This window comes from Sphingomonas dokdonensis, from assembly GCF_002197685.1.
Taxonomy (GTDB): Bacteria; Pseudomonadota; Alphaproteobacteria; order Sphingomonadales; family Sphingomonadaceae; genus Sphingomonas; species Sphingomonas dokdonensis.
In genome coordinates this window covers 565,583-678,094 of the sequence record NZ_NBBI01000002.1, presented here as the reverse complement: position 1 = coordinate 678,094, position 112,512 = coordinate 565,583, and the positions used below count along the sequence as shown (strand labels likewise).

Below are 112,512 nucleotides of genomic sequence, written 5' to 3'. Positions count from 1 at the left end.
TCTGATCCGGGGTCTTCACCTCGATGCCAGCCGGCACGTCGATGTCGACGTCATGGCTGTAGCCGAGCTGAAGCTTCAGCTTGTTGCCCTGCGCTGCGGCGCGATAGCCGACGCCGGTGATCAGCAGCTTTTTGGTGAAGCCCTCGGTCACGCCGGTGACGAGGTTCTGCACCAACGTACGCTGCATGCCCCAGAAGGCACGCGCCTGCTTGGTCTCGTTCGCAGGCTGCACGGCAATGCCGTCCGACTGGATGTCATAGTTGATGAGGTCGGACATCTGCAGCGACAGGGTGCCCTTGGGGCCCTTCACCGACAGCTCCTTGCCATTGACGCTTGCGGTCACGCCGGCCGGAACCGGAACCGCCTTTTTGCCGATGCGGCTCATCAGAACACCTCCGCCAGCACTTCGCCGCCGACGTTCTGCTCGCGTGCCTCGGCATCCGAAAGCACGCCGCGCGGCGTCGACACGATGGTGATGCCCAGGCCGTTCATCACGCGCGGCAGGTCCTGCGACCCACTGTAGATGCGGCGGCCAGGCTTCGAGACCCGGGCGACATGCTTGATCGCCGGCTGGCCCTCGAAATACTTCAGCTCGATGCGGACGCCCTTTACGGGGCCCAGCTCTTCCTCGCTATAGCCACGGATGTAGCCTTCGCGCTGGAGCACGTCGAGCACACGGGTCCGCAGCTTGGAAGCCGGCGACACGACGCTGTCCTTGCGTGCGCGCTGGCCGTTGCGGATGCGGGTGAGCAGGTCACCCAGGGGATCGGTCACTGCCATTTTCGTGATCCTTACCAGCTCGACTTCGTCAGGCCCGGGATCAGGCCCTTGTTGGCCAGATCGCGCAGCATAACGCGTGCGAGGCGGAACTTGCGGTAGTAAGCGCGCGGCCGGCCGGTGATCTCGCAGCGGTTGCGAACACGGGTCGGGTTCGCGTTGCGGGGCAGCTCGGCCATCTTCAAGCGCGCGATGAGACGCTCGGTCTCATCCAGCGACTTGTCGTTGGCCTGCGCCTTCAGCTTCGCATACTTGCCGGCATATTGCTTCACGAGCTTCTTGCGACGCTCGTTCTTGTTCACGGAACTCAGTTTCGCCATGGACTTAAGCTCTCTCGTTCAATTCGTTGCCAAGGGGCTCATGCCGCCTTCTTCTCTTCTTCCGCCTCATCCCGCGGGAACGGGAAGCCGAACAAACGAAGCAGCTCGCGCGCTTCTTCGTCGGTCTTAGCGGAGGTGGTGACGATCACGTCCATGCCGCGCACCTTGTCGATGCGGTCATAGTTGATCTCGGGGAACACGATCTGCTCCTTCAGGCCGCAGGCATAGTTGCCGCGCCCGTCGAAGCTCTTCGGGTTCAGGCCGCGGAAGTCGCGAACGCGCGGCAGTGCGATCGTGATGAAACGATCCAGGAACTCGTACATGCGCTCGCGGCGAAGGGTCACCTTCACGCCGATCGGCATGCCTTCACGCAGCTTGAACTGCGCGATCGACTTCTTTGCCTTGGTGATCACCGGCTTCTGGCCTGCGATCAGTTCCATTTCGGAAGCCGCCTGCTCGACGCGCTTCTTGTCCTGGGTCGCTTCGCCGACGCCCATGTTCAGGACGATCTTTTCGATGCGCGGGATCTCGAGCGCGTTCTTGTAGCCGAACTTCTCGGTCATCGCCTTGGCGATGACGTCGTCATACTGCTTGCGGAGGCGGGGCGTGTAGCCATCAGCCATCGATCTTCTCCCCGGTCTTGACCGCAACGCGGACCTTCTTGCCATCCTGGGTCTCGAAGCGAACGCGCGTCGGCTTGCCGTCGGCGGTCACGTGCGCGACCTTGGAGACGTGAAGCGGCGCTTCGAAACGATTCAGACCGCCCTGCGGGTTGCCCTGCGACGGCTTGGTGTGGCGGGTCGCGACGTTCACGCCGCCGACAACGACCTTGCCGTCCTTCGGCATGGACGCAGTGACCGTGCCGGTCTTGCCCTTGTCCTTGCCGGACAGAACGATGACCTGGTCGCCCTTCTTGATCTTGGCAGCGGCCATTACAGGACCTCCGGAGCCAGCGAGATGATCTTCATGTGCTTCTTGCCGCGCAGTTCGCGCACGACCGGGCCAAAAATACGGGTGCCGATCGGCTCCTCGTTCTTGTTGACCAGCACCGCGGCATTGCCGTCGAAACGGATGGTCGAGCCGTCCGCACGGTGAATGTCCTTGGCGGTGCGCACGATGACGGCGCGGTGAACGTCGCCCTTCTTCACCTTGCCACGCGGCTGGGCTTCCTTGATCGAGACGACGATGATGTCGCCGACGCTGGCCGTGCGGCGCTTGGAACCACCAAGCACCTTGATGCACTGCACCCGCTTCGCGCCGCTGTTGTCAGCGACGTCGAGATTGGACTGCATCTGGATCACTGATCCGCTTCCTTCTCGCTTGTGGGGTGGATACCGACCCAACCCCGCCTTTAAAAAAACGACCCCGGCCGCGGCTGCCCGCGTCCAGGGGGAGCGGCCCGGTAGCCGCTCCGCAGACAAAAGGCAATGCCCCGCGGGGCGCCGCCATCTGTCTACTCTCTTACGCCCCCACCCCTCAGCTGGTCTCCGGCACGATCCGGACCCTGGCCGATACTGATGCGGGCGCCCTGGCTACGAAACCAGCCGCGGCTTTACGCCGAGGCCGGCTCGTCGATTTCGACCCGCTCGGGCGTCGCATGGGTGTTCACCCGATCGACGACCTTCCAGGTCTTCAGCTTGGAGATCGGTGCGGTCTCTTCGATCCGCACGGTCTCGCCCTGCTTGTACTCGTTGCCCTCGTCATGGGCGTGGTACTTCTTCGAACGACGGATGATCTTGCCGTAGAGCGGGTGCTTCACCTTACGCTCAACGTTCACGACCACCGTCTTGTCGCCCTTGTCGGAGACGATCAGCCCGGTCAGCACGCGCTTCGGCATGGCTGTGGTCCTCTTACTTGCCGGCGGCAGCGGTGCGCTGCGCCTGCAGGGTCTTGATGCGGGCGATGTCCTTGCGGACCTCGCGCACGCGGCTCGGCTTTTCGAGCTGGTTCGTCGCCGCCTGGAAGCGCAGGTTGAACTGCTCGCGCTTCAGGTTGCCCAGCTGTTCGGACAGTTGATCGTCCGACTGGCCGTTGATGTCGGTCTTGTTAGCCATGATCACTCACCTCCGAGGTGCGTGGTGTCGCCGAGGCGGGCCACGACCTTGGTCTTGATCGGCAGCTTCATCGCCGCGCGTTCGAACGCTTCGGCGGCGAGCGGCCCAGGAACCCCGTCCAGCTCGAACAGGATGCGGCCCGGCTTGACGCGAGCCGCCCAATATTCCGGCGAGCCCTTGCCCGAGCCCATGCGGACTTCGGCCGGCTTGCCCGACACGGGAACGTCCGGGAAAACGCGGATCCAGAGACGGCCCTGACGCTTGATGTGACGCGTGATCGCGCGGCGAGCCGCCTCGATCTGGCGTGCGGTGATCCGCTCCGGCTCCATCGCCTTCAGGCCATAGGACCCGAAGTTGAGCGCGGTGCCGCCCTTGGCGTCGCCGCTGATGCGGCCCTTGAACGCCTTGCGGAACTTGGTGCGCTTTGGTTGCAGCACTTCTTCTACTCCTTAGCGGCGGTCGTCGCGCGCAGGGCGCACGCCGGAGGTCTGAGCCTCCATCATCAACCGATCGGTAGCCATCGGATCATGGCCGAGGATCTCGCCCTTGAAGATCCAGACCTTCACGCCGCACACGCCGTAGGCGGTGTGCGCCTGTGCCTCGGCATAGTCCATGTTCGCACGCAGCGTGTGCAGCGGAACGCGGCCTTCGCGATAGCTCTCCGACCGCGCGATCTCGGCGCCGCCGAGACGGCCACCGCAAGCGACGCGGATGCCGTCGGCGCCCAGACGCATCGCGGACTGCACCGCGCGCTTCATCGCACGACGGAACGCGATGCGGCGCTCGAGCTGATCGGCAATGCCCTGCGCCACGAGCTTGGCGTCGACTTCCGGCTTGCGAATCTCGACGATGTTCAGCGACACGTCCGAGCTGGTCATCGCGCCAAGCGCCTTGCGGAGCTTCTCGATGTCCGAGCCCTTCTTGCCGATGATCACGCCAGGGCGTGCGGCGAAGATGGAGATGCGGCACAGCTTGGCCGGACGCTCGATGACCACCTTGGAGATCGCCGCCTGCGGCAGCGTCTTCATGATGTACTGGCGGATCTTCAGATCCTCCAGCAGCAGGCGACCGTAATCGGCGCCCTCGGCGTACCAGCGGCTGTCCCAGGTGCGGTTGATCTGCAGGCGCAGACCGATGGGGTTGCTCTTGTGACCCATTAGGCTTCTTCCTGCTCGCGCACCACAATCCGCAGCCGCGAGAACGGCTTCAGGATACGGGTGGACTTGCCGCGGCCGCGCGTGGCGAACCGCTTCATGGTGATCGACTTGCCGACCGACGCCTCCGACACGACGAGCGCGTCGACATCGAGGTTGTGGTTGTTCTCGGCATTGGCGATGGCCGAGGCCAGCACCTTGCGTGCGTCAACAGCCATCGCCTTCTTCGAGAAGGCAAGGATGTTCATCGCGTCAGCAGCCGAGCGGCCGCGGATCAGACCGGCGACCAGGTTCAGCTTCTGCGCCGAACCGCGGATCTGCGTGCCGACCGACAGCGCTTCCTTTTCGCCGACCTTGCGGGGGGACTGAGGCTTGCTCATCAGCGCTTGCCCTTCTTGTCAGCGGCGTGACCCGGGAAGAAGCGCGTGGGCGCGAACTCACCCAGTTTCATGCCGACCATGTCTTCGTTCACCGACACCGGCACGAACTTGCGGCCGTTGTAGACGCTGAACGTCAGACCGACGAACTGCGGCAGGATGGTCGAACGACGCGACCAGGTCTTGATCGGACCTGCACGGGTGCCCTGATCCTGCGCCACCTCTGCCTTCTTCAGCAGATGAAGGTCCACAAACGGACCCTTCCAGACGGAGCGAGCCATTACTTCTTCCTCGCGTGGCGGCTACGGATGATCATCTTGTCCGTCGCCTTGTTGTGACGGGTGCGCGCACCCTTCGTCGGCTTGCCCCACGGGGTGACCGGGTGACGGCCGCCCGAGGTGCGGCCTTCACCGCCGCCATGCGGGTGATCGACCGGGTTCTTCGCAACGCCGCGGGTAAGCGGACGCTTGCCCATCCAGCGGCTGCGACCCGCCTTGCCGAAGTTCTGGTTCTGGTTGTCCGGGTTGGACACCGCACCGACGGTCGCCATGCAATCGCTGCGCAGGTAACGCTGCTCGCCCGAATTCAGGCGAACGATCACTAGCCCGCGATCGCGGCCAACGACCTGCACGTAGGTGCCGGCCGAACGCGCGATCTGACCGCCCTTGCCCGGCTTCATCTCCACATTGTGGACGATGGTGCCGACCGGGACTTGACCGAGCTCCATGGCGTTGCCCGGCTTCACGTCGGTCTTCTTGCCGGCGACAATCTTGTCACCAACGTTCAGACGCTGCGGCGCGATGATGTAGGCCTGCTCGCCATCGGCATAGCTGACCAGCGCAATGAACGCCGTGCGATTCGGGTCGTACTCGAGCCGCTCCACCGTTGCCTCGGCGTCCCACTTGCGACGCTTGAAGTCGATGTAACGATACTTCTGCTTGTGACCGCCCGCGATGCCGCGGCTGGTCACGTGACCCTTGTTGTTGCGACCGCCGGTCTTGCGCTTGCCTTCGGTCAGCGCCTTGACGGGCGCGCCCTTGTGCAGCGTCGAACGGTCGATCAGCACCAGGCCACGCATGGCCGGGCTGGTCGGGTTATAATGCTTGAGTGCCATCTTACTTGGCCCCCTCGGTGACGTCGATCGACTGCCCGTCCTTGAGCGTGACGATCGCCTTCTTCATGTCCGACCGGAAATAGGGCTTGCCCTTCCAGCGCTTGGTCTTGCCCTTCTGGACGATGGTGTTCACGCCAACGACACTGACGTCGAAGATCGCTTCAACCGCCGCCTTGATCTCCGGCTTGGACGCGCCCGGCGCGACCTTGAACACCACGGCGTTCTGCTCGGAGAGAAGGGTCGACTTCTCGGTGATGTGCGGCGCGACGATCACGTCATAATGACGGTTGTCGATCGCCTTCTGCTGCTGCTTAGCCATTGAAGCGCGCCTCCAGCTTCTCGACCGCCGCGCGGGTCAGCACCAGCGTATCGGCCTTGATGATGTCATAGACGTTCGCGCCAACCGCCGGGAGCAGATCCACGCCCGGCAGGTTGTAGCCGGCGCGGAAGCCCTCTGCGGTGTCGCCGTCGATCACAAGCGTGCGCTTGCCGACGTTGAGCGTCGCGAAGTGCCCCTTGAGCTCCTTGGTCTTCTCGACTTCGAAGCCGTCGAGCACGATCAGCGAACCGGCCTTGGCATGGCTCGACAGCGCCATCTTGAGACCAAGCGCGCGAACCTTCTTGTTAAGGCCCGGGTTGAAGTCGCGGACGCGGGCGCCGTGCGCCTTACCACCGCCGATGAAGACGGGAGCCCGGCGATCGCCGTGACGAGCGACACCGCCGCCCTTTTGGCGACCGAGCTTCTTGCCCGAACGGGCGACATCCGCGCGCTCGCGCGTCCCGCGGGCGGTGCCGCGACGCTTCTCGAGCTGCCAGGTAACGACGCGGTGCAGGATGTCGGCGCGCGGCTCGAGGCCGAAGACCTCGTCCGACAGCTCGACGTCCGCCGCATTGTTCCCGGCGAAGGAGGAAACCTTGACCTTCACGTTCAGCCCTCCTGGCCGTCGGTCGCTTCGGGTGCCGGAGCAGCCGCTGCGTTGTTGCTATTGGCAGCCTTCAGGCCAGCCGGACGCGGCGCGTCGGCATGCGGCTTCAGCTTCACGGCGTCCTTGACGAACAGCCAGCCACCCTTCGAGCCAGGGACCGAGCCCTTGACGAAGATGAGACCGCGCTCGACGTCGGTACCGACGATCTCGAGGTTCTGCTGGGTGCGGTTCTTGTCACCCATGTGGCCGGCCATCTTCTTGTTCTTGAAGACGCGACCCGGATCCTGACGGTTACCGGTCGAACCATGCGAACGGTGCGAAACCGACACGCCGTGGGTCGCACGCAGACCGCCGAAGTTCCAGCGCTTCATGGCGCCGGCAAAACCCTTACCCTGGGTACGACCCTGGATGTCGACGAACTGGCCGGCAACAAAGTGATCGGCCGAGATTTCGGCGCCGACGTCGAGGAGATTGTCCTCGGTGACGCGGAATTCGTGGACGACCGCCTTGGGCTCAACTTCGGACTTGCCGAAGTGGCCGCGCTGCGGCTTGGCGACATTCTTTGCCTTGGCGACGCCTGCACCAAGCTGGACGGCGGTGTAGCCGTCACGTTCTGTTTCGCGGCGAGAGACGACCTGAAGCCCTTCCAGCTGCAGGACGGTGACCGGCACGTGGCGGCCATCATCCTGGAACAGGCGGGTCATGCCCATCTTCTTCGCGATCACGCCGGTACGCATGATCCGTAGCTCCTCAACAGAGGCACCCTGAGGCCCATCCCCAAGGTGCTTGTGACCGATCCTGGAAGGACCGATCGCTTTTCCAGCCCGGAATATGCGAAGCGCGCCCCCGTCCCGGGCTGATCGCTTCCCGAAGGAAGCAGACGGGAGACGCTGTCCCAGCCACCAAGGCAGCTGGCGGTATCTCTTGCTTTAGGTGCCCTTGCTGGGTCCTAACCGTTCCCGAACCTGCGGAAACGACAAACCCGCGGGACTCACGTCAACCGCGGGATGCTGGCCATTACGCCAGCTTGATCTCGACGTCAACGCCCGCCGCGAGGTCAAGCTTCATCAGCGCGTCGACGGTCTGCGGGGTCGGCTGCACGATGTCGAGCATGCGCTTGTAGGTGCGCACCTCGAACTGCTCGCGGCTCTTCTTGTCGACGTGCGGGCCACGGTTGACCGTGAACTTCTCGATACGCGTCGGAAGCGGGATCGGACCGCGAATCAGGGCACCGGTACGTCTGGCGGTGTCGGCGATGTCGCCGGTCGCCTGGTCGAGCACACGATGGTCGAACGCCTTCAGGCGAATGCGGATGTTGCTGTCCATAATCCCTACCGATGCGAAAGAGCGGGCCGCGTGATCGCGGCTCTTGCTGTTCGTGAAACTTGCGAGGCGCGGCCAATAACCGCGCTCTCATAAAAAGGCAACCGCCCGGCACACCAAATGGCGTGCCGGGCGGCAGCTTTGCGGCGAACCGCTTAGATCTTAGGAAAAGATCTTACTTGGTGATGCCGCTGACGACACCGGCGCCGACGGTACGGCCGCCCTCACGGATCGTGAAGCGCTGGCCCACGTCCATGGCGATCGGCGCGATCAGCTTGATGCCCAGAGCGACGTTGTCGCCCGGCATCACCATCTCGGTGCCCTCAGGCAGCTCGACGGTGCCGGTCACGTCCGTGGTACGGAAGTAGAACTGCGGACGATAGTTGGCGAAGAACGGCGTGTGACGGCCACCCTCTTCCTTCGACAGCACGTACACTTCCGACGCGAAGTCGGTGTGCGGCTTGATCGAGCCCGGCTTGCAGAGCACCTGGCCACGCTCCACCTCGTCGCGAGCGACGCCGCGGATCAGCGCGCCGACGTTGTCGCCAGCCTGGCCCTGGTCGAGCAGCTTGCGGAACATCTCGACGCCCGTGACGGTCGTCTTGCGGACTTCCGGGTGGATGCCGACGATCTCGACTTCCTCACCAACCTTGATGATGCCGGTCTCGACGCGGCCCGTGACCACCGTACCACGACCCGAGATCGAGAACACGTCTTCGATCGGCATCATGAACGGCTTGTCGAGCGGACGCTCGGGCTGCGGGATGTAGTCGTCAACGGCCTGCATCAGCTCGAGAACGGCTGCCTTGCCGAGCTTTTCGTCCGAACCCGACAGCGCGGCGGTCGCCGAACCCTTGATGATCGGAATATCGTCGCCCGGGAACTCGTACGACGACAGCAGCTCGCGAACTTCCAGCTCGACCAGCTCGAGGATTTCCTCGTCGTCCACCAGATCGACCTTGTTCATGAACACGACCATCGCCGGCACGCCGACCTGACGGGCGAGCAGGATGTGCTCGCGGGTCTGCGGCATCGGGCCGTCGGTAGCCGAGACCACCAGGATCGCGCCGTCCATCTGCGCCGCGCCGGTGATCATGTTCTTCACATAGTCGGCGTGACCGGGGCAGTCGACGTGCGCATAGTGACGGTTGGCCGTCTCATACTCGACGTGCGCGGTCGAGATGGTGATGCCGCGGGCGCGCTCTTCCGGTGCCTTGTCGATGTTCTCGAAATCGACCTTCTCCGACAGGCCCTCTTCCGAGAGAACCTTCGTGATCGCTGCGGTCAGCGAGGTCTTGCCATGGTCGACGTGACCGATGGTGCCGATGTTCAGGTGCGGCTTGTTCCGCTCAAACTTAGCCTTAGCCATTGTTGTCCTACCTTCTGGATTTCCACTGGAGCCGCACGAGGACTCGTCGTGAACGCGGCCCCATAACGACTGAATCTCTGTTTCGCAAACCCTCTCCCGCCACACGGGCCTGCCGAGTGGCGGGAAAGCACTTAGGCCATCTTGGCCTTCACTTCGTCGGCCACATTCTGCGGCACTTCATCATAGTGCGAGAACTGCATGGAGTAGCTCGCGCGGCCCTGGGTGAACGAGCGCAGCTGGTTCACGTAGCCGAACATGTTCGCGAGCGGCACCATTGCCGTCACCGCCTGCGCATTGCCGCGCGTATCGGTGCCCTGGATCTGGCCACGACGCGAGTTCATGTCGCCGATCACGTCGCCGAGGTAATCCTCCGGCGTCACGACCTCGACCTTCATCACCGGCTCGAGCAGGGTGATGCCTGCCTTTGCCGCCGCTTCGCGCATGGCGCCGCGGGCACAGATTTCGAAGGCCAGTGCCGACGAGTCGACGTCGTGGTACGCGCCGTCCGTCAGGTGAACCTCGAAGTCGATGATCGGGAAGCCGATAAGGTGACCGGTTTCCGCCGTCTCCTTGAAGCCCTTTTCCACCGACGGGATGTATTCGCGCGGAATGTTGCCGCCCTTGATCTCGTCGAAGAACTGGTAGCCCGACCCACGCTCGCCGGGGACGAGCGTCGCCTTCACGCGGCCGAACTGGCCAGAGCCGCCCGACTGCTTCTTGTGCGTGTAGTCGATATCGACCTTCTTCTTGAGGTATTCGCGATACGCCACCTGCGGCGCACCGACGTTTGCCTCGACCTTGAACTCGCGCTTCATGCGATCGACGAGGATCTCGAGGTGAAGCTCGCCCATCCCCTTGATGATCGTCTGACCCGATTCGTGATCGGTCGATACGCGGAACGAGGGATCCTCGGCAGCGAGGCGATTGAGCGCGATGCCCATCTTTTCCTGGTCCGCCTTGGTCTTCGGCTCCACCGACAGCTCGATCACCGGCTCCGGAAACTCCATGCGCTCCAGGATGATCGGGTGCGCCGGATCGCAGAGGGTATCGCCCGTCGTGGTCTCCTTGAGGCCCGCGATCGCGACGATATCGCCCGCACGCGCTTCCTCGATGTCCTCACGCGAGTTCGCGTGCATCAGGAGCATACGGCCGATCTTTTCCTTCTTGTCCTTCACCGAGTTCAGGTAGCCGCCCTTGGTGAGCACGCCCGAATAGATGCGCGCAAAGGTCAGCGAGCCGACGAAGGGATCGTTCATGATCTTGAACGCCAGCGCCGAGAACGGTGCCTCGTCCGAGGACGGGCGCTCGTCCGGCGTCTCGCCGTCGAGCTTCACGCCCTTGATCGCCGGCACGTCGAGCGGGCTCGGCAGGAAGTCGACCACGGCGTCGAGCAGCGGCTGCACGCCCTTGTTCTTGAACGCCGAGCCGCAAACGACCGGCACGAACGACATGTTGAGCGTGCCCTTGCGGATCAGCTTCTTCAGCGTCGCCGCGTCAGGCTCGTTGCCCTCGAGATACGCTTCCATCGCGTCGTCGTCCTGCTCGACGGCAAGCTCGATCAGGTCGCTGCGATACTTCGCCGCCTTCTCCGCCATGTCGTCGGGGATCGCCTGATATTCGAACTTCGCGCCCAGCGACTCTTCGAGCCAGATGATGGCGCGGTTCTCGACCAGGTCGACCAAGCCCTTGAAGCCGCCTTCCATGCCGATCGGGAGATACAGCACGGCGGGCTTCGCACCCAGGCGATCGATGATCGACTGCACGCAGAAGTAGAAATCAGCGCCGGTACGGTCGAGCTTGTTGACGAAGCACATGCGCGGCACGCCGTACTTGTCGGCCTGACGCCACACGGTCTCGGACTGCGGCTCAACGCCAGCAACGCCGTCGAAGCATGCAACCGCGCCGTCGAGCACGCGCAAGCTGCGCTCCACCTCGATAGTGAAGTCGACGTGACCCGGGGTGTCGATGATGTTGATGAGGTGCTCGGGACCCTTCCCTTCCTCAGCCTTCCACTTGCAGGTGGTGGCTGCGGAGGTGATGGTGATGCCGCGCTCCTGCTCCTGCTCCATCCAATCCATCGTCGCGGTGCCTTCGTGCACTTCGCCGATCTTGTAGGACTTGCCGGTGTAATAAAGGATGCGCTCGGTCGTCGTCGTCTTGCCGGCGTCGATGTGCGCCATGATGCCGATGTTGCGATAGAGTTCGAGCGGATGGCTGCGGGCCATGGTCGGGCTTTCCTTAGCGATGTGGGGAGCAGGCCCATGGCCGGCTCCCCACGATATAGTTCACGTGCGTTGCGCTTCCAAGACGGAAGCCACGGCCATTACCAGCGATAGTGGCTGAAGGCGCGGTTCGCTTCGGCCATGCGGTGCGTGTCTTCGCGCTTCTTCACCGCGTTGCCGCGGTTGTTCGACGCGTCGAGCAGCTCGCCCGACAGACGCGCATCCATGGTGTTCTCGCTGCGGCCGCGCGCCGCGGCGATCAGCCAGCGGATCGCAAGCGCCTGCGCACGCTCCGGACGAACCTCGACCGGCACCTGGTAGGTCGCACCGCCGACGCGGCGGCTGCGGACCTCAATGCCCGGCTTGATGTTGTTCAGCGCGTCATGAAACACGCCCAGCGGATCACGCTTGGCGCGGGTCTCGACGGTGGTGAGCGCCGAATAGACGATGCCCTCGGCGACGGACTTCTTGCCGTCCAGCATCACCGAATTCATGAACTTGGACAGAACCTCATCCCCGTAAACGGGATCAGGCAGGATTTCCCGCTTCTCGGGACGACGACGACGTGCCATCTGATATCTTCCTTCTAAACTTCAGCCGTGTTGGTCGAACAATAGTGTCGACCGGCTTACTTCGGACGCTTTGCGCCGTACTTGGAACGGGACTGGCGACGGTCCTTGACGCCCTGCGTATCGAGCACGCCGCGCAGCACGTGGTAGCGCACGCCCGGAAGGTCGCGCACACGGCCGCCGCGGATCAGCACCACCGAGTGCTCCTGCAGGTTGTGGCCTTCACCCGGAATGTAGCTGATGACTTCGCGCTGGTTGGTCAGGCGAACCTTGGCCACCTTGCGCAATGCCGAGTTCGGCTTCTTCGGGGTCGTCGTGTAAACACGGGTGCAGACGCCGCGCTTCTGCGGGTTCTGCTCCATCGCAGGGACCTTGCTCTTGGCCTTCTGCGGGTCGCGGCCCTTGCGGACCAGCTGGTTGATCGTCGGCATTGAAGCCTTCACCTTTCGTATAGGTTACTTTGCTGGAGCCCTGACAGCACTTGGAATACGAAAAGGACCATGGGGCGGCCGCATAAAGCCACCCGGGTCCTCTAAGCATCCAGCAATGTTCAAGCTTGCCCATGACGAGTCAGACCCGGCACGAACGGGCGCGGCTATACGCATGGGGGCCGCCCGCGTCAATCAGCGGCAGCGGGCGCGCGCGGCGCGGCGGTCGTCAGCCAAGCGTCTCCAGCAGCAGCTTTTCGAATCGTGCCGGATCCTCGACCTGCGGCGAATGGCCCAGCCCGTCCAGCCGCACCAGATTGCCCTTGGGCATCTTGCGCACCGCGTCCGGCGCGATCTGCGGAATGGCCTTCAGGAATTGCTGCAGCGATGCCGACGCCTGTCCGCGCCCGAACGCGGTACGATCCAGCGTCCCGACGATGACGGTCGTGGGCGCTTTCAGGCGGTACAGCTCATGCGCCACCGGCTGGGTGCGGATCATCTCGCTCGTCTTGGCCTGCGCCAGCGACACGATCGCCCGCCCCTGCCCGGCATACATCCCCGTCTGCATCCAGACCCAGCGATCGTAGGACGGCTTCCACGTGCCGTGGTAATAGTTCGCCTGCTGATACGCCTTGATCGAGGCATAGCTGGTCTTGCGCTCATTCGCCCACAGCGAGTCGACATCGTTATACGGCACGCCCTCCTCCGACCGGTCGATCAGCCCCAGTGGATTGACCAGCACCAGCCGGTCCACCGCATCGGGGAACATGATGGCGTAGCGCATCGCCAGCATGCCGCCCATCGAGTGCCCGACGATCGTCGCGCGGCTCACCCCGCGCGAGGCCAGCAGCCGGCGCGTGTTGTTGGCCAGCATGGCGAGGCTGTACTGCGCCGCGCGCGGCTTCGAAGATTTGCAGAAGCCGATCTGGTCGGGGACGATCACGCGATAGCCTGCCTTCACCAGCGCCCGCGCGCTCGACGCCCAAGTCGCGCCGCAGAAGTTCTTGCCATGCAGCAGCACGACCGTGCGGCCGTTCGGACGCTCCGCGGCAATGTCCATAAAGGCCATGCTGGCGGGCTCGCCCACCACGTCCACCGTCATGGTCTGCACCGGCCAGGGGTAGGTGAAGCGTTCGAGGTTTGGGCCGAAGTCGGGGTCGTCGGGCGCGGCACCCATAAGCATCGCCGCCGCCGCCATTCCGCCGATCAGTCGCCAACCCCGCATCGCCCACCACTCCCCATGTGTCAGGCCGCCGCCGTTAACCACAAAGCGGCACGGACGCCACTTCTTCAGGGCGTCACTTCTTCAGCGGGTCGTGGCCCCAGTTCATGAGCGAATAGCGCCACGCGCTATGCTCCTTGTCGTCCTCCGGACCGCCCTGCGCCATGTGACGGTGCACGTAGCCGACCACCTTCTTCATGTGCGCATAATCGTCGTCGGTCAGGTCGGCCTTCTTGGTACGCTTGATCTCCACGATCCGCCGGCCTGAAGCATGGCCGACGCTTTCGCCATCGCCGTTGCCATCCTTGCCCTTCCAGCCAACCTCCTTGGACTCGTCGGTATTGAGAAACTTCTCGATCTCGGCCGGCGGCATATTCACCGCCTCGTTGAAGTCCTTGTAGACCTGCTCGCGATCGTCATCGGTCATCGGCGCACTCCTTCACGCCGATGAACCGTTGCGATCACATCTGGTTCACTCGACCCGCGCACCGCCTTTGATCACGGCAACGGGCCGCTCCAGCACCGTGACGTCGGCCAGCGGGTTGCCGGAAACGGCCACCATATCCCCGAAGTGACCCACTTTGATCACGCCGACGTCCTTGCTGCGGCCGAGCGCCTCCGCTGCGGTTAGCGTCGCCGCGCGGATCGCCTGCAGTGGGGTCATCCCATATTGAACCATGACGCGGAACTGCTTGGCGGCGTCCTTGTGCGGCATCACGCCGGCATCGGTGCCGAACACCATCTTCACGCCCGCGGCATTGGCCTTGCGGAAATTGTCGCGCTGGATCTGCGCCACTTCACGATCCTTGCGAAGATTATCCTCCAACACGCCGTTTTTGGCGCCTTCTGCCTGCGTATATTCGGTGTTGTAGATGTCCATCGACAGGTATGCGCCGCGCTCCTTGGCGAGCCGGATGCCCTCGTCGTCGATCAGGCTGGCATGCTCGATCGTATCGATCCCGGCGCGGATCGCCGCCTTGATCCCCGCGGCACCATGCGCGTGCGCCGCAGTCTTCAGCCCCCATTGATGCGCCTCGTCCGCAATGCCCTTCAGTTCCGCCTCCGAGAGCTGCTGCTGACCCGGCTCGGTGTTCCGGCTGAACACGCCGCCCGTTGCGCACACCTTGATCACCTCCGCCCCGTATTTGCGCTGCTCGCGCACACGGAAGCGCAACTCGTCCGGGGTGTCGCCGATCGCCTTGCCATGCTGATCGAAGGACGGCGGAAAGAAGGTGCTGTCGCAATGCCCACCCGTGGCGCCGAGCGCATGCGCCGCCGGCACGATGCGCGGCCCGATCATGAGCCCCTCATCGATCGCCTGCTTGTAGGCGACATCGTTGTAATTCTCCGACCCGACGTTGCGCACCGTCGTAAAGCCAGCGCGCAGCATCGCCGCGGCGTTGCCAACGCCTTGCACCGCCCAGAAGCTGTCGGTGAACTGCAGGCCGGTATAGCCGCCGTACAGCGGCGTGCTGTCGAGATGCACATGCATGTCGATCAGCCCGGGCACGAGCGTCACGTCACCCAGATCGAGCCGCGCCGCACCCGCCGGCGCCGTCCCACCTACCGCAGTGATCCGCCCGTCGGTGACGGTGATCACCGGCTGCTCCACGATCCGCCCGCTTTCGACGTCAAGCATCCGTGCGGCGGTAACGACCACCGTCTCCGCCGCGGCAGGAACAGCAGCGAGAACCGCAGCAGCGGCAAGCAACATGGTCTTCAATGAACGCCCCCTCGAGATACCCGCACCGCGATAAAGCGCGCGGGGCAGTCGGGCAACGTCGATCGCCGTACAAGCAATACAGGAGATCATGTCGCGAGGCCGCGGCGGGCTTGGCCGCAGCCAAAGGCTAGCCCGGCAGACGAGCCGCTAATTGAGTGGGACGATCACTTCATCAGGATGCGCAACATTCAGTTCGCGGCGCACCAGCTCATCGACCATGTCAGGATTGGCATGCCGCGGATCGAGCAGCGCAACGCGATTGCGCAACAGCTCGCGCTTCTGATCCAGCACGGCAAACCGATGCTCGCGCTTGGCCACCTGCCGCTTGTAATCGCCATAGGCGAGCAGCCCATTGGTGCCGAGCACCGCATAGCCGCCGAAGAACGCCATCACCAGCAGCGCCGCAGCCGGCCACGCAGCACGTTTCAGGACTGCAGAAAAGGAGGATGGCTTCCGGCGCATGACAAACGTGATGTCGCCGAAAGCCCGCCTATTTTCAAGCGCTTTTAGCGCGAACGTAGCACGTCGCGACCGGCATAAGCGGCCACCGTGCCAAGCTCTTCTTCGATGCGGATGAGCTGGTTGTACTTGGCAAGCCGATCGGAGCGCGCAAGGCTCCCGGTCTTGATCTGACCGCAGTTGGTGGCGACCGCCAGATCCGCGATCGTCGAGTCCTCCGTCTCACCCGACCGGTGGCTCATGACGGCGGTGTAGCCAGCGCGCTCCGCCACTCGGATCGCCTCCAGCGTCTCGGTCAGCGTGCCGATCTGATTGACCTTCACCAGCAGCGAATTGGCGAGCCCGCGCGAAATGCCGTCGCGCAGCCGAGACGGATTGGTCACGAACAAATCGTCGCCGACCAGCTGTACCTTCCCGCCGACCTTGTCGGTCAGCGCCTTCCAGCCATCGAAATCGTCCTCGGCCATGCCGTCCTCGATCGACAGGATCGGATAGCGCGCCACGAGATCGGCCAGGTAATCCGCCATCGCGCCCGGCTCCAGCGTCAGCCCTTCACCGGAGATGACGTACTTGCCATCCTTGAAGAATTCGGTTGCGGCGCAGTCGAGCGCCAGCATGACGTCGTCGCCCGGCGTATAGCCCGCCTTCTCGATCGACTCCATGATGAAGTCGAGCGCATCGGTGGTGCTGGCAAGGTTTGGCGCGAAGCCACCCTCGTCACCCACCGCGGTCGCCAAACCCTTCTCGTGCAACCCCTTCTTCAGCGTGTGGAAGATTTCCGAGCCGCAGCGCACCGCCTCCAGGATGCTCTGTGCACCCACGGGCATGATCATGAACTCCTGGAAATCGATCGGATTGTCAGCATGTTCGCCGCCATTGATGATGTTCATCATCGGCACCGGCAGCACATGCGCACCGACACCGCCGACATAGCGATAGAGCGGCAGCCCACGAGCGTCGGCAGCCGCCTTCGCCACGGCCAGGCTGACGCCAAGGATCGCGTTGGCGCCCAACCGTCCTTTGTTCTCCGTGCCATCGAGTTCGATCAGCGCGGCGTCAATCTCGATCTGGTCCTCGGCTTCCAGACCGCGGATAGTGTCGGCGATCTCGCCGTTGACCGCCTCCACCGCGTTGTCGACGCCCTTGCCCATCCAGCGGCTCTTGTCGCCGTCGCGCTTCTCGACCGCCTCGTGCGCGCCGGTCGACGCGCCGGAGGGCACCGCCGCACGACCGAAACTGCCGTCCTCCAGGAACACGTCAACTTCCACCGTGGGGTTGCCCCGGCTGTCAATGATCTGGCGGCCTTGCAGGTCGATGATTGCGGTCACGTAACGATCCTTCTACGATGGCGAGGATTGGTTCGCCCTGCCCGATAACGAGCCGTGCACGCCGCGGCAATTCAGGATGGAACCTCGGCCGGCGCCACGGGGTTCTCCGAGCGATACAGGAAGGATTTCCCATGGCCGACGACACGACCAAGCCAATGACCGATCAGGACGTCACGTCCACCGGCACTGATCCCTACGCCCCCAAGGACGCTTTTCAGCCGGTCGATCCGCTGAAGACTGCCGGCACCGCCAATGGCGATTCTATTGCGAGCCCGTCCACCAACACGGCGCAATCGCAGAGCGGCAGCACGAACAGCGACGGTTCGATCTCCGGCTCGCCGCGTCAGGCGATCAGCGACGGGATTGTGAAGCTGAAAAGCGAAGCAGGCGATCGGGCGCGCACCGCGGCTGATCAGGGCAAGGCGAAAGCAACCGGGGCGCTCGATCAGATCGTGGCGATGCTGAACGATGCGGCTGGCCAGGTAGATGAAAAGCTTGGCGAGCAATACGGCCAGTACGCGCGCAGCGCAGCCGATCAGGTGCAGGGCTTCTCCTCCGCGCTAAACGATCGCACGGTCGACCAACTGCTCGACGATGCGCGCGAACTGGTCCGCAAGAGCCCGACGGCGGCGCTCGGCATCGCAGCCGCCATCGGCTTTGCGGCGGCGCGCCTCGTGTCTGCTGGACTCGATAACCGCGACAAGGCGTAACATCGATGCTGCTGGAAAGAGCCGGCGCGGAGGAGCCCGGCATCGGCCAGCTTGTGTCGCAGCTTGCCGGGGACGCACGGGAAGCGGCCCAGGCTGAAGTCGCATTGGTCAAGGCACGCGCGCTGTTTGCGGTGACCCGCTACAAATGGGCCGCCGTGTACTTCGGCGCCGCTGGCGTTCTGGCCCTCGCGGCACTGATCGCATGTCTCGTCGGCGCGATCATGACCTTGGCCACGTTGGTCGGGCCTGGCCTTGCGACACTCGCCGTTGTTCTGGGCGTGCTGACGATCGCCGCAGTACTCGGCCTCATGGGCAAGGCGCAGCTTTCCCGAAAGGCAGATTCTTGAGCGCGGATCCGCAGGCAGCAACCGTCGCACGCGCACAGGCGCGAGCAGAGGCGGCGCGCCAGCGCCTCAGTCAAAGCGCGTCTACGCTTCAGGCCCGGCTCGATCCGCGAGTTGTCGCACGTGATGCGATGGACAATCTGCAGGACAGCAGCGAGCGCGCATTGCGCACCGGCATTCGGTCGGCCCGGGCACATCCCGAGCGCGTCGTCTGGGGTGTGACGGTTGCGCTTGCCTGGCTCGCCCGCCGCCGGATCGCCGCCGCTTTTGCCAGCAAGCGCCGGCTGAAGGCCGAAACCGACGCGCAGCTAGCGCGTTCCATTCCAGGTGACTGGCCGCAATCGGCCGAGAGGAAAAGCAAATGACCGACGCTCGCAACGAGACTTCGACCAAGACGCCCGGCCATGATCAGCACGACTCGCTGCGCGACCGGGCAAGCCACGCTTATGAGAGCGCCGTGAATCGCGCTGGCGAAACGGCCGAAACCTCCCGTGAAGCGCTGCGCGACGCCGCGCATCAGACCGGTGACTTCGTTGAAAGTAACCCGCTCAGCGTGTTGGCAGGCGGGATCGCGCTTGGTGCCATCGTCGGCGCGCTGGTGCCGCGCAGCGAGCGTGAGAAAGAACTGCTTGCGCCGGTTGGAAAAAAGGTCGGCATGGCTGCGATGGCAGCTTTTGCCGCCGCGAAAGAGACAGGCAAGGGTGAGCTTGCGGATCGTGGCCTGACGAAGGACGGCGCGCGCGAGCAGGCGAAATCACTGCTTCAGGGCGTCGCCTCCGCTGCGTCCAACGTCGGCAACGCCGCCGCCGAGGCCGGTCGCGAGCAGATCAAGACGGGCGCCTGAACTGGCGTAACTGAAGGGTTCAAACCTAGCCTCGAAGGCGATAAGGGAGCGCGCCATGAGCAAGCTACATCTCGTCTTCGGCGGCCGGGTTGCCGATCCCCGCACGCTGGACTTCACCGATCTCAAGTCCATCGACATCGTCGGCGTGTTCCCGGATTACGCCTCCGCCGAAAAGGCGTGGCGCGGTGCTGCACAGCGGACGGTGGACGATGCCGAGATGAAATACGTGGTGGTGCACTTGCACCGCTTGCTCGAGCCGGACCTGCTCAAAAGCGCGATCTAAATTTCTATCTCGTCATGCCGGGCTCGTCCCGGCATTTTTTGGTCCGATCGCTGCGTCGAAAGCGCACGCGCAATCTAACTAGCCGGCAAGCGGCAAAAGCAGGGAGCTCCGCCGAGCTCCGAGCGCGGACTCCCGCGGAACCAAATACATAGCTGCGGTCGCGCCGGAGCTGATGGTATCGGGTCTAGGCGGGGTTAGTCCTGTTGATCCGCATCCCCGATGCAGGACGAAAACAGATTGCGGCGCAACTCAGGCGCATGCGACGACTGCAATCAAGGCTTCCCACTTGGCCTCTGGCTGGCGCCAAGAGAGCGTTGATGGCGCCTCGAAACAAAACATCGGGCCACAAACCAGGACGAACAACCGCCGCGTATCGAATGGAACGGGCTCGCGGCACGCTGAATTCCGCCACTGCTACTCAATACGTCGCATGGCCTCGCCCCCGACAGCCTCGTCTGAACGACACGTCCGGACGAGGCTGCCGCGGTCAGATGAACTCGATCTTGGACACCAGATAATAACGGTCGCCTGCCGGCACCGACACCTCGACCTCGTCGTCGACGCTGCGGCCGATCAGCGCGCGGCCCATCGGCGAATTGTAGCTGATCCGGCCGGTCTTCGCGTCCGCCTCGGTCTGGCCGACGATCTGATACTTCACAGGCTTGTCGTCTTCGTCGAGCAGAGTGACAGTGGCGCCGAACACCACCTTGTCGCCCGACAGGTCGCGCGGATCGATGATCTGCGCCCGCGACAGCTTGTCCTCGATGTCGGCGATCGATGCCTCGATCTGCCCCTGCCGCTCCTTCGCCGCGTGATATTCGGCGTTTTCGGACAGGTCGCCGTGAGCGCGCGCCTCCTCGATCGCGTCAACGATCTGCGGCCGCTCGATCTTCAGCCGTTTCAGGTCAGCCGTCAGCTTGTCATGGCCTTCCTGCAACATCGGCATCTTTTCGACGGTCGCCATCGCGCGTTACCCTTCAATAAACCCGTCCCCGAGCGCCCCGCTGGTGGCCGCTCCGCACCTCAAACAGAATGTGGGATCAGTTGTGCGACTGCGAATAATAGGCCTGTAGCGGACGCACTTCAAGGTTCTGCGACGCCGAAGTGATCGCTTTTGCCGCCTGGATGCTGGCCTGCGCGGTCGTGAAATACGGAATTTTCTGATTCACAGCCGACGCGCGGATCGGCTGCGAGTCCTTCAGGCTCTGCCATCCCTCTGTCGTATTGAAGATCAGCGCGATGTCGCCGTCCTTGATCCGGTCCACGATATGCGGCCGCCCCTGCGCAACCTTGTTGACCAATTCGACCGGAATACCGGCGCGCTCCAGGTGATCGGCCGTGCCGCCCGTCGCTACGATGGTGAAGCCGGCCTCCGAAAGCTCGCGCACCGCCGCGGTGATTGACGCCTTGTCCTCGTCCTTCACGCTGACGAACACCGCGCCTTCGCGCGGCAGGACGGTGCCGGCACCCAGCTGCGACTTCGCAAAGGCGGTGGTGAAATCGCGGTCGATGCCCATCACTTCGCCCGTCGACTTCATCTCGGGAGAAAGCACGGGATCGATGCCGGGAAAGCGGTTGAACGGGAACACCGCCTCTTTGACCGCAAAATAATCAATGCTCCGGTCGATCTGCGGCAGGTTCTTCAGCTTCTCGCCGGCCATCACGCGCGCCGCGATCTTGGCGATGGGTGCGCCGATCGCCTTGGCGACGAACGGCACCGTGCGGCTGGCGCGCGGGTTCACCTCGATCAGATAGACCTTGTCGTCCTTAACCGCGAACTGGATGTTCATCAGGCCGCGCACGTCGAGGCCGCGTGCCAGCGCCTCAGTCTGCCGCTCGATCTCCGCCACGATCTCAGGCGGCAGCGAATAGGGTGGGATGGAGCAGGCGCTGTCACCCGAGTGGACGCCCGCCTCCTCGATATGCTGCAGCACGCCGGCGACCACCACATCATCGCCGTCACAGATGGCGTCGACGTCCACCTCGATCGCGTCGCGCAGATACTGGTCGATCAGGACGGGCGCATCGCCGGACACCTGCACCGCCGTCTGGATGTAATCGTCGAGCTGCGCCGGGCCGTCGACGATCTCCATCGCGCGGCCGCCCAACACGAAGCTTGGACGCATCAGCACGGGATAGCCAACCCGTTCGGCCACGTTCAGCGCCTCGTCGCGGCTGCGCGCGATGCCGTTGTTGGGCTGAAGCAGGCGCAGCTTGTCGACCAGGGCGGCGAACTGCTCACGATCCTCCGCCAGATCGATCGCGGAGGGCGAGGTGCCGAGGATCGGGATCCCCGCGGCTTCGATCGCCCGTGCGAGGTTCAGCGGCGTCTGTCCGCCGAACTGGACGATCACCCCGACGAGTTCACCCCTGGACTGTTCGACATGCAGGATTTCCAGCACGTCCTCCGCCGTCAGCGGCTCGAAATACAGGCGGTCCGACGTGTCATAGTCGGTCGACACCGTCTCCGGGTTGCAATTGACCATGATCGTCTCGAACCCGGCATCGGCCAGCGCGAAGCAGGCGTGGCAGCAGCAGTAATCGAACTCGATCCCCTGCCCGATCCGGTTCGGCCCGCCACCCAGGATCACGATCTTGCGACGATCCGACGGCATCGCCTCATTCTCGGGCTCGCCAAAGGTCGGCGCCTCGTAGGTCGAATACATATACGGCGTCTTGGCATCGAACTCGGCCGCGCAGGTATCGATGCGCTTGAAGACGGGACGCACGCCAAGCTTCACGCGGTGCTCGCGCACCTCCTGTTCGGTGACGCCGCCGGTCATCGCCTTCACCGCCTCGTGGATCAGGCCCGATCCTTGCGCGATGCCGCGACGCATGCCCCGCAAATTGGCGGACTGAAGCGCCAGCCAGGCAAGCCGCTTGTCGCTGAACCCCATTGCCTTCAGGCGGCGCATGCCGGCCGCGTCGATCGGCAGGCCGTTGCGGCAGACCTCTTCCTCCGCGCGCACGATCTCCTCGATGCGCTCAAGGAACCAGGGATCGTATTTGGCGATCGCGTGCACCTCGGCAACGGTGAAGCCTTCGCGCAGCGCCTGGGCGGCGACCAGCAGGCGATCAGGCGAAGCCACGGCAAGCGCCGCCTCGATCTCGGCACGCGGTGCGCCGACCAGCCGCTCGACACGGTCGAAACCGCTGAGGCCGGTCTCAAGGCCGCGCAGCGCCTTCTGCATCGATTCGTGGATATTGCGCCCGATCGCCATGACTTCGCCGACGCTCTTCATCGCGGTCGAGAGCACCGCCTCGGCGCCCTTGAACTTTTCAAAGGCGAAGCGCGGGATTTTGGTAACGACATAGTCGATCGTCGGCTCGAAGCTCGCGGGCGTCGCGCCCGTGATGTCGTTCTCGATCTCGTCGAGCGTGTAGCCCACCGCCAGCTTCGCCGCGACCTTGGCGATCGGGAAGCCGGTGGCCTTGGAGGCGAGCGCCGAGGAGCGCGACACGCGCGGGTTCATCTCGATTACGATCAGGCGGCCGTCCTTCGGATTGACCGCGAACTGTACGTTCGAACCACCTGTTTCCACACCGATTTCGCGCAGCACCGCAATGCTGGCGTTGCGCATGATCTGATATTCCTTGTCGGTCAGCGTGAGCGCCGGCGCGACGGTGATGGAATCGCCGGTGTGGACGCCCATCGGATCGATGTTCTCGATCGAGCAGATGATGATGCAATTGTCCGCACGGTCGCGGACCACCTCCATCTCATATTCCTTCCAGCCGAGCAGCGATTCCTCGATCAGCACCTCAGTGGTCGGCGACGCGTCCAGCCCCTTGCGGACGATCTCGATAAACTCCTCGCGATTGTACGCGACACCGCCGCCGGTCCCGCCAAGCGTGAAGCTGGGGCGGATGATCGCGGGAAGCCCGGTCTTCTCCAGCGCCTCCAGTGCCTCGGCCTCGGTATGCGCAACGGCGGATCTGGCGCTTTCCAGACCGATCTTGTCCATCGCATTGCGGAACTTCAGCCGGTCCTCCGCCTTGTCGATCGCCTCCGCATCGGCGCCGATCATGGTGACGCCGAACTTCTCCAGCGTGCCGTCGTGGAACAGCGCCAGTGCGGTGTTGAGCGCCGTCTGCCCGCCCATCGTTGGCAGGACGGCGTCGGGCCGCTCCTTTTCGATGATCTTGGCGACGATCTCGGGCGTGATCGGCTCGACATAGGTGGCGTCGGCCAGCTCGGGATCGGTCATGATCGTCGCCGGGTTCGAATTGACCAGGACGATGCGATACCCCTCTTCCTTGAGCGCCTTGATCGCCTGCGTGCCCGAATAATCGAACTCGCACGCCTGACCGATCACGATCGGCCCGGCGCCGATGACGAGGATGGAGGAGATGTCGGTGCGCTTGGGCATGGTGTCTCTCTTGGTCCTACTCGGCAGCGGCCGCCCCGGCGCCATGCGGCGCGAGACTGGCTCCCGAAATCTTCTTCACTTCGGCTGCGATGCAGGCAGAGGCCTTCTCGGCCTCCGCGCTTGACATGTCGCCGGGCAATTCCATGGTCACGGTTGCGGCGGACGTTGCGGTCAGCCGTACCTTCTCCACCCCGCACTTGTTCGGAATGGAGGAAAGCCGCGCCTGCAACTGGTGCCGGTTCGCCGGGGCGGCCTGCGAACAGGCAGCCCCGGCAAGAATCAGCACCGGGGCGGCAAGCCGGCCCGGTACGATCACCGCAGCGAACCCACGAAGCGTTCGAACAGGTAGAAACTGTCCTGCGGCCCCGGGCTCGCCTCGGGGTGATATTGCACGCTGAACGCGGGCTTGTCGGTCAACTCGAGCCCGGCATTGCTGCCGTCGAACAACGACACGTGCGTTTCGCGCGCATTCGCCGGCAAGCTGTCGCGCTCTACGGCGAAGCCATGGTTCATGCTGGTGATCTCCACGGCACCGTCGGCAAGCCGCTTGACCGGATGGTTCGCGCCGCGGTGGCCCTGGAACATCTTGGTCGTGCGCGCGCCGACTGCGAGGCCGAGCAGTTGGTGACCCAGGCAGATGCCGAACAATGGCTTGCCCGTCTCAAGCAGCTTCTGGATCACCGGAACGGCATATCCGCCGGTCGCTGCGGGATCGCCCGGCCCATTCGACAGGAAGATGCCGTCGGGACTGAGCGCCATGATCGTCTCAAAGTCGGTTTCCGCCGGCACCACCGATACCTTCGCGCCTGCCTGAACAAGGTTGCGGAAGATGTTGTGCTTGCTGCCGTAATCGATCGCGACGACATGCGGGCGATCCTCACCGCCGGCGCTCTCGTAGCCGAAACCGAGCCGCCAGACACCGCCGCTGCGATCGTCGCCCCAAGTGCCATGCGTCTCGCGCGTCACGCTCTTGGCGAGGTCCATGCCCTCCAGCCCCGGCCATTCGCGCGCCATGTTCAGCAGCAAGTCGAGGTCGAACTCGCCAGTCGCCGAATGCGCGATCACACCATTGGGCGCGCCGCCGGCACGGATGCGGCGGGTCAGTGCGCGCGTGTCGATGCCGGCGAGGCCGATGCGCGCATGCCGCTTCATCCAGCCGGCAAGGTTCTCCGCCGCACGGAAGTTCGATGGCGCGGTCGGGTCCTCGCGCACGATCATGCCCAGCGCATGCGGCTCGTCTGCCTCTACGTCGTCCGGGTTGGCGCCGACGTTGCCGATGTGCGGAAAGGTGAAGGTGATGACCTGCCCCGCGAACGACGGATCGGTCATGATCTCCTGATAGCCGGTCATCGCGGTGTGGAAGCACACCTCGCCTACCGCCTGCCCCTCGGCACCGAAGCCGTGCCCCCACAAGACATCCCCGGTGGCGAGAACGAGAACGCCGGTGGCCCCCTCGGGTTGAGGCGCGTGCAAGGGCTTGGCGTCGGCCATGGGGGCGGGCACTCCTGGGTAAGCGGCGATGTACGTTAAGTGCGGCGCGCTAAAGCCCACCCTCCCCCGCGTCAATCTGATATGGGCGGGCGCACCATGATTCGAGACGATATCAAGCAAGCCCAGATCGCCGCCATGAAGGCCGGCGACAAGGACACGCGCGCCGCCATCGGCCTGATCCAGGCCGCCATCAAGAACCGCGACATCGAAGTGCGCACCGCCGCACAGGCGCCCGACGACGATTCGCTCGTCGTCGAGGTCCTGCAGAAGATGAAGAAGCAGCGGATCGAATCGATCCAGATGTTCCGCTCCGGCGGCCGTGAGGAGCTCGCCGCGGCAGAAGAGGCGGAGGTCGCGGTGATCGACCGCTTTCTCCCCAAGCAGATGGACGAGGCGGAAACGACCGCCGCGATCGAGGCGATCAAGGCCGAGATCGGCGCGGCCGGCATGAAGGACATGGGCCGCGTCATGGCCGAGTTGAAGGCACGGCACGGCAACGTGCTGGACATGTCCAAGGCCAGCGGGCTGGTGAAGGCGGCGTTGGCCTGAGACTGACGTAGCGTTTGGAGAGATGTGGTTCGACAGGCTCAGCACGAACGACTTTGTTGTGGAGAGGACACCACCCCTCCCCCGTTCGCCCTGAGCCTGTCGAAGGGCGTGTCACAAGCGCTGCCCTCTCGACCGGCCCGCACCGATCTGCCACAAGCACCCCACATGCCGTTCTGGACCTATCTGCTCCGTTGTTCGGACGGCAGCTTCTATGCCGGGCACACGGATGCGCTAGAACAGCGGATCGGACAGCATCAGATCGGGCGCGGGAGCGACTATACCGCGCGGCGTCAGCCGGTTGCACTGGCTTGGTGCCAAGACTTCCCGTCGCGTCTGGAAGCGCTTGACGCCGAGAAGCGGATCAAAGGATGGTCGCGGGCGAAGAAGGAAGCCCTGATCGCGGGCGACTGGGAGCGAGTGTCGCAATTGGCAATCGCGTATGGGGCACGTCCTTCGACAGGCTCAGGACGAACGGGGGAGTGTAGGACCTCGGCTCCATACAACTCCGTGCGTCCTAACCTTGTCGAAGGGCGTGCCAAGCAGACCACATCACCATGTCGCTGACCCCTGCCTTTCTCGACGAACTGCGCGCCCGCACCTCGCTGTCCGCGCTGATCGGCAAGACGACAAAGCTCACCAAGGCCGGGCGCGAGCACAAGGGCTGCTGCCCGTTTCACAACGAGAAAACGCCAAGCTTCTACGTCAACGACGACAAGGGCTTCTACCATTGCTTCGGCTGCTCCGCGCATGGCGACGCCATCCGCTGGATGACCGATCAGCGCGGGCTGCCGTTCATCGATGCGGTGAAGGAGCTGGTGCAGGCGGCGGGCATGGAGATGCCGGCGCAGGACAAAAGGTCGGCCGAACGCGCGGAGCGTGCCCAGTCGCTGCACGACGTGATGGCCGCCGCCGCCGAATGGTTCGAGCAGCAGCTCGACGGGCTGGAAGGGGCGCCGGCGCGCGACCTGCTTCAGCGCCGCGGCATCTCCGATGCGACCCGGCGCAACTTCGGCTTCGGCTATGCCCCCGATGCGCGCGGCAAGCTGCGCGCGGCGCTGAAGCAGTTCGGCGACCCCATGCTGATCGAGGCGGGCCTGCTCATCAGCGTCGAGGGCAAGGACCCGTACGACCGCTTCCGCGGCAGGCTGATGATCCCGATCCGCGACCAGCGCGGGCGCGTGATCGCGTTTGGTGGCCGCATCATCGGCGATGGCGAGCCGAAATATCTGAACTCCCCCGACACGCCGCTCTTCGACAAGGGACGGACGCTGTACAATCTCGATCGCGCCGCCCCTGCCGCGCGCAAGGCGGACCGGGTGTTCGTCGTCGAGGGGTATATGGATGCGATCGCGCTGGCGCAGGCCGGGCTTGGCGAGACGGTGGCGCCGCTCGGCACCGCGCTGACCGAGCATCAGCTCGAACGCCTGTGGCGGATGGTCGACGTGCCGACGCTCTGCTTCGACGGCGACAATGCCGGGCAAAAGGCCGCGATCCGCGCCGCGCACCGCGCGCTGCCGATGCTGGCGCCGGGGCGCAGCCTCTCGTTCGTGACTCTGCCGGAGGGTCAGGACCCGGACGATCTGGTGCGCGCAAAGGGTGCCGCGGCGTTCGAGGCATGCGTGCGCGAAGCCGTGCCGCTGGTCGACCGGCTATGGGCGCACGAGCTTGCCGCCGAGCCGATGACCACCCCCGAACAGCGCGCGGGGTTTCGCGCGCGCATGGGCGAGCTTGCCAAGACCATCCTCGATCCCGTCGTCCGCTCCGAATATCAGGCGGAGTTCCGCCGTCGCTACGACGAGCAGTTCGCGCCCGCCCCGCGCCGTTTCGAACCGCGCGCGCCGTTCGTACCGCGTCGTCCGGGGCAGAAGTGGACGCCCCCTCCCCTCCCCGTGACCGAAGATGCCAAGGCGTTGCGCGCGACCGGCATCGATCGCGTGCTCGCCAAGGCCGTGCTCGCCGGGCTGATCCGCCACCCGGCCGAGATCGCTCGGCACATGGAGGTGCTCGGCTCGCTGCGGCTGGCGGACGGCGCCCTTGGGCGATTGTTCGAAGCGGTCGTCGATGTCGCGCTGGAGGATCGGGCGCTTGATAGCGCACGGCTCGTTACCATATTAACGAACAGCGGTTTCGAAGCGGTCGCACGCGACCTGCTGAGAGCAGATACGATGGCCTATTCCTTCACGCAGCCGACCGGGGATGCGACGCGCGCCAGGGACGACCTGGACGAGGCGATCGCGATCCTTGTGACGCAGCCTGAGGTGAATGCGGCTTTAGCTGATGCAACGTCCGCCATGCAGGCGCGCTTCACCGAAGAAGCGTTTGAACGGCAGGTGGCGTTGGTGAGAGAGAAACAGGCGCTGGAGCTTCGGCTTGCAAATCTCGTTCAGTCGAACGAAGACGCCCGCGCTTTTGATTCCGAGGACGATTGATGGCGAAGGTTAACGGTAGCGGTGCAGAAGACGGCGTTGAAGTGGCCGATGCCCCGCTGATCGACCTGAACGACGCGGACATCAAGAAGATGATCGCCCGCGCCAAGAAGCGTGGGTACATCACCTACGAACAGCTGAACGCCGCCTTGCCGCAGGACCAGATGTCCAGCGACCAACTCGAGGACATCATGTCCGCGCTTAACGAAATGGGCGTGAACATCGTCGAGAACGAGGAGCAGGGCGAAGACGGCGAGGAGCAGGAGCAGCCGGAAGACGAGGTCGAGTCCGTCGACGGCGAACCCGACAACGCGCCCGTTCCCGAGAAGAAGAAGGAAACGGTCGACCGCACCGACGACCCGGTGCGCATGTACCTGCGCGAAATGGGCGCCGTCGAGCTGCTCAGCCGCGAGGGCGAGATCGCGATTGCCAAGCGGATCGAGGCCGGCCGCGATACGATGATCATGGGCCTGTGCGAATCGCCCATCACCTTCAACGCGATCATCGATTGGTCGACCCAGCTCAACGAAGGCACGATGCAGCTGCGCGAGATCCTCGATCTCGACGCCATGCTGTCCAAGGGTCCGTCGGCCGAGCAGGTCGAAGGCGCCGAGGAAGACGATAACGGCGAGATCAGCGAAAAGACCGCGGGTACCAGCTTCAAGGAAGAGGATGAGCCCGAGGAAGCGTCGTCGGACGACGATGACGACATGACCGAGCGCCGGACCCCGCGTCCGTCGGACGACGAGGAGGAGGACAATACCCTCAGCCTCGCGCAGATGGAGGAAACGCTCAAGCCGATGGCGCTTGAGAAGTTCGCCAACATCACTGCGATCTACAAGAAGTTTTCCAAGATGCAGCAGGGCCGGCTCGACGCCATGGGCGGCGGGACCGAGCTGACGGCGGCGGACGAGCGCAAGTATCAGAAGCTGCGCGAGGACCTGACGGCGGAAGTGGAGAGCGTCCAGTTCCACAATGCCAAGATCGAATATCTTGTCGACCAGCTGTACAGCTATAACCGCCGGCTGACGACGCTGGGTGGGCAGATGCTGCGTCTGGCCGAGCGCCACAAGGTGAGCCGCAAGGATTTCCTCGAACGCTACATGGGCCATGAGCTCGACGACACGTTCCTCGCGACCGTGAACGGCCTCGACAAGAAGTGGACCGCCTTTGCCACCAACGAGGCACCGGCGGTGGACCGGATCCGCACCGAAATCGCCGAAATTTCGCAGCAGACCGGCATGGCGCTCGGCGAGTTCCGCCGTATCGTCAACATGGTGCAGAAGGCGGAGCGCGAGGCGCGCATCGCGAAGAAGGAAATGGTTGAGGCGAACCTGCGCCTCGTGATCTCGATCGCCAAGAAGTACACCAACCGCGGCCTGCAGTTTCTGGATCTGATCCAGGAAGGCAATATCGGCTTGATGAAGGCGGTGGACAAGTTCGAGTATCGCCGCGGGTACAAGTTCTCGACCTATGCGACCTGGTGGATTCGCCAGGCGATCACCCGCTCGATCGCGGACCAGGCGCGCACTATCCGCATCCCGGTCCACATGATCGAGACGATCAACAAGCTGGTCCGCACCAGCCGCCAGTTCCTGCACGAGCAGGGCCGCGAGCCGACGCCCGAGGAAATGGCCGAGCGCCTTTCCATGCCGCTGGAAAAGGTCCGCAAGGTGATGAAGATCGCCAAGGAGCCGATCTCCCTTGAAACGCCTATCGGCGACGAGGAAGACAGCCATCTGGGCGACTTCATCGAGGACAAGAACGCCGTCATCCCTGTGGACGCCGCGATCCAGGCGAACCTCAAGGAAACGGTCACCCGCGTTCTTGCCAGCCTTACGCCGCGTGAGGAGCGCGTGCTGCGCATGCGCTTCGGTATCGGCATGAACACCGATCACACGCTGGAAGAGGTCGGACAGCAATTCAGCGTAACGCGCGAGCGTATTCGCCAGATCGAGGCAAAGGCGCTTCGCAAGCTGAAGCACCCGAGCCGCAGCCGGAAGATGCGCAGCTTCCTCGATCAGTAAGCAACCACCAGCAACACGGCGAAGGGCGGGAAGAGCGATCTTCCCGCCCTTTCCTTTTGCGCCCAAATCGCTGATCCGCCGCTCAAAGGCGTCTCACTAGCTCACAGAAGTAATGGCGCGGCGACGATGTCGGGGAATCGTCGCCGCGTCATCTGTCACCGTTTGCCGAGGTTGGAACCATCGATCCTCGAGCACGGACTGCGACGTTTCCGACACGGTCGAACGCCGTAATCAGCGCCCGCAAAGTGGCGGGTTCATCAAACGTCGTCGCTGACAGGGAGAGCCGGGGAAGGATTGCTCTCCTGTCCGGCATCTTGCGCTTGATTCTCTTACCATTAACGCAATAGCCGGATGACACGTAGTAACATCAAAAACATAAGTTAGTCATGCAGCGCGCTTTGATATTTGACCGACTATTCTGATCCAAAATGGCGGCTTTCTACCAATTAGACGCTCAGCTCATGCCAGAATGGCATAATCCACTTGCCGCACGACTTTTGCCGCTTACGCTGAGGCAATGGCGAAACATTCCTCGCAACCTGCTGGCGTCGAACAGCAGGTAACCGCGTCGGACCTCGTCCGACACTTTGGGATCTGGCAGGATCGTGCCAGTCGAGCACCCGTGTACATTCTTCATCGCGGCCGGCCACGCTTGGTGCTGACGTCGCTAGACGTGATGGATGCTTTGTGTGCTCCCCATGCGCAGCCGCCGACTGGCAGTCATTTGAAGACGCTGCTTGAAGCCATGTCGGACATGATCGTCCTGCTGGCACCCGATCAGGCGATAACGGGCGCGAGCCGCGGTGCCCGCGCGTATTTCGGTGACAGCGTTGACATTGGTGCTCCACTGGAGGGGCTGTGCGCGTCGGGCGACGAAACGCTGCAGACGGCTATTCTTCGCGTCAGCGGATCGGGTCTGGCCGAAACGATCGAGTGCCATTCGCCCCGCTTTCCCGAGCGCCTGCTCGCCTATCAGATCAGCAACGGGCCAAGCGGTTGCGTGCTGCAGATCCAGGATGCGACGGCGCTGGAAGAACTGCAGCATTGGCGTGACCGACACGAGGCGATCTTTCGCGCGGTCGAAGCGGCGGGCGGTGCTGCGGCCATCGTGAATCTGCGCGGTCGGATCGACTATGCATCGCCACAACTCTCCGCACTTACCGGCGCCAGTGTCGAGGCCCTCACAACCGCGCGCCTTGTTTCACTGGTAAACGTCACTGACCGCAGCAATCTGGGCGATGCATTCGAAGGCACGATCGATCGGCGGGCGCCGCAATCGATCGAGGCCGGGCTGCTGATCGGCGGCGCCGATCTTCAGCGCGTGCGGATCGGACTGGCCCCTCTGCTCAGCAGCGGCCACGTCGTGGGCGTGACGGTTATCATCAACGCCGCTTAGGCTTAACGGCCTGTTTACCGTACTATCCCTATTGCTGCTGCTCAATTTGTGGGGAAGGGTAACAAGGCGGTGCCATTTAGCGCATTAGCAACCGCAAAGCGCTGTGCCATTGATCTGATCGTTGATCAGGAAGGCACGCTCGCCTGTGATCATGCGGTGGGACTGTGCCTGCCTACCGCCAGCACGCGCGACCTTGCAGACGCGGTTCATGCGCTTTGCCACCTCCATGGCGCGGCACCAAGCCTGGTGACGCTTGCTGCCTCGCCGGATGCCGACAACGCGCTTGAACGAATGGCGGCCGCCTTCGATGCGGAGCGGGCGATGCTCGCCACCGTGACTGCCGCCGTTGGTCCGATACCCTCCACGCCGCGCCATGCACAGTCCGAAGCTGCCATCACGACGCAGCGTCACGCGCTGGCCACGCTGGCGCAATCGGCGCGAATGGGCTGCGCCGGTGGCGCTGCATTGGCACTCCTCCTCGATTGGCATGCCGTCCGCGCGGTTCTGACGGCAGCGGCCGCGCGCGCGAACATCGCCGTTCCTCCTTCACAGCTCCCATCTCGCACCACGATCCTTGCCGCGGCACAGGATATGGCCACCGATCCGTCGCGTTCACGGGCGCTTGCTTTTGGTGCGCAGCAGCTGGCGGTGCAGCACCATGGCCTGTGGCGCTTGCTCGCTGCCCGCGCAGAGGCGCGCTCCGCTCTTTAACAACAGTATACGGCCAAGCCGCTTGCACCTGCGGCAGAATTCGATCATCCCAAACCCGATATTCGAACGAGACGGGAAGAGGGCATGAAGCGTTTCGAAGGCACGCAAAGCTATGTCGCGACCGATGATCTGAAGGTCGCGGTCAACGCCGCCGTTATGCTGCGACGGCCGCTGTTGGTGAAGGGCGAGCCCGGCACCGGCAAAACCGTACTCGCTTATGAAATTGCCAAGGCGACCGGCGCGCCGCTGATCGAGTGGAACGTGAAATCCACCACCAAGGCGCAGCAGGGCCTGTACGAATATGATGCGGTGGCGCGGCTGCGCGATGGCCAGCTCGGCGACGAGCGGGTCCACGACATCTCGAACTATATTCGCAAGGGCAAGCTTTGGGAGGCGTTCACCGCGCCCCAACTTCCCGTCCTGCTGATCGACGAGATCGACAAGGCCGACATCGAATTCCCGAACGATCTCCTGCAGGAGCTCGATCGCATGGAATTCCATGTTTACGAGACGAAGGAAACCGTGCGCGCCGCAGAGCGCCCGATCGTGGTGATCACCTCCAACAACGAAAAGGAGCTCCCCGACGCCTTTCTGCGCCGCTGCTTCTTCCACTACATCAAGTTCCCGGATCGCGAGACGATGCAGGCGATCGTCGACGTGCATTTTCCCGGCATTCAGAAGATGCTCGTCAGCAAGGCGATGGACATCTTCTACGACGTGCGCGACGTGCCGGGACTGAAGAAGAAGCCGTCGACCAGCGAATTGCTCGACTGGCTCAAGCTGCTGCTGCACGAAGACATGCCGCTCGACGTGCTGCAGAACCGCGATCCGACGAAGGCAATCCCGCCGTTGCACGGTGCGCTGCTGAAGAATGAGCAGGACGTCATGCTCTTCGAACGCCTCGCCTTCATGGCCAAGCGTCAGGCGAACAAGGGCTGACGCTTCGCGCTGGTGATCGCCCGGATTCGTCCGGGTCCGATCACCGGCATTGCCCTTGATCGACTGAAGCCTTCGGACGTTCAGTTGGCGGTTAACTGTTGCGCGGCTATCCGGGCCTGTGCTCCTCACTCTGCTCCTCGCCGCCGCGCTTCCCACGCCAAATGCATCGCCGGCGATGCAGCCGCGCGGCACGTTCACCCTGTCGCCCGACGCTGAAACGCGGTGGATCCCTTTCGATCTGACGCCCGGCAATCAACTGCGCTTCTCGCTCGAAATCGACGGGCGCACGGCAAGCGCGATCCTCGACACCGGCGTCAGCTACTCCGTTCTTTCGCGCCGTTTCGCCGATCAGGCCGCACTCAAGGTAACAGCCGGCGGGAACGCGACAGCGATTGGAGGCATGGTGCCGATCGGCTGGACACCGACGCAACAGGTGCGCCTCGGCAGCGTCACCCGTGTAGGCGGCGGCCTGGCAGTGGCCGCGCTGCCCGCGCTGGCCACCGGCAGCGCCGAGCCGGTGGACCTGCTTGTCGGCCGGGATCTCACCGCGTCCTTTGCGCTGGATATCGATTTCGTCGCCCGGCGCTTTCGGCTGCTGCCCAGTGGCCGCATGCCGTTCCGCGGCTTCACTGCGCCGCTTTGGATTTCCCGTGATCGGCTAGTCTATGTCAGCGAACTGAGCCTCGGCGCCACCAGCCTGCGCCCGATGATCGTGGATACCGGTGACGGCTCTTCGGTTACCGTCACGGCCGAAGGCTGGACTGCGGCGAAGATCGATGGTGTACGCACCACCAGCACCATTTCGTTCGGCCTTGCCGGCACGGTGACGAGCACCATCGGGATCGTACCGGTTCTTCGCCTGGGCGAGCTTGCCGCGCGCCGCGTGGAGGTTCGCGTGGAGCCCGCCGGCGGCTTTTCCGAGACGATCCAGGCGGCAGGCAGGATCGGCACGGGCTTTCTTCAGAATTATCGCGTGCTGCTCGATCCCACCGCACGGCGCATGATCCTGGCGCCCGGCGCCAGCGCCGATCAACCACCGCTCCGTTCGACCAGCGGGCTCCTGGTCGGCATCGATCGCGACCGCCTGCGGGTGCTGCACGTCATGCGCAACGGGCCGGCCGCCCGCGCGGGCTGGTCGGCCGGCGAGACGATCTGCGCCATTGATGGTCAGCCAATCCCTAAGGATTACGCCACCAGCCCGCTCGCCACCTGGTCAGCCGATACGCCAGGACGTACCGTGCGATTGCGGCTGTGCGACGGCCCGGAGCGTCGGCTGGTGCTGCAGCAATTCTACTGAGCACCGCACCTTCGGCAGCCGCTAAAGCTGTTATTGCCGAAAGGCGCGGTTGAACTGGTCGATCAAAGGCTTGAGCAAATAACTGAGCATCGAGCGTCGCTGGGTCTGCATATAGGCCTCCACCGGCATGCCGACCTTTAGCTTTACTGCGCCGAGTTTGTGTACCTCCGCCTCCGGCACGCGCAGGCGGATGTCATAGAATGGCGCACCGGAACGCTCGTCGCTTTTGCGATCGGCGCCGATGTAGAACACGCTGCCGGTCAGCTCGGGCGTGGTCTGCGCATTGAACGCGGAAAAGCGCAAGGTTGCGGGCTGTCCGATGTGCAATTGATCGATGTCCGCAGGCGTCACCGCGACATTGACGATCAGCGGCTCGGAATCAGGCACGATCTCCATGATCGTCTGCGCCGACGGCACCACGCCACCGATCGTCTGATAGACCAGATTGTCGATCACCCCGGCGTAAGGTGCGCGCAGTAACGAGCGTTCGGACGCGTCGGTCGCCGCGATCGATCGCACGCGTTGATCGCCCAGTTGCGCCATCACGCCCGCCAATTCCTGCCCCGCCTGCACGCGGGCGTTGCGTTCCGCCTCGATCGCCATCTGCCGCAGTTCGGCGATTCTCGCGTTCTTCTCGGCAATGCGCGCCCGCAGTGCGTTGATCGTCCCGTTCAGTTCGGCCGCCGTCCGTTCCAGCTGGTTGACCCGCGCCACCGTCACCAATTGGCGGGCGTAGAGTCCGCGCAGCGCCTCCAGCTCCGGCGTGAGATAACGTCGCTGGTCCTCCGCCCCGGCGAGTTGCGCGTTGGTCGCTGCCACGTCCTGCTGCGCTTGGGAAACGCGCTCGCGAATGGCCCGCTGCTCGGTCGCCTGCAACGACTGCCGTGCCGCAAACAGACGGTCCGCTTCGGCCATCGCCAGCTTGGCAGTCGGCGCCGCGTTCGACGTGAGCGACGCCGGGTAGCGCACCGCCGCAGTCCCGTCGCGCTCGGCCGTCAGGCGCGCCTGTGCGGCCAGCAGTTGCTCCAGTGACTGGCCGAGCGAGGCCGCGCTATCGCCGCTCACCCGATTGTCGAAGCGCATGACCGGGTCACCCTTGCCAACCCGGTCGCCATCCCGCACGAAGATCTGAGCGATCACCCCGCCGCTCGGATGTGCCACACGCTTCACGCTTGATTCCACCGACAGGCGCCCGCTGCCGATCACGGCGCCGGTCACCTGGATCACCGACGCCATAAGTGCGATGGCCGCGATCAGTGCCGCCACCAGCAGTGCCGACTGCCGCAGGCTACGATCCAGCGCGTGCTGCGGATCGTGCAGCGGCCCGCTGTCGACCACGGCGGGCATGGACAGGTTGAGCGCAAGGTCACTCGCCATGATCGTCACTCCACCATCGGCGCAACGGCAGGCGTATCACGCGGGTCGGCACAGACCGATACCTCCGCCAGCCTTTCGGCCTCGCGTCGTTGCCGTTCAGTGAGGCGCGCGCGCACGTCTTCCTTGAGCCCGTAATCCACCATGCCGCCTTTGCGCATGACCAGCACGCGGTCGGCGCTGTCGATCACCGAGGCGGTGTCGCCCACCACGATTGTCACCGCACCACGCGCGCGCAAACCTGCCAGGCACCGGCGTAGCGCGACATGGCCGTCGCTGTCCTGAAAGCTTCCCGGATTGTCGAGCAGCACCAGAAAGGGTTCGCCGAACAGCGCGCGCGCCCAGGCGATCCGCTGCTGTACTGACAGCGCCGGTGCGGGCTGATCGGGATCGCCGAGCATCGTGTCATATCCCGATGGCAGGCGGACGATTGCATCGTGCGCACCCGCCGCCGCCGCGGCGCGGGTGATCGCGTCCGGATCGGCAGGTGCCGCAAAATCGGCGATGTTCTGTGCCACCGTGCCCGGCATCAGGCTGGGCAATTGGGACGAATAGCCGATATGTCGATGCCGCGCGGTCTCACCCCACTGGCTCAACGCCGCACCGTCGAGCCGCACAGCGCCGGTCGCGTGAGGCGCCTGGCCCGTCAAAACCTTCAGCAGCATCGACTTACCAGCATCAGCCGGCCCGATCACCGCCACCAACTCTCCGGCAGATGCGGCAAAGCTAATATCCTGAAGCGTCAGACGGCGCGTGCCAGGAACCGGCACCGAGATGCCGCTTACCTCCAGATCGCGCGTGGGCGGCGGCAGCGCCACCACCATTTCACTTTTCGGCTGCTCTTGTAGCGGACCGCGTAGCTGCCCCCATTCGCGATACGCCCCGGCAAGGGTTTCGCTCGCGCCCGCAATCTGGCGGAGCGGATGGAAGACCAGAACGGTCAACAGCACGCCGGCAGCAAGTGCGCCATGGCTCGCCGCATCCCGCGCCATCATCCATGTGCCACCCGCCACGACGCCGATCGTGCAAGATCCGGCCAGCAGCGAGACGGCCCATTTCACGCGCTCGGCCTGCCGACCGACCGCCATTTCCGCATACGCCGCCATCAGCCGCCGCCCCCGCACCACCTCGGTCGCTCGCGCTGTCAGGCCCAGCAGAGCAAATTGATCACGTTCGGTGCTCAGCACGAAGTCCGCCACGTCGCGTACCTGCTTTGCCTCGTTCGCGCCAACGGCGGATTTGCTCGCCTGCATGCCGCCGAGCAACACGGCCACCGCGATCGATGCGCCGGCAAGCGGAATGACAGCCAGCCAGCCAAGCACCACCGCCAGCACAGCGATCAGCACAATGCTCGATAGCGCATCCACTACCGCCGACACGTGGCCGCGCAGGAAAGCGGATCGTAGCAAATCCTGCCGCGCTGCTCGATCTGCGCCCGCGCGATCGCAACAGGCGGCAAGGGCGGTGAGGATGCGCTGTCGCTTGGCCAGCAGCAAGGTGTGGAACAGGACAAGACCGGCAGCCAGCGCCAGCAGTCCGACGATCGTTTCCGCGCTTCGGCCCGGCAGCGCGGTGTCGAGCAGCAGGAGCAAGGTGAGGCAATAGCCGATCGTCACGATCCACAGCGCTGGCGCGAGAAGCGCCAAGGCGCGAACCGCCGATCGCAGCGCCACCTGCACATCGGCGTTCCCGCTCGCTTTCTCTGCTGATCCGGGCATCACCGGCGCACCATGCGTTATCCTCTGGGTGTCGACGCACACCTGCGAAAAAGGCGCGTTGAGACAAGGAAGAGGGACGCCGCACGAATGCGACGCCCCTCTCGCCGGGGGACCTCAAGCCAAGGTCAAGAGAGCGTCAGCTCACTCACAAAGGCATCATAGCCGCCGGTGATGCGGATCGTCTGCGTCGCACCCGCACCATTGTCGAAGCTGATGATCAGCAGGTTGCTGGTCGGATTGCCGGTGAAGGAAATCCGGCCGCCCGACGCTTCGTAGGCGGCAGCAAGCCCTTCATAGGTCGAGATGATCGCCGAATCGCCTGATGCGAAGCCGTTCAGCCCCGGCGCATCGGTGCCGAACAGGCCGTTATACTGGCCGAATACCAGCGTATCGCCGTCGCCGAAATTCAGATCATAGATGGCGTCCGTGTCCGATGCGCCGTCGATCTGGTTGCCGAAGAAGCGGAATTGGTCGGCACCCGCGCCGCCATAGAGCTTGTCGTCGCCCGCTCCACCGACAAGGATATCATCACCCTTGCCGCCACGAAGAATGTCGTTCCCGCCGCCACCGACCAGCTGTGAGTCGTTGCCCGTCGCGCGCAGATCGTCGTCGGTCGTGTTCTTGCCTGAGATATAGTCGACCAAAGTGCCCTCCTGAACCCTGTATGGGAGCGATGTGCCGCTCGAAGACACGGCCTCTCCCGAGTCTCTGGAAGGCGTTATGCCGCTATGAAGCATCACGCGCAGCGAGAGACTAGACGAAAACGGATCAACTATTTTGTGAATTACTTCAGTTGCTATTCAAGTCATTAAGTGACCAACTAATATTTCGCCCTATCAACTATGTTCCGGCAGCAACGCTTGGCGAGGACCATAGGAAATGGCCCGCCCGCCGCGTACGGCAAGTACGTTATCGACGGCCACCAGCACCGACGGCCGATGCGCCACCAGGACAACAATGCCGCCTCTTGCCTTTACGCCCTGGATCGCCTCGATCAGCGCCGCTTCGCCGGTCGTGTCCAGGTTCGCATTGGGCTCGTCCAAGAGGATCAAGAAGGGATTGCCGTAAAGCGCGCGGGCCAGTGCGATCCGCTGTCGCTGCCCGCCGGATAGCCGCCGCCCGTCGATTCCCACGTCGGTATTGTACCCGTCCGGCAGTTCCCGGATCATCGCCGCCACACCCGCCTCTTCTGCGGCGGCAATGATCCGCTCCGGCGTGGTTTCCGGATCGAAGCGCGCAATGTTTTCGGCGACCGTCCCGGGCAACAGCTCGACATTCTGCGGCAGGTATCCGATGTCGCGCCCCAAGGCCGCGCGCGACCATTGCGCCATGGTGGCACCATCGAGCCGCACGTCGCCGCTGGTCGCCGGCAGGCTGCCGGCAAGCCCGCGCAGCAGCGTTGATTTGCCAGAGCCGCTCGGCCCGAGAATCGCGACCGCTTCGCCAGCATAGGCCAGGAACGTAATACCGCGCACCACCGGCTCAGGGCTTCCCGGTGGCGCAAGCGTCAGCCCCTCAGCGGCCAGGGAATGGCGCGGCGACGGCAGCAGCTGCTCGGGGCGACGGTCTGCCTCGAACGTCGTGATTTCGCCAAGCCGGCGCCAACTCTGGCGCGCGGCAACGAAGCTTCGCCAATTGGCAATGGACGCCTCGATCGGTGCCAGCGCGCGGGAGGAAAGGATCGAGCTGGCGAAGATCACGCCCCCGCTGGCCTTGCCGCTTAGTACCAGCAGCGCGCCGACGGTCAGCACGCCCGATTGCAGGAACAGGCGAAAGATGCGCCCCGCCGTGGTCAACCGGCTGGCCTTTGCGCTCAGCCTCACCTGCGCCTGGCGATAGGCGCCGTTGGCAGCACGCCAGATCGCCTCCAACTGTCCCTGCATGCCCATGGCATGGATCGCCTCGGCATGGCGGCGACTCGTGTCGATCGCCTGCTGGCGCTCCCGGTTCAGCTGCATCAGGTCGGCCATTGCCGCCTGCGTCGCCCGCTCGGTCAGCACCGTCAGTGCGATCAGCACGATCGCGCCCGCCAGCACGGTGAAGCCGAGCCACGGATGCAACAGGAACAGGATGGCGACGAAGAAGAAAACCCACGGCAGGTCAACAAGCGCGGTCGGCCCCGCCCCGGCCAGAAAACCACGCACCTGGTCGATGTCGCGGATCGGCTGCCCCGCATCGCGCGCGGGATAGAGCCGTGCCAGCGTCAGCACCAATTCGTGCGCCTTGGTCTCGAACTGCACGTCGATGTTGCTCGAAAGATGCGTGAGCAATTGCCCGCGAACGGCATCAAGCATGCCCTGAAAAACATAGGCGACGATCACCATCAGCAGCAGCCCGACCAGCGTCGGAATGCTGCGCCCTGGGATCACGAAATCATAGACCAGCATCATGTACAGCGAGCCGGCGAGCAGCAGCACGTTCAGGCACGCGCTGACGATGCCCACCCCCAGCATCGCGCGCCGAAGCAGCGGCTTGATTGGCGAAAGCGCCGCGTTGTTGTCGGGGCGTTCCCCGCTATGCCTGGTGATCGTCGGGCTCCCGCAGCCATGGTGTGATCGGCATCGGTCACACCGCTCGTGGCGTCGAACAAAGAAACCAAATGCGCGACCGAGCAAGCCGCCATCCGCTGAACACCGCCATTATGGACACGTCTGCGCACGCCTAATCTTAAATGAAGCGTAAACCGGCGGACAGGTTGGTCGCCGGTGAAGTCATCCTACCCGCGCGATACTTCAGGGGAGCGGGAATATCGTGCCAAGGTCGCGCGCAGCCTTTGATGCATTATCTTCGTTTGGCGCGCAGAAGCGTGTTTTGTTTGGACGAACACGCGGCAGACCACTCAGGCTCGCCCTCTGCGCGTCGGGCGGTGGTCATGTCCGCCAGGTGCTGGATCTCGAAAGCGTCTGGCGCGGTCATGACTTCTTTTTCGTGACCGAGGATCTCGCGCTTGGTCGCTCGATCGCACAAAAGCATGCCACGTCATTCGTCGCGCATTACGCCCTTGGCCAGGCAAGACTTGGTGCTCCACTACGGATGTTGTTCGCCGCGATCCGCAATCTGTGGCAATCCTTCCTGATCATCATGCGACAGCGTCCGGATGTGGTGCTCACGACCGGCGCGGGCTCCATGTTCTTCGTGCTTTTCTTTGCACGCCTCTCGGGTGCGCGCATTGTGCTGATCGACAGCTTCGCGCGATTTCGTGCGCCGTCGGCCTTTGCGCGCATCGCCGGCCCGCTGGCGCATGTGCGCGTCTCCCAATCCGCCGCCTCCGCCGACCTATGGGGCGCGACGGAGACCTTTGATCCGCTCCGGATGCTTGATGGCCAGCGCCCTGCCAAGGAACCGCTGGTGTTCGCGACGGTCGGCGCGACGCTGCCGTTCGATCGCCTCGTTCGCATGGTGGAAGATGCCAAGCGCCAGGGCTTGTTGCCGGAACGGGTGATCCTGCAGGTCGGCGAGACCACCTACATGCCCGGTGCGGTGGATGAGGTGCACGCCTCTTTGCCCTTCGATGCCGTTCAGGACATCCTGCGCCGTGCCGATATCGTCATCTGCCATGGCGGCACCGGATCGTTGATCACGGCTTTGCAGAATGGATGCCGGGTTATCGCCGTCCCGCGCCTGTTTGCGCTCGGCGAACATTATGATGATCACCAGCTTGAGGTGACCTCCGCCTTTGCGGAGCGCGGCCTGCTCGCAGTGGTCGATCAGCAGCAGGATTTCGCCACCGCGCTGGCAAAGGTCCGGGCGCAGGATCCCGTCATGGCGACGACCGAACCAGCGGCGCTTCGGCGCTATCTCGCCGCACTCCTGACGCGCTGGTCGAGACCGACCGGAGGCTACGCGCCCGCGCTCACGCCCGAGGCGCAGCGGGGGTCGTAAGCACGTCCAGCACGACTCCGGTCGCCCGCCATAAAGCGCGGCCCGCAGCAATCGAATCCGTGCCGATCCCCTTGAAGCGGCCTTGCACAAGGCGGCTCGCACCAAATGCCGCGACCGCCATCGGCAACATGCATGCAGCGCCAACCACGACGACCGGCACCGTCACCAGCGCCGACAAAGGCCGCGGTGGCTGACGATCTGCACCATTATGAGTAAGTTCGGTGCGAGAGAGGCGAGCGTTCTGTTCCATCACGCGCATGAACTGATCCAATGCTATCGACCGCGCAACATGATCTTGACAATACACCCTCAGATCGCGGGATAATTACCTAGATTAACAGTTTAGAAACGAATGTCTTTTCCGCGGTTCAGCGCATATAGCTAATCGATTCAGACGGCCAAGCCGCGGGCACCTCACACCAGGATTACCTGCCCACCTCCGGCCGTTGCTCACGACTATTTGCGCCGGACAGGTCAGGCCGGCTCAGCATGGCGAGCAGCAGGAACGCAACGCCTGTCGACTTGCCCGACATCAGACAAGAGACGCATGTACATGGCATCATGGCTGTGAACGCGCGGTACGTTACGATTGTATTCGGAGCAAAACAGCAACACGCCCGGTCTCGTCACTGCTACCGGCTCAGGCACGCAAAAGACTAAACGCGCGATCGTGTGTGGTAACACAGGCGATCGGCCAAGCCTCAGCAGCAGCCACAAGCCCTCAATACGGGCTCAGGTCCGGCGTTGCATCCTCGCCGCGCGCCTGCGCCTCGCGCTTTGCGCGGCGGGCATTCTGCACGAAACAGCCGGTGGCGCCCCCTGCGCCCACCGTGCTGCAGGAGCCAATCCCCACGGCGCCAACATCCTGGTTGCCCTTTTCCCGGGCCGCCCAACTTTCGTTCTCGGGCGTAACCTCCAGCGTCCGCACTTCCTTGGGGATACGAAACTGCTCTTCCGCGCCGCGCCGCTGACAGACGACGATCTCTTCGCCGTTGCCGTTCGTCGGGCAGCGTTCATTGCCGTAAAGGACCAGCACGCCGTTCACCGGCGCATTGCGGGAAGTTTCGGTGGAGACCGTCTGGCGGCGCGTGCGCGGCGCACCCGGCAGCGCCACCGGCTTGGACGGCGGCGGCAGGATCACGACCTTTGATGGCGAAACGCCCGGCTGCTCGGCCTCTTGTGCCGAAAGCGGGCTCGTTACGGCAAGCATCGCAACCAACACCGGCCTGCTCATACGCATGCCCCTGCCTCCTCTCAAATCCGCTTCGCCGCGGCGATCGCAACGCGGCAGCCCAGCCCGATCACTGCGGAAAGCAGCGGGTAAGCCGGCGCATTTTCAGCGCCGCTCGCCAGTGCCGTGTCGCGATGCTCCAGCTCCTCGGCCTGGAACTCGGCGATCGCTTCGCGCAGCTCGGGTTCTTCATTGCCCAGCTCGACCAGCTGGTCGGCATAATGCTTGTCGATCTCGGTCTCGACCGCAGCCGTGCAGGCCATCGCCGCCTCAGGACCGATCGTGGCAGTGACGGCGCCGAGCGCGTAGCCGGCCATGTCCCAGAATGGCTGCAACAAGGTGGGGCGCACACCGCGCTCGACGATCAGCTTGTCGAAGAACTGGCGGTGCCGCTCTTCCTGCAACGCCATGCCGGCAATCTCGCGCGCCAAGGGGGAACGATGCCCCATGATTGCCAGCTGGCCCGCATAGATCCGCGTTGCGCCATATTCACCCGCCTGATCGACACGGATCATCGCCTTTGTATCGCGTCTGCGATCGCCCGGTTTCCAGTTCATCGCGCTCTTCCGATCAGCCACAGGATCACTGCCGCGCCGCCCAGCGACAGGATCGCGTTATACCCAGCCAGAGAAACGCCCAGCAGCGTCCATTGTGCCGCGTCGCAGCGGATCACGGGCGCAGCCAGCAGCCGGCGCAGCATTTCGTCGGTCGAGACGCCCTCTCCCGTCGCCATGGTGGAACAGGCGGTGATCCCCTCCCACCAATGATATTCCACCCCGGCGTGGAACACGCCGATCAGCCCGGAAACCGCGATCAGCGCGGCAGCGACGACGATCATCGTCACCTTGCTTGATCGGCCCGGCACGATGAAGGCGAACGCCGCCACCAGCACCGCGGCATAATGCGGCCAGCGCTGCCAGTGACACATTTCGCACGGCACAAGGCCGCCGATCAGTTGCGAACCCCAGGCACCGGCGAGGAGAAGGAGCGGAAGAAGCAGCGCGATGAGGCGCGCACGCGATTGAGCTAAACTCACTTGGCGGCCAGATCTTTCTTCATGGAAGCCGTCACCGCCGCGACCTGCGCCGGTCCGCCAACGCGCGCCACCGTCTTCAGCGCATACCAGAGCTGGAAGTCCTCAATGCCTTCCTTCTTCAGTGTGTCGGCCGAGGTGGTGAAGCGCGGATCGTCCTTCGTGTCTTCCTCAAGAATCTTGTCGTCGGCCTTCACCTCGTTGATCAGGTGGCGGCGCAGATCGGCCTCGCGGAACACCGGCCGGCTCTTGTAATCGGGATCGCTGATCTGCGGCACGGCGATATCAGGCTCGATCCCGCCCTCCTGCACCGACCGGCCGGACGGCGTGTAATAACGTGCGGTGGTGAGGCGCAGCGCCGTGGTGGGGCCAAGCTGCAACAGCGTCTGCACCGATCCCTTGCCAAAGGTGCGCTCACCCATGACTAGCCCGCGGTGATGATCCTGCAGGGCGCCGGCGACGATCTCGGAGGCGGAGGCTGTGCCGCTGTCGGTCAGCACGACGATCGGCAGCCCGTGCGCCATGTCGCCAGGCTTGGCGTAGTACCGCTCCACATCGCCCTTCTCGCGCCCGCGCTGCGAAACGACCTCGCCGCCTTCCAGGAACACGTCGGCTACCTCGATCGCCTGCGTCAGCAGACCGCCGCCATTGGAGCGCAGGTCGACCACATAGCCCAGTGGGCGATGACCGAGCGACTTCTCAATCGCGACCATCGCTGCGCGCGTGTCGGCGCCGGTCGTCTCGGAGAAGGTGTTGATGTTGACGTAGCCGACATCGCCCTTCACCTCCCATTTCACCGGACGCTGCACGATCAGCTCGCGCACCAGCGTCAGCTCGATCGGCTTGTCCCGGCCCGGCCGCACCAGGGTGATGTTCAGCTTCGATCCCGGCTTGCCGCGCATCTGCGCCACCGCCTCGTCCAGCGTGCCGCCGTAGATCAGCTTGCCATTGATGTGGGTAATATAGTCGCCGGTCTTCACCCCGGCACGCCAGGCGGGCGAATCCTCCTGCGGCGCGATCACCTTCACCGCGCCATCCTCCAGCGACACGGTAAGGCCAAGGCCGCCGTAATTGCCCTCCGTCTGGATGCGCAGATTCTCGAAGTCGCCGGCATCGACATAGCCCGAATGCGGATCGAGCGCGGCAAGCATGCCGTCGATCGCGCCCTTGATCAGCTGTTCGTCGGTGACCTTGTCGACATAGTCCGCCTTGACGCGATTATACACGTCCATGAAGCGCTCCATCTCGCGATAGGCGCCCGTATCCACGGCGGCCATCGCGCCCGTGGTTAGCGGCGCCAGCGCAAGCGTGGCGACCAGGGCAGTGGCGGAGAGCAGCGGAAACTTCATGTAGGTCACGTCCTCGGGCGAACCGGATGGATCACCTGTAGCGGCTTTCGCATGCCCGATCAAAGCGTGTGGCAGGTGAACAGGGGCTGAGCGCCGGCAGACCTAATCGGATCACCCGATCATCGCGGTAAGGTCGACCGGCCGGCCTTGCCGCCGCAACTCCACGGTGATCCGCGGCACACCCGCTTCCAGTGGCGCGCGGCCGAGCGGATCGCCGGCGGATACCTGCGCGCCGCGCGCCACTGCCGTGGCTCCCAAGCCAGTGACGAGGGTGTTCCAGCCATTGCCGTGATCGACGATGACGATGCTGCCGTAATCGCGAAAAGGGCGCGAGAGCAGCACCTGCCCCGCCGCGGGCGCGCGCACGATCGCCCCACGTGCGACGGCAAAGGTCAGCCCACGCGATCGCACCCCGTTGTCGGACAGCTCACCAAATCCCGTCACCAGCCGCCCAGCGATCGGCAGCTGGTACGGCGCATCGCGCGTAACAGGTGCGACGATCGCGCGCGGCGGGCCGGGCAGCGCGGCCAGCTCTTCCAGCGTCGCCTGCGTCTCGCCGAAGGCGCTCATGCGATCCACGATGTCCCGCGCCTCCTCGCCCAACGCGATCGCGCGATCGGATTGCGCCAGCGCATCGCGGTTCAGCTGAACGGCGGCGCTCGCATGTTTGGCGCGAACCGCTGCCAGCGCCTGCCGCTCCGCCACCAGCAGGCGACGGCTCTGCTCCAGCCCTGACACCGCCTCGGCGGCCGCGGCTCGCAGCCGCCGCGACTGGGTGAGCGCCGCGCGCAGATCCGCAGTGTCGCGCCGGATCGTCGGCAAGGTACTGCCCAGAACGGCGCGCACATGCACAAGGTCGGTCACCGAACCCGGCTGCACGATCGCCGCCGCGACGGGCCGGCGCGCCAGGGAGGATAAGGCCGCCACCAGCTTGGCTACCGGTCGCTGCCGCTCTCCAAGCGCGGCCCGCTGACGCGCCAGCAATCCTTCGGTAATCGCGACCTGCGCCTGCGCCGCTGTCACGTTCGCTGCCGCGCGATCGATGCGTGCGGCCACGGCCGCTTCCTCCGCCCGCGCCTTGGCCACGGCGCCACGCTCCCGCGCGGCCTGCCGCGCCAGATCGGCCGCGCGCGCATTGGCCTGCACGGCTTCGGCGCGCGCGAGCTTCAGCCTTTCGCGCTCGACTGCCAACGGATCGGGCGCGGTCGCGCTGGCGAGCAGCAGCGCCGCGCCCGTCAGCATCACTGTCCACCCCGCCCGCATCGCGGATCAGCCTTCGCGATGATAGGGGTGATTGGCAAGGATGGAGGTGGCACGAAACAATTGCTCGGCCAGCATCGCGCGCGCCAGCATGTGCGGCCAGGTCGCACGGCCGAAGGAGAGCAACAGGTCGGCCCCTTCCCGCTCGGCATCGCCAAAGCCATCCGCCGCGCCGATCATGAAGCGCGCCTCGCGCACGCCATCGTCGCGCCAGCGCTCCATGATCTTCGCGAACTCGACCGAGGACAGCACCTTGCCCGTTTCGTCCAGCACCACCCGGCGCGTAGCCGGCACCACATCGGGCAGCTTGCCGCCGCGATCGGGCAGTTCGGTCACGCGGGTCGGCCAGCTGATCCGCTTCAGATAGCGGTCGACCAGCTCGGCCTCGGGCGATCGCCCGATCCGCCCGCGCGCCACGATATGCAGGATCAGATCAGGCGTTCCCGGGTGCCGGCGGCGTAACGCCGGGCACAGGCGCGTCGCCGAACGACCACATCCGCTCCAGATTGTAGAAGGAGCGGACCTCGGGGCGGAACAGGTGGACGATCACGTCGCCCGCATCGATCAGCACCCAATCGGCCGTGGGCAGGCCCTCGATCCGCGGGGAGCGGCCGGTTTCGCCCTTGATCTTCTCCGCCAGCTTCTGCGCCATGGAGGCGACCTGACGGGTCGAACGGCCGCTCGCGATCACCATGTGATCGGCGATCGACGATTTTCCCGCAAGCGGGATCGAGATGGTATCGGCGGCCTGGTCATCGTCCAGGCTGTCGAGGACAAGCTTATGCAATGCCGCGACGCTGTCTGCGTCGGAGGATCGATAGGCGTTGGCGGAAGCGGGCAAGTTCACTCCTGGGTGAAAGGTTTGGCTGCTGATATGGGATGCGCATAGCGTTGATGCCAGGCAGGATCTGCGGCGCGCAGCTGCGTCGCGGATGTCGGGTCAGGGCGGAAACGCAGCAGCACCAGGGCTGGCACACTCCACTCGGTCCAGTTCTTCGCCTGGCGTGCGGGCCTCTGGAAGCGCCGCAGCCAACCCATCGCGGGTGCCGCGCGGGCAGCACCATCATAGCCTGGCCGCGCGATCACCGCAATCGGAACCGTGCGTGCGATCCGCCGCCAGTCGCGCCAGCGGTCGAATTGCTGGAGATTGTCCGCCCCCATCACCCAGACAAAGCGGTGGCGAGGATAGCGGCGGACGAGCGCGGCGAGCGTATCAACCGTGTAGCGCGTGCCAAGCCGCCTCTCGATGTCGGTCGGCCGAATGCGCGCGGCACGTCCCACCCGTCGGGCGGAGGCAAGCCGCGCAGCAAGCGGCGCCATGCCGGCGGCGGGCTTCAGCGGATTTCCCGGCGACACCAGCCACCACATCTCGTCCAGGTCCAGCGCCTTGATCGCCGCCAGGCTGATCCCGCGATGCCCGCTGTGCGCCGGATTGAAGGAGCCGCCGAGCAGGCCAATACGATGCGGACGCCGGCTCATGGGCGGTCCCCTCGCCACGCCCCGTCATCCCGGACTTGATCCGGGATCCAACCCTCCGCTGGCACTGCCACTCGCCCCTGCTGCCCCACCGCTCCGGGCAAAATGGATCCCGGATCAAGTCCGAGATGACGCTGGAGGTTTGGCCACGTTCCACCAGGTCTTGGCGCATAGCGCGCAAAAGACCTCAGAAGCTCTGCTCCGCATAGACGCGCGATACGTCGCCGCCCCAGGCGCCATGATAGCGATCGAGCAACTGCTCCGCCGGCACCTTGCCCAGCCGCACGATCTCACGCAGCGGATCGAGGAAGCCCGTTTCGTTGTCGCCCGCACTGTTCGTCCGCCCGCGTGCGGCAAGCCCAGCATTGGCGATATCCAGCACCTCGCCGGCAATGTCGCGCAAGTTGCCGCGCCCCGGCACCGGCGCGTCCAGCCCCACCTTCGGCACGGCATCACGCAGCGCCTGGCGCTCGTCGAGCGTCCAATGCTTCACCAGATCCCACGCAGCGTCCAGCGCGTCCTGATCGTACAACAAACCGACCCAAAAGGCCGGCAGCGCGCAGATCCGGTTCCACGGCCCGCCATCGGCGCCGCGCATCTCCAAAAACGTCTTGAGCCGTACCTCAGGGAAAGCGGTCGACAGATGATCATTCCAATCGTCCAGCGTCGGCTTCTCACCGGGCAGGACAGACAGCTCGCCCTTCAGAAAATCGCGAAACGACAGGCCGGCGGCATCGATATACTGGCCTTCGCGATACACGAAGTACATCGGCACATCGAGCATGTACTCGGCGTAGCGGTCATAGCCAAAGCCATCCTCGAACACGAACGGCAGCATGCCGGTGCGCGCGGCGTCCGTGTCCGACCAGATGTGGCTGCGATAGCTGAGATAGCCGTTCGGCTTGCCTTCGGTGAACGGCGAATTGGCAAACAGCGCCGTCGCCAGCGGCTGAAGCGCAAGCCCGACCCGGAATTTCTGCGCCATGTCGGCTTCGCTGGCATAATCCAGGTTCACCTGGATCGTGCAGGTACGCAGCATCATGTCGAGCCCCATTGTGCCGACGCGCGGCATGTGGCGCAACATGATGCCATAGCGTCCCTTGGGCATGATCGGCAGTTCGTCGCGCGCCTTGTCCGGCCACATGCCGAGCCCGAGGAAACCGATCCCCAGCTTCTCGCCCGCCGCCTTCACCTGATCCAGATGACGGCCAGTCTCGGCGCAGGTCTGGTGCAGATTGTCGAGCGGCGCGCCCGACAGCTCGAACTGCCCCGCCGGCTCCAGGCTGACCGACCCATCGGCGCCGGTCAGCGCGATGAGGTTGCCACCCTCCTCCACCGGCTTCCAGCCATGCTGCTCCAGTTCCATCAGCAGCGCACGGATGCCGCCGGGTTCACCCCAGCTCGGCGCATGATGATCGTCGCGGGCGTAAACGAACTTCTCGTGTTCGGTGCCGATCCGCCACCGCTCCTTGGGCTTCTCGCCGCGCGCGAAACTGGCGATTAGCTGGTCACGCGACTCGATCACGGGCGAGTTGCTGTCTGAAACGGTTTTGGTCGTCATGGCGCGCCCTTAATGGGGGATTGCGGGCGGTGCTAGATGCTCCCGCCGCTTGGGATGCGTCACCAGTCGCCGACGCTTGCCATCCAGATCGCCACGGCGGCCGCCGCCGCGGTGTCGGCACGCAGGATACGCGGGCCCAGGCTGATGCCGACCGCCTGCGGCAAGGCCCGAATCGCCGCGCGCTCCTCATCATCGAAGCCACCTTCCGGCCCGATCAGGATTGCCGCTGGCCCGGCCTTCATCGCGTCACGCGCCGGCGCCCCGCCCATCTCGTCGGCGAAGTACAAAGCGCGCTCCGCCGACCAGTCGCGAAGCAGCGCCGGCAGCTTCATCGGCTCGGCGACCGCCGGTAGCGCGGTTCGCCCGCACTGCTCCGCCGCCTCGATCATATGCGCGCGCAGCCGCTCCACCTTCGGTCGATCCACCACCGTGCGATGGGTGATGACGGGCAAGAGGCGCGCGACGCCAAGCTCGCACGCCTTTTCCGCCATCCAGTCGACCCGCCCCTTCTTCAATGGCGCCGCGACCAGCCACAGGTCGGGCACCGCCTCGCGCGGGGCGAGCTGCTCGGTCACGTCCAGCGTCACGTCGCGCTTGCCCGCCGCCGCCACAATCGCCAGCCATTCGCCCGTCACGTCATCGAACAGGCGCACCGGATCGCCCGCCTTCACGCGCATCACGCCGGCAAGGTAATGCGCCTGCGGCCCGTCGATGCGCAGCGGCCCGAGGTTGAGGGTCGTTTCCACGAACAAACGCGGCGTAGAACGGGGCGGCCAGGCGGGGGTAGCGATCATGCGCGCGGCGTCTTACGCCCGCCGCGCGCGATCAGCCAGCGTGCGGTGAGAAACAGGATCAGCCCCGTCACCGCGATCAGCAGCACGATGCCCGTTACCACGCCCGCGACGCGGAGGATGGCGTAGAATAGCGCCTCCACGAAGCGGCCGATGGCGACGGACAGATGGATCATTCAGCGCACGCGTCGCCACGTCTGCGACTTGCAGCCGAAATTGGCGAACAGGCAGCCGGTACCGACAATCGTATCGCGACCAGTCTGCTCGATCGTACCGTCAAAGGTCTGGCCGATATCGGGCACATAGACCTGACCGTACCACAAGCCGTCTTCTCCCTCGCGGAAATCGCGAAACAGCTGCGTGCCAACCAGCCGATCGGTGCCGCCGGCTGCGGCATCTGCCTTCGCCTTGTCGCTCGCCTGGATCACCGTGCCGCACAGGCCGCGGCCGCAGCGCGCCACCTTGATGCGCACGCTGTCCGCGGCATTTCTCCACGTGCCTTCCCACGGGTTCGCGCGCTGGGCGCTGGCGGGCGCCGCGGCAAGGAACAACGCTGCGGCGGCAGAGATACGCGATACTGACATGGCCTGGCCGACCTCCACTGGCGTGACATGCCGCCTGCTCGCCACCGGTGTAGCGGAAAACAGGCGTTCTTTGCGCGATATAGGAAAGCGCTGTGGCGAAACCACGGCAGCATGGTTTAGGCGGTCGGGCGTGACATCCGCACCAGACATCACCCCTGACAGCCAGCACCGCGGCCTCGTTGCCGCACTGCCGGCCAGTGTTCGCCCCTTTGCGCTGCTTGCCCGTTTCGATCGCCCGATCGGCTGGTGGCTGTTGTTCTGGCCCGGCGCTTGGGCGGTGGCGCTGGCTGGCGGGGCAATCTCACGCTGGACGCTGATCGCCTGGTTGCTGATCGGCAGCATCGCCATGCGCGGTGCGGGATGCGTCTATAACGACATTGTCGACCGCGATCTCGACGCCAGCGTCGCGCGCACCCGCTCGCGCCCGATCGCCTCCGGCGCGGTATCGCTGAAGGCGGCCTGGGTCTGGCTGCTCGTGCTCTGTCTCATCGGCCTCCTCGTCCTGGTGCAGTTGCGCCTCGACACCGCGCTGCTCGCACTCGCCAGCCTTGCGCTGGTCGCCGCCTATCCTTTCATGAAGCGGATCACCTGGTGGCCGCAGGCGTGGCTCGGCCTGGTCTTTTCCTGGGCGGCGCTGGTCGGCTGGCTTGAGGCGTGGGGCAGCCTCACCGCCACTGGCCTCCTGCTCTACGCCGGATCGATCTTCTGGGTCATCGGATACGACACGATCTACGCCTTGCAGGATCGCGAGGACGATGCGCTGATCGGCGTGCGCTCTTCCGCGTTGCGCATGGGCCGCCACGTGCGCGGCGGCACCGGCATCTGCTACGCCCTAGCGCTGCTGCTCTGGGCCGCGGCCTTCTGGCTCCATCGCCCCGATCCTTTGGTCTGGCTCGCGCTGCTGCCGCTGGCGCTTCATCTGCTCTGGCAGGTGGCCACCTTGCGCCCCGATGACGGCGCCGGCGCGCTCACCCGATTTCGCGCGAACCGTTTCGCCGGCCTGCTCATGTTTCTCGCCTGTCTGGTGGTCGGCACGTCGCTTTGACGCGATCTGGCCGCCAGGCATCGGTTCGTGGCCGAACCGTGCACACTAGCGCCCGACGCATACCGCTCCTAAGTCGTTTTGATGCTGACCCCGACCCAGGCGCAGGAGCGCGCCGCCGACATTGTTGCCCGCGCCAGAAAAGCCGGAGTCGATGCCGCCGACGCCGTGTTCGCCGCCGACGCCTCGTCCGAAATCTCCGTCCGCTTGGGCAAGCTGGAGGATGTCGGCCGCTCCGAAAGCGAGGATCTGGGCCTGCGCGTCTTCATCGGTCAGCGCTCCGCCAGCGTCTCCACCTCCGACCTTTCCAGCGACGCGCTGGACGCGCTGGTAGAGCGCGCGGTGGCAATGGCGCGCGAGGCGCCGGAGGATAAATGGGCCGGCCTAGCGCCCGAGGATCGCCTGATGCACGGCGCCCCGCCCCTGCTCGATCTCGATGACGGCGCGGAAGTTTCGCCGACCGAGCTGCGCGAGGCAGCGCTCGCGGCCGAAGAAGCCGCGCGTGCAGTGCCGGGCGTCACTAACAGCGAAGGCGGCGGCGCCAGCGCAGCGCGCAGCGTGTGGGCGCTCGCCACCAGCCACGGCTTTTCCGGCGCTTATGCCACCACCGGCTACGGCCTGTCGGCCAGCGTGATCGCCGGTGAGGGCAGCGGCATGCAGCGCGATTACGGGTTCCACTCCGCCCGGCATCGCAGCCGGCTCGACTCGCCCGAAGCGGTTGGCACGCTCGCCGGTGAGCGGGCTGTAGCGCGACTGAGCCCCGGCCGGGTCGAAAGCGCGGCGCTGCCGGTGGTCTTCGATCCGCGCGTCGGCGCCGGGCTGCTGGGACACCTCACAGGCGCGATTTCCGGCCAGGCGATTACGCGTCGAACCTCGTTCCTGCTCGAGTCACTCGGCAGCGCGGTGTTCGCGCCCGGCATCACCATCTCGGACGATCCGCACCGCCCACATGGTCTGCGCTCGCGCCCGTTCGATGGCGAGGGACTGCCAGTGTCGCCGCACGCGATCGTGGAGGATGGCGTGCTGCAAACCTGGCTGCTCGACAGCGCCTCCGCCCGGCAGCTCGGCATGTCACCCACCGGCCATGCAGCGCGCGGCGTCGGTGGTGCGCCCGGCGTCACGACCAGCAACTTCTACATGCATCCCGGCCTGATACCGGTTGAGACGCTGATCGGCGACATCACGCGAGGCGTGTACGTGACCGAGCTGATCGGCCAGGGCGTGAACGGCGTGACAGGCGATTACAGCCGGGGCGCCGCTGGCTTCCTGATCGAAAATGGCGAAATCACCCGCCCGATCGCCGAGTTCACCATTGCCGGCAATCTCAAGGAGATGTTCGCCAATCTTACACCAGCGAATGATCTGGCGTTCCGCTATGGCACCAACGTGCCCACTATGCGGATCGACGGGATGACCGTGGCCGGTGGATGACCTTGCGAGCGCGATCGCGAGGATTACGCGCGAGGCGGGGCAACTCGCGCTGGCGCGCTTTCACACAGACTTTGCCCGATGGGAAAAGTCGTCCGGCAGCCCGGTGTGCGAGGTCGATCTCGCGGTCGATGCACTGCTGCGCCAGCGCCTGTTTGCGCTCCTGCCCGACGTCGGGTGGCTGTCGGAGGAGACCGCCGACAATTCCGACCGCCTGGCGCGGCGCCGCATCTGGGTCGTCGATCCGATCGACGGTACGCGCGACTATATCCGTGGACGTCCGGGCTGGGCCGTGTCGGTCGCGTTGGTGGAAGACGGTAAGCCGGTAGTCGGTGTCTTGGATGCACCGGTGCGCCAAGAGTTCTGGCAGGCGTCTGCCGGCGGCGGCGCGACGCTCGACGGGCGGAAATTGCTCGCCAGTCAGCGGGATACCTTCGCCGGTTCCCGTGTGCCCACGGACGCTCTGCCCAAGGCCGACCGGGATCTGGCTATGGTGGAGAAGCCGAATTCAATCGCACTACGCATGGCGATGGTGGCGGACGACCGTGCCGACCTGGTCGCCACGCTGCGCTGGGGCAACGAATGGGACATCGCCGCCGCCGCGCTGATCGCGATCGAAGCCGGCGGCGCGGTCACCGACGCGCTTGGCGCAGAGTTGGCGTTCAACAAACCCGATCCTCGCGCCTTTGGCGTGATTACCAGCAGCCGGGGCATTCATCAGGCTGCGCTGGATCGCCTTTCGGTGCGGGCGCAATCGGTGATGGCGCCGAGCAGCGGCAGTTAAGCACTGCACCGGTCAAACAACGGCTCAGCGACTACCGAACATCAAACCGGTTGAATGCCGGCGCAGGGCCGGCATCCTCAATTTACTTCTGGCAGGCAACCACCGTTGCGATGACGCCGAGCGTATCCTGCGGATCACGCACCCGCACCGTGTCCAGGCCGAGCTCCTTGGCCGGATAATCGTTGCCGCCCGGAAAGATCGCGTCGCCGACAAACATCATCGCGTCGAGCGGAATGCCACTTTCGTCGCGCAGACGCTTGAGGCCGTACGCCTTGTCCACACCCTCCTGCGTGATGTCGATCGAAGTCGCGCCGCCCATATTGATCGACAGCCCCGGCAGCCGCTTCTTCAGATCGGCCTGGATCACCTTGCGCTTGGCGAAATCCGGATCCCACACTTCCTTGGCGTGGATCGGCGCTTCCTGCCCCAGAGCGGAGAAGGTAATCTGACTGCCACGATCCTCAATCCGCTCGCCCCAAGTCTGCTCGGGGACGAAGCCGGTCGACTTCAGCGACTCGTCAAACGCCGTCAGGATCTTCTGCTTCTGTTCATCGGAGAACAGTTCGGCATAAACGGTGCCCCATTTGCTGTCGCGATAGGTGTACAGCTTGGTACCCGTGGTCGGCATCAGCCACAGCTTTGAACGGTCGGCCCGTTCCGGCAAGCGGCTCGCAACCTGCTTGTCGAACTGCGGCCAATCTCCGCCCGAAATCACCGCGACATGCGCGACGGTCAGCAGATCAGCGAGCGCTTCCCCCATGTCTTCCTTGATCGCCTGCTTGCTCTCCGCCAGCGTGCCATCGAGATCAAACGCCACCAATTGCTTCACTTCACTCTCCCCAAGATGAACGTGTCGATCGCATGCGCCACGCCGTCGGCATCGTTGCCCAGCGTCACTTCTGCCGCATGCGCCTTAACCTCGTCAGTCGCATTACCCATTGCGATCGCTCGGCCAGCGCGCTCGAACATTGCGATATCGTTCGCCTGATCGCCAAGCACGACCGTCTGGCCAAGCGGCACGCCAAACGCCTCCGCGAGCCGGGTGATCCCGTTGCCCTTGTTTGCCGTCGTTGCGGTAATATCGAGATAATAGGTCTGCGATTTGACGATTGTGGCCGCACCATCGTACGCCGCGACAATCCTGTTGCGGAGAGCATCAAGCACGCCTTCGTCGTCGCAGACAAAGGTGATCTTGTCGGCGCGGTCGAGCAGGTTGTCGAAGTTCCCGCAAAGCACCGGCTCCTGGTTGGAGGCCAGCCGCTCGCTCGGGACATGCGGCCCGGTATCCGATGTCGCAAACCATCGGTCGTCAGCGAACACCCAGATGTCGACCGGCTCGCCCTTTGCAAGACACGTCGCCCCGCGCGCTACATCCTCGTCCACGACGTCACGCGACAGCACCTCGCCATCTGCGCGACAGATCAGCCCGCCGTTGAAGGCTCCGATCGGCACATCCAACGACAGCCTCTCCGCGAGCGGTGCCAAGCCCGAAAACGGCCGCGCGCTGATCATGGTGAAGCTGATCCCGGCCTCGCGCAGGCGCTGAACGGCCGCGATCGTCGCTGCCGTCAGATCCTTATTCTGGTCGACCAGCGTTCCGTCGACATCGCTGATGACGAGCGTCACAGACGCACGCTCATTGCGGGATCTCGACATGGCCGCCGAAGCCGAAACGCATCGCGGACAGCAATTTGTCGCCGTACATGTCGTCGATACGGCTGCGGTATCGCGCAAACAGCGCGGTGGTCAGCACGGCCACGGGAGTCGCCTGCTCCATCGCCGCGTCGATCGTCCAGCGACCTTCGCCTGAGTCGGCAACCTTGCCCGAGAACTGCGAGAGCTTCTGATCCTGCGCCAGCGCGGAAGCGGTGAGATCGAGGAGCCAGGATGAGATCACGGAGCCACGTCGCCACACCTCAGCGACTTCCGCCATGTTGAACTCGAACCGCTCTTCCTCAGGCAGATGATCAACATTGCGGCCCCACAGGACGTCGAAACCTTCGGCATAGGCCTGCATCAGGCCGTACTCGATGCCGTTGTGAACCATCTTCACGAAATGTCCCGCACCGGCGCGGCCGGCGTGAATATAGCCCTTCTCCGCCCGTGGATCGCATTCCTCGCCGCGTGTCGGCGTGCGCGGAACACTGCCCACCCCCGGCGCCAGCGTGTCAAAGATCGGATCCAGCAGATCGACAGTGGCCTTGTCGCCGCCGATCATCATGCAATAGCCGCGTTCCAGACCCCAAACGCCGCCGGAGGTGCCGACGTCGACATAATGCACGCCCTTTTCGGCGAGCGTCTTGGCGCGGCGCACGTCATCTTTCCAGAAGGTGTTGCCGCCATCGATGATGATATCACCCTCGGCACAATCTTCGGCGCACAGCGCTTCGATCGTCTCCTCTGTCGGCGCTCCGGCGGGCAGCATGACCCAGTAGATTGCCGGCGTTCCAAGCTTGCTCTTTATATCGGCGAGCGACTCTGCCGCGATCGCGCCGTCGCCCTTCAGTTCCTTCACCGCGTCGGCATTGCGATCCCACGCGACTACCTCGTGTCCACCGCGAATCAATCGACGCGCGATGTTGCCGCCCATGCGGCCAAGGCCGATGATGCCGATTTTCATTTGTTCAGGCTCCACGTGAATTTGCCGTCGGGGCTGCTCCCGCCGATCGCTGCGTCAGGCGGAACGCCTGATGCACAGCAATCAGCGAGTTCTAGGCGAACGGGAAAGCCCGCATTCCGTTCCCGATGCTGATCAGGCGTCCGCCGGATGCTTCGCCTGGATTGAGCCCAACAGATCGTCGAACGATTTGCTGAACGAGGCCACGCCTTCCTCCACCAGCCGGTCAGTCACGCCCGGCAAGTCCAGCCCGAGCCGGTCCGCGTCGGCAAGCACCTTGCGGGCGCCATCGACGTCCTGCGTCAGGGACACGGCCGAGGTGCCGCGCTCGCGAAAGGCATCCATGGTTTTAGGGGGCATGGTGTTGACCGTATCCGGCCCGATCAGTGTATCGACGTAGAGCGTATCGGGGTAATCGGGGTTCTTGGTGCCCGTCGAAGCCCAAAGCAGACGCTGCGGCTGCGCGCCCTTGGCCGCCAGCGCCTGCCAGCGGTCCGACGCGATGAAATCCTGATACCAGGCATAGGCAAGCTTCGCATTGGCGATCGCCACCTTGCCCTTCAGCGCCTTAGCCTCCTCGCCGCCTTTGCCGGCATCAATCGCCTTGTCGATCTCATTGTCGATGCGGCTGATGAAGAAGCTGGCGACGCTGGCGATCCGATCGATTGGTTCGCCACGCTGCACGCGCTGCTCCAGCCCCTCGACATAGGCCATGGCCACGGATTGGTAAGACTCCTGCGAGAAAAGCAGGGTTACGTTGACGTTGATGCCCTTGGCGATCGTCGCTGCGATCGCGGGGACCCCGGCCGCAGTGCCCGGGATCTTGATCATGAGATTGGGGCGATCGACCGCCTTCCAGAGCTTCTCCGCCTCAGCAATCGTACCGTCGGTGTCGTTCGCAAGGTACGGCGAGACCTCCAGGCTGACATAGCCATCCTTGCCGTCCAGCCGATCGTAAACCGGGCGCAGCGTCTCGCAGGCAGCCTTAATGTCCTGAATCGCAAGGTGCTCGTAGCGATCCATGGTGGCGGCACCCGGGTTCGCCTTATCGAACGCCGCAAGCGTGCCGTCATAGGCGGTGCCCTCGCCCATGGCCTTCTGGAAGATCGTCGGGTTGGAGGTGACGCCGGTCACGCCATCTTCCTCCACGAGCTTCTCCAGCCCGCCCTCTTCCAGGAACTTGCGGTCGACGAAATCCAGCCACACCGCCGTGCCGAGGTTCGCGAGATCGTTGAGCTTGCCCATCTGTCCTGTCTCCGTCCGTTCGTGTCGAGCGAAGTCGAGACACGTTGCCATCAACAACGCCCACCCGTCCGATCCCGATCCTTTGACTTCGCTCGGATCGGACGGGGGCCTATGTTTTCAGTTAGGCAGCCATCGCCTCATTCGCCACCTTCACCACGTTATCCACGGTGAAGCCGAACTTGTCGGCAAGCTTCGCGATCGGCGCGGAAGCACCGAAAGTGGACATGGTGATCGTCCTGCCGGAAAGGCCGACGAAGCGATCCCAGCCGATCTCGCCCGCCATCTCGATCGCGACGCGCGCACTGACGGCCTTGGGCAGGACACTTTCCTTGTACGCGTCGCTCTGCTTCTCGAAGCGGTACCAGCTGGGCATCGAGACGACGCGGCTCTTCACGCCATCGGCAAGCAGCTTTTCATGCGCCTGGATTGCGAGCCCCACTTCGCTGCCGGTAGCGAGCAGGATCACGTCGGGCGTACCGTCACTGTCGGCGAGGACATAGCCGCCCTGCTTCACACCGTCGGCGCTGGCGTATGTGGATCGATCGAGCGTCGGCAGCGCCTGGCGCGACAGGACCAGCGCAGCCGGCTGCTTCGGCGTCTCGACGATCGCGCGCCATGCCGCGGCAACCTCGTTCGCGTCGCCTGGGCGGAACATGTCGAGACCGGGCGTGGCGCGCATCATCGCCAGCATCTCGATCGGCTGGTGGGTCGGCCCGTCTTCGCCGACGCCGATCGAATCGTGCGTGAAGATCCAGGTGGTGCCGAGCTCCATCAGCGCCGACAGGCGCACCGGCGGGCGCATGTAATCAAGGAAAACGAGGAAGGTGCTGCCGTAGGAGCGCAGCCCCGACAGCGCCATGCCGACCGCGACCGAGCCCATGGCATGTTCGCGCACGCCGAAGTGGAAGTTGCGGCCGGCGTAATTATCCGCCTCGAACGATGCCTCGCCCTTGATATCCGTCTTGGTCGACGGTGCGAGATCGGCCGAGCCGCCGATCAGCCACGGCATCTTTTTGGCGATGGCGTTCATCACCTTGCCGCCGGCATCGCGGCTGGCGATGCCCTTGGCGTCCGCGTCAAACGTCGGAATGTCGGCATCCCAGCCATCGGGCAGCGTGCCGTTGACGATCGCGTCGACTTCCTTGGCGAAATCGGCGTGCTCGGTGCGATACTTCTGGAGCATGGCATCCCATGCCTCGCGCAACGGCGCAGCGCGGCTGGACATGGCCTTTTCGAAGCCTTCCTGCACGCCGTCGGGGACGTAGAAGTTCTTGTCTGTCGGCCAGCCATAGGCTTCCTTGGTCAGGCGGACATTCTCTTCGCCCAACGCCTCACCATGCGCCTTCTCGCTGCCGGCACGCGGTGAGCCCCAGCCGATCACCGACTTCACGACGATGAACGTCGGCTTGTCGGTAGTGGCGCGAAACTCCTCGAACGCCTTGGTCAGGACGGCAACATCGTTGGCATCGTCGACATGGATGACATGCCAGCCATACGCCTCAAAGCGCTTGCCCACATCCTCGTCGAACGCGAGGTCCGTGTCGCCCTCGATCGAGATCTGGTTGCTGTCGTAAATCCAGCAGAGGTTGGAGAGCTTCAGGTGGCCGGCGAGGCTCGCGGCCTCCGAGGCAACGCCCTCCATCATGTCGCCGTCGCCGCACAGCGCATAGACGTCATGATCGAAGAGGGTGAACCCGGGCTTGTTGTAGCGCGCCGCCATCCAGCGCTCGGCGATCGCCATGCCGACCGAGTTACCGCAACCCTGACCGAGCGGGCCGGTGGTCGTCTCGACCCCGACGGTGTGGCTGTATTCCGGGTGGCCGGGCGTCTTGGAGCCAAGCTGGCGGAACTGCTTGATGTCGTCGAGGCTGACAGCCGGGCCGCCATCAGGCTGCTTCACGCCGGCAAGGTGCAGCAGCGAATAGAGCAGCATCGAGGCGTGGCCGACCGACAGGACGAAGCGATCGCGGTTGGGCCAGTGCGCGTTCGCTGGATCGTAGCGCAGGAACTTTGTCCAGAGCGTGTGGCCCACGGGCGCAAGCGCCATCGGCGTTCCCGGGTGACCCGAATTGGCGGCTTGGACGGCATCCATCGAAAGCGTGCGGATTGTGTCGATCGCGAGCCGCTCGGACGAGCCGTCCTCGTGAACGTCGGCAGGCGCGTTGGTGGCGTTGTCGGTCATCAGAGCTCTCACTGGATGGTTTTGGATCAAACGCGCGGGATCATCGCCCGGTTGCTGAGTCGCCCTCCCCCTAGACGCTCGACCCGTCGCGTTCCAGTCGCGCAACGAAACGCTCCTTTGTGCAGCAATCATACAGGTTCATCTCGTCACGCTGCTGAAACGAACCAGGGGAATGGCGGCAATGGATCCGATCATCAGCATCGCCAGCATCATCGCGATGCTTGTGGCCAGCGGCGGTCTAATCGCCGTGAGGCGGCCGGGCAGCGTTGATTGGCGCTGGCTGGCGACGGCGGCCGGGCTCGTTTTCCTGAACGACCTTTTGCTCACGAACGCTTACGGCCTGATCCCCCATGCATTACGGGGGCAGTGGAACTGGCAGGGCAAGGTGCTGGCACTCGGCGCCACGTTAGCGATCGCTGCGGCGCCTCGCTTCGGATGGCGGCAGGCTGGCATGACGTTGCAACAAGCACCCGGTAGCCTGCGCGCGTCGCTTCCGATCGTGATCGGCTATTGCGCCCTCTTTCTTGCCATCGCGCTGGTGTTTCCAGACGATCCACCCACCGGAGAGACGATAGCCTTTCAGCTAACCATGCCTGGGCTGGAGGAAGAGCTATTCTACCGCGGCCTTCTGCTGCTGGCGCTCGACAAGGCCTTTACCGGGCGCAAGCGCCTCCTCGGCGTCGATTGGAGTTGGGGCGCGATCCTGTCCTGCGCATTGTTCGGCCTTGCGCACGCGTTCCGCTATGCCGACGGCAGCTTCAGCTTCGATCCGATCTACATGGCACTCACGTCCGTACCATCTCTGCTCGCCGTATGGCTGCGGCTGCGCACCGGCAGCGTGCTCCTGCCTGTAGTGTTACACAATTTCGGCAATGCTATTGGGCTGATCGTCTAAGCTGGTCGCCCAAGCCGCGTAGTGACGCCATCGGCTGCGATGTAGGCAGCGTCCACCTCGTCAAGAAACAATCCGTGGCCAAGCGCTCCTGGTATTGCAGCGATCGCTGCCGCCAAGGCTGGAGGATCGGTCATGGCATTAAAGCGACAGTCGGCGACCAGATTGCCATTATCAGTGCAATAGCTTGGCCGGATCGTGACAGCGGCACCGAGGTTCTCAAGCTGCGCCACTGCGAAAGCGCGGGCGAAGGGCAGCACCTCGACCGGCAGTTTCGCCGCGCCGATCGCCTGCACCAGCTTCGATCCGTCCGCGATGACGATGAAGCGGCGCGCGGCGGCAGCGACGGCCTTTTCGCGCAGCATCGCGCCGCCGGCACCCTTGACCGCCCAGAGCCGAGAGTCGATCTCGTCCGCGCCATCGATCGCGAGATCCAGCGTGGCGAAATCGGCAAAGTCGCGCACGATGATCCCGCTGGCTGATGCGGCGGCCGTACTAGCCTCGCTGGTCGCCACCGCTTCGATCCTGAGCCCGGCGGCGCAGCGGTGGGACAGTGCGGCGATGGCAAAGGCCGCGGTGGAGCCGGTGCCGAGGCCCACGACCATCCCGTCGCGTACCTCTTGCACCGCCGCCTCCGCGGCCAGCCTCTTGTTATCCTCGACGCTCATGCCACGTCATAACGCGGCACGGCGTTGATCGATCAACCGTGCGTCAGCCGTACTTCTGCTCGTCCCACCACGGAAAGAAGTCGGGCATATTGCTCGATACCTTGTCCGGGTATGCCGGCGTGCGCTTTTCGAGAAACGAGGTGACGCCCTCCTTCGCGTCACCCGAACGACCGCGTGCCAGGATCGCGCGGCTGTCGATCTTGTGCGCATCCATCGGGTGCTGGAATCCAAGCCCGCGCCACAGCATCTGGCGGGTCAGCGCGACCGAAACCGGAGCGGTATTGTCCGCAATCTCGCGCGCCAGCGCGTTGGCGACCGCGAGCAGTTCGCCCCCCGGTACCACCTGCTTCACCAATCCACCGTTCAGCGCCTCCTGCGCGTCAAACACGCGGCCCGAATAGCACCATTCGAGCGCCTGACTGATGCCGACGACACGTGGCAGGAAGAAGCTGGACGCCGCCTCCGGCACGATGCCACGACGCGCGAACACGAAGCCGAACCGCGCCGAGTCGCTGGCGATGCGAATGTCCATCGGCAGCTGCATGGTGGAGCCCACGCCGACAGCTGCGCCGTTCACCGCCGCGATTACCGGCTTCAGACATTCGAAGATGCGCAGCGTTAGCCGACCGCCGCCGTCGCGCGCTTCCTCCATGTCATAGGTCAGTTCGAGCTTGCCGCTGCCACGATCTGGCCGATCGCTGCGCTTGTCATAGTCGAACGTCTTTGCGCCCGCCGACAGATCCGCGCCTGCGCAGAACGCACGACCGGCGCCCGTCACGATCACGCAGCGTACATCGTCGTCAGCGTCAATCTTGTCGAACGCGTCGATCATCTCGGTCATCATCGTGCCGGTGAATGCGTTCAGCTTGTCCGGCCGGTTCAGCGTGATCGTCGCGACACCGTCCTTCACGTCATAGATGATCTGCTCGTAAGCCAAGCCGCCTCTCCTTGTCGTGCCGCCCCTCCGGCAGCTTCGCCAATCACCATAACATTATTTATGGTGGCGGACGCAAGCGAGTCGCACATGCCTGATTGCCGCTACGGCAGTTTTCGAATTTCGGGTTCGCTTGATCGCGCCCGACCGACGGGCCGTTTCCAGCAGACGGTCAACAAGGCTTGCAGGCTTGGGTTGCACGCGCCTACAGGTGCGCCGCACCCGCGAACGGGATGAGGAAGCCAAGGGGAGTCTTCGTGAACGCAGACGAGATGAAGGCCGCGATCGGCAAGGAAAGCGTGTCCGAATGGGTCGAGGTGACCCAGGAGATGATCAACAAGTTCGCCGACGCGACCGGCGACCATCAGTTCATCCATATCGACCCGGAACGCGCCAAGCAGACGCCGTTCGGCACCACCATCGCCCACGGTTTCCTGACGCTGTCGCTTCTGCCGCTGCTGTCGGCCAAGAACCCGAACATGCCGCGCCTCGACGGCGTCAAGATGGGGGTCAATTACGGCGGCAACAAAGTGCGCTTCCTTGCACCCGTCCCGTCGGGCTCAAAGGTGCGCGGCCGCTCGAAGCTGACCGAGTTCGACGAAAAGCGCCCCGGCCAGTATCAGTTCACCACCGAAACCACCATCGAGATCGAAGGCAGCGAGAAGCCGGCTATGATCGCGGAGTGGATCACGCAGGTCTTCACCTGATCCTTTCTACCCGCCGCCCTCCCCGGGGAACGCCGCCCGCATTCACGGGCGGCTCGGCAATCCATTCTACTCAAGGACAATAACCATGCGTTCCGCCGTCATTGTTTCCACCGCCCGCACGCCGATTGGCCGCGCTTACCGCGGCGCCTTCAACAACACGCTGTCGCCGACGCTTGCCAGCCACGCGCTGAAAGCCGCCGTCGAGCGCGCCCATATCGACGGCGCCGAAGTGCAGGACGTGGTGATGGGCTCCGCGCTCCAGCAGGGCGCGCAGGCGACCAACATCGCGCGCACCTCGCTGCTGCGCGCCGGCCTGCCGACGTCGGTGTCGGGCATGTCGCTCGATCGCCAGTGCGCCTCGGGCCTGATGGCGATCGCTACCGCCGCGAAGCAGATCATGGTCGACAACATGGACGTGACCATCGGTGCCGGCGTCGACAGCATCTCCATCGTCCAGACGCCGCAGATGCGCGTGCAGCCCGATCCCGAACTGGTCGCGATGCACAAGGACATCTACATGCCGATGCTGCAGACCGCGGAAGTGGTCGCCAAGCGCTACGGCATCAGTCGCGACGCGCAGGACGAATATGGCTTCCAGTCGCAGCAGCGCACTGCCGCCGCGCAGGCTGCCGGCAAGTTCGATGACGAGATCGTCTCGGTCACCGCAAACATGGCCGTCACCAACAAGGAGACCAAGGAAGTCTCCTACAAGGAAGTGACGCTGGCGAAGGACGAGGGCAATCGCCCCGATACCACGCTGGAGGGCCTCAAGTCGCTGAAGCCGGTGCTCGGCCCCGATCTGAACATCACTGCCGGCAACGCATCGCAGCTCTCCGACGGCGCATCGGCCAGCGTGCTGATGGAAGAGAAGCTGGCCGAGAAGAAGGGCCTGACGCCGCTGGGCCGCTATGTCGGCATGGCCGTCGCCGGCACCGAGCCGGACGAGATGGGCATCGGTCCGGTCTTCGCGATCCCCAAGCTGCTCGAGCGCTTCAACCTGAAGATGGACGACATCGGCCTGTGGGAGCTGAACGAAGCCTTCGCGGTGCAGGTGCTGTATTGCCGTGACAAGCTGGGCATCCCTAACGAGCTGCTCAATGTGAACGGCGGCGCGATCTCGATCGGCCACCCGTATGGCATGTCGGGTGCGCGCATGACCGGCCACGCGCTGATCGAAGGCAAGCGTCGCGGCGCGAAATATGTCGTGATCACGATGTGCGTTGGCGGCGGGATGGGCGCTGCGGGTCTTTTCGAAGTCCTTTAACGCTTCGACCCGGCGCGGCCCAAGCTGCTCGCGCCGGCACGCGCAAACAAAGGGGCCTCGATCGCGCATGCGATCGGGGCCTTTTCGTTGCCTTTCGCCGAAACGCGGTGAGCAACGGAACGCGCCCTGCCGCAACGTTACGCAACCAACGCGGTCCGCTCTCGTTCTCCAGCTAAATTCACAGCAGGAGATGATGGAATGGCCGATCACGACAGCCCGCAGGAAGTTGCCGAAACCTTTTTGAGCAAGCTGGAAGACAGCCCGTTCATCATGATCGGCCTGATGGATGGCGAGCATTCGGAGCCGATGAACGTCAAGCTTGACGAGGCCCAGCCGAACACCCTGTTCATCTTTTCCGCCCACGACAATCGCATTGCCAAGGGCGGGAAGGCAATGGCGCAGTTCGTCGGCAAGGGTCACGATTTCTTCGCCTGCCTCTCGGGTCAGGTGCGCCAGGAAACCGATCAGGCGACGTTCGACCGTCTATGGGACAACCGCGTGGAAGCGTGGTTCCCGAACGGCAAGGCGGACGCCCGCCTCAACCGCTTCGACATCAGCTCCGCCGAGCTGTGGGAAACCGACGTTTCCATCGGTGGTCGGTTGAAGATGCTGTTTGGCGGCACGATCGACTCCTCCGAATCGTCCAGCCACGCCAAGGTTGGCTCAATCGCCTGAACCAGAACGCCGGGGTCGCATCGCCTTCAAAATGGCGGTGCGGCCCCAGCCATTTTGCCGGCGTCACATTCAATCGTGCGCCGTGATCCACTCCTCGACCACCGGCGCGATCCGCTCGCGCCACTTGGAGCCGTTGAAGATCCCGTAATGGCCGACACCCTCGGCCATGAAGTAGCGCTTGCGATCCTCCGGCAATGCGGTGGCGATGGTCAGCGCGGCCCTGGTCTGGCCAAGACCAGAAATGTCGTCGCGCTCCCCCTCGATTGCCAGCAGCGCGGTGTCGGTGAGCGCGGCGGGATCCACCGGGCGGCCACGGTGGGTCATGGTGCCGTTCGGCAGGGCGTGCGTCTGGAACACCAGGTCGATCGTCTGGAGGTAGTATTCCGCCGTCATGTCGCAGACCGAGCGATATTCGTCGTAGAAATCCTTGGTCGCGTCCGCACTCTCGCCGTCGCCGCGGACGAGGTGTTTGAACATCTCCCAATGGCTCATCATGTGGTTGCCGAGGTTCATCGACATGAAGCCGGTGAGCTGAAGGAAGCCGGGGTACACGCGCCGCCCCGCGCCCGGATACATCGCCGGCACGGTCGCGATAACATTCTGCTGGAACCAGGAATGCGGCCGCTCGGTCGCAAGCGTGTTCACCGCGGTGGGCGCCTCACGCGTGTCGATCGGCCCCCCCATCATGGTCAGCGTCTTGGGCCGGCAGGGATGCGCGTCGGCGTTCATCAGACAGGCCGCAGCATAGCAGGGCACGGACGGCTGGCAGACCGCGAGCACGTGCGCCCCACCCTTGTCGCCATCGGGTCCGATCGCTTCAAGAAAGGCGACCAGATAATCGACATAATCGTCGAGATCGAAGCGGCCGTCCGCCAGCGGCACCAGCTTCGCATCCTGCCAGTCGGTGACATAGACATCAGCGAACGGCAGCATGCGCTCCACGGTGCCGCGCAACAGCGTGGCGAAATGCCCCGACATGGGCGCCACGATCATCAGGCGCGGCCCGCCCTCGATGCCCTCGCGCACGAACCGCTTGAGCGATCCGAACGGCTTTTCCAGCACCACTTCCTCGCGAACGGCGACTTCGCGCCCGTCGATCAGCGTGTGATCGAGCCCGAATGCCGGCTTGCCCCGCGACGCTGCTGCATGTGCGAACACCTCCAGCGCGGAGGCCATGACCTGCCCGCCGCCGAAATACGCGAACGGGTTTGCCGGGTTCTGCAACATGCCCACACCGAAATTGGCCATGGCACTGGCGGTCGCAAGGAGCGACCGGTTGAATTCATAGGCGTCGTAGAGCATCCGGTATCCTGTAGCACCTTTGGTCCGACATGGGGCGCATTGTGCACCTGCACAACGGCTTGTACCAGCCGATTGCTCCCGACGGTGGCCGTTGAGCCACACTCCCCACACTGCTAGACGGGCGCGCATGGCCAGCAGCGCGACGAGCGAACCGCCCCCGAGCCGGCGGATCGGCAACCTTTCCATCGTCTGGCGTCATGCCAAGCGTTACCCCACGCAGATCGCTGCCGCCTGGGTGGCGCTGGCTGTCACGTCCGCAGCGACGATCGCGATCCCCTACAGCTTCAAGCGGATCATCGACCGCGGCTTCACCGCCGGCAGCGGCGAGGCGGTGGCGGGGGCGTTCCACTACATGCTGATGATCGTCGTCGTGCTGGCGCTCGGCACGGCGGTGCGGTTCTATTTCGTGTCGTGGCTGGGCGAGCGCGTGGTGGCGGATATCCGCACCAGCGTGCAGCGACACCTGCTGACGCTCAGCCCGCGCTTCTTCGAGGAAAACCGCCCGTCGGAGATCGCCAGCCGCATGACGGCGGATACCGCTCAGATCGAGATGGTGGTCGGTACCACCGTATCGGTCGCGCTGCGCAATGCGTTCACCGGCATCGGCGGGCTGGTCTACCTGTTCGCGATTTCCCCCAAGCTCGCCGGGCTGCTGACGCTGGGTATCCCGCTCATCATCCTGCCGATCGTGCTGCTGGGCCGGCGGGTACGCAGCTATTCGCGCACCTCGCAGGACCGCGTCGCGGATGTCGGCGCGATGGTGACGGAAACGCTGGGCGCGATGAAGATCGTGCAGGCGTTCGGCCAGGAAAAACGCGAGAGCGATCGGTTCGCGGGCGCGGTGGAGGCGACCATGGAGGCCGCGCAGCGCCGCATCGCGTTGCGCGCCGTGATGACGGCGATCGTCATCGGGCTGGTGTTCGGATCGATAACCCTGGTGCTGTGGGAAGGCGCGACCGACGTTGCCGCAGGGCGCATCTCGGGCGGGTCGATCGCCGCGTTCGTGCTGACCGGCGGCATCGTGGCGGGCGCGTTCGGTGCGCTCACTGAGGTGTACGGCGAGCTGCTGCGCGGCGCTGGCGCAGCGGGGCGGCTGACCGAATTGATGGCCGAGCGGCCGGAGATCGCGGCGCCCGCCAAGCCGGTCGCCCTGCCCCAGCCGGCACGCGGCGCGGTGTCGTTCGAAGGCGTCGAGTTCCGCTATCCCACGCGCCCCGATGCGGCGGCGCTGCACGATTTTACGCTGGCCGTCGCGCCGGGGGAGACGGTGGCGCTGGTCGGCCCCTCCGGTGCCGGCAAGACCACGTTGTTCCAGCTGCTCCAACGGTTCTACGATCCGATCGCGGGGCGGTTGACGGTCGACGGCGCCGACCTGCGCGATGTCGATCCCGCCGCGCTGCGCAGCCGCATCGCCATGGTTCCGCAGGAGACGGTGATCTTTGGCGCATCGGCACGCGACAACCTTCGCTACGGCCGGTGGGATGCCGATGACGGCGCACTGTGGGCCGCTGCGGAGGCGGCCAATGCCGCCGGCTTCCTGCGCGATCTGCCCCACGGGCTCGATACCTTCCTGGGCGAAGGCGGCGCGCGGCTTTCGGGCGGGCAGCGCCAGCGCGTCGCGATTGCGCGCGCGCTGCTGCGCGATGCGCCGATCCTGCTGCTCGACGAGGCGACCAGCGCGCTGGATGCGGAAAGCGAGCGGCTGGTGCAGGAGGCGCTGGAGCGTCTGATGGCGGATCGCACGACACTGGTGATCGCGCATCGTCTCGCCACCGTGCGCGCCGCCGACCGGATCGTGGTGATGGACGGCGGGCGCATCGTGGAGCAAGGAAACCATGCCGCGTTGATGGCGGGCAGCGGGCTGTATGCGCGGCTCGCCAGCCTGCAGTTCAGCGAGGCGGCATAAAAAAAGGGAGAGGACCGATGGCGAGCGAGTTCGACGTGATCGTCTATGGCGCGACCGGCTATACCGGTCGCCTTGTCGCGGAATATATCGCCGGCGCTTATCCTGAGGGTGTGCGCTGGGCTATGGCCGGACGCTCGCTGACCAAGCTTCAAGAGGTGCGCAGCGCAATCGGCGCCGTTACCGACCTGCCGCTGGTGGTAGCCGACGCCGGCGACTCCGCCGCGCTGCGCGCCATGTGCGAGCGTGCGACGGTGGTGATCTCCACGGTCGGTCCGTACCAGCTATATGGCAGCGAACTGGTCGCCGCCTGTGCCGCGACCGGCACCGCCTATGTCGACCTGTGCGGTGAGCCGGGCTGGATGCGCCGCATGATCGACGCGCACGAGGCGGAGGCAAAGCGCACGGGCGCACGGATCGTCTTTTCGTGCGGGTTCGATTCAATCCCCTTCGACCTTGGCGTGCTGACGCTTCAGGAACATGCGATCGCACGCTTCGGGCGCCCGGCACCCCGCGTGAAGGGACGCGTGCGCACGATGAAGGGCACGTTCTCGGGCGGCACCGCGGCGAGCCTGAAGGCGACACTGGCCGCGGCGGCCAAGGACCCGTCGCTGGTGCCGCTGCTCGCCAGCCCGTTTGCACTGACGCCGGGGCACAGCGGGCCGCACCAGCCGACCGGGCTGATCCCCGAGTTCGACACCACCATCAACTGCTGGGTCGCGCCGTTCGTGATGGCGCCGATCAACACCAAGAACGTCCACCGCACCGATTTCCTGCTGGGCGGCCTTTATGGTGCGGACTTCGTCTATGACGAGATGATGGTCACTGGGCTGGGCGACATGGGCAAGGCGGCGGCCGAGGCGCTGGCCAAGTTCAACCCGTTCGCCGGGGACACCGGGCCAAAGCCGGGCGAGGGCCCGACCCGCGAGGAACGTGAGGCTGGGCATTACGACCTGCTGTTCGTCGGCCTGATGCCGGACGGATCGCGGATCGACACGGTGGTCACGGGCGACCGCGATCCGGGCTATGGCTCCACCAGCAAGATGCTGGCGGAAAGCGCGCTGTGCCTGGTGCAGGACGTGGCGGGCGACGGCGGCATCTGGACGCCGGGCGCGCTGATGGGCGCAACGCTGCGCGACCGGCTGGTGGCGAAGGCGGGGCTTACGTTTACGACCGGATGATCGGGATCACGCGGCGGCTTGGGCAAGAGTGGTCAACGGCCGAAGGCGATCGCCCCTGCGGCCGCGAAGCCGACCACGGCGACCGCGCCGAGCAGCCGCGCCAGTTCCTCCTTGCGGAAGTCAACCAGGCGCCGCTCGTTCAGCCAGTATGCGCCATTGCCCTCGCTCACGACCGCGCCGAACGCCACCATGCGGTCGAGAAGCCGCCGTTCCAGCTTGCCGGTCGGATCGATGGCGGCGGCGTTGGCTGGCTTGATCGCGCCCGCGATCCGCAGCCGGTCAACGATGCGGTTCTGCGCGCGCGTGGTGTAGCGTTCCGCGGTGCGGATCATGAAATTGGCCATTGTTACTTTCTCCGCCCCTGATGCCGGATGTTGCCGGGCCGTCCGCGCCGCTTCAGCACGCGCGGCGGGCCGGACTTGCGATCGTCGCGCCGGTTCGGCCGGGCGCCCCTACCCTCTTCCATCTCGAAGCGCAGCGCGCCGGTGACCGGGTTCGCCTCCGCGAGCCGCAGCCGCAGCCGCTGACCAAGCGTATATTCGTCGCCGCTCGTCTCACCGACCAGCCGCCGCCCCGCCTCGTCATAGCGGAAATATTCGCCGCCGAGGTCGCTGACCGGCATCAGCCCGTCACCGCCGACCCCTTCCACCGTCGCGAAGAAGCCGAAGTTCTGCACCCCGGTGATCCGCGCATCGACGATTTCGCCCACCCGGTCCGCCACGAAGGAGGCGACGTAGCGGTCGATCGTCTCGCGCTCCGCCTCCATGGCGCGACGCTCTAGCTTGCTGATCGTATCGCCCAGCCGCTCGAAATCCTCGTCGCCGTTCAGCCCGCCGGGGCCGAGCGCATAGGCGCTGGTCAGCGCGCGGTGGACCAGAAGGTCCGCATAGCGGCGGATCGGCGAGGTGAAATGCGCATAGGAGCCGAGCGACAGGCCGAAATGGCCGTGGTTGCCGGGGCCGTAATAGGCCTGCGTCTGCGAGCGCAGCACCTGCTCCATGACCTGCGGCCGGAAATCGGCGTCGCCGACGCGGTCGAAGATGCGGTTGAAGGTCGCAGGCTTGATGACCTGGCCGAGCGCGAAGGGGATGTCGAACGTGTCGAGATAGTCCTTCAGCGCCGACAGCTTCTCGCGCGAGGGCGGCTCGTGGATGCGGTACATGACCGGCGCCTTCCTCGCCTCCAGCGCCTTGGCGGCGGCGACGTTGGCGGCGATCATGTAATCCTCGACGAGGCGGTGCGCATCGAGCCGCTCGCGCGGGGCGACCGAGAGCAGGCGGCCCTTTTCATCGAGCGCGACCTGGCGCTCGGGCAAGTCCAGCGCGAGCGGTTCGCGCTTGTCGCGGGCGGTGGCGAGCGCGGACCAGCAGGCCCAGAGGTTCTGAAGGGCCGGAAGGATATCCTCCTCGGCACGGGGAGGGGGACCAGCCGCAGGCTGGTGGAGGGGGGCTTCCACAAGCGGTGTGTCCTGGGGCGATCCCCCTCCACCAGCTTCGCTGGTCCCCCTCCCCGTTCCGGGGAGATTATTATCGATCATCGCCTGCGCGACTTCGTAGGCGATGTTACGCGCGATGCGGACCACGGCGCGGGTGAAGCGCCAGGACTTCAGCGCACCCGTCTTGGTAACCTGAAGGTGGCAGGCCATGGTCGCGCGATCCTCGCCTTCCTTCAGCGAACAGACGTCTGCGGACAGGATCTCGGGCAGCATGGGGACGACGCGGTCGGGGAAATAGACCGAATTGCCACGCCGCCGCGCCTCGCGGTCGATCGCGCCACCGGGGCGGACGTAGAAGCTGACGTCGGCGATCGCGACCACCGCGCGGAAGCCGCCCTCGTTGGCGGGATCGTCGTCGGGGGCGGCCCAGATCGCGTCGTCGTGATCGCGCGCGTCGGCGGGATCGATCGCGACGATCGGCAGGTGCGTCAGGTCCTCGCGATCGTCGCCCAGCGGCTGGCGCGCGACGCGGGTCGCCTCGCCCAGTGTTTCTTCGGTGAAGACGTGCGGAATCTCATGACGGTGGATCGCGATCAGCGAGAAGCTGCGCGGGGCGAACGGATCGCCCAGCCGCTCGACGACACGCGCGGAGATGCGCGGTGGGCGGCCGGTGCGCTCGGCCAGCACCAAGTCGCCGGCCTGCGCCCCGCCGGCGTCGGAGACGGCATATTCGCGCTTTTCCTTTTTCTCCACGCCTTGCAGCCACAGCCGGTCGCCCTCGCCGCGCAGCACGCCGATCATCTGCTCGGCGGCGGGGGCAAGCGTCTTCATGGCATGCGCGATCCAGCCGTTGCCGGCCTCCTCCGTCCGCGCAAGGATGCGAGTGCCGATCCCAAGCTCGCCACGACGACGCTCGCGCACCCGCACGCGCGGCGCGGGAACGTCGGCCTCCCAGCGCTCCGGCGTCGCCCAGATCGTACCACCATCGTCGACGTCGACGACGCGCAGCACGGTCACCTTGGGCAGCCCGCCCGTCTTATGAAAAGCGCGGCCCGGCGCGCTGTCGATCAGCCCCTCGTCCGCCATGTCCTTCAGCAGCGCCTTGAGTCCGATCTTCTCCTGCGCGGTCAGCCCAAAGGCGCGCGCGATCTCGCGCTTGCCGGCGGGCGTCTCGCTGGTGGCGATGAAGTCGAGGATCTGCTGGCGGCTCGGAAGCCCTGCCTTTGGTTTGCGCATCCCGGCTAGATAGGTACTCGCACGCCCAGGGTCACGCGTCGATCGTCTCCTCGTCCAGCCGCGCCGCATTCTCCTGGATAAAGGCGAAGCGGTGCGCGGGATTGGTGCCCATCAGCCGGTCGACCAGATCCTTGACGCCGGCGCGCCCCTCATATTCCTGCGGCAGGGTGATGCGAATAAGGCTGCGGCTGCCTGGATCCATGGTGGTTTCGCGCAGCTGGCCGGGGTTCATCTCACCAAGGCCCTTAAAGCGCGCCACGTCGACCTTCTTGCCCTTGAACACCGTGCGCTCGATCTCGGCGCGGTGCGCGTCGTCGCGGGCGTAGAGCGACTTGGCGCCGACCGTCAGGCGGTAAAGCGGCGGCTGCGCGAGGTAGAGGTGCCCGCGGCGAACAAGATCGGGCATTTCCTGAAAAAAGAACGTCATCAGCAACGTCGCGATATGCGCGCCGTCGACGTCCGCGTCGGTCATGATGACGACGCGTTCGTAGCGCAGATTGTCGGGACGGCACTCCTTGCGCGTGCCGCAGCCCAATGCCTGGATCAGGTCGGCAATTTCCTGGTTGGCGAGGATCTTGGCGCTGGTCGCGGAGGCGACGTTCAAAATCTTGCCACGGATCGGCAGGATCGCCTGCGTCTTGCGGTCGCGCGCCTGCTTGGCGCTGCCGCCGGCGCTGTCGCCCTCCACGATGAACAGCTCGGTGCCCTCGTTGCTGTCGATCGAGCAATCGGTCAGCTTGCCGGGCAGGCGCAGCTTGCGCGACGAGGTCGCGGTCTTGCGCTTCACCTCGCGCTCGGCCTTGCGGCGCAGGCGGTCGTCCATCCGCTCCACCACATAGCCGAGCAGCGCGCGGCCCCGGTCCATGTTCTGGCCGAGCCAATGGTCGAAATGGTCGCGCACCGCTTTTTCGACCAGCCCGGCGGCCTCTGGCGAGGTAAGCCGGTCCTTGGTCTGCGATTGGAATTGCGGATCGCGGATGAACACGCTGAGCATCAGCTCGCTGCCGACCATCACGTCGTCGGCGGTCAGCTCCTTTGCCCGCTTGTTGTTGACGAGGTCGCCGAATGCGCGAAGCCCGCGAACCAGCGCCTGGCGAAGCCCCTGTTCGTGCGTGCCGCCATCGGGAGTCGGGATGGTGTTGCAATACCAGCTGTAGCTGCCCTCCGACCACAAGGGCCAGGCGACCGCCCATTCGACGCGCCCCGCCTCGGCCGGAAACTCCTGCGACCCGGCAAAGAAGTCCGCCGTCGCGCATTCGCGCGCGCCGACCTGTTCGCGCAGGTGGTCGGCGAGACCGCCTGGGAACTGGAACACCGCCTCCGCCGGGGTGTCGTCGCCGATCAGTTCGGGCGCGCATTTCCACCGGATCTCGACACCAGCGAACAGATAGGCCTTGGACCGCGCCAGCCGGTACAGCCGCGCGGGCTTGAACAGCAACTCGCGCCCGAAGATCTCAATATCCGGCGTGAAGGCGACCGAGGTGCCGCGGCGGTTAGGCGCCGCGCCGACGGTTTCGAGCGGGCCGAGCGTCACGCCTTTGGAAAAGCGCTGGCGGAACAACTGCCGGTCGCGCGCGACCTCCACCACCGTGTCGGAGGAGAGCGCGTTGACGACGGACGCGCCCACACCATGCAGACCGCCCGACGTGGCATACGCCTTGCCGGAGAATTTGCCGCCCGAGTGCAGGGTCGACAGGATCACCTCCAGCGCGCTCTTGTCCGGGAACTTGGGATGCGGATCGACCGGCATGCCGCGGCCGTTATCGGTGATGGTGATGCGGTTCCCCGCCGCCAGCGCTACCTCGATACGGGTCGCGTGGCCGGCCACCGCCTCGTCCATCGCATTGTCGAGGATCTCCGCGGCGAGATGGTGCAGGGCGCGCTCGTCGGTGCCGCCGACATACATGCCCGGCCGACGCCGAACTGGCTCCAGCCCCTCCAGCACCTCGATCGAAGATGCGTCGTAATCGGCGCTGGATGCGGGAGCGCGGAACAAATCTGGGTCAGCCATTTCATCCATATAGCAGCCGGCCGCGGCATCGCGACCTGTTGCCGCGCGGCAACACTTCTATACCGATGCGCCGCGGCAATGTTTCGAAATGCATCCTTTGCGTCCCGAGCGCCGTTCCGACGGGCACTTGAATGAAGCATCTGAAAGGTTAGTGTATGAAGCGTCTGCTGCTCTCCGGCATTGCCGCCGCCCTGGTGGCCCCGGCAGTTTCCGCCCAGACGGTTGACGGCGATCCCGGGTTCTCGGGCGTCTATGTCGGTGCCGCTGGCGGCTATGACGTGCAGCCGAACGACGTCGGTTCCACCATCCTATTCGATCGCAGCCTGAACGGCGGCTTCGGCAGCACCGTAACGACCGCGACCGGCGCGAACGCCTTCGGTCCTCCGGTTGGCGGCTTCTGCAACGGCCGCGCACAGGCCGGAACGTCGCCGACCAACCCGGTTGCTCCGGCGGGCTGCGTCAATGACGAGGACGGCTGGGCCTATTACGGCCGTGTCGGCTGGGATCAGCAGCGCGGTAACATCGTCGTTGGCGTGGTGGGCGAATTCGGCAAGAGCGAGATCACCGACAGCGTCACGGCGTTCTCGACCACGCCGGCATCCTACACGATGACCCGCTCGATCAACTGGGAAGCGTCGATCCGTGGTCGCGTCGGCTACACGCCGAACAACACCACCTTGTTCTACGGCACCTTCGGTCCGGGCTACGCCCGCATCGATCGCGACTTCACCACCACCAACACGGCGAACAGCTTCGCTGAGCGCGGCAAGCGCAACCAGTGGGGCATCACCGGCGGCGGCGGCGTCGAGCAGCGGATCGGCAACAACTTCTCGGTCGGCCTGGAATATATGTACCACCAGTATCAGGACGATGATTATCGCGTCCGCGCCGGCAACACCGGCACGACCGCGGCGACCAACCCGTTCCTGCTCGGGAACGCCTCGGGCACGGACTTCCGTCGTAGCGACGACAAGTTCCGCTGGCACTCGCTGCGCGCCACGGCAGCATTCCGCTTCTGACACGCTGAGGGCGGTAGGAGGAATCCTCGCTACCGCCCGAGCAACAAAAGCCGAGCGCCTGTGTCTCGGCCGACACAGAAAAGGCCACGCTGGGTATCATTCCAGCGTGGCCTTTTCTGTTTTGCTTGAGCCCTGGCTTAGCGCATCCGCGGACCACCGAAAGGCAGCGGTGCGGCGCGCCGGTCGCGCCGCGGCAGCTGCGCCTGATAGGCGTGGCCGCAATGCTCCACGCAATAAGGAAAGCCGGGGTTTACCTTGTCACCACAGAAGTGGAAGTCCGCCTCACCCGGGTGACCCATCGGCCATTTGCACACCTTGTCGCTGAGATCGAGCAGGCTGGTCTTGCCGGCGATCTCGGGCGACGGCTTGGCCGGCACCAGTCGGCGCGGCGGGGCCGGTGCGATCGGCGGCTGCTGCTCGCCGGGCGCCTGACGCACGAAGCCGCCCGGCCCGACCGAACGGACCATGCGCTGCGATTCGGGCGACCGCTCCGGCTCCAGCGGCGTCGTGATCGTGATCGGCTTGGGCGCCGACACCTGCGTCATTGCGGGCGGGCTGGCCGGGGCTGCCGCGACCGGCGGGGCGGGTGGCGCCGGCGGCGGTGACTCGGGCTCAGGCGGCGCAGGCGGCGGCGGCGCGGCTACCGGCTCGGCAGCAACGACGGGCGCGGCCTTGGCCTCTGCATCCTTTGGAACGACAGGCGACGGGCGCGACTGCAGGCCCAGCCGGTGCGCCTTGCCGATCACCGCATTGCGGCTAACGCCACCCAGTGCCTCCGCAATCTGGCTGGCGGTCTGGCCGCCTTCCCACATCTTGCGAAGCGTATCGATCCGTTCCTCGGTCCAGGACATGGGCCTTGCTGTTCCTTCAATCTTTGCGCCGGTTGCAGCGAGCGTCGGCAGCGACTACGCCCATTCGCGATGAGCAGCCACCCTCCGATTGGTCAGCAACCCGCCGGCCAGGACAATTCTTTGGTCAGGAACGCGCCCGGCGTTCCGTCCATCCGGAACGTCAATTGGGGCGGCCTGAAGACCTTATATGTGAAGGAGGTGCGGCGCTTCTTCAAGGTCCAGCTGCAAACGATCTGGGCACCCGCGATCACCACCTTGCTTTACCTGGTGATCTTCACCGTCGCCCTGGGCGGGCGCGGCGCGGTGCAACTCAGCGGCACGGCGGTCGCGTTCGGCGACTTTGTCGCGCCCGGGCTGATCGTCATGGGGATGCTCAACAATGCCTTTGCCAACGCCAGCTTCTCGCTGCTGGTCGGCAAAATTCAGGGCACGATCGTCGATTACCTGATGCCACCGCTGTCCACTGCGGAGCTTTTGGCGGCGCTTGTCGGCGGTGCGGTGACCCGCGCGTTCCTTGTCGGCTTTGCCGTGTGGCTTGCCATGAGCTTATGGCCGGGCGTCCACGTGCTGCCCGCCCATCCGATCGCCGTGTTGTGGTTCGGTCTGCTCGGCTCAGTGTTCCTGGCGCTTATCGGCCTGCTCACCTCAATCTGGGCGGAGAAGTTCGACCATGCCGCCGCCGTCACCAATTTCGTCGTGGCGCCGCTTACCTTGCTGTCGGGCACCTTCTACTCGGTCGATCGCCTGTCGCCGGTATTTCAGGCGATCAGCCACGCCAATCCGTTTTTCTACATCATCTCGGGTTTTCGATACGGCTTCCTCGGCATCGCCGACTCGCCTGTGCTGCTGGGAAGTGTGATCGTCCTGTTGCTCGACGTTGCACTTGCGGCGCTCTGCTACACGCTGTTGCGCCGCGGCTGGCGGCTGAAGAACTAGATCAGAAGCCGTCCGGCATCGTTACCGGGCCAACGACGCGGGCATATTCGCGGATTGCGTAGCGATCGGTCATGCCGGCGATGTAGTCGGCGATATGTCGGCTGAAGGCAGGCTCCTCGGCCGGCAGGCTTTGGCGCCACTCGGGCGGGAGCGCCGCCGGGTCGGCGTGGAAGGCGGCGAACAGGCCCGCAACCACATCATGCGCGGCGGCCGCCGCCTCGAGCTGCATCGGATGGTGGTACAGGTTCGCATACATGAAGCGTTTCAGGTCGCGTTCGGCCAAGCGCATCTCGTCCGAAAAAGCCACCAGTGCCTGCCCAGCGGCGCGAACTTCGTCCACCGAGGTCACGCCCGATGCCGCAACGCGCCGGCGGCTTTCCTCCAGTAGATCGTTCACCATCACGCCGATCTGACTGCGCACCAGCTCGCGCGCCTGCCGCCGCTCGCTGACATCGGGAAAGAGCGCGCGCACCCGGTCCCAGCCGTGTGCGACTAGCGGCACCGCCATTAGTTGGTCGAGGCACAACAGCCCGGCGCGTAGGCCGTCGTCGATGTCGTGATTGTCGTACGCGATGTCGTCCGCCAGCGCCGCGACTTGCGCCTCCAGACTGGCATAGGTGTCGAGCGCGAGATCGGCCTCCATGTCCGCCGCGTGCAGCGCCCAGCCCGGATGCCGGGCCGGACCGTTATGCTTGGCGAGCCCTTCGAGGGTCTCCCACGTCAAATTCAGCCCGTCAAACCGCGGGTAGGCTCGCTCGATCCGCATCAGCGTGCGCAGCGTATGGCCGTTATGATCGAAGCCGCCGGCGGCGCTCATCGCCGCTTTCAGCGCATCCTCGCCAGCATGGCCGAAGGGCGGGTGGCCGATGTCGTGCGCCAGGCACAAGGCTTCGGTCAGATCCTCGTTCAGCCCCAGCGTGCGCGCAATGGTGCGGCCGATCTGCGCGACTTCAAGGCTGTGCGTCAGCCGGACTCGGAAGTGGTCGCCATCGGGCGCCAGGAATACCTGCGTCTTGTGCCGCAGCCGGCGGAAAGCGATGGAATGGACGATACGGTCGCGGTCGCGCTGATAGGCGTCGCGCGGGCCGCGTTCGCCTGCCTCGCCGGTCTTGCTTTGTTCTTCGTGGAGGCGGCCTTTGCTCTGCGCCGGGTTGCACGCCCATGGCGCGAGCACTGTCACTTCGCGGGCAACCTCGTCATCTTCTGGCCGTCGTCGCTGGTGAACGGAAACGCCGACAAACCCTGCTTTGCCAAGGTGTTGACGAACTCGCGAGCTTCCGCGTCGGACTTGAACGGACCGGTCACCACGCGATTGGTGGCGCGCAGCGGCGTGGTGTAGGCCGATTTGCCCTTCAGCGCCTCAGCCTTGCTCTGTGCCGCCGCCCATGCCTTTGGCAGGTCGTCCTTGTTCGCGCCGCCCGCCACCTGCACCCAGATACGCGCCGGCTCGGCCTTTGCCGCCTTGGCGGCAGCAGCCTTTTCTTCGGCAGCCTTCTTCGCCTCCGCCTGCTTCTTCGCGTCGGCAAGCTTCTTGGCGGCGGCCGCCTTGGCATCGGCCGCGGCCTTCTTTGCAGCAGCCTCGGCCGCTTTCCGGGCGGTTATGGCCTTTTCTTGGTCCCCGGCGGCCAGAAGATCGGCGGCCGCCTTTGTCGCCGTCGCGTCCGCGACGGCGGGCGGCGCGGCTTCAACACGCGCCGCCGTTTCGCTAACGGGCTCCGGCTCAGGCGCCGGTGGACGAACCGGCGCGATCCCCAGCTCCGAACCCGGGATGGAGATGCCCGCCATGATGCGGGCGAGGATCGTGTCCTCACTCACCGCGGGAGTGGCGGCGGTCGGGGTCGACGCAGTTGTTTCTGCAGCGGTCTGGACCGGCGCCGGATTTAGCGGCGGGGTCGCGGCGATGCTGGTCGGAACCGAAGCCTCAGCCGTGGGCTGTGGCGCCGTCACCGCCGATGGTGATGGGCTCGACGGCGTGAGCGCGGGCGACCGCGTCGGCACCGGGCGCGGCGTCGATGGCGTTGACGACGCGAGTTGGACCGGTGCGGCAGCAGGCGCCGTGCCGGTCGTCGGCACGGACGGCGTTTGCGGGAGCGGCGTAGCCGGGCGCGGACTCGCGCTCGCCGTTTCAGCGGCGGTGTCGACCGGCGCCGTCGGGACAGGCTGCACCACCGCCTGCGGCGGCGCGAATGCGACCCCGGCGTAGCGCGGCGGCTCAAAAGCAGTCGGCTCGTTGGCGGGGCGGCGCACCGATGCGCTGCTCGCAGCCGCTACCGCCACCGGAGGCTTCTCGGCCGGCTTCGTCCGCTGCTCGCTCTGCCTGGTGCGGCTCGCACGGCGCTCTGCCGCGGCAAGCTCACGTCGACGCCGCGCATCCTCGCGCGCGCTGCGCCGCTCGCTGCCGGCATTGGCCTTCGGCGCAGCCGCTGGTGCGGCGGCGACCTGCACGGGGCGTGAGACTTCGGGAACCAGTGGTGGCAAGGGCGGCACCATGCGCGCATCCGCCAGACGCTGCGGCGTCGGGCGCAATTCACCGAAGTGCACGGCAAAGGCGCGGTCGGCGGCAGGCAGCCCGGCGACCCGCGAAAAGAATGGGGCAAGCGCCGCGCCCATGCCCGGCGGCATCATGGTATTGGCGATCTTTTCCGCGCCCGGCACATCGCCGGTCAGGGCCAGCACAAAGGCCCGCACGCGCCAGGCGCTGCGATCGTTCCGCCGCACCTGATCGTCGATGACGTCGAGCGCTTCCTGCCGTTTGCCCGAGATCCCGAGCGACAGCGCGTAGCGGCGCTCCACTTCGTCGTTGCTGCCGGATTTCAGCGCGACACGATAATCGCGCTGCGCCCGCTCCTGCTCACCGACCAGATCATAGGCGAGGCCGCGATCGCCAGCGAAGCTTTTCGCATCCAGACCGTATCCGATCGCCTGATCGAAATAGCGCAGCGCCTCGCCCGGCCGCTCCTGCGTTACCAGGATGCGCGCCATGCCGGCCTTTACCCGGCCGTTCATCGGATCGACGTTCTCGGCGCGCTTCAGCAGCGACGCCGCGGCGTTCACATCACCCAGCCGCAGTGACAGTTCAGCGGCCTCGAGCAATGCGGAGAGATCGCGCGGGTTCGCGCCAAGCCGCCGCATCGCACCGGCCAGCGCATCAGCGTCGGGCGTTGGGCGGGGTACCGTCTGGATCTGCTGGCCGGGATAGCTCTGGGCAAGCGCTCCCGGCGCGCCCGCCAAGGCAGCGGCGATGATAAAAGGACGAGCGATCGACATGGAAGGCAATGTGTGAACCAGGCGCGATGAACCAGCAATGAGTTCGGCGCACGCACGCGCCGAGCCGCACGCGGCGGCCGACGAACGCCGGCCGCCATCGCGCATCAATGCTTACTGGTTGTTTTGACGGTGCAGGAAACGCGGGATGTCGAGCGAATCCTTGTTCTCTTCCTCTGCACCGCGCTGGTTGCCGCGCGACGCATTCTGCATCCGCTCGAACAGGGTACCACCCAGCTTCACGCGCGGCTGCGGCGGCACGTCGGCCCCGTTGTCGCCACCCGACAGCCAGCGACGACGCGGTGCCTCGCCACTGTCGTCGTCACCGAACACGCGCGGCTCGTTCGGCTTGGCCGGGGTTGCGGGCGCGCCCTGCTGGGGCGCGGGCACGACCGTGTCGCTACCCAACAGCAGCTCGTCGCCGGGGCCTTCCTCCACGCTGCGCGCCGCATCGGTGAGTTCAACGGCGGGCTTGGTGCCCGGTGCCGGTACGCCAGCCGACATCGCACCGGCCGCCGCGCCCGTAGGCTGCGGCGCGGGCGCTGATGCTGGTGCTGCCGGTGCGGCCGCGGGCGCGGGCGCAGCAGCGGCCGGTGCAGGCGCAGCAGGTGCCGCGTCCGGGCGGCGCGGGGCCGAGAAGCTGAACGCACGGGCGGGCTCTGATGCCGGCGCCTCGGTGCGCTCGACAGCCTCGATGCCGGTCGCGACGACCGACACGCGGATGCGGCCCTCAAGCTCGGGGTTGAATGCCGAACCCCAGATGATGTTGGCTTCGGGATCGACCAGTTCGCGGATGTGGTTCGCGGCCTCGTCCACCTCGAGCAGGCGCATGTCCTCGCCACCGGTGATCGAGATGATGACGCCCTTTGCGCCCTGCATCGACACGCCGTCGAGCAGCGGGTTGGCGATCGCCTTCTGCGCGGCGATCAACGCGCGGTCGTCACCGTCCGCCTCGCCGGTCCCCATCATCGCCTTGCCCATCTCCTGCATCACCGAACGGACGTCGGCGAAATCGAGATTGATGAGGCCCGGCATGACCATGAGGTCGGTGATGCCGCGCACGCCCTGCTGCAGCACCTCGTCAGCCAGTTCGAACGCCTGCTTGAAGGTGGTGTTGGCGTTGGCGATCAGGAACAGGTTCTGGTTCGGAATGACGATCAGCGTGTCGACGAACTTCTGCAGTTCCTCGATGCCCTGGTCGGCCGAGGTGCCGCGACGCTTACCTTCGAAGGCGAACGGCTTGGTTACGACGCCCACGGTCAGGATGCCCATGTCGCGCGCGGCCTTGGCGATGACCGGAGCGGCGCCGGTGCCGGTGCCGCCGCCCATGCCGGCGGCGATGAAGCACATATGCGCGCCTTCGAGCAGCTTCGAAACCTGCTCGATCGTTTCCTCCGCCGCGGCGCGGCCGATCTCGGGCCGGCTGCCGGCGCCGAGACCCTGCGTGATCTTGGCACCGAGCTGAATCTTCTGCGGGGCGATCGACTGCTTCAGCGCCTGCGCATCGGTGTTCGCGACCAGGAACTCGACGCCCTGCACGTCCGCGCGCATCATGTTGGCAATCGCGTTGCCGCCCGCGCCGCCGACGCCGATCACCGCGATCTTCGGGGTCAGTTCGTCCACCTCGGGTGCAATGAATTCGATGCCCATCGCCAAATTACTCCGTCATTTCGGGCACCAAACACTGGCCCGTCATCGCCATTAATCTTTGTGCAGCATCCCGGCGCTGCGTTCCAGCCGAAAAGCGGCCGTCGCGAATCAATAATTCGCCTTGGCCGCCTGAAACAACCGTTTGAGCGCGCCCAGACCCTTTTGCCGCACCACCATCTGCTGCGTCGGGACCAGACCGCGCAGGTCGACCGGGTCGGATGCGGCGAAGAACGCCAGGCCCGCAAGCGTCGCAAACCCGGGCCCGCCATGCGCATCGGGAAGCCCGGTGAGCCCGCGCGGCCGACCGACGCGCACGGTGCGGCCGAGCACCTGTTGCGCGTAATCCGCGATGCCCTTCAGCTCCGCACCGCCGCCGGTCAGCACCACCTGACGACCAACGGGCCCTTCGAACTTCAGTTCCTTCAGCGCGGTCTGCACCTCGTTGACGAGGTGTTCGAGCCGGGTGCGGATGACCGAGATGAGCGCGGCCTTGGTGATCTGCAAGGGATCGGCATCGTCGTCGGCGCGGCCGGGGCGGATCGCGATCATTTCGTGATTGTCGCGCGGGGAGGCGTTGGCCGAACCGTGGAAGCACTTCATGCGCTCGGCCTGGCTGCGCGAGGTGCCAAAGGCCGAGGCGATGTCGTCGGTGATGTCGCACGAACCGATCGGGATCGACTTCAGCCCCACCAGCATGCCGCCGGCGAACAGCGACACGTTGGTCATGCCTGCGCCGATTTCGACCAGTGCAACGCCAAGATCGCGCTCCTCTTCGCTGAGGCAGGCAAGGCCGGTGGCGATGGGCGAGGCGATGATCGACTTTACCTCCAGGTGCGCGGACCGCACGGTGAGGTCGAGGTTGCGCACCGGCGAACCATCGGCGGCGATGACGTGGATGTGGACGCCCAGGCGATCGGCGTGGAGGCCGAGCGGCTTCTTGACGCCGGTGAGCCCGTCGAGCGTGTAGAGCGCGGGCTGCGCATGGAGCACCATGCGGCCCTGCGGGTCGATCGCCTGCCGCCCCTCGCCGAGCAGGGCGTCGATATCCTGCTGCTCGATACGATGGCCGTTCAGCTCGACCTCGATGAACGCTTCGTCGCTGACGAGGCCGCCGGCGGAGAAGCCGGCCCAGACGTTTTCGATGTTGAAGCCGGCGATCCGCTCCGCCTGCGCCACCGCCTCGCGCACCGCGACCTCGGTCAGCGCCATGTCGGCGATATAGCCGCGCTTTACGCCCTTCGACTCGCGCTGACCCGTGCCGAGCACGACCAGCTCGCCGCCGTCGCCGCGCTGCGCGATCATCGCCGACACCTTGGAGGTGCCGATGTCGAGCGCGGTGATGATACCTTCGGGTGCCGCCTTTGCCATCGCCCTGTTTCCCTGTTCCCTGCCCCGTGGTGTCGTTTTAGACTTCGTCGATCCGTGCGAAGCGTGCGGGGGCGGCCGATGCGCCCTCCCCCGTACCTGCATCAGGTACGCTATGTTCCATGTCGGTCCCCGGCTTACGCGCGACGAGCTTGGCCGGATCGCGCATGTCGAAGCGCAGCCATCCCTTGCCGAGCAATGCGCGGGCACCGTCGAGTTCCGCGAACTTCACCAGCGCGGCCGCGGCGCCCTCCTGCGGCAGGGCGAGCGTCTCGCCGCTGTCGAAGGTCAGATCCCAGCGACGGTTGCCGACCCAGGTGGCTGCCTTCACCCGCGGCTTCAGCGCGGGCGCGGCGGCGAGCAGGCGCTGGTACGCGGCCTCCTGCCGGTCCGCGCCGGGGCCAATCACCAGCGGCAGATCGGGCATGCGGTTGCGGTCGACCGGCTCCAGCGGCACGCCGGTGGCGTCGATCAGCGTCAATTGGCCGCCATTCTGCCACACGGCAGCGGGCTCGCGCTCGACCACATGGATCAGCAGGCGGTCGGGCAGCCGGCGCGAGACATAGGCGTCCTTGATCCAGCCATAGGCCAGCAGCCGTTCGCGCACGGTGGTGAGATCGACGCGCAGCATCGCGCTTGGCTGATCCTCCAGCGCAACGGCGTACACCGTTTCGCGGTTCATCCGCTTGATGCCGGTGATGTCAACGCCCTCGACCTTCAGGCCAAGCTCGCCCGTGGCGTCGGCCATGGCGGTGCCGATCGCGGCGGGAACGCCGAACCATGAAGCGGTGGCGAGCGCGGCGGCGCCGCCAAGGCCGAGGATCGACCAGGTGACCGCACGGCGCAGCGTCGCTTCACTGACCGGCAACGCGGCGACGAGGCGATCGCCCAGTGACTTCTTGGGCGGGGCGCGGCGCACGGTGGGGCGGCGCGCCGGCGTGGCGCGGCTGGCGGCGCGGCTCATGCCTGTTCCCCCACCAGCGGATGATCGCGCAGCGCCTCGTCGACGATCGCCTGGACGAGATCGGGATAGGAGATGCCGAGGTGGCGCGCCTGTTCGGGAACGAGGCTGAGCGGCGTCATGCCGGGCTGGGTATTCACCTCCAGCAGGAACAGGCCGTCGACGCCGCGTTCATCGTCCCAACGGAAATCGGCGCGGCTGCAGCCCTGGCAGCCGAGCAGCTGGTGCGCGCGCAGGGCGAGCGCCTTGCACGCCTCCGTGATCTCGTCGGGCACCGGTGCGGGGAAGATGTGGTCGGTCAGGCCGTCGGTATATTTGGCGTCGTAATCGTACCAGCCGGACTTGGGGCGCAGCTCGGTGACGCCGAGCGCGCGGTCGCCGAGCACGGCGGTGGTGAGCTCGCGGCCGCGGATATACGGTTCGGCCAGAAGCTCGTCGAACTGCTGCCACGGACCGGCCGCGTCGCGGCTGATCGGGGTGCCGTGATTGCCCTCCGCCGTGACGATCGCGACGCCGACCGATGAGCCTTCGTTGACCGGCTTCAGCACATACGGGCGCGGGAGCGGATCGGCAGTGTAGAGATCCTCGGTCGCGACGATGCGGCCACCGGGCATGGGGATGCCGTGCGGGACCAGCGCCTGCTTGGTCAGCACCTTGTCGATCGCGATCACCGACGTGGCGAGGCCGCTATGCGTATAGCGGAGCCCCATGATGTCCATGAGGCCCTGGATCGAGCCGTCTTCGCCCGGCGTGCCGTGGAGCGCGTTGAAGACGAGATCGGGCTTGGCCGCCGCAAGCGCAGCGGCGACGTCGCGCTCCATGTCGATGCGCGTGACGCGGTGGCCGCGCTCTTCCAGCGCATCGGCGATGCCGGCGCCCGAGGAGAGCGACACCGCGCGCTCGGCGGACCAGCCGCCCATCAGGACGGCGATGTGCATCCCGCTCACGATGCCACCCCGACGCGCTGGATTTCCCATTCGAGGGTCACGCCGCTGGTCTCCTTCACGCGGGTGCGGACTTCCTCGCCGAGCGCCTCGATGTCGGCGCTGGTCGCGTTGCCGAGGTTGAGGAGGAAGTTGGTGTGCTTTTCGCTGACCTGCGCGTCGCCGCGCGTGAGGCCGCGGCAGCCGGCCTCGTCGACGAGCTGCCATGCCTTGTGGCCGGGCGGGTTCTTGAAGGTCGAACCGCCGGTCTTGGAGCGCAACGGCTGCGACTCCTCGCGCGCGGCAGCGATGCGATCCATCTCGGCCTGGATCGCAGCGGGTTCGCCGGGTTCGCCGCGGAAGGTGGCGGAGACGACGATCGCGCCGTCTGGCAGGTCGGAATGGCGGTAAGTGTAGTTCAGCTCGGACGCCGCGAGCGTACGACGTTCGCCGCTGCGCAGAATCACGTCGCATTCAACCAGCACGTCGGCCGTTTCGCGGCCATAAGCGCCGCCGTTCATCCGCACGAAGCCGCCGACGGTGCCGGGGATGGAGCGCAGAAACTCGACGCCGGCGATCCCTGCGTCACGCGCGGTCGAGGAGACAAGAATGCCGCTTGCGCCGCCGCCGCAGCGCAGCGTGGTGGCGTCCAGCGCCTCAACCTTCGCGAACGGCTTGCCCAGCCGCACGACGACGCCGGGATAGCCGCCGTCGCGTACGATTAGGTTGGAGCCCAGGCCGAGCGGAAGCACGGGGACGCTGCGGTCGAGCTTGGCCAAGAAGTTTGCCAGATCCTCAACCTTGGCGGGCTCGAAGAGAAACGCAGCCTTGCCGCCCGACTTGAACCAGACGAGCGGCGCCAGTGGGGCATTTTGCGTCAGTCGGCTCTGCGGCGGCGCAGGCGTGGCGGGTGGCGTCGTCATCGACGTGCCTCGATCGCCGGTGCGAGCGCCGAAGCCCATTTGGTGATGTCACCAGCGCCAAGGCAGATCACCTGGTCGCCAGCCTGCAGATCGCCTGCCAGCACCGTGGCCAGCGCATCGGCATCGGCTACCGCCGCGACAAGACGGTGCCCGCGATGGCGCAGCCCCTCGACCAAAGCGTCCGCGTCGACGCCGGGTACCGGCGCTTCGCCGGCGGCATAGACCGGGGTCACGTACACCGCGTCGGCATCGTTGAAGGCGCCCTGGAACTCGTCCATCAGATTGCCAAGGCGCGAATAGCGGTGCGGCTGGACGACGGCGATCACCCTGCCCTGTGCCGATTCACGCGCGGCGGAAAGGACGGCGCGGATTTCGACCGGGTGGTGGCCGTAATCGTCGATGATGGTCGCGCCCGCAACTTCGCCCACCTTGGTGAAGCGGCGCTTCACGCCGTTGAACTTCTCGAAGCCCTTCTGGATCGTCGCATCGTCGATGCCGAGTTCCAGCGCGACGCCGATCGCGGCGAGCGCGTTCTGGACGTTGTGGCGGCCGGGCATCGGCAAGTCGATACCTTCGATCGAGCGGGTGGTGCCGTCGCGGTGGCGGATGATCGCCTCGAACCGGTTGCCGCCTGGATAGGGCGATACGTTGACGCCGCGCACATCGGCGCTGGCCGCGAAGCCGTAAGTAACGATGCGGCGGTCGCGCACGCGCGGGATCAGCGCCTGCACTTCCGGGTGATCGAGGCACAGCAAGGCCGCGCCGTAGAAAGGCACGTTTTCGACGAACTCGACGTAAGCGTCCTTGGCCTTGTCGAAGCTGCCGTAATGATCGAGGTGCTCGGGATCGATGTTGGTCACCACCGCGATGGTGCCGTCGAGGCGCAGGAAGCTGCCGTCGCTCTCGTCGGCCTCCACCACCATCCAGTCGCTGTCGCCGAGGCGCGCGTTGGAGCCGTAGCTGTTGATGATGCCGCCGTTGATCACGGTGGGGTCCACCCCGCCCGCATCGAGCAACGCGGCGACCATCGAAGTGGTCGTCGTCTTGCCGTGCGTGCCGGCGACCGCGACGGTCGATTTGAGCCGCATCAGCTCGGCGAGCATTTCCGCGCGGCGAACAACCGGGATGCGCTGGCTCAGCGCAGCTTCCACCTCGGGATTGCCGCGCTTCACCGCGGTGGAGATCACCACCACCGCGACGCCATCGACGTTGGCGGCATCGTGACCGATCGACACCGTGATACCGCGTGCGCGCAAGCCCTCGACGACATAGCCCTCGGCAACGTCCGAACCCTGCACGCTATAACCAAGGTTGTGCATCACTTCGGCGATGCCGGACATGCCGATCCCGCCGATGCCGACGAAATGGATCGTGCCGATGTCGGTTGCGACACCTTTCATGCGAATGCTTCCTTCGGCTTGGCGCTGCCCACCGGCAATCTGGCGACCGGCGCGTCCAGGCTTTCGACCAGATCGGCGAGGTCGCGCGCGGCATCGGGCTTGCCGCAGGCGCGCGCGCGTCCGGCGGCATTCTCCAGCGCCGCGGGGTCAAGACCCAGCTTCTGCATCTGCTTGGCGAGTTCGCTTGGCGTAAAGGCGGTCTGCGGGATCGTCCGTGCGCCGCCGGCCGCGGTGATCTCGCGCGCATTGGCGGTCTGATGATCGTCGGTCGCGCCGGGCAGCGGCACCAGGATCGCGGGACGGCCAGCAGCGGTCAGCTCGGAAATGGTGGAGGCGCCCGCGCGCGCGATCACCAGATGCGCCCAGGCCAGCTGCTCGGGCAGATCGGGCAGATAGGTCGCAAGGTCGGCGGCGATATCCAGCTCGGCATATTTGGCGCGGGCGGCGTCGATATCCTCGATCCGCGCCTGGTGCGTCACCTGAAGCCGGCGGCGGAAGGCGACGGGGAGCATGGCGAGGCCGTCGGGCACCACCTTCGACAGGACACTCGCGCCTTGCGATCCGCCCGTCACCAGCACGCGGAAGATGCCGTCTTCCTCCAGCAGCGGATAGGGGCGCGTGCGCAGCGCCAGCACGGCATCACGCACCGGATTGCCGACATGATGCGCCTTGGCCTCATACTTCGGCTTCAATCGCTCGGTCTTGCCATAGGACGTGGCGATCGCGTCCACCCGGCCGGCGACGAGACGGTTGACGCGGCCGAGCACGGCATTCTGCTCGTGCACCGCCGTCGGGATCTTATCCGCGAAGGCAGCGGCGAGTGCGGGGAATGCGGGATAGCCGCCAAAGCCGATCACCGCCGCCGGCCGGAACGTCTTGTACAGTTCGCGCGCCATCGCCCGGCCGCGCCACATCTCGCGGGCGGCCTTGGCCCAGCCGAGTGGCCCGCCGGCGAGCCGCCCGGCTGGCAGCACATGCGTCTGCACACCATCGAACAGGCCGGGAAAGCGCACGCCGCGCTCGTCGCTGACCAGCGCAACGCGGTGGCCGCGCCGCATCAACTCTTCGGCGAGGGCCGCCGCCGGCACCATATGGCCGCCGGTACCGCCCGCCGCGAGAACGAAGTGCCGCGCCCGGCTCATGCCGCGCTCCCCCAGCGCGCCACATAGGGGCTACGCAACAGGAACGGATTGCGACGGGTGAAGGTGAGCAACAGCCCCATGCCGATCGACAACGCGATCATCGAGGAGCCGCCATAACTGATGAACGGCAAGGTCATTCCCTTGGAGGGCGCAAGCCCCGTGTTGACGGCCATGGAGATCAGCGCCTGAAGGCCGAACTGCGTCGCGAGACCCGATGCGGCGAGCAATTTGAAACTGTCCTGTTCGTCCAGCATCTTCACGAACACGCGCGCGACGATCGCGAGGAACAGTAGCGAGATCACCATGCAGGCGATCAGGCCGAATTCTTCGCCGATCACGGAAAAGATATAGTCGGTGTGCGCTTCCGGCAGGCCGAACTTCGACGTGCCGGCGCCCGGCCCGGTGCCGGTCCAGCCGCCCGAGGTGAGCGTGCGATGCGCGGCGTCGGTCTGGAAGTGCGCGCCCTCCGCCTCGTTGGGATCGCGGAACAGGAAGCTGTCGATGCGGGTGCGCGCGGTGCCGTAGAACATATACGCCGCGCCGACGCCGAGCGGCGCCATGGCGATGAACGCCGCCAGCGTCTTGGTGGGCGTGCCGGCGATGATCAGCAGCGTCATCCACACGAGGCCGAACACCATGGTCTGGCCGAAGTCCGGCTGCATCATCAGCAGCGCGCCGACCGTCGCGGTCATGGCGCAGGTGATGGCGGTGAGCGGCAGCCCCTCTTCCTTGGTGCGCAGCGACAGGAGCCACGCCACCGTGACGATGAAGCACGGCTTCAGGAACTCGGACGGCTGGAATTGCGAAAACCCGACGCCGAGCCAGCGCTTGGCGCCGTTCACCTCGACGCCGATGCCCGGGATGAGGACCAGCAGCAGCATGAAACCAAACGCCGCGGCGCCGATCACCGCACCGCGCCGCGCGACGTTGACTGGCAGCATGGAGATGCCGATCAGCACCGGCAGCGACACCGCGACCCACATTACCTGGCGCCAGAAATAATACAGCGGCGGCAGCTTCAGCGATTCACCCGAATAGCGCATCGCGGTCGCGGGCGACGCGGCGGCGACCGAAAGGAGTCCGACCGCGATCAGCGCAAAGGTGAGCAGCAGCAGGACACGGTCGGTATCCCAGAACCAGGTGCCGAGCGGCGAGCGGTCGCCGCGGCCGCCGCGGTCCTTGAACCGGCCGCGAATCCCTTGCGTGGTTGCCAGATCGGTCACGCCAAGTCCCCCACCGCGTCGCGAAATGCCTGGCCGCGATGTTCGTAATCGCGGAACTGATCGAAGGAAGCCGCCGCCGGCGACAGCAGCACGGTGTCGCCGGGCTGCGCCTGCGCGGCGGCGCTGGCGACGGCGGCCTCCAGCGTCCCCGCCTGTTCGACCGGCACCTTGCCATCGAGCGCGCGCGCGAAGACCGGGCCGGATGCGCCGATCGTATAGGCGCGCACGACATGGCCGAAGTGCGGGGCGCAGGCGTCGAGATCCTCGCCCTTCCCCTTGCCGCCGACGATCCAGTGGACGCGCGGGAAGGCGGCGAGCGCGGGGGCGGTGCTTTCGGGGTTGGTTGCCTTGCTGTCGTTGACGAAGGTGACGCCGTTCCGCTCGGCGACCTTTTCCATGCGGTGCGGCAGCCCGGCGAAGGTGGCGAGGCCACGGTCGATGTCCTGCTCGGACACGCCCAACGCCTGCGCGACGGCGATCGCGGCGAGTGCGTTCTGCGCGTTGTGCGGCCCCTGCAACGCGGGCCAGCGCGACTGGTCCATGCACACGCCAGGCGCGATCTTGGTCAGGTGTTCGCCGCGCGACGATAGGCTGCGGGCGATCTGCGCGGAGGGCGTGTCGCCGATGCCGATCACCGCGTCGTGCGTCGGCGACTGCATCGCAAACAGCCGTGCCTTGGAGGCGGCGTAGGCGTCAAAGCCGTCGTAGCGGTCGAGGTGGTCGGGCGTGATGTTGAGCAGCACCGCCACGTCGCAGTCGAGCGTCTGCGTGAGGTCGATCTGGTAGCTCGACAGTTCGAGCACGTAGACGCCGCCTTCGGGAAGCGGATCGGCACCGAGCACCGGCAGGCCGATGTTGCCGCCCATGCGCGCGGACAGGCCGGCGGTGTCGAGAATGTGGGCGACCAGCGCGGTGGTGGTCGATTTGCCGTTGGTGCCGGTGATGCCGACGACCTTGTGCGGCGGCAGCGTAGCGCGCGCCTGCGCGAACAATTCGATGTCGCCGATGATCGGCACGCCTTCCGCGCGGGCCTTGGCGGCGAGCGGATGCGTGTTGAGCGGAACGCCGGGCGAGACGACCAGGCCCGCGGCGCCGGTGAGCGTCAGTTCGGCGATGTCGTGGACGATCACGCCGTCGATGTCTCCGGCGGCTTCGCGCGCATCCGGGTTGCTGTCCCACGCCACGACATGCGCGCCCGCCGCGGCGAGCGCGCGCACGGTGGCGAGCCCCGAGCGGGCGAGGCCGAGGACGGCGTAGCGCTGGCCGCTCCAGGCGGGCGAGGTGATCACCGCAGCTTCAACGTTGACAGGCCGGCGAGCGCCAGCACGAGGCTGATGATCCAGAAGCGGATGACGACGGTCGGCTCGCTCCAGCCCATCTGTTCGAAATGGTGGTGGATCGGCGCCATGCGGAACACGCGCTTGCCGGTCCGCTTGTACCAGAACACCTGGATGATGACGCTCATCGCCTCCACCACGAACAGGCCGCCGATGATGCCGAGTACGATCTCGTGATGCGCGACCACCGCGATGGTGCCGAGCGCGCCGCCGAGTGCGAGGCTGCCGGTATCGCCCATGAACACCGCCGCGGGCGGCGCATTGTACCATAGGAACGCGAGCCCCGCGCCGATCATCGCGCCGCAGAAGATCGCGAGGTCGCCCGCGCGCGGGACGTGGGGGATGCCGAGGTAGTCGGCGAACTTCACGTTGCCGGCGAGATAGACGATCAGCATGAACGCGACCGAGGCAATGATCACCGGCATGGTGGCCAGGCCGTCGAGCCCGTCGGTGAGGTTCACCGCATTGCCGAACGCAACGATGGTGAAGGCCGCGAAGACCGGGAAGAACCAGCCGAGCTGCAGATAAACGCCGTTGGTGAACGGCAGGTACAATGCGGTGCCGTTCTCGTAGCTGATGATCCAGGCGGCGATGCCAGCGATCGCGAATTCGAGCAGCAGGCGCACACGGCCGGGGACGCCGGCGGTGCTCGCCTTTCGTACCTTGTCATAATCGTCGAGGAAGCCGATCGCGCCGAAACCGAGCGTGACGAACAGACAGGCCCAGACGAACGGGTTGCGAAGGTCCATCCAGATCAGGATCGACAGTGCGAGGCTGGTCAGGATCATCAGCCCGCCCATCGTCGGCGTGCCGCGCTTGGCAAGGTGCGTCTGCGGGCCGTCGGCGCGGATCGGCTGCCCCTTGCCCTGGCGAATGCGCAGCCAGCCGATGAACTTCGGCCCGATGACGAGGCCGATGAACAAGGCGGTTGCGATCGCCCCGCCGGTGCGAAACGACAGATAGCGGATGAGGTTGAGAACGCCCGGGAATCCGAGCTGTTCGGCAATCCAGTACAGCACTACATCTTGCCCCCGGCGAGCGCCGCGACGATCCGCGACAACCCAACCCCGTTCGATCCCTTGACGAGTACCGCGTCGCCCGGCGCGAGCATATCCGGAAGGACCTCCAGCGCCGCCGCGGCGGTGGGCACATGGACGAATTTGGCTTTGCCCTCAAGCGCCTGTGCCAGCGGCGCCATCTGTTCGCCGACGAGCAGCGCCGTTTCGACGCGCGCGGCGACGATCGGATCGGCAAGCGCGGCGTGATAGGCGGGCGAGCCCTCCCCCAGTTCGCGCATTTCGCCCAGCACCGCGACGTGGCGACCGGGCTCGGCCGACAGCACCGCGAGCGTCGCGGCCATGGAGGCTGGATTGGCGTTGTAGCTTTCGTCGATCACCAGCGCCTCGCCATGGCGCACGCGGGCGAGCAGCCGCGCGCCGCGCCCCGGGAGGCCGCCAAGGTCGGCGAGCGCAAGGCCGGCGAGGCCGAGATCGCCGCCCACCGCATCGACCGCGGCGACGACCGCCAACGCGTTGGACACCCAATGCGCCCCCGGCTGCGCCACGGTGAAGCTCAGTTCGCGCTCACCCACCCTTGCCGTGACGAATGTGCCGCCGGTTTTCACCGTCATGGTTTCGATCGGGTGCACGTCGGCGTTCTTGTCGGTGCCGAAGGTGACGATGCGCGCCGCATAGGGCCGAGCCGCGGCGATCAGGCGATCGCGGTGCGGGCTGTCATAGGGGACGATCGCGATGCCGCCCGGTTCGAGGCCGCGAAAGATCTCGCTCTTGGCGTCTGCGATCGCGCTTTCGTCGGGGAAGAATTCGGTATGCGCCGGCGCGATGGCGGTAACGATGGCGACATGCGGACGCACCAGCGTGGTCAGATGCGCGAGCTCGCCGGGATGGTTCATGCCCATCTCGAACACGCCGAAGCGCGTCGCGGCGGGCATGCGCGCGAGGCTCAGCGGCACGCCGGTGTGATTGTTGTAGCTCTTGACCGAGCGGTGCGTCCGGTCGGGTGCGCCGCGATCGAGCGCGGCGAACAGCGCCTCCTTCGTCGAGGTCTTGCCCACCGATCCGGTGACGCCGATGATCCGCGCATCGGTGCGCGCGCGGGCGGCGCGGGCGAGGTCTTCTAGCGCGGCGAAGGTATCGGCGACACGGACGGCGGGGTGCGGCGTGTCTTTGGAGACGAGCGCGCCGGCTGCGCCCTGGGCGAACGCCTGGTCGAGGAAGCGGTGGCCGTCGGTCGCCTCGCCGCCCAGCGCGACGAACAGATCACCGGGGCCGACTTCGCGCGAATCGAACGCGACGCCCGACACCGCGAAGTCGGCCAAAGCGGTGCCATTGGTGGCGGCAGCGATGTCAGAAGAGGTCCAGAGGGGGAGCATGGCGCCCTATAGCATCTTGATCGCGCGCGGCGTGTGCCAAACCGCACTTGTGATCGCGGACTTGATCCGGGATCCATGGTGCCCCGCATGGTGCGCCTCAAACAACGAGCGACAGCGCTCGCCGATGATTGGATCCCGGCGCAAGGCCGGGATGACGAACGTGGAACGGTTTGACAATGCCCCGCTCAACGCAGGCCGCTCACCGTGTCGCCGGTCACGAGGTCGTAGCGCAGGCCGAGCTTGCGGCGCTCGCGCGGCGGCTTGTCGGCGTCGCTGACCTGCGGCTTGGACGGAACCACGAACTTACGCTTCACCTGCAACCTCCCTGGCTACACTCACGTCATCAAATGGCAGGACAATGTCCCGGACGATCTGGCCCTGTTCGTGCCCCTTGCCGGCGATCAAGACGATGTCGTCGGCGCGCGCCTGCTGGATGGCGAGGCGGATCGCGCCGCGGCGGTCGCCATGCTCGATCGCGCTGGGGGCGCCCTTCAGGATGTCGGCGCGGATCGCGGCGGGTTGTTCGCTGCGCGGATTGTCGTCGGTGACGATCGCCACGTCGGCATGCGCCGCGGCGACCTGCCCCATCGGCTCGCGCTTGCCCTGATCGCGGTCGCCGCCGGCGCCAAAGACGAGGATCAGACGGCCGGTGACATGCGGGCGCAGCGCGGCGATCGCCGCCTCCAGCGCATCGGGGGTATGCGCATAATCGACATAGACGGGCGCACCGCTGGGCGCGATCACCGCGCGTTCGAGGCGCCCGCGCACGGGCTGCAATCGGCCGAGCCCGGCGATGGTGGCGGCAACATCGCCGCCGGTGGCGATGACGAGGCCGGCGGCGACCAAGGCGTTGGCGGCCTGATAGGCGCCGATCAGCGGCAAGGTGACGCGATGCTCGGCTCCGCCCGCGGCGATCACCAGCCCCTGCCCCAGCAAGGTCGGATCGCGCGAAACGAGGCGCAGGTCGTCGCCATGTTCGCCCACGGTGAACAGGCGGTTGCGGCGCTGGCGGGCAAGATCGACGACGCGTTCGGAATTGGGATCGTCGGCCCACACCACCGCGGTGCCGTCCGGCGCCAGCACCTCGGAGAACAGCCGCAGCTTGGCGGTGAAGTAATTGGCCATGTCGCCATGGTAATCGAGGTGATCGCGCGACAGGTTGGTGAAGGCGGCCGCGGCGACGCGCAGCCCCTCCGTGCGATATTGCGTCAGGCCATGGCTCGACGCTTCGAACGCCACGTGGGTGACGCCTTCGCGCGCGAGCCCGGCGACGTTGGACAGGAAGGTGACGACGTCGGGGGTGGTGAGGCCGGTGCTGACCTGCTCGCCCGCGGTGGTAACGCCGAGCGTGCCGATCGACGCGGCGTGGTGCCCTGCCATGCGCCACAGCTGACGGGTCAGCTCGACGGTCGAGGTCTTGCCGTTGGTGCCGGTGACGGCGACGGCGGTCTCGGGGAATGGCGCGAAGAAACGGGCGGCGAGCGCGGCGAAGCAGGCGCGCGGATTGTCGTCGGCGATATGCACCGCACCCTCGACCACCGCCGAGTGGCGCGCAACCACCGCGACCGCCCCGGCGGCGACCGCGGCGGGGATGAAATCCTCCCCGTTCACGCGCGCGCCCTCGAACGCGCCGAAGATCGTGCCCGGCGCCACCTTGCGATGGTCGATCGCGAAGCCGGTCACGCCCGCGGTCTCGGTGCCGCCGGTCAGGGTGCCGAGCTTCATTCCGCTTCCACCTTCTTGTCGCCGGGGGCGTGCCACAGCAGCGCCTGAAGCTCGCGGATGTCGATATCGCGCTGGTTATCGGGGATGACGCCCAGCATCGCGCCCGTGCGGCTGATGACGCGGCTGACGACCGGTGCGGCAGTATAGGCAGCGGTGGTCTGGAAGGAGTTCGCCTCCACCCGCTTTGGGCTGTCCATCATGGTCAGCACGACGTAGCGCGGTGCGTCCATCGGAAAGGCGGCGGCAAAGGTCGAGACGTTGCGGTTATGCGCATAGCCGCCGCCTTCCGCCGCTTCCGCCGTGCCGGTCTTCCCGCCGACACGGTAACCGGGCGCCTCCGCCTTGCGGCCGGTGCCGTCGGTCACGATCAGGCGCAGCAGCTGGCGCAGCCGCGCGCTGGTCGACGGGCTGATAACGCGGCGGCCCTGCGGCGCCTTGCCCGGCGCGACCTTCAGCAAGGTCGTCGGGCGCCAGATGCCGCCGTTGACCAGGGTCGCATAAGCATTGGCGAGGTGCAGCGGGGTCACCGCGATACCGTGGCCATAAGCGGTGGTCATCACCGTGGTGCGCGCCCAGTAATGCGGCCAGAGCGGACGGCCCTTCTCCAGAAGCTCGATATCCGGCTTGGTATCGAAGCCCATCTTGCGGAACATGTTCTGCATCCGCGCCGCGCCGATCTCGTCCGCGATGCGCGCGGTGGCGATGTTGGAGGAATGGATCAGCGTTTCGGGGATGTTGAGCCAGCGCTTTTGCGCGTGATCGTCCTTGATACGGAAGCGGCCGACCTGAAGCGGCGCAGTGGCATCGAAGCGGCGCGACATGTCGGTGACGACGCCGGTGTCGATCGCGGTCGCCATGGCGATCGGCTTGAACGCGGAGCCGAGCTCATACACGCTCTGCGTCACCGTGTTGCGCAGCTGCTCCGTGCCGGCCATGCCGACGCGGTTCGGATTGAACAGCGGCAGCGAGACCATGGAGATCACCTCGCCGGTATCGACGTCGAGCACGACGCCGGCGGCGGCGCGCGCCTGCATCGACGCCATCGCCTGGCCGAGTTCGCTTTCCATCGCGGCCTGCACGCGGCTGTCGATCGAGAGGGTGACGGGGGTGCCCGACAGCGCCGGGTTGAGCAGCCGCTCGTCGAGCGCGCGCTCCATGCCGAGGCGCCCGTGAACGGTGGGGTCCTTGCGCGTGGTGCCGATGTAGCCGAGCACGTGGGCGGCGAGCGTCGACTGCGGGTAGAGCCGCTGCGTCTCGCGATCGAAGACGATGCCCGGCTCACCGATGGTGTTCACCGCCTCGACCAGCGCAGGCGACGCGCGGCGGTTCAGATAGGTGAAGTTCACGTCCTTGCTGATGAGCGCGTAGAAATGCTGCTGGTCGCCGACGTCGGGCATCAGATCGGCCAGCTTCTTCGCGATTTCATTCTTGTCGCCGAGCAGGCGGCGCGGGTGAACGCCGATGGTCCAAGCGTCGATGGTGCGCGCGAGCTGCTGCCCGTTGCGATCGACGATGTCGCCGCGCGGCGCGGTGCTGATCGCGGCGACGCGGCTGGGACCGCCGTCGAACGCAAGCATTGCGAGGCGACCGATGACCAGGAAAATGGCCGCCGCGAACAGCAGCAACAGCACCATCAGGCGCTGATGTTGCGTGGCGAGCAGCGCCTGGCGCTGTTCGCTGACGCGCGCCGGGCGCGTCGCGCGGGCGACCATGGTGGTCAACGCAGGGAACCCCGTTCCGAGCGCGCGCCGCTCATCAGGTCGCCAAGCGTCGAATCGCTGAGCAGCGACTTGTCGAGCATCGCCACCGCATGCGTCTTGCGGATCGTGTCGTTGGCGGCAGCGGTGGTCGTCACGGCAGCCTTGATCACCATCGGCCGGGCAGCGGCGGGCGCGCGGTCCGCGGCGGCGACCGCAACCTTTACCGTGGTGACGGGTGCGCGCGGCGCGGCAGACTTGGCCGCCACCTGCACCAGCGTTGCGGGCGCGGCGGCCGGCGCTTCGTCGATCACGGCGGGGGCGATCTCGGAGCGGCGCGAGGGAACGATCAACTGGGCGGTCTGCGTCCCTGCATCGCCGGCGCCAGGCGTCATCGCACCCGGGCGGAAGCTGATGGCGGCCAGCTGCCCTTCGTCGCGCACGAACTGCGATGCGGTGGGCGCCACCAGCGCCAGGGTATCGCCGTTCCACCGTTCGAGCTGCGCCAGGTTCGAGCGGACGTCGAACTCGGTTTCGAGCGCGCGAATGTCGCGCTCGGCCGAGCTGATCTTGGCGTCGATCTGCGCCAGGCGCTTGCGCTCCGCCGCCACCTGCAGGCTGACGAGGTAGAAGCTCAGCGACACGATCACCACGCCGCCAAACCAGCCAAGTCCCTTTAGTCGATACGCCGCCGTCATTTACTCGTCTCCACTCGCCGTCCGCCCCGCCACATCGTGTTGCCCGCTATCGCCCCCCGGCGCATTCCATGCCGGCGCCGCCGTCCGCCGCGCCGCCCGCAAGGTGGCGGAGCGCGCGCGCGGGTTGCGCGCCACCTCCGCCGCACTCGGGCGCACCGCGCGCCCGATCATCTCGAACGTCGGCGCGCGCTCGTCCACCGCCGCGGGACGATGCCGCGAGCCAGCGGGCGTGCTGCCACTGCGCGCACGCAGGAACCGCTTGACCATGCGATCTTCCAGCGAGTGGAAGCTGACCACCGCCAGGCGGCCACCAGGAGCCAGCACCCGCTCCGCCGCCGCAAGCCCCGCCTCCAGCTCACCGAGTTCGTCATTCACATGGATGCGCACCGCCTGGAAGGCGCGGGTCGCCGGATCCTTCTTGTCGTGCGGCCGATGGCCGAGCGCCCTGCGCACCACGCGGGCAAAGTCCGCGGTGGTGGTGAGCGGACGCGCCGCCACGATCGCGCGCGCGACCCGGCGAGACTTGGGCTCCTCGCCAAAGCGCCACAGCACGTCGGCAATCGCCGCCTCGTCGGCGTTGTTCAGGAAATCAGCGGCGCTGTCGCCTTCCTGGCTCATGCGCATGTCGAGCGGGCCATCCTGCTGAAAGGAAAAGCCACGGTCCGCCTGATCGAGGTGCATCGACGACACGCCAATGTCCATGGTGACGCCGTCGACCGCGCCTACCCCAAGCGCGGCGAGTTCGCGGTCGAGGCGGGAGAAAGTCGCCGGCACAAGCGTCAGCCGGGCCTCCGCCCCCTCCAGCGCACGGCCCGCTGCAATCGCGTCGGGATCGCGATCAAAGGCGAAGACGCGCGCCCCCGTAGCCAGCAGGGCACCGGTGTAGCCGCCTGCACCGAAGGTGGCGTCAACCATCGTTTCGCCTGCTGCGGGGGACAGCGCGGCAAGCACTTCATCCAGCAGGACGGGGATGTGCGGCGCGGCGCTCACAGCGCGATCCCCTTGTCGCGGCACATGATGGCGGCATGGCGTTTCACCATTTCGTCCACACCATCGTGCGCAACGAGCGCACGCGGATCCCAGATCATGAAGCTTTCGTAATCGCCGAGAAAAAAGGCGATGTCGCTGATTCCGGCAAGTTCACGCTCGGCCGCGGGCAGGATGAAGCGGCCGCTGCCGTCGAATGGCACGGGTTCAACGGAGGCGCCGCGCATCCGCGGTGCGTAATAAGCAGCAGAGCCGGTGTGCGCATTCGCCTCGGCCTGGCGCTGCACCAGCTGGTTCTTGGCGAATTCGATGTAGCCGCGATCGTGCGCGATCAGGCAGGGAAAATCGGGGTGAACGCCGACCAGCACGGTGCCGCCGTCCTTGCCGTCGGGCCGCGGCGCGTTTTGGGCCAGCGCCGCGCGCAGGGTGCTTGGAATCGCGACCCGGCCCTTGTCATCGACAAGACCGACCCCCTTTCCAAGATAATCCACCCGTTCCGACACGCCCACCTCGCACAAGGCGCGCAAAAGACCCTGTTCCAGAAAGCAGCCCTCGCCGCTCGCTGGTTGCCGCACGCTGCAGACAACAGTGGTCCTGCCCCTCTGTCACCAGATGAGTATCAGCGAGCTTTGGGGATGTGAAGGGAAATTCGGGGAAATCCGGGGAAATACACTAGTCCGGCGGGAATCTCGGGGTTGTTGCCGGCATTCGCGGCGCACGTTCGCGATTGGTTCTGCGGCATGGTCGGGTCATCGCGCCGCAGCCAGGTAGAATCGTCATCGATTCCCCGGATTTCCCCGGCGCACCCATGATCATCGTGCGCCGCCCTCAGGTGCGGGGTTCACGCGGGCGGGATCGGGTGCGGCTTGGCTGCCGGCGGCAGGATTGGCGGGCACGGCATCGGGCGCTGCCGGTGCAGGCTCGACCGGGCTGGGTTCTGCGGTACTGGGTGCGACGCCGAGCTGGGCAAGCGGCTCGTTTTCCGCTTCTGCCGCTGCCGCGCTATTGGCGGCCGTCATGTTCGCCACTTCGGCAGCGCTGGTCGCGGCCGTCGGAGATTGCTGGCGATTGGCGGCGCTGAACAGCGCGCTGGCAAGACCGATCAACAGGATAACAGCCGCCAGCCCGACCATGCCGACCCGGACACGCTGCATCGCTTGATTAGAGGTTGCGCCCTGCTTCATCTTGTCGCTCGACTCTAACGCCGTGTCGCGCGCTTGTCGAACATCGCGGGTCAAGCGCGCGCCGCAGCCAGCCCCTTCGACTCGCGCCACTCCGGATTGTACAAGGTGGAGAGATAGCGAAAGCCGGTGTCACACAGGATCGTCGCGATCCGCTTGCCCGGGCCAAGCGCCTTGGCCAAACGCACCGCACCGGCGACGTTGATGCCCGACGACAGGCCAAGGCACAGCCCTTCCTCGGCAAGCAGTCGGTCAACCCACTCCAGCCCCTCGGCATCGGAAATGCGGAACTGGGTATCGATCGGCGCACCTTCCAGGTTGGCGGTGATCCGCCCCTGCCCGATGCCTTCGGCAACCGAAGAACCTTCGCCCTTCAGCTCACCATTGGCGTAGTAGTTATAAAGAGCGGCGCCATGCGGATCGCTGAGCGCAATGGTGATCCGCTCGTCCTTTTCCTTGAGCCCCAGGCCGACGCCGGCGATCGTGCCGCCGGTTCCAGCGGCACAGGTGAAGCCGTCGATCCGCCCCTCCATCTGGGTCCAGATTTCTTCGGCCGTACCGACGATATGCGCGCGGCGATTGGCGATATTGTCGAACTGGTTGGCCCAGATCGCACCCGGCGTTTCGTCGGCGATGCGGCGCGACTGATGCACGAAGTGGCACGGACTGGAATAAGGCGCTGCCGGCACCGTCACCAGCTCGGCACCCAGCGCGCGCAGCGTGTCCATCTTTTCCTTGGATTGCGTATCCGGCATCACGATGATCGTGCGATAACCCTTGGCATTCGCGACCAGCGCGAGGCCGATGCCGGTGTTTCCCGCAGTCCCCTCGACGATCGTACCGCCGGGCTGAAGCGCGCCGCGCGCCTCGGCGTCCTCGACGATGAACAGCGCCGCGCGGTCCTTCACGCTGGCGCCGGGATTGGCGAATTCGCATTTGCCGAAGATGTCGCACCCGGTCGCCTCGCTCGGCCCGTTCAACCGAACGAGCGGTGTATGACCGATGAGCGAAAGCGTGTCTGAAGCGATGTGCATGGTCGCCTAGATGGCGCGCGCCTTGCGCGGCGGCAACCACAGCTTGCGCTTTGCCTGATGATAGCCATGCTACTTGGCGTGCCGCGTCGTCTCGGCTGAACCGGTCGGCCGCCGCCGCGTTGCCGTCCGATCAAGCCATGACCGTGAAATGCTCATTTCCGCCCGTTGCCGCGCCGAGTGCGCGCGTCCTGATCCTCGGCAGCCTGCCCGGCGAGCGAAGCCTGGCCGAGCAGCGCTATTATGCGCATCCGCAGAACCAGTTCTGGGCGTTGATGTCGCCCGTGATCGGGCGAGACTTGACTGCGTTGGCCTATGAGGATCGACTTGCGGCGCTTCAGGCGGCGGGCGTCGCCCTGTGGGACGTCGTGGCCTCGGCGCGGCGACGCGGGAGCACCGATGCGACGATCCGGGATGCCAGCGCGAACGATCTGGCGAGTCTGCTGGACGGACTGCCGCAACTGCGCGCCGTCGCCTTCAACGGCGGCAAGGCGCTGTCGCTTGGGCGTCCGCTCCTGCGCGACCGACCTCTTGCGATCCTCGCCCTGCCCTCGTCCAGCCCGCTGCACACCATCGGCCGGCCTGCCAAGCAGCCAGCCTGGGACGCGATTACAGCCTATCTTCACTAGGTGAACACATCGAAGGTGCAAGGCGTTGCGCAACGACCATTCAAGTACCGTTCATCGCCAATGGGATATCACTTGAACAACTATTCGGGTTCCAGCCGTTGTTAGTGGTTATTCTACAGCGCGGCGGGATATACGGCACAGTTCATGAGCGGCACGCGGGCTTAATAGACTCGCCACACGCCGCACGGAATTGCTTGCCGATCTCTGCTTATCCCCGAAGAGGCTCGTTCTGCCGACACCGACTTGCACGGAACCGGCGCCGGACGGCCTCGTTTCACAGTTGAACAATAAAGACGAGGAGTAATCATGTACCGTTACGCATTCCTGCTGCTAGCCGCTGCCACGCCGCTCGCCGCCAATGCGCAGGCGACCCAGGCTCCCGCCAGTCCCATGCCCGCCACGCCGGGCGCCCAGGCTGCGCCGGGTACGGCGACCGCGCCTACGGCACCGACTGCCACAGCACCGACGGTCGGCGGCACCGTGTATGACGCGCAGGGCGGCATGGTCGGCACGATCGCCTCGACCGACGGCACCAACGCGGTGGTCGATACCGGCACCGTCAAGGCGGCAATCCCGCTGACGTCGTTCGGCACCGGGCCGAACGGTCCGATGCTGACCATGACCAAGGCCGAGCTTGAAGCGGCAGCCGGTCAGGGCGCAGCGGCAGCGGCGCAGAATTTCCGGTCGCAGCTGAGCGCGGGTGCCAGCGTCTATGGCGTCGGCGGCGCGTCGCTCGGCACGATCAAGGCGGTTGACGGCGAGTTCGTCACCGTGACGACCGAAAAGGGCGATGCGCGCTTGCCGCTCGGCTCGTTCGGGCCGGGGCCGCAGGGCGTGACCATCGGCATGACCGCCGCGCAGCTTGATGCCGCGATGGCCGGTCAGTGAGATAACGGCCGCGGGGCAGTTTGGCCCCGCGGCCTTTTCTTTCGGCCTGTCCTCGGAGAAGATTGGCCTGTTTTACCGGCAAGCTGGCCAGCACGCCCGATGAGGGCTCAGGCCGGTGCGGTTGCACTCTCCAACGCGGCACGAACGGCAGCCAATGCGTCGTTCGCTTTGTCACCCTCCGGTCCGCCGCCCTGCGCCATGTCCGGTCGGCCGCCGCCGCCCTGACCGCCCAAAGCGGCCACCGCGCGCTTCACCAGATCCACCGCATTCCAGCTGCCGACCAGATCGTCGGTGACGCCAACGGCGACCGTCGCGCGGCCATCGTTGATCGCGACCAGCGTGACGATGCCCGAGCCGATGCGCTGCTTCGCCTCGTCCACCGCGCCGCGCAGCCCCTTCGCCTCGAAGCCGTCGAGCACCTGGCCGACGAAGGCGACGCCGCCGACCGTTTCCGGTCCGGCCGGCCCCGCACCGGCACCGCCGCCGAGCGCCAGCGCCTTCTTCGCCTCGGCAAGCTCGCGCTCCAGCCGGCGCTTTTCCTCCAGCAGCGTGGCGACGCGGCCGGGCACCTCGTCGGGCGTGGTGCGCAGCGCGCTGGCCGCCTCGCGCAGCTTCTCGTCGCGGGCCGACAGATAGGCGCGCGCGGCCTCGCCGGTCAGCGCCTCGACGCGGCGCACGCCGGAGGAGACGGCGCTCTCGCCCACGACCTTGAACAAGCCGATGTCGCCGAGCGCGTTGACGTGGGTGCCGCCGCACAGCTCGACCGAATAGGTCTTGCCGTCGTCGTTGCTGCCCATCGACACGACGCGCACTTCGTCGCCGTATTTTTCGCCGAACAGCGCCATGGCGCCCATCTCGATCGCGTCGTCGGGGGTCATCAGCAGCGTCGTCACCGCGCCGTTCTGGCGAATCTTGGCGTTTACCGCAGCCTCGGCGTCGGCAAGTTCCTCGGGGGTCATCGCGCTGGAATGGCTGACGTCGAAGCGCAGGCGGTCGGGGGCGACGAGCGAGCCCTTTTGCGCGACATGGGTGCCGATCCGCTGGCGCAGCGCCTCGTGCAGCAGGTGGGTCGCCGAGTGATTGGCGCGGATCGCGGCGCGGCGCGCGACGTCGATCGACAGCTTCACCGTATCGCCGACCTTGAGCGTCCCCGCGGTCAGCGCGGTGTGGTGGACCCACAATTTGCCGAGCTGCTTGGACGTGTCGGAGACGTTGCCCGCCACCCCGGCCTCGTTGCCGAGCGTGCCGGCGTCGCCGACCTGGCCGCCGCTTTCGCCGTAAAAGGGCGTCTGGTTGACGATCACGTCGACCTGATCGCCGGCGGTCGCCTGATCGACGCGCGCGCCGTCCTTGACCAGCGCGAGCACCACGCCCTCGCCCACATCGCTGGCATAGCCGGTGAACTCGGTCGCGCCGACTTCCTCGGCGAGGTCAAACCACAATTCGTCCGACGCCTTGGCGCCCGAGCCCTTCCAGGCGGCGCGCGCGGCGCGCTTCTGCTCCGCCATCGCGGTATCGAAGCCGGCGCGGTCGACGCCGAACGACTGGGCGCGCAGCGCGTCCTCGGTCAGGTCATAGGGGAAGCCATAGGTATCGTAGAGCTTGAATGCGGTCTCGCCGGAGAGCACGTCACCGGCGTTCATGCCGGCGGTCGCCTCGTCGAGCAGCTTCAACCCCTTGTCGAGCGTCTGGCGGAAACGCGTTTCCTCCTGGCGCAGCGTTGCCTCGATCAGCGGCTGCGCGCGGACCAGTTCGGGATAGGCGGCGCCCATCTCGGCAACCAGCGCGGGCACCAGGCGGTGCATCAGCGGCTCCTTGGCGCCAAGCAGATGCGCGTGGCGCATCGCGCGGCGCATGATGCGGCGAAGGACATAGCCGCGGCCATCGTTCGCCGGCAGCACGCCGTCCGCGACCAGGAAGCCCGAGGTGCGCAGGTGATCGGCGATGACGCGGTGCGACGCCTGATTGTCGCCGGTGGTGGGCGTGTGCGTCAGCGCGCCCGAGGCGGCGATCAGCGCCTTGAACGTATCGGTATCATAATTGTCGGTGACGCCCTGCATCACCGCGGCAATCCGCTCCAGCCCCATGCCGGTGTCGATCGAGGGGCGCGGCAGATCGCCGACGATCGTGTCGGCCTCCTGCACGAATTGCATGAAGACGAGGTTCCAGATCTCGACAAAGCGATCGCCGTCCTCATCCGGCGAACCCGGAGGGCCCCCGGGGATATGCTCCCCGTGATCGTAGAAGATCTCGCTGCACGGACCGCACGGGCCGTCCGAGCCCATCGCCCAGAAATTGTCCTTGGTCGCGATGCGGATGATGCGGTGATCGGGCAGGCCGGCGATCTTCTTCCACAGGTCGAACGCCTGATCGTCGGTGTGATAGACCGTCGCGGTCAGCTTCTCCGCGGGCAGGCCCCATTCCTTGGTCAGCAGCGTCCAGGCGTGGGTGATCGCCTGTTCCTTGAAATAATCGCCGAACGAGAAGTTGCCGAGCATCTCGAAGAAGGTGTGGTGCCGGGCGGTGTAGCCGACATTGTCGAGATCATTGTGCTTGCCGCCCGCGCGCACGCACTTCTGCGATGAGGTGGCGGTGGAATAGGGGCGGCTTTCCAGCCCGGTGAACACGTTCTTGAACGGCACCATGCCGGCGTTGACGAACATCAGCGTCGGATCGTTCTGCGGCACCAGCGGCGCCGAGGGCACGATGCTGTGCCCGGCCGAACCGAAATAATCGAGAAAGCTGCGGCGGATGTCGTTCGTCGAGGTCATGGAGGGCGACTTAATAGGGTGCGCGTGCGGTGACCAGTGTTTGTGTTGGGGTGGACGGGCGATGCGACCGATGCCGCGCGCCCTTCCCTGCCGCCGTCACCCTGCACTTGTTTCGGGGTCCATCTGTTCGCCGGCGCGGACGTCGCTTGCGGCGCAGTGGATGCTGAAACAAGTTCAGCATGACGGCAGGTGAGGAAGGCTCAGGCGCCTTCGCCAGCGGTGCTGAGCCCGAGGCACATGCTTTTACCCCGCCGACGCCCTCTCTGTCCCGCCGTCACCCTGGACTTGTTTCAGGGTCCATCTGTCCGCCGGCGCGGACGTCGCTTGCGGCGCAGTGGATGCTGAAACAAGTTCAGCATGACGGCAGGTGAGAAAGGCTCAGGCGCCTTCGCCAGCGGTGCTGAGCCCGAGGCACATGCTTTTACCCCGCCGACGCCCTCCCTATCCCGCCGTCACCCTGAACTTGTTTCAGGGTCCATCAGTCCTCGGGCGCGGACGCCGCTTGTGGCGCGATGGATGCTGAAACAAGTTCAGCATGACGGCAGGTGAGGGCGAACGAGAGGCGAGAGGGAACGTCGCTCGGCTCAGCCCTTGGTGGCGCCGCCCGCTACCGGCGGAAGCGTCTGCTGGTGCTGGACGACGCGCCAGACGTCGTGTTCCAGGCGACGCATGGTGGTGGTGCAATAGGCAACATATTCCTCGCCGTCGCGGGTCGCATCCGCCTTGTAGGCGATCGCGATCAGCCCTTCCTGCGGGCGCATCACCTGCTGCTCGCTGAACGAGACCTTTGACCAGCGCGGCGTGTTCGACACCGCATCGATCGCGACCTGCGCCTTGAACACGAACGGCTGCTCGGGCAGCACCATGACGCATTCGTCGTCGACCAGCTCGCGGTACACATCGGCGTCGCCGGTCCAGAGGCTTTCCTCGAATTCCCAGATGCGATTGTCTTCCATGCATTCATCTCCTGACGCGTGGACCAACAGCGCAGCGGCCGCGGGTTCGTTCCGCTGGCGGGCGGCGGGCGGGTCTGCGATGAGGGTGCGATGAGCGCGCTTGCCTATCTGGCCGCCGCGATGGCGGAGATCGCGGGCTGCTTCAGCTTCTGGGCGTGGCTGCGGCTGGACCGCTCGCCCTGGTGGGTCGTGCCGGGCGTCGCGTCGCTGTGCCCTGTTCGCCTGGCTGCTGACTCTGGTGGATGCCGACCATGCCGGGCGCAGCTATGCCGCCTATGGCGGGGTCTATATCGCCTCGGCCTTGCTGTGGCTGTGGCTGGCCGAGGGCGTGCGGCCCGATCGATGGGATCTGCTGGGCGGCGGCGTCTGCCTCCTTGGCGCGGCGGTGATCCTGTGGGGACCGCGGGCGTAGCGCGATACGCCCCAAGATGACGCGCGGGCTTGACCTTGGCCCGGCAATCCCCTTCACCGGTGAAAACAGACCGTCGCTGCCCGCCGCCTTTCCTGACGCGCCGCCAACACCTCCGATCCGGAGGGGCGCCGACCGGATGCATTCGAAGGGCACGCCGGTTCCACGATGACGGAGCATACATGGCCAAGCGGCTGACCTTGTATATCATGATCGGCCTGGCGGCGGGCATCGTCCTTGGCCTCGCGCTGAACGGGCTGATCGACGACGGATCACCGGCCGCCGCCGCCCGGCTGAGCGAGATCGCCGGCTATTTCTCGATCGTGACCGCGGTGTTCCTGCGGCTGATCAAGATGATCATCGCGCCGCTGGTGTTCGCGACCCTCGTTGCGGGCATCGCGCATATGGGCGACACCGCGGCGCTGGGTCGCATCGGCATCCGCGCGGTCGGCTGGTTCATCTGCGCCAGCCTCGTCAGCCTGACGCTGGGGCTGATCCTGGTGAACCTGTTCCAGCCCGGTGTCGGCCTCGGCTTTGCGATCCCGCCCGTCACTGAGGCGAGCGGGGTGGAAAAGGCCGCGTTCAACCTGCGCGATTTCGTGACGCACGTGTTCCCCGCCTCCGGCATCGAGGCGATGGCCAATAACGAGATCCTGCAGATCGTGATCTTCTCGATCTTCATCGGCGTGGCGATCACCGCGGTGGGCGAGAAGGCCGCGCCGCTGGTGCGCGGGATCGAGGCGCTGGTGCAGGTGATGCTGACCGTCACCAATTACGTGATGCGGTTCGCGCCGGTGGCGGTGTTCGCCGCGGTGACGGGCACGCTGGCCGAGCGCGGGCCGTCGATCATCGGCAATCTCGCCTATTTCATGGGCACCTTCTACCTCGGCATCGTCCTGCTCTGGCTGGTGCTGATCGGCGTCTGCTACGCGATCGTCGGGCGGCGCACGACGCTGCTGGTGCGCTATATCCGCGAGCCGCTGCTGCTGGCGTTTTCCACCGCCTCGTCCGAGGCGGCGTATCCGCGCACGTTGGAGGCGCTCGACAAGTTCGGCGTGCCGCCGCGGATCGCCAGCTTCGTCCTGCCGCTGGGGTATAGCTTCAACCTCGACGGCTCGATGATCTACATGACGTTCGCGACGATCTTCATCGCGCAGGCGTATGGGATCGACCTCAGCCTGGGGCAGGAAATCACCATGCTGCTGGTGCTGATGATCACCAGCAAGGGGATCGCCGGCGTGCCGCGCGCGAGCCTGGTGGTGATCGCGGCGACCTTGGGCTTCTTCGACATTCCGGAGGCCGGGCTGCTGCTGATCCTGGGGATTGATCACTTCCTCGACATGGGCCGGTCGGCCACCAACGTGGTCGGCAATGCGGTGGCGGCGACGGTGATCGCCAAGTGGGAGGGCAAGCTCGATCCGCTGGAGCCCGATGCGATCGTGGGGCCGAGCGCGCCGAGCGGCGGCGGGCCGGTGCATCCGACCGACAGCTTCGACGACACGCCGATTATCGAGGGGGATCGGCGCTAATCGGCGCGGATCGTCGGGAGGGTTCATGCGTCCGGTCGCCAGCTTTGATCGCCCGGTGCTCGCCACCGAGCGGCTTCGGCTGCGGCGGCCGGAGATGCGTGACGTGGCGGCGATTGTGCGGATCGTCGGGCAGCGCGACGTGGCGGTGCGGCTGTCGCGGGTGCCGCATCCGTACGGCGCGGCGGATGCGCGCTTCTTTCTGGACGCGGTGGTGCCCGGCGAATGGTGCTGGGCGATCACGCTGGCCGGCGACGATGCGCTGATCGGCGTGGTGGGGCTGACGCCGGGCGCCGAACCGGGCGCAGCGGAACTGGGGTATTGGCTCTCGCCCGACCATTGGGGGCGCGGCTTCATGACCGAGGCGGCGCGCTGCATATTGTCGTACGGGGTCGAGACGCTTCGGCTGACGACGATTACCTCCGGCTATTTTGCGGATAACGCGGCGTCTGGCCGGGTGCTGGAGAAGATCGGCTTCGTGGAAAGCGGTCGCGCGATGCGGCCGTGCCTTGCGCGGGGTCATGATGTGGCGTCGGTGGAGATGCACCTGCCTCCCGGCACGATGGCCTAGGGCTCGGCGCGCCGCCACGGAGCGGCGCGCCGAGGATCACGATCAGGCGTAGGCGTAAGGGCCGCCCTTCGCGAGCGCGGTCTGGTACGCCGGGCGGGCGTGGACCTTGTCGAGCCAGGCGATCGTTGCCGGGCGCGAGCTATCGAGGCCGCCGCGGCTGCGCGCCGCCTCCAGCGGAAAGCTCATCATCACGTCGGCGGCGGTCATCGCATCGCCGGTGAACCACGGCCGGCTGGCGAGGTGCGATTCGACATAATCGAGGTGCGTGTCGATCATCGGCTGGATGCGCTTTTGCGCGGCCTTGCCGAACAGCGGCACGCGGGTGAGCACCAGCTTGACGAGCAGCGGCGGCATCAGCGAGCCTTCCGCGTAATGCACCCAGAAGCGGTAATCGAGCGCCGCGGCACGGTTGGCCGGGGGGCCGAGGCGGCCGTCGGCCTTGTCGACGAGATATTCGACGATCGCACCTGTTTCGGCGATCACACGGCCGCTGTCACCGGTGTCCTCGATCACGGGTGACTTGCCGAGCGGGTGGACGCGCTTCAGCTCGGGCGGGGCGAGCATGGTCTTCTTGTTCCGCTCGTAACGCTTCACCTCATAGGGGAGGCCAAGCTCCTCAAGCATCCACAAGATGCGCTGCGAGCGCGAATTTTCGAGATGGTGAACTATGATCATTGGCCCCTCCCCTGTGCATATGCCGTGACGATCCAGGCGGCGGCGGGGAAGTCGACCACGCCATCTGCCACCCGGTCGGCAAGCACAACGCGCAAGCGATCGAGCAGTGCCGGGCGATCGGCTTCCGATGCGGCGGCGATCGCGCGTGATACCGGACCGATGCGGCGGAAGAAGTCGATCGCGTCCTCGACCGGGTCGTCGCCCGCGCCGGCGCGGTAGCGGTAATCGACCGGGGTGATGGCGATGCGGGCGAAGCCGGCGTCGTCGAGCAGGCGGTGGATGACGTCGCGATCGGCGAAGGCGAACGGGCCGGGTGCGTAACCGGTCGGCGCATCGAGCGTGCCGCCGATCGCCGCGATCGCGTCGGCGGCCCAGATGTTCTCTGCCGCGCTGCGGAAGCAGGAGAAGACCAGCGGCGCGCCGGGGCGAAGCGCGGCGGCGATGCCGCTGAAGGCGCTGGCGGGATCGTCGAAGAACATGACGCCGTGGCGCGAGACGGCCAGGTCGAAGGGCGCGGCGTCGGCAAGCTCCGCGGGCACCATGCCGGTGACGAAGCGGGTATTCGCCAGTCCCTGCTCGGCGGCGCGCTGCTGCGCCACGGCAACGAGCGCCTCCGACAGATCGATGCCGAGGACGGATAGCGACGGCCGGGCGGCGGCAAGCGCGAGCGAGGTGGCGCCGGCGCCGCAGCCCAGATCGACCACTTGGCCTTGGGTCGGCGCGACAGCGAGGATCGCGGCGTCGAGGTGGCGCGACAGATCGGCGAAGCTGCGGTCGGTGCGGCGCCATTCGGCGGCCCAGACATCGCCGACGCGGGCCTGCCAATCGGGTGCGGTGGTCATCGAGCGGTCCTCTTGTGTCGACGGGACGGTAGCAGATCGTGGCTCAGGTGCGCGCGCCGCAAATGCTGAGAAAGGTGGGGCTGTCGCACGGTGTCGGTGACGGCGCTGTTGCTGTTCCGGGCGAAGGTTCTCCTGAACAGGTCGCACCCCACGCCCTGGAAGCGGAGCCTGAAAGCCGATGTCAGCCCGGACAGACAAAGGGCCCGCACCTTGCGGCACCGGCCCTTGTGATTTGCTGACCTGTCAGTGCAAGCGATCAGACGTCGTCTTCGTCCGTCTGGCCGGCCATCAGTTCCTCGCCCAGTCCTTCCTGGCGGGCGCGGATCTGACGCTCAAGGCGCTCGGCGACTTCGCCGTTCTCGCGCAGGTAGTTCTTCGAGTTCTCGCGGCCCTGCCCGATGCGGATCGAATCGTAGCTGAACCAGGAGCCCGACTTCTCGACCAGACCGGCCTTCACGCCGAGGTCGATGATCTCGCCCAGCTTCGAGATGCCCTCACCGAACATGATGTCGAATTCGACCTGCTTGAACGGCGGCGCGACCTTGTTCTTCACCACCTTCACGCGGGTCTGGTTGCCGGTGGCTTCCTCGCGATCCTTGACCGAGCCGATGCGGCGCACGTCGAGGCGGACCGAGGCGTAGAACTTCAGCGCATTGCCACCGGTCGTCGTTTCGGGCGAGCCGTACATCACGCCGATCTTCATGCGGATCTGGTTGATGAAGATGACAAGGCAGTTCGACCGGCTGATCGTGCCGGTGAGCTTGCGCAGCGCCTGGCTCATCAGACGGGCCTGAAGGCCGACGTGGCTGTCGCCCATCTCGCCCTCGATCTCGGCGCGCGGCACGAGCGCGGCAACCGAATCGATCACCAGCACGTCGATCGCGTTCGAGCGCACCAGCGTGTCGACGATCTCCAGCGCCTGCTCGCCGGTATCGGGCTGGGAGACGATCAGTTCGTCGATGTTGACGCCAAGCTTCTTGGCATAGGCCGGATCGAGCGCGTGTTCCGCGTCGACGAACGCGGCGGTGCCGCCGGCCTTTTGCGATTCGGCGATAGCGTGGAGCGCAAGCGTCGTCTTGCCCGACGATTCCGGGCCAAAGATCTCGACGATACGGCCTTTGGGCAGGCCACCAACGCCGAGCGCGATGTCGAGCCCGAGGCTGCCGGTCGAGACAACCTCGACCTTCATCGCCTCCTTCTGACCCAGCTTCATTGCCGAGCCCTTGCCGAACGCGCGATCGATCTGCGCGAGGGCGGCGTCGAGCGCCTTTTGACGATCGGAGTTCGCGCTTGCCATGTTGTTGGGGATCACCTTGAGATTGGCGGCCATGAGGAAGCCCTTTCGCTAGAGCAAGCGCGCGAACCGTTCAACGCGTGAAGCGTACGTATTGCATTTGTTCTGTTGGAACAAGTGGGGAACGTAGGATTTTTGTAGACGGCTTGTGCGGGCGCGCGGCGGAAGTTGCGCACTTATGGTGATCGGTCGGTCTGTGGATGGGTGGATGCCGGGACGGGCCCGGCATGACGATTGTGGGTCGGTCGACGCGCCGCAACGGACGGCAGCGCGCGTGGTGGGTTGGATCCCGGATCAGGTCCGGGATGACCGGCGCTCAGGGTGCGCTCGTTACCGTGGTGGTGCTGGCCGGCGAGACGACGGCGTTGGCGGCAACGGTGTTGGGCGCCGGGCGATTGGCGACGCGGATCGCGGGGTCGCCCTTCATGCCGGGGAAGCGCGGCCACATGCCCTGGGCGAGCGCTGAGCGGCTGACCGACTGTTTGCGGCCGGTCTGCCCCTCGTACATCCAGTAATTGCGCAGCACGGTAACGACGTAGCCGCGCGTTTCCCAATAGGGGATGCTTTCGATGTAGAGCAGCGGATCGCCGTTATCGCGGACGATCGAGTTCCACTCGCCGACCGGCTTCGGCCCAGCGTTGTAGGCCGCGATCACCTTGGGCAGCAGGCCCTGGGTCAGGCCCATGTCGCGCAGCTTTTCGAGGTGGCGCTGGCCAATGTCGATGTTGG

General features: G+C 65.9%; 113 protein-coding genes and 2 pseudogenes (2 of these 115 only partly in view). 30 read left to right on the top strand and 85 right to left on the bottom strand.

Annotated features, from left to right (window positions below):
- The 26 genes from rplF to eno form a co-directional block, all read right to left on the bottom strand.
- Positions 1-385, bottom strand: the 5' portion of a protein-coding gene (gene rplF, locus SPDO_RS08115) for a 50S ribosomal protein L6 (RefSeq protein ID WP_088366933.1). It extends 149 nt beyond the left edge of the window; only the first 385 of its 534 coding nucleotides appear in the window; the start codon lies at positions 383-385; its stop codon lies beyond the left edge, outside the window.
- On the bottom strand, positions 385-780 hold the full coding sequence (rpsH, locus tag SPDO_RS08110) for a 30S ribosomal protein S8 (RefSeq protein WP_088366932.1): 396 nt from the start codon (positions 778-780) through the stop codon (positions 385-387). The genes rplF and rpsH overlap by 1 nt, the downstream gene beginning before the upstream one ends.
- An 11-nt stretch (positions 781-791) precedes the next feature.
- Positions 792-1,097 carry a 30S ribosomal protein S14 gene (rpsN, locus tag SPDO_RS08105; RefSeq protein WP_066776758.1) on the bottom strand — a complete coding sequence of 102 codons (306 nt, stop codon included), beginning with the start codon at positions 1,095-1,097 and terminating at the stop codon, positions 792-794.
- Between the two features lie 38 nt (positions 1,098-1,135).
- Positions 1,136-1,720, bottom strand: a complete 585-nt coding sequence (gene rplE / locus SPDO_RS08100) for a 50S ribosomal protein L5 (protein ID WP_088366931.1) — start codon at positions 1,718-1,720, stop codon at positions 1,136-1,138.
- Positions 1,713-2,030, bottom strand: a complete 318-nt coding sequence (gene rplX, locus SPDO_RS08095) for a 50S ribosomal protein L24 (RefSeq protein ID WP_088366930.1) — start codon at positions 2,028-2,030, stop codon at positions 1,713-1,715. Before rplX ends, rplE begins: the two co-directional genes overlap by 8 nt.
- The gene (gene rplN, locus SPDO_RS08090) at positions 2,030-2,398 is read right to left on the bottom strand and encodes a 50S ribosomal protein L14 (RefSeq protein ID WP_017979484.1); all 369 of its coding nucleotides are present in this window, start codon (positions 2,396-2,398) and stop codon (positions 2,030-2,032) included. Before rplN ends, rplX begins: the two co-directional genes overlap by 1 nt.
- Before the next feature lie 251 nt (positions 2,399-2,649).
- Entirely contained in the window at positions 2,650-2,934 is a 285-nt protein-coding gene (gene rpsQ, locus SPDO_RS08085; RefSeq protein WP_088366929.1) for a 30S ribosomal protein S17, read from the bottom strand.
- A gap of 13 nt (positions 2,935-2,947) precedes the next feature.
- Positions 2,948-3,151: a 50S ribosomal protein L29 gene (rpmC, locus tag SPDO_RS08080; protein ID WP_088366928.1), complete on the bottom strand. Its 204-nt coding sequence runs from the start codon at positions 3,149-3,151 to the stop codon at positions 2,948-2,950.
- A gap of 2 nt (positions 3,152-3,153) precedes the next feature.
- On the bottom strand, positions 3,154-3,588 hold the full coding sequence (gene rplP / locus SPDO_RS08075; RefSeq protein ID WP_088366927.1) for a 50S ribosomal protein L16: 435 nt from the start codon (positions 3,586-3,588) through the stop codon (positions 3,154-3,156).
- Between the two features lie 12 nt (positions 3,589-3,600).
- Positions 3,601-4,308, bottom strand: coding sequence for a 30S ribosomal protein S3 (rpsC, locus tag SPDO_RS08070; protein ID WP_088366926.1), 708 nt, complete (start codon positions 4,306-4,308; stop codon positions 3,601-3,603).
- The gene (rplV, locus tag SPDO_RS08065) at positions 4,308-4,685 is read right to left on the bottom strand and encodes a 50S ribosomal protein L22 (protein WP_088366925.1); all 378 of its coding nucleotides are present in this window, start codon (positions 4,683-4,685) and stop codon (positions 4,308-4,310) included. Before rplV ends, rpsC begins: the two co-directional genes overlap by 1 nt.
- A complete protein-coding gene (gene rpsS, locus SPDO_RS08060) occupies positions 4,685-4,963 on the bottom strand; it encodes a 30S ribosomal protein S19 (protein ID WP_088366924.1) in 279 nt (92 codons plus the stop codon). Before rpsS ends, rplV begins: the two co-directional genes overlap by 1 nt.
- Positions 4,963-5,796 (bottom strand): 50S ribosomal protein L2, encoded by an 834-nt coding sequence (gene rplB, locus SPDO_RS08055; protein ID WP_088366923.1) that lies wholly within the window; start codon positions 5,794-5,796, stop codon positions 4,963-4,965. The genes rpsS and rplB overlap by 1 nt, the downstream gene beginning before the upstream one ends.
- A 1-nt stretch (position 5,797) precedes the next feature.
- Complete coding sequence (locus SPDO_RS08050; RefSeq protein WP_088366922.1) at positions 5,798-6,115, bottom strand: 50S ribosomal protein L23; 318 nt, start codon at positions 6,113-6,115, stop codon at positions 5,798-5,800.
- Positions 6,108-6,722 (bottom strand): 50S ribosomal protein L4, encoded by a 615-nt coding sequence (gene rplD / locus SPDO_RS08045; protein ID WP_088366921.1) that lies wholly within the window; start codon positions 6,720-6,722, stop codon positions 6,108-6,110. Before rplD ends, SPDO_RS08050 begins: the two co-directional genes overlap by 8 nt.
- Positions 6,723-6,724: 2 nt before the next feature.
- Entirely contained in the window at positions 6,725-7,459 is a 735-nt protein-coding gene (gene rplC / locus SPDO_RS08040; protein WP_088366920.1) for a 50S ribosomal protein L3, read from the bottom strand.
- Positions 7,460-7,739: 280 nt separating this feature from the next.
- Positions 7,740-8,048 carry a 30S ribosomal protein S10 gene (rpsJ, locus tag SPDO_RS08035; RefSeq protein ID WP_066776796.1) on the bottom strand — a complete coding sequence of 103 codons (309 nt, stop codon included), beginning with the start codon at positions 8,046-8,048 and terminating at the stop codon, positions 7,740-7,742.
- Between the two features lie 172 nt (positions 8,049-8,220).
- Positions 8,221-9,414 carry an elongation factor Tu gene (tuf, locus tag SPDO_RS08030; protein ID WP_088366919.1) on the bottom strand — a complete coding sequence of 398 codons (1,194 nt, stop codon included), beginning with the start codon at positions 9,412-9,414 and terminating at the stop codon, positions 8,221-8,223.
- Positions 9,415-9,545: 131 nt separating this feature from the next.
- Entirely contained in the window at positions 9,546-11,639 is a 2,094-nt protein-coding gene (gene fusA / locus SPDO_RS08025; RefSeq protein ID WP_088366918.1) for an elongation factor G, read from the bottom strand.
- Between the two features lie 98 nt (positions 11,640-11,737).
- The gene (gene rpsG, locus SPDO_RS08020) at positions 11,738-12,208 is read right to left on the bottom strand and encodes a 30S ribosomal protein S7 (RefSeq protein ID WP_066776806.1); all 471 of its coding nucleotides are present in this window, start codon (positions 12,206-12,208) and stop codon (positions 11,738-11,740) included.
- A gap of 56 nt (positions 12,209-12,264) precedes the next feature.
- The gene (gene rpsL / locus SPDO_RS08015; RefSeq protein ID WP_019516007.1) at positions 12,265-12,636 is read right to left on the bottom strand and encodes a 30S ribosomal protein S12; all 372 of its coding nucleotides are present in this window, start codon (positions 12,634-12,636) and stop codon (positions 12,265-12,267) included.
- A gap of 226 nt (positions 12,637-12,862) precedes the next feature.
- A complete protein-coding gene (locus tag SPDO_RS08010; RefSeq protein WP_088366917.1) occupies positions 12,863-13,858 on the bottom strand; it encodes an alpha/beta fold hydrolase in 996 nt (331 codons plus the stop codon).
- Positions 13,859-13,931: 73 nt separating this feature from the next.
- The gene (locus SPDO_RS08005; RefSeq protein WP_088366916.1) at positions 13,932-14,282 is read right to left on the bottom strand and encodes a DUF3140 domain-containing protein; all 351 of its coding nucleotides are present in this window, start codon (positions 14,280-14,282) and stop codon (positions 13,932-13,934) included.
- 45 nt (positions 14,283-14,327) lie between these two features.
- Positions 14,328-15,578, bottom strand: coding sequence for a Xaa-Pro dipeptidase (locus SPDO_RS08000; protein WP_425441937.1), 1,251 nt, complete (start codon positions 15,576-15,578; stop codon positions 14,328-14,330).
- Between the two features lie 147 nt (positions 15,579-15,725).
- Positions 15,726-16,040: an FtsB family cell division protein gene (locus SPDO_RS07995; RefSeq protein ID WP_245829286.1), complete on the bottom strand. Its 315-nt coding sequence runs from the start codon at positions 16,038-16,040 to the stop codon at positions 15,726-15,728.
- A gap of 44 nt (positions 16,041-16,084) precedes the next feature.
- Positions 16,085-17,365 (bottom strand): phosphopyruvate hydratase, encoded by a 1,281-nt coding sequence (eno, locus tag SPDO_RS07990; protein WP_088366915.1) that lies wholly within the window; start codon positions 17,363-17,365, stop codon positions 16,085-16,087.
- Positions 17,366-17,496: 131 nt separating this feature from the next.
- Between eno and SPDO_RS07985 the strand changes: the two genes are divergently transcribed.
- The 5 genes from SPDO_RS07985 to SPDO_RS07965 are packed head-to-tail and all read left to right on the top strand — an operon-like array spanning position 17,497 to position 19,546.
- Positions 17,497-18,075, top strand: coding sequence for a hypothetical protein (locus tag SPDO_RS07985; RefSeq protein WP_245829284.1), 579 nt, complete (start codon positions 17,497-17,499; stop codon positions 18,073-18,075).
- Positions 18,076-18,080: 5 nt separating this feature from the next.
- The gene (locus SPDO_RS07980) at positions 18,081-18,422 is read left to right on the top strand and encodes a phage holin family protein (RefSeq protein WP_088366914.1); all 342 of its coding nucleotides are present in this window, start codon (positions 18,081-18,083) and stop codon (positions 18,420-18,422) included.
- Positions 18,419-18,784 carry a hypothetical protein gene (locus SPDO_RS17050; protein ID WP_211280015.1) on the top strand — a complete coding sequence of 122 codons (366 nt, stop codon included), beginning with the start codon at positions 18,419-18,421 and terminating at the stop codon, positions 18,782-18,784. The genes SPDO_RS07980 and SPDO_RS17050 overlap by 4 nt, the downstream gene beginning before the upstream one ends.
- Entirely contained in the window at positions 18,781-19,263 is a 483-nt protein-coding gene (locus SPDO_RS07970) for a DUF883 family protein (protein WP_088366912.1), read from the top strand. The genes SPDO_RS17050 and SPDO_RS07970 overlap by 4 nt, the downstream gene beginning before the upstream one ends.
- Before the next feature lie 55 nt (positions 19,264-19,318).
- Complete coding sequence (locus SPDO_RS07965) at positions 19,319-19,546, top strand: DUF4170 domain-containing protein (protein ID WP_088366911.1); 228 nt, start codon at positions 19,319-19,321, stop codon at positions 19,544-19,546.
- Between the two features lie 487 nt (positions 19,547-20,033).
- Here the strand turns inward: SPDO_RS07965 and greA are convergent, their stop codons facing one another.
- From greA to carA, 4 genes are all read right to left on the bottom strand, one after another.
- Positions 20,034-20,510, bottom strand: a complete 477-nt coding sequence (gene greA / locus SPDO_RS07960) for a transcription elongation factor GreA (RefSeq protein WP_088366910.1) — start codon at positions 20,508-20,510, stop codon at positions 20,034-20,036.
- 76 nt (positions 20,511-20,586) lie between these two features.
- Positions 20,587-23,916: a carbamoyl-phosphate synthase large subunit gene (gene carB / locus SPDO_RS07955; protein ID WP_088366909.1), complete on the bottom strand. Its 3,330-nt coding sequence runs from the start codon at positions 23,914-23,916 to the stop codon at positions 20,587-20,589.
- A 16-nt stretch (positions 23,917-23,932) separates the two neighbouring features.
- Positions 23,933-24,232 carry a hypothetical protein gene (locus SPDO_RS07950; RefSeq protein ID WP_088366908.1) on the bottom strand — a complete coding sequence of 100 codons (300 nt, stop codon included), beginning with the start codon at positions 24,230-24,232 and terminating at the stop codon, positions 23,933-23,935.
- Positions 24,229-25,407, bottom strand: coding sequence for a glutamine-hydrolyzing carbamoyl-phosphate synthase small subunit (gene carA, locus SPDO_RS07945; protein WP_088366907.1), 1,179 nt, complete (start codon positions 25,405-25,407; stop codon positions 24,229-24,231). The genes SPDO_RS07950 and carA overlap by 4 nt, the downstream gene beginning before the upstream one ends.
- A gap of 96 nt (positions 25,408-25,503) precedes the next feature.
- On the opposite strand from carA, the gene SPDO_RS07940 reads away from it, so the two are divergent.
- From SPDO_RS07940 to SPDO_RS07905, 8 genes are all read left to right on the top strand, one after another.
- On the top strand, positions 25,504-25,956 hold the full coding sequence (locus SPDO_RS07940) for a GatB/YqeY domain-containing protein (RefSeq protein ID WP_088367047.1): 453 nt from the start codon (positions 25,504-25,506) through the stop codon (positions 25,954-25,956).
- A gap of 165 nt (positions 25,957-26,121) precedes the next feature.
- Positions 26,122-26,520 (top strand): GIY-YIG nuclease family protein, encoded by a 399-nt coding sequence (locus SPDO_RS07935; RefSeq protein WP_088366906.1) that lies wholly within the window; start codon positions 26,122-26,124, stop codon positions 26,518-26,520.
- Positions 26,511-28,385 carry a DNA primase gene (dnaG, locus tag SPDO_RS07930; RefSeq protein WP_088366905.1) on the top strand — a complete coding sequence of 625 codons (1,875 nt, stop codon included), beginning with the start codon at positions 26,511-26,513 and terminating at the stop codon, positions 28,383-28,385. Before SPDO_RS07935 ends, dnaG begins: the two co-directional genes overlap by 10 nt.
- Positions 28,385-30,409: an RNA polymerase sigma factor RpoD gene (gene rpoD, locus SPDO_RS07925; RefSeq protein WP_088366904.1), complete on the top strand. Its 2,025-nt coding sequence runs from the start codon at positions 28,385-28,387 to the stop codon at positions 30,407-30,409. The genes dnaG and rpoD overlap by 1 nt, the downstream gene beginning before the upstream one ends.
- A 517-nt stretch (positions 30,410-30,926) precedes the next feature.
- Positions 30,927-31,805, top strand: coding sequence for a PAS domain-containing protein (locus SPDO_RS07920; RefSeq protein WP_143559614.1), 879 nt, complete (start codon positions 30,927-30,929; stop codon positions 31,803-31,805).
- A gap of 48 nt (positions 31,806-31,853) precedes the next feature.
- Positions 31,854-32,516 (top strand): DUF6975 family protein, encoded by a 663-nt coding sequence (locus SPDO_RS07915; protein WP_425441936.1) that lies wholly within the window; start codon positions 31,854-31,856, stop codon positions 32,514-32,516.
- 84 nt (positions 32,517-32,600) lie between these two features.
- Positions 32,601-33,455: an AAA family ATPase gene (locus SPDO_RS07910; protein ID WP_088366901.1), complete on the top strand. Its 855-nt coding sequence runs from the start codon at positions 32,601-32,603 to the stop codon at positions 33,453-33,455.
- 118 nt (positions 33,456-33,573) lie between these two features.
- Positions 33,574-34,752, top strand: a complete 1,179-nt coding sequence (locus SPDO_RS07905) for an aspartyl protease family protein (RefSeq protein ID WP_245829282.1) — start codon at positions 33,574-33,576, stop codon at positions 34,750-34,752.
- A 30-nt stretch (positions 34,753-34,782) separates the two neighbouring features.
- Here the strand turns inward: SPDO_RS07905 and SPDO_RS07900 are convergent, their stop codons facing one another.
- The 4 genes from SPDO_RS07900 to SPDO_RS07885 all read right to left on the bottom strand — a co-directional run bounded on the left by SPDO_RS07900 (position 34,783) and on the right by SPDO_RS07885 (position 40,297).
- On the bottom strand, positions 34,783-36,129 hold the full coding sequence (locus SPDO_RS07900; protein ID WP_143559612.1) for an HlyD family type I secretion periplasmic adaptor subunit: 1,347 nt from the start codon (positions 36,127-36,129) through the stop codon (positions 34,783-34,785).
- 5 nt (positions 36,130-36,134) lie between these two features.
- Positions 36,135-37,844, bottom strand: coding sequence for an ATP-binding cassette domain-containing protein (locus SPDO_RS07895; protein WP_088366899.1), 1,710 nt, complete (start codon positions 37,842-37,844; stop codon positions 36,135-36,137).
- Between the two features lie 125 nt (positions 37,845-37,969).
- Positions 37,970-38,488 carry a calcium-binding protein gene (locus SPDO_RS17250; RefSeq protein WP_088366898.1) on the bottom strand — a complete coding sequence of 173 codons (519 nt, stop codon included), beginning with the start codon at positions 38,486-38,488 and terminating at the stop codon, positions 37,970-37,972.
- 192 nt (positions 38,489-38,680) lie between these two features.
- Positions 38,681-40,297 (bottom strand): type I secretion system permease/ATPase, encoded by a 1,617-nt coding sequence (locus tag SPDO_RS07885; protein ID WP_088366897.1) that lies wholly within the window; start codon positions 40,295-40,297, stop codon positions 38,681-38,683.
- Between the two features lie 358 nt (positions 40,298-40,655).
- Between SPDO_RS07885 and welK the strand changes: the two genes are divergently transcribed.
- Positions 40,656-41,726 carry a beta-1,4-glucuronosyltransferase WelK gene (gene welK, locus SPDO_RS07880; RefSeq protein ID WP_088366896.1) on the top strand — a complete coding sequence of 357 codons (1,071 nt, stop codon included), beginning with the start codon at positions 40,656-40,658 and terminating at the stop codon, positions 41,724-41,726.
- Positions 41,727-42,447: 721 nt separating this feature from the next.
- On the opposite strand, the gene SPDO_RS07870 is transcribed toward welK, so the two are convergent.
- From SPDO_RS07870 to SPDO_RS07820, 12 genes are all read right to left on the bottom strand, one after another.
- Positions 42,448-42,867, bottom strand: a complete 420-nt coding sequence (locus SPDO_RS07870) for a hypothetical protein (RefSeq protein ID WP_143559611.1) — start codon at positions 42,865-42,867, stop codon at positions 42,448-42,450.
- Between the two features lie 113 nt (positions 42,868-42,980).
- A complete protein-coding gene (locus tag SPDO_RS07865) occupies positions 42,981-43,514 on the bottom strand; it encodes a demethoxyubiquinone hydroxylase family protein (RefSeq protein ID WP_088366893.1) in 534 nt (177 codons plus the stop codon).
- Positions 43,511-43,993, bottom strand: coding sequence for a disulfide bond formation protein B (locus SPDO_RS07860; RefSeq protein ID WP_088366892.1), 483 nt, complete (start codon positions 43,991-43,993; stop codon positions 43,511-43,513). Before SPDO_RS07860 ends, SPDO_RS07865 begins: the two co-directional genes overlap by 4 nt.
- Positions 43,990-45,339, bottom strand: a complete 1,350-nt coding sequence (locus SPDO_RS07855) for a S41 family peptidase (RefSeq protein ID WP_088367045.1) — start codon at positions 45,337-45,339, stop codon at positions 43,990-43,992. The genes SPDO_RS07860 and SPDO_RS07855 overlap by 4 nt, the downstream gene beginning before the upstream one ends.
- 111 nt (positions 45,340-45,450) lie before the next feature.
- A complete protein-coding gene (locus tag SPDO_RS07850; RefSeq protein WP_245829278.1) occupies positions 45,451-46,581 on the bottom strand; it encodes a murein hydrolase activator EnvC family protein in 1,131 nt (376 codons plus the stop codon).
- Between the two features lie 27 nt (positions 46,582-46,608).
- On the bottom strand, positions 46,609-47,031 hold the full coding sequence (locus tag SPDO_RS07845; RefSeq protein WP_088366890.1) for a 23S rRNA (pseudouridine(1915)-N(3))-methyltransferase RlmH: 423 nt from the start codon (positions 47,029-47,031) through the stop codon (positions 46,609-46,611).
- Position 47,032: 1 nt separating this feature from the next.
- Positions 47,033-47,440 (bottom strand): ribosome silencing factor, encoded by a 408-nt coding sequence (gene rsfS, locus SPDO_RS07840; protein WP_088367044.1) that lies wholly within the window; start codon positions 47,438-47,440, stop codon positions 47,033-47,035.
- A gap of 2 nt (positions 47,441-47,442) precedes the next feature.
- Positions 47,443-48,078 (bottom strand): nicotinate-nucleotide adenylyltransferase, encoded by a 636-nt coding sequence (locus SPDO_RS07835; RefSeq protein WP_088366889.1) that lies wholly within the window; start codon positions 48,076-48,078, stop codon positions 47,443-47,445.
- Between the two features lie 184 nt (positions 48,079-48,262).
- On the bottom strand, positions 48,263-49,636 hold the full coding sequence (locus SPDO_RS07830; protein ID WP_088366888.1) for a glutamate--cysteine ligase: 1,374 nt from the start codon (positions 49,634-49,636) through the stop codon (positions 48,263-48,265).
- 59 nt (positions 49,637-49,695) lie between these two features.
- Positions 49,696-50,430 (bottom strand): 16S rRNA (uracil(1498)-N(3))-methyltransferase, encoded by a 735-nt coding sequence (locus tag SPDO_RS07825; RefSeq protein WP_088366887.1) that lies wholly within the window; start codon positions 50,428-50,430, stop codon positions 49,696-49,698.
- Positions 50,427-50,603, bottom strand: coding sequence for a hypothetical protein (locus SPDO_RS16950; protein ID WP_169716245.1), 177 nt, complete (start codon positions 50,601-50,603; stop codon positions 50,427-50,429). The genes SPDO_RS07825 and SPDO_RS16950 overlap by 4 nt, the downstream gene beginning before the upstream one ends.
- Positions 50,604-51,011, bottom strand: a complete 408-nt coding sequence (locus SPDO_RS07820) for a DUF2147 domain-containing protein (RefSeq protein WP_088367043.1) — start codon at positions 51,009-51,011, stop codon at positions 50,604-50,606.
- A 130-nt stretch (positions 51,012-51,141) separates the two neighbouring features.
- Here SPDO_RS07820 and ubiA point away from each other — a divergent pair, with 130 nt between their 5' ends.
- The 3 genes from ubiA (at position 51,142) to SPDO_RS07805 (ending at position 54,265) form a co-directional block, all read left to right on the top strand.
- Positions 51,142-52,056 (top strand): 4-hydroxybenzoate octaprenyltransferase, encoded by a 915-nt coding sequence (gene ubiA / locus SPDO_RS07815; protein WP_245829277.1) that lies wholly within the window; start codon positions 51,142-51,144, stop codon positions 52,054-52,056.
- An 81-nt stretch (positions 52,057-52,137) separates the two neighbouring features.
- Positions 52,138-53,484: a TldD/PmbA family protein gene (locus SPDO_RS07810; RefSeq protein WP_088366885.1), complete on the top strand. Its 1,347-nt coding sequence runs from the start codon at positions 52,138-52,140 to the stop codon at positions 53,482-53,484.
- Positions 53,477-54,265: a 3'(2'),5'-bisphosphate nucleotidase CysQ gene (locus SPDO_RS07805; protein ID WP_088366884.1), complete on the top strand. Its 789-nt coding sequence runs from the start codon at positions 53,477-53,479 to the stop codon at positions 54,263-54,265. The genes SPDO_RS07810 and SPDO_RS07805 overlap by 8 nt, the downstream gene beginning before the upstream one ends.
- 82 nt (positions 54,266-54,347) lie before the next feature.
- On the opposite strand, the gene SPDO_RS07800 is transcribed toward SPDO_RS07805, so the two are convergent.
- The 5 genes and pseudogenes from SPDO_RS07800 to tkt form a co-directional block, all read right to left on the bottom strand.
- Positions 54,348-55,094 (bottom strand): HAD-IIB family hydrolase, encoded by a 747-nt coding sequence (locus tag SPDO_RS07800; RefSeq protein ID WP_088366883.1) that lies wholly within the window; start codon positions 55,092-55,094, stop codon positions 54,348-54,350.
- A complete protein-coding gene (locus tag SPDO_RS07795; protein ID WP_245829275.1) occupies positions 55,091-55,891 on the bottom strand; it encodes a Cof-type HAD-IIB family hydrolase in 801 nt (266 codons plus the stop codon). The genes SPDO_RS07800 and SPDO_RS07795 overlap by 4 nt, the downstream gene beginning before the upstream one ends.
- A gap of 10 nt (positions 55,892-55,901) precedes the next feature.
- Positions 55,902-56,909, bottom strand: a pseudogene (gene gnd / locus SPDO_RS07790) (phosphogluconate dehydrogenase (NAD(+)-dependent, decarboxylating)); the annotation flags it as partial.
- A gap of 108 nt (positions 56,910-57,017) precedes the next feature.
- Positions 57,018-58,127 (bottom strand): transaldolase, encoded by a 1,110-nt coding sequence (tal, locus tag SPDO_RS07785; protein WP_088366880.1) that lies wholly within the window; start codon positions 58,125-58,127, stop codon positions 57,018-57,020.
- A gap of 121 nt (positions 58,128-58,248) precedes the next feature.
- The gene (gene tkt, locus SPDO_RS07780) at positions 58,249-60,309 is read right to left on the bottom strand and encodes a transketolase (protein WP_088366879.1); all 2,061 of its coding nucleotides are present in this window, start codon (positions 60,307-60,309) and stop codon (positions 58,249-58,251) included.
- 181 nt (positions 60,310-60,490) lie between these two features.
- Between tkt and SPDO_RS07775 the strand changes: the two genes are divergently transcribed.
- Positions 60,491-61,204, top strand: a complete 714-nt coding sequence (locus SPDO_RS07775; RefSeq protein WP_088367042.1) for a CPBP family intramembrane glutamic endopeptidase, BDIM_20840 family — start codon at positions 60,491-60,493, stop codon at positions 61,202-61,204.
- Here the strand turns inward: SPDO_RS07775 and rpiA are convergent.
- Both rpiA and SPDO_RS07765 read right to left on the bottom strand, forming a co-directional pair.
- Complete coding sequence (gene rpiA, locus SPDO_RS07770; RefSeq protein WP_088366878.1) at positions 61,201-61,869, bottom strand: ribose-5-phosphate isomerase RpiA; 669 nt, start codon at positions 61,867-61,869, stop codon at positions 61,201-61,203. The two genes, SPDO_RS07775 and rpiA, sit on opposite strands and share 4 nt — an antisense overlap.
- Before the next feature lie 43 nt (positions 61,870-61,912).
- Complete coding sequence (locus SPDO_RS07765) at positions 61,913-62,806, bottom strand: crotonase/enoyl-CoA hydratase family protein (protein ID WP_088366877.1); 894 nt, start codon at positions 62,804-62,806, stop codon at positions 61,913-61,915.
- A 269-nt stretch (positions 62,807-63,075) separates the two neighbouring features.
- On the opposite strand from SPDO_RS07765, the gene SPDO_RS07760 reads away from it, so the two are divergent.
- The 3 genes from SPDO_RS07760 to SPDO_RS07750 all read left to right on the top strand — a co-directional run bounded on the left by SPDO_RS07760 (position 63,076) and on the right by SPDO_RS07750 (position 65,449).
- Entirely contained in the window at positions 63,076-63,510 is a 435-nt protein-coding gene (locus SPDO_RS07760; protein ID WP_245829312.1) for a MaoC family dehydratase, read from the top strand.
- A gap of 85 nt (positions 63,511-63,595) precedes the next feature.
- Positions 63,596-64,774, top strand: a complete 1,179-nt coding sequence (locus tag SPDO_RS07755) for an acetyl-CoA C-acyltransferase (protein WP_088366875.1) — start codon at positions 63,596-63,598, stop codon at positions 64,772-64,774.
- Between the two features lie 198 nt (positions 64,775-64,972).
- A complete protein-coding gene (locus SPDO_RS07750) occupies positions 64,973-65,449 on the top strand; it encodes a pyridoxamine 5'-phosphate oxidase family protein (RefSeq protein ID WP_088366874.1) in 477 nt (158 codons plus the stop codon).
- A gap of 69 nt (positions 65,450-65,518) precedes the next feature.
- Here SPDO_RS07750 and SPDO_RS07745 read toward each other — a convergent pair whose 3' ends face one another.
- A complete protein-coding gene (locus SPDO_RS07745) occupies positions 65,519-66,751 on the bottom strand; it encodes a polyhydroxyalkanoate depolymerase (protein ID WP_088366873.1) in 1,233 nt (410 codons plus the stop codon).
- Positions 66,752-66,878: 127 nt separating this feature from the next.
- Between SPDO_RS07745 and SPDO_RS07740 the strand changes: the two genes are divergently transcribed.
- Entirely contained in the window at positions 66,879-68,657 is a 1,779-nt protein-coding gene (locus SPDO_RS07740) for an ABC transporter transmembrane domain-containing protein (RefSeq protein WP_088366872.1), read from the top strand.
- Between the two features lie 17 nt (positions 68,658-68,674).
- Positions 68,675-69,835 (top strand): saccharopine dehydrogenase family protein, encoded by a 1,161-nt coding sequence (locus tag SPDO_RS07735; protein ID WP_088366871.1) that lies wholly within the window; start codon positions 68,675-68,677, stop codon positions 69,833-69,835.
- 32 nt (positions 69,836-69,867) lie between these two features.
- Here SPDO_RS07735 and SPDO_RS07730 read toward each other — a convergent pair whose 3' ends face one another.
- From SPDO_RS07730 to parE, 3 genes are read right to left on the bottom strand one after another with little or no spacing between them, the layout of a single operon-like run.
- Positions 69,868-70,179, bottom strand: a complete 312-nt coding sequence (locus tag SPDO_RS07730) for a hypothetical protein (protein WP_088366870.1) — start codon at positions 70,177-70,179, stop codon at positions 69,868-69,870.
- Between the two features lie 2 nt (positions 70,180-70,181).
- Complete coding sequence (locus SPDO_RS07725; RefSeq protein WP_088366869.1) at positions 70,182-72,506, bottom strand: ribonuclease R family protein; 2,325 nt, start codon at positions 72,504-72,506, stop codon at positions 70,182-70,184.
- A gap of 31 nt (positions 72,507-72,537) precedes the next feature.
- On the bottom strand, positions 72,538-74,517 hold the full coding sequence (gene parE, locus SPDO_RS07720) for a DNA topoisomerase IV subunit B (protein ID WP_088367041.1): 1,980 nt from the start codon (positions 74,515-74,517) through the stop codon (positions 72,538-72,540).
- A 155-nt stretch (positions 74,518-74,672) separates the two neighbouring features.
- On the opposite strand from parE, the gene SPDO_RS07715 reads away from it, so the two are divergent.
- A complete protein-coding gene (locus tag SPDO_RS07715) occupies positions 74,673-75,536 on the top strand; it encodes an outer membrane protein (RefSeq protein WP_088366868.1) in 864 nt (287 codons plus the stop codon).
- 137 nt (positions 75,537-75,673) lie between these two features.
- Here SPDO_RS07715 and SPDO_RS07710 read toward each other — a convergent pair whose 3' ends face one another.
- Positions 75,674-76,387 carry a GcrA family cell cycle regulator gene (locus tag SPDO_RS07710; RefSeq protein ID WP_088366867.1) on the bottom strand — a complete coding sequence of 238 codons (714 nt, stop codon included), beginning with the start codon at positions 76,385-76,387 and terminating at the stop codon, positions 75,674-75,676.
- 69 nt (positions 76,388-76,456) lie between these two features.
- Here SPDO_RS07710 and SPDO_RS07705 point away from each other — a divergent pair, with 69 nt between their 5' ends.
- Positions 76,457-77,323 carry an ABC transporter permease gene (locus SPDO_RS07705; protein ID WP_088366866.1) on the top strand — a complete coding sequence of 289 codons (867 nt, stop codon included), beginning with the start codon at positions 76,457-76,459 and terminating at the stop codon, positions 77,321-77,323.
- A gap of 1 nt (position 77,324) precedes the next feature.
- Here the strand turns inward: SPDO_RS07705 and SPDO_RS07700 are convergent, their stop codons facing one another.
- The 21 genes from SPDO_RS07700 to SPDO_RS07605 all read right to left on the bottom strand — a co-directional run bounded on the left by SPDO_RS07700 (position 77,325) and on the right by SPDO_RS07605 (position 101,225).
- On the bottom strand, positions 77,325-78,503 hold the full coding sequence (locus tag SPDO_RS07700; RefSeq protein ID WP_088366865.1) for a deoxyguanosinetriphosphate triphosphohydrolase: 1,179 nt from the start codon (positions 78,501-78,503) through the stop codon (positions 77,325-77,327).
- A complete protein-coding gene (locus SPDO_RS07695) occupies positions 78,500-80,590 on the bottom strand; it encodes an SPOR domain-containing protein (protein ID WP_143559610.1) in 2,091 nt (696 codons plus the stop codon). Before SPDO_RS07695 ends, SPDO_RS07700 begins: the two co-directional genes overlap by 4 nt.
- A 111-nt stretch (positions 80,591-80,701) precedes the next feature.
- Positions 80,702-82,237: a cell division protein FtsZ gene (ftsZ, locus tag SPDO_RS07690; RefSeq protein ID WP_088366863.1), complete on the bottom strand. Its 1,536-nt coding sequence runs from the start codon at positions 82,235-82,237 to the stop codon at positions 80,702-80,704.
- Between the two features lie 108 nt (positions 82,238-82,345).
- The gene (gene ftsA / locus SPDO_RS07685) at positions 82,346-83,605 is read right to left on the bottom strand and encodes a cell division protein FtsA (RefSeq protein ID WP_088366862.1); all 1,260 of its coding nucleotides are present in this window, start codon (positions 83,603-83,605) and stop codon (positions 82,346-82,348) included.
- Between the two features lie 37 nt (positions 83,606-83,642).
- Positions 83,643-84,566: a cell division protein FtsQ/DivIB gene (locus tag SPDO_RS07680; protein WP_088366861.1), complete on the bottom strand. Its 924-nt coding sequence runs from the start codon at positions 84,564-84,566 to the stop codon at positions 83,643-83,645.
- Complete coding sequence (locus SPDO_RS07675; protein ID WP_088366860.1) at positions 84,563-85,501, bottom strand: D-alanine--D-alanine ligase; 939 nt, start codon at positions 85,499-85,501, stop codon at positions 84,563-84,565. Before SPDO_RS07675 ends, SPDO_RS07680 begins: the two co-directional genes overlap by 4 nt.
- Before the next feature lie 5 nt (positions 85,502-85,506).
- On the bottom strand, positions 85,507-86,409 hold the full coding sequence (murB, locus tag SPDO_RS07670; RefSeq protein WP_088367040.1) for a UDP-N-acetylmuramate dehydrogenase: 903 nt from the start codon (positions 86,407-86,409) through the stop codon (positions 85,507-85,509).
- Complete coding sequence (gene murC, locus SPDO_RS07665; RefSeq protein WP_088366859.1) at positions 86,406-87,809, bottom strand: UDP-N-acetylmuramate--L-alanine ligase; 1,404 nt, start codon at positions 87,807-87,809, stop codon at positions 86,406-86,408. The genes murB and murC overlap by 4 nt, the downstream gene beginning before the upstream one ends.
- On the bottom strand, positions 87,806-88,951 hold the full coding sequence (gene murG / locus SPDO_RS07660) for an undecaprenyldiphospho-muramoylpentapeptide beta-N-acetylglucosaminyltransferase (protein ID WP_088366858.1): 1,146 nt from the start codon (positions 88,949-88,951) through the stop codon (positions 87,806-87,808). The genes murC and murG overlap by 4 nt, the downstream gene beginning before the upstream one ends.
- Positions 88,948-90,174: a peptidoglycan glycosyltransferase FtsW gene (locus SPDO_RS07655; RefSeq protein WP_425441935.1), complete on the bottom strand. Its 1,227-nt coding sequence runs from the start codon at positions 90,172-90,174 to the stop codon at positions 88,948-88,950. The genes murG and SPDO_RS07655 overlap by 4 nt, the downstream gene beginning before the upstream one ends.
- A complete protein-coding gene (murD, locus tag SPDO_RS07650) occupies positions 90,171-91,463 on the bottom strand; it encodes a UDP-N-acetylmuramoyl-L-alanine--D-glutamate ligase (RefSeq protein WP_088366857.1) in 1,293 nt (430 codons plus the stop codon). The genes SPDO_RS07655 and murD overlap by 4 nt, the downstream gene beginning before the upstream one ends.
- The gene (mraY, locus tag SPDO_RS07645; RefSeq protein ID WP_088366856.1) at positions 91,460-92,530 is read right to left on the bottom strand and encodes a phospho-N-acetylmuramoyl-pentapeptide-transferase; all 1,071 of its coding nucleotides are present in this window, start codon (positions 92,528-92,530) and stop codon (positions 91,460-91,462) included. Before mraY ends, murD begins: the two co-directional genes overlap by 4 nt.
- Positions 92,530-93,903, bottom strand: coding sequence for a UDP-N-acetylmuramoyl-tripeptide--D-alanyl-D-alanine ligase (locus SPDO_RS07640; protein WP_088366855.1), 1,374 nt, complete (start codon positions 93,901-93,903; stop codon positions 92,530-92,532). Before SPDO_RS07640 ends, mraY begins: the two co-directional genes overlap by 1 nt.
- A gap of 185 nt (positions 93,904-94,088) precedes the next feature.
- Positions 94,089-94,217, bottom strand: a complete 129-nt coding sequence (locus SPDO_RS17245) for a hypothetical protein (RefSeq protein WP_281252566.1) — start codon at positions 94,215-94,217, stop codon at positions 94,089-94,091.
- A complete protein-coding gene (locus tag SPDO_RS07635; RefSeq protein ID WP_088366854.1) occupies positions 94,207-95,628 on the bottom strand; it encodes a UDP-N-acetylmuramoyl-L-alanyl-D-glutamate--2,6-diaminopimelate ligase in 1,422 nt (473 codons plus the stop codon). The genes SPDO_RS17245 and SPDO_RS07635 overlap by 11 nt, the downstream gene beginning before the upstream one ends.
- Positions 95,625-97,340: a peptidoglycan D,D-transpeptidase FtsI family protein gene (locus SPDO_RS07630; RefSeq protein WP_088367038.1), complete on the bottom strand. Its 1,716-nt coding sequence runs from the start codon at positions 97,338-97,340 to the stop codon at positions 95,625-95,627. The genes SPDO_RS07635 and SPDO_RS07630 overlap by 4 nt, the downstream gene beginning before the upstream one ends.
- Before the next feature lie 5 nt (positions 97,341-97,345).
- Complete coding sequence (locus SPDO_RS07625) at positions 97,346-98,023, bottom strand: hypothetical protein (protein ID WP_088366853.1); 678 nt, start codon at positions 98,021-98,023, stop codon at positions 97,346-97,348.
- The gene (gene rsmH, locus SPDO_RS07620; RefSeq protein WP_088366852.1) at positions 98,024-99,013 is read right to left on the bottom strand and encodes a 16S rRNA (cytosine(1402)-N(4))-methyltransferase RsmH; all 990 of its coding nucleotides are present in this window, start codon (positions 99,011-99,013) and stop codon (positions 98,024-98,026) included.
- Positions 99,010-99,585, bottom strand: a complete 576-nt coding sequence (locus SPDO_RS07615) for a division/cell wall cluster transcriptional repressor MraZ (protein ID WP_245829274.1) — start codon at positions 99,583-99,585, stop codon at positions 99,010-99,012. The genes rsmH and SPDO_RS07615 overlap by 4 nt, the downstream gene beginning before the upstream one ends.
- A gap of 237 nt (positions 99,586-99,822) precedes the next feature.
- Positions 99,823-100,164, bottom strand: coding sequence for a hypothetical protein (locus SPDO_RS17045; RefSeq protein ID WP_211280013.1), 342 nt, complete (start codon positions 100,162-100,164; stop codon positions 99,823-99,825).
- 80 nt (positions 100,165-100,244) lie between these two features.
- Positions 100,245-101,225 (bottom strand): cysteine synthase A, encoded by a 981-nt coding sequence (locus SPDO_RS07605; protein ID WP_088366851.1) that lies wholly within the window; start codon positions 101,223-101,225, stop codon positions 100,245-100,247.
- Positions 101,226-101,362: 137 nt separating this feature from the next.
- Between SPDO_RS07605 and SPDO_RS07600 the strand changes: the two genes are divergently transcribed.
- On the top strand, positions 101,363-101,851 hold the full coding sequence (locus SPDO_RS07600) for a DNA-deoxyinosine glycosylase (protein WP_088366850.1): 489 nt from the start codon (positions 101,363-101,365) through the stop codon (positions 101,849-101,851).
- 306 nt (positions 101,852-102,157) lie between these two features.
- Positions 102,158-102,739: a hypothetical protein gene (locus SPDO_RS07595; RefSeq protein ID WP_088366849.1), complete on the top strand. Its 582-nt coding sequence runs from the start codon at positions 102,158-102,160 to the stop codon at positions 102,737-102,739.
- A 107-nt stretch (positions 102,740-102,846) separates the two neighbouring features.
- On the opposite strand, the gene alaS is transcribed toward SPDO_RS07595, so the two are convergent.
- Positions 102,847-105,510, bottom strand: coding sequence for an alanine--tRNA ligase (alaS, locus tag SPDO_RS07590; protein WP_088366848.1), 2,664 nt, complete (start codon positions 105,508-105,510; stop codon positions 102,847-102,849).
- Positions 105,511-106,094: 584 nt separating this feature from the next.
- Positions 106,095-106,466, bottom strand: a complete 372-nt coding sequence (locus tag SPDO_RS07585; protein WP_088366847.1) for a DUF4440 domain-containing protein — start codon at positions 106,464-106,466, stop codon at positions 106,095-106,097.
- Positions 106,467-106,556: 90 nt separating this feature from the next.
- Here SPDO_RS07585 and SPDO_RS07580 point away from each other — a divergent pair.
- From SPDO_RS07580 to SPDO_RS07570, 3 genes and pseudogenes are all read left to right on the top strand, one after another.
- Positions 106,557-106,878, top strand: a pseudogene (locus SPDO_RS07580) (YnfA family protein).
- Positions 106,879-107,057: 179 nt separating this feature from the next.
- Complete coding sequence (locus tag SPDO_RS07575; RefSeq protein WP_088366846.1) at positions 107,058-108,404, top strand: dicarboxylate/amino acid:cation symporter; 1,347 nt, start codon at positions 107,058-107,060, stop codon at positions 108,402-108,404.
- A 25-nt stretch (positions 108,405-108,429) separates the two neighbouring features.
- On the top strand, positions 108,430-108,972 hold the full coding sequence (locus SPDO_RS07570; protein WP_088366845.1) for a GNAT family N-acetyltransferase: 543 nt from the start codon (positions 108,430-108,432) through the stop codon (positions 108,970-108,972).
- 42 nt (positions 108,973-109,014) lie between these two features.
- Here the strand turns inward: SPDO_RS07570 and SPDO_RS07565 are convergent, their stop codons facing one another.
- From SPDO_RS07565 to SPDO_RS07550, 4 genes are all read right to left on the bottom strand, one after another.
- Positions 109,015-109,647 carry a glutathione S-transferase family protein gene (locus tag SPDO_RS07565; protein WP_088366844.1) on the bottom strand — a complete coding sequence of 211 codons (633 nt, stop codon included), beginning with the start codon at positions 109,645-109,647 and terminating at the stop codon, positions 109,015-109,017.
- On the bottom strand, positions 109,644-110,489 hold the full coding sequence (locus SPDO_RS07560) for a class I SAM-dependent methyltransferase (RefSeq protein WP_088366843.1): 846 nt from the start codon (positions 110,487-110,489) through the stop codon (positions 109,644-109,646). Before SPDO_RS07560 ends, SPDO_RS07565 begins: the two co-directional genes overlap by 4 nt.
- A gap of 256 nt (positions 110,490-110,745) precedes the next feature.
- A complete protein-coding gene (recA, locus tag SPDO_RS07555; protein WP_088366842.1) occupies positions 110,746-111,819 on the bottom strand; it encodes a recombinase RecA in 1,074 nt (357 codons plus the stop codon).
- Positions 111,820-112,099: 280 nt separating this feature from the next.
- A protein-coding gene (locus SPDO_RS07550; protein ID WP_088367036.1) for a lytic transglycosylase domain-containing protein crosses the window boundary here: on the bottom strand, positions 112,100-112,512 show its 3' portion. Its footprint extends 1,354 nt past the window's final position; the window shows 413 of its 1,767 coding nt (coding positions 1,355-1,767); its start codon lies beyond the right edge, outside the window; it ends in the stop codon at positions 112,100-112,102.

What these genes read in the sequence shown, in the direction of transcription:
- rpsH (WP_088366932.1), bottom strand. Translation starts at nt 780, where the DNA reads ATGGCAGTGACCGATCCCCTGGGTGACCTGCTCACCCGCATCCGCAAC.
- rpsN (WP_066776758.1), bottom strand. Translation starts at nt 1,097, where the DNA reads ATGGCGAAACTGAGTTCCGTGAACAAGAACGAGCGTCGCAAGAAGCTC.
- rplE (WP_088366931.1), bottom strand. Translation starts at nt 1,720, where the DNA reads ATGGCTGATGGCTACACGCCCCGCCTCCGCAAGCAGTATGACGACGTC.
- rplX (WP_088366930.1), bottom strand. Translation starts at nt 2,030, where the DNA reads ATGGCCGCTGCCAAGATCAAGAAGGGCGACCAGGTCATCGTTCTGTCC.
- rpsQ (WP_088366929.1), bottom strand. Translation starts at nt 2,934, where the DNA reads ATGCCGAAGCGCGTGCTGACCGGGCTGATCGTCTCCGACAAGGGCGAC.
- rpmC (WP_088366928.1), bottom strand. Translation starts at nt 3,151, where the DNA reads ATGGCTAACAAGACCGACATCAACGGCCAGTCGGACGATCAACTGTCC.
- rpsC (WP_088366926.1), bottom strand. Translation starts at nt 4,308, where the DNA reads ATGGGTCACAAGAGCAACCCCATCGGTCTGCGCCTGCAGATCAACCGC.
- rplV (WP_088366925.1), bottom strand. Translation starts at nt 4,685, where the DNA reads ATGAGCAAGCCTCAGTCCCCCCGCAAGGTCGGCGAAAAGGAAGCGCTG.
- rpsS (WP_088366924.1), bottom strand. Translation starts at nt 4,963, where the DNA reads ATGGCTCGCTCCGTCTGGAAGGGTCCGTTTGTGGACCTTCATCTGCTG.
- rplB (WP_088366923.1), bottom strand. Translation starts at nt 5,796, where the DNA reads ATGGCACTCAAGCATTATAACCCGACCAGCCCGGCCATGCGTGGCCTG.
- SPDO_RS08050 (WP_088366922.1), bottom strand. Translation starts at nt 6,115, where the DNA reads ATGGCTAAGCAGCAGCAGAAGGCGATCGACAACCGTCATTATGACGTG.
- rplC (WP_088366920.1), bottom strand. Translation starts at nt 7,459, where the DNA reads ATGCGTACCGGCGTGATCGCGAAGAAGATGGGCATGACCCGCCTGTTC.
- rpsJ (WP_066776796.1), bottom strand. Translation starts at nt 8,048, where the DNA reads ATGGACAGCAACATCCGCATTCGCCTGAAGGCGTTCGACCATCGTGTG.
- tuf (WP_088366919.1), bottom strand. Translation starts at nt 9,414, where the DNA reads ATGGCTAAGGCTAAGTTTGAGCGGAACAAGCCGCACCTGAACATCGGC.
- fusA (WP_088366918.1), bottom strand. Translation starts at nt 11,639, where the DNA reads ATGGCCCGCAGCCATCCGCTCGAACTCTATCGCAACATCGGCATCATG.
- rpsG (WP_066776806.1), bottom strand. Translation starts at nt 12,208, where the DNA reads ATGGCACGTCGTCGTCGTCCCGAGAAGCGGGAAATCCTGCCTGATCCC.
- rpsL (WP_019516007.1), bottom strand. Translation starts at nt 12,636, where the DNA reads ATGCCGACGATCAACCAGCTGGTCCGCAAGGGCCGCGACCCGCAGAAG.
- SPDO_RS08010 (WP_088366917.1), bottom strand. Translation starts at nt 13,858, where the DNA reads ATGCGGGGTTGGCGACTGATCGGCGGAATGGCGGCGGCGGCGATGCTT.
- SPDO_RS08005 (WP_088366916.1), bottom strand. Translation starts at nt 14,282, where the DNA reads ATGACCGATGACGATCGCGAGCAGGTCTACAAGGACTTCAACGAGGCG.
- SPDO_RS07995 (WP_245829286.1), bottom strand. Translation starts at nt 16,040, where the DNA reads ATGCGCCGGAAGCCATCCTCCTTTTCTGCAGTCCTGAAACGTGCTGCG.
- SPDO_RS07985 (WP_245829284.1), top strand. Translation starts at nt 17,497, where the DNA reads ATGGCCGACGACACGACCAAGCCAATGACCGATCAGGACGTCACGTCC.
- SPDO_RS07980 (WP_088366914.1), top strand. Translation starts at nt 18,081, where the DNA reads ATGCTGCTGGAAAGAGCCGGCGCGGAGGAGCCCGGCATCGGCCAGCTT.
- SPDO_RS07970 (WP_088366912.1), top strand. Translation starts at nt 18,781, where the DNA reads ATGACCGACGCTCGCAACGAGACTTCGACCAAGACGCCCGGCCATGAT.
- SPDO_RS07965 (WP_088366911.1), top strand. Translation starts at nt 19,319, where the DNA reads ATGAGCAAGCTACATCTCGTCTTCGGCGGCCGGGTTGCCGATCCCCGC.
- greA (WP_088366910.1), bottom strand. Translation starts at nt 20,510, where the DNA reads ATGGCGACCGTCGAAAAGATGCCGATGTTGCAGGAAGGCCATGACAAG.
- carB (WP_088366909.1), bottom strand. Translation starts at nt 23,916, where the DNA reads ATGCCCAAGCGCACCGACATCTCCTCCATCCTCGTCATCGGCGCCGGG.
- carA (WP_088366907.1), bottom strand. Translation starts at nt 25,407, where the DNA reads ATGGCCGACGCCAAGCCCTTGCACGCGCCTCAACCCGAGGGGGCCACC.
- SPDO_RS07940 (WP_088367047.1), top strand. Translation starts at nt 25,504, where the DNA reads ATGATTCGAGACGATATCAAGCAAGCCCAGATCGCCGCCATGAAGGCC.
- SPDO_RS07935 (WP_088366906.1), top strand. Translation starts at nt 26,122, where the DNA reads ATGCCGTTCTGGACCTATCTGCTCCGTTGTTCGGACGGCAGCTTCTAT.
- dnaG (WP_088366905.1), top strand. Translation starts at nt 26,511, where the DNA reads ATGTCGCTGACCCCTGCCTTTCTCGACGAACTGCGCGCCCGCACCTCG.
- rpoD (WP_088366904.1), top strand. Translation starts at nt 28,385, where the DNA reads ATGGCGAAGGTTAACGGTAGCGGTGCAGAAGACGGCGTTGAAGTGGCC.
- SPDO_RS07920 (WP_143559614.1), top strand. Translation starts at nt 30,927, where the DNA reads ATGGCGAAACATTCCTCGCAACCTGCTGGCGTCGAACAGCAGGTAACC.
- SPDO_RS07910 (WP_088366901.1), top strand. Translation starts at nt 32,601, where the DNA reads ATGAAGCGTTTCGAAGGCACGCAAAGCTATGTCGCGACCGATGATCTG.
- SPDO_RS07900 (WP_143559612.1), bottom strand. Translation starts at nt 36,129, where the DNA reads ATGGCGAGTGACCTTGCGCTCAACCTGTCCATGCCCGCCGTGGTCGAC.
- SPDO_RS07895 (WP_088366899.1), bottom strand. Translation starts at nt 37,844, where the DNA reads ATGCCCGGATCAGCAGAGAAAGCGAGCGGGAACGCCGATGTGCAGGTG.
- SPDO_RS07885 (WP_088366897.1), bottom strand. Translation starts at nt 40,297, where the DNA reads ATGCTGGGGGTGGGCATCGTCAGCGCGTGCCTGAACGTGCTGCTGCTC.
- SPDO_RS07865 (WP_088366893.1), bottom strand. Translation starts at nt 43,514, where the DNA reads ATGAACTGGAAACCGGGCGATCGCAGACGCGATACAAAGGCGATGATC.
- SPDO_RS07855 (WP_088367045.1), bottom strand. Translation starts at nt 45,339, where the DNA reads ATGAAGTTTCCGCTGCTCTCCGCCACTGCCCTGGTCGCCACGCTTGCG.
- SPDO_RS07850 (WP_245829278.1), bottom strand. Translation starts at nt 46,581, where the DNA reads ATGCTGACGGGCGCGGCGCTGCTGCTCGCCAGCGCGACCGCGCCCGAT.
- SPDO_RS07835 (WP_088366889.1), bottom strand. Translation starts at nt 48,078, where the DNA reads ATGAGCCGGCGTCCGCATCGTATTGGCCTGCTCGGCGGCTCCTTCAAT.
- SPDO_RS07830 (WP_088366888.1), bottom strand. Translation starts at nt 49,636, where the DNA reads ATGACGACCAAAACCGTTTCAGACAGCAACTCGCCCGTGATCGAGTCG.
- SPDO_RS07825 (WP_088366887.1), bottom strand. Translation starts at nt 50,430, where the DNA reads ATGATCGCTACCCCCGCCTGGCCGCCCCGTTCTACGCCGCGTTTGTTC.
- SPDO_RS16950 (WP_169716245.1), bottom strand. Translation starts at nt 50,603, where the DNA reads ATGATCCATCTGTCCGTCGCCATCGGCCGCTTCGTGGAGGCGCTATTC.
- SPDO_RS07820 (WP_088367043.1), bottom strand. Translation starts at nt 51,011, where the DNA reads ATGTCAGTATCGCGTATCTCTGCCGCCGCAGCGTTGTTCCTTGCCGCG.
- SPDO_RS07810 (WP_088366885.1), top strand. Translation starts at nt 52,138, where the DNA reads ATGCTGACCCCGACCCAGGCGCAGGAGCGCGCCGCCGACATTGTTGCC.
- tal (WP_088366880.1), bottom strand. Translation starts at nt 58,127, where the DNA reads ATGGGCAAGCTCAACGATCTCGCGAACCTCGGCACGGCGGTGTGGCTG.
- tkt (WP_088366879.1), bottom strand. Translation starts at nt 60,309, where the DNA reads ATGACCGACAACGCCACCAACGCGCCTGCCGACGTTCACGAGGACGGC.
- SPDO_RS07775 (WP_088367042.1), top strand. Translation starts at nt 60,491, where the DNA reads ATGGATCCGATCATCAGCATCGCCAGCATCATCGCGATGCTTGTGGCC.
- rpiA (WP_088366878.1), bottom strand. Translation starts at nt 61,869, where the DNA reads ATGAGCGTCGAGGATAACAAGAGGCTGGCCGCGGAGGCGGCGGTGCAA.
- SPDO_RS07760 (WP_245829312.1), top strand. Translation starts at nt 63,076, where the DNA reads ATGAAGGCCGCGATCGGCAAGGAAAGCGTGTCCGAATGGGTCGAGGTG.
- SPDO_RS07755 (WP_088366875.1), top strand. Translation starts at nt 63,596, where the DNA reads ATGCGTTCCGCCGTCATTGTTTCCACCGCCCGCACGCCGATTGGCCGC.
- SPDO_RS07750 (WP_088366874.1), top strand. Translation starts at nt 64,973, where the DNA reads ATGGCCGATCACGACAGCCCGCAGGAAGTTGCCGAAACCTTTTTGAGC.
- SPDO_RS07745 (WP_088366873.1), bottom strand. Translation starts at nt 66,751, where the DNA reads ATGCTCTACGACGCCTATGAATTCAACCGGTCGCTCCTTGCGACCGCC.
- SPDO_RS07740 (WP_088366872.1), top strand. Translation starts at nt 66,879, where the DNA reads ATGGCCAGCAGCGCGACGAGCGAACCGCCCCCGAGCCGGCGGATCGGC.
- SPDO_RS07735 (WP_088366871.1), top strand. Translation starts at nt 68,675, where the DNA reads ATGGCGAGCGAGTTCGACGTGATCGTCTATGGCGCGACCGGCTATACC.
- SPDO_RS07730 (WP_088366870.1), bottom strand. Translation starts at nt 70,179, where the DNA reads ATGGCCAATTTCATGATCCGCACCGCGGAACGCTACACCACGCGCGCG.
- SPDO_RS07725 (WP_088366869.1), bottom strand. Translation starts at nt 72,506, where the DNA reads ATGCGCAAACCAAAGGCAGGGCTTCCGAGCCGCCAGCAGATCCTCGAC.
- parE (WP_088367041.1), bottom strand. Translation starts at nt 74,517, where the DNA reads ATGGCTGACCCAGATTTGTTCCGCGCTCCCGCATCCAGCGCCGATTAC.
- SPDO_RS07715 (WP_088366868.1), top strand. Translation starts at nt 74,673, where the DNA reads ATGAAGCGTCTGCTGCTCTCCGGCATTGCCGCCGCCCTGGTGGCCCCG.
- SPDO_RS07710 (WP_088366867.1), bottom strand. Translation starts at nt 76,387, where the DNA reads ATGTCCTGGACCGAGGAACGGATCGATACGCTTCGCAAGATGTGGGAA.
- SPDO_RS07705 (WP_088366866.1), top strand. Translation starts at nt 76,457, where the DNA reads ATGAGCAGCCACCCTCCGATTGGTCAGCAACCCGCCGGCCAGGACAAT.
- SPDO_RS07695 (WP_143559610.1), bottom strand. Translation starts at nt 80,590, where the DNA reads ATGTCGATCGCTCGTCCTTTTATCATCGCCGCTGCCTTGGCGGGCGCG.
- ftsZ (WP_088366863.1), bottom strand. Translation starts at nt 82,237, where the DNA reads ATGGGCATCGAATTCATTGCACCCGAGGTGGACGAACTGACCCCGAAG.
- ftsA (WP_088366862.1), bottom strand. Translation starts at nt 83,605, where the DNA reads ATGGCAAAGGCGGCACCCGAAGGTATCATCACCGCGCTCGACATCGGC.
- SPDO_RS07680 (WP_088366861.1), bottom strand. Translation starts at nt 84,566, where the DNA reads ATGAGCCGCGCCGCCAGCCGCGCCACGCCGGCGCGCCGCCCCACCGTG.
- SPDO_RS07675 (WP_088366860.1), bottom strand. Translation starts at nt 85,501, where the DNA reads ATGCACATCGCCGTCCTGATGGGCGGCTGGTCCGCCGAGCGCGCGGTG.
- murB (WP_088367040.1), bottom strand. Translation starts at nt 86,409, where the DNA reads ATGACGACGCCACCCGCCACGCCTGCGCCGCCGCAGAGCCGACTGACG.
- murC (WP_088366859.1), bottom strand. Translation starts at nt 87,809, where the DNA reads ATGAAAGGTGTCGCAACCGACATCGGCACGATCCATTTCGTCGGCATC.
- murG (WP_088366858.1), bottom strand. Translation starts at nt 88,951, where the DNA reads ATGAGCCGGGCGCGGCACTTCGTTCTCGCGGCGGGCGGTACCGGCGGC.
- SPDO_RS07640 (WP_088366855.1), bottom strand. Translation starts at nt 93,903, where the DNA reads ATGCTCCCCCTCTGGACCTCTTCTGACATCGCTGCCGCCACCAATGGC.
- SPDO_RS07635 (WP_088366854.1), bottom strand. Translation starts at nt 95,628, where the DNA reads ATGAAGCTCGGCACCCTGACCGGCGGCACCGAGACCGCGGGCGTGACC.
- SPDO_RS07630 (WP_088367038.1), bottom strand. Translation starts at nt 97,340, where the DNA reads ATGGTCGCCCGCGCGACGCGCCCGGCGCGCGTCAGCGAACAGCGCCAG.
- SPDO_RS07625 (WP_088366853.1), bottom strand. Translation starts at nt 98,023, where the DNA reads ATGACGGCGGCGTATCGACTAAAGGGACTTGGCTGGTTTGGCGGCGTG.
- SPDO_RS17045 (WP_211280013.1), bottom strand. Translation starts at nt 100,164, where the DNA reads ATGCAGCGTGTCCGGGTCGGCATGGTCGGGCTGGCGGCTGTTATCCTG.
- SPDO_RS07605 (WP_088366851.1), bottom strand. Translation starts at nt 101,225, where the DNA reads ATGCACATCGCTTCAGACACGCTTTCGCTCATCGGTCATACACCGCTC.
- SPDO_RS07600 (WP_088366850.1), top strand. Translation starts at nt 101,363, where the DNA reads ATGACCGTGAAATGCTCATTTCCGCCCGTTGCCGCGCCGAGTGCGCGC.
- SPDO_RS07595 (WP_088366849.1), top strand. Translation starts at nt 102,158, where the DNA reads ATGTACCGTTACGCATTCCTGCTGCTAGCCGCTGCCACGCCGCTCGCC.
- alaS (WP_088366848.1), bottom strand. Translation starts at nt 105,510, where the DNA reads ATGACCTCGACGAACGACATCCGCCGCAGCTTTCTCGATTATTTCGGT.
- SPDO_RS07585 (WP_088366847.1), bottom strand. Translation starts at nt 106,466, where the DNA reads ATGGAAGACAATCGCATCTGGGAATTCGAGGAAAGCCTCTGGACCGGC.
- SPDO_RS07575 (WP_088366846.1), top strand. Translation starts at nt 107,058, where the DNA reads ATGGCCAAGCGGCTGACCTTGTATATCATGATCGGCCTGGCGGCGGGC.
- SPDO_RS07570 (WP_088366845.1), top strand. Translation starts at nt 108,430, where the DNA reads ATGCGTCCGGTCGCCAGCTTTGATCGCCCGGTGCTCGCCACCGAGCGG.
- SPDO_RS07565 (WP_088366844.1), bottom strand. Translation starts at nt 109,647, where the DNA reads ATGATCATAGTTCACCATCTCGAAAATTCGCGCTCGCAGCGCATCTTG.
- SPDO_RS07560 (WP_088366843.1), bottom strand. Translation starts at nt 110,489, where the DNA reads ATGACCACCGCACCCGATTGGCAGGCCCGCGTCGGCGATGTCTGGGCC.
- recA (WP_088366842.1), bottom strand. Translation starts at nt 111,819, where the DNA reads ATGGCCGCCAATCTCAAGGTGATCCCCAACAACATGGCAAGCGCGAAC.